At 67.3% G+C, this 111,928-nt stretch carries 102 protein-coding genes and 1 tRNA gene (1 of these 103 cut by a window edge); 42 read left to right on the top strand and 61 right to left on the bottom strand.

Going from position 1 to position 111,928, the window contains the following annotated elements; all coding sequences use genetic code 11:
* The 5 genes in view from ACEYYA_RS00515 to ACEYYA_RS00495 are tightly spaced (at most 4 nt apart) and all read right to left on the bottom strand, a layout consistent with a single transcriptional unit that may run on beyond the window.
* Nucleotides 1-436: the 5' portion of an ABC transporter ATP-binding protein gene (locus tag ACEYYA_RS00515; RefSeq protein WP_374796477.1), read on the bottom strand. The gene continues 473 nt to the left of window position 1, outside the view; the window shows 436 of its 909 coding nt (coding positions 1-436); its start codon is at nucleotides 434-436; its stop codon lies off the left edge, out of view.
* A complete protein-coding gene (locus ACEYYA_RS00510) occupies nucleotides 402-1,733 on the bottom strand; it encodes a nitrous oxide reductase family maturation protein NosD (protein ID WP_374796476.1) in 1,332 nt (443 codons plus the stop codon). Before ACEYYA_RS00510 ends, ACEYYA_RS00515 begins: the two co-directional genes overlap by 35 nt.
* Nucleotides 1,734-1,736: 3 nt before the next feature.
* Entirely contained in the window at nucleotides 1,737-3,704 is a 1,968-nt protein-coding gene (nosZ, locus tag ACEYYA_RS00505; RefSeq protein WP_374796474.1) for a TAT-dependent nitrous-oxide reductase, read from the bottom strand.
* Between the two features lies 1 nt (nucleotide 3,705).
* The gene (locus tag ACEYYA_RS00500) at nucleotides 3,706-5,982 is read right to left on the bottom strand and encodes a 4Fe-4S binding protein (protein ID WP_374796472.1); all 2,277 of its coding nucleotides are present in this window, start codon (nucleotides 5,980-5,982) and stop codon (nucleotides 3,706-3,708) included.
* 4 nt (nucleotides 5,983-5,986) lie between these two features.
* A complete protein-coding gene (locus ACEYYA_RS00495; RefSeq protein ID WP_374796470.1) occupies nucleotides 5,987-6,346 on the bottom strand; it encodes a hypothetical protein in 360 nt (119 codons plus the stop codon).
* A gap of 103 nt (nucleotides 6,347-6,449) precedes the next feature.
* Between ACEYYA_RS00495 and ACEYYA_RS00490 the strand changes: the two genes are divergently transcribed.
* Nucleotides 6,450-6,680, top strand: coding sequence for a sulfurtransferase TusA family protein (locus ACEYYA_RS00490; RefSeq protein WP_374796468.1), 231 nt, complete (start codon nucleotides 6,450-6,452; stop codon nucleotides 6,678-6,680).
* Here ACEYYA_RS00490 and mobA read toward each other — a convergent pair.
* From mobA to dapA, 3 genes are all read right to left on the bottom strand, one after another.
* Nucleotides 6,677-7,279, bottom strand: coding sequence for a molybdenum cofactor guanylyltransferase MobA (mobA, locus tag ACEYYA_RS00485; protein WP_374796466.1), 603 nt, complete (start codon nucleotides 7,277-7,279; stop codon nucleotides 6,677-6,679). The two genes, ACEYYA_RS00490 and mobA, sit on opposite strands and share 4 nt — an antisense overlap.
* Nucleotides 7,280-8,353: an iron-sulfur cluster carrier protein ApbC gene (apbC, locus tag ACEYYA_RS00480; protein WP_374796464.1), complete on the bottom strand. Its 1,074-nt coding sequence runs from the start codon at nucleotides 8,351-8,353 to the stop codon at nucleotides 7,280-7,282.
* Nucleotides 8,354-8,425: 72 nt separating this feature from the next.
* On the bottom strand, nucleotides 8,426-9,304 hold the full coding sequence (gene dapA, locus ACEYYA_RS00475) for a 4-hydroxy-tetrahydrodipicolinate synthase (RefSeq protein WP_374796462.1): 879 nt from the start codon (nucleotides 9,302-9,304) through the stop codon (nucleotides 8,426-8,428).
* Nucleotides 9,305-9,386: 82 nt separating this feature from the next.
* Between dapA and ACEYYA_RS00470 the strand changes: the two genes are divergently transcribed.
* A complete protein-coding gene (locus ACEYYA_RS00470) occupies nucleotides 9,387-11,372 on the top strand; it encodes a lytic transglycosylase domain-containing protein (protein ID WP_374796460.1) in 1,986 nt (661 codons plus the stop codon).
* Here the strand turns inward: ACEYYA_RS00470 and ACEYYA_RS00465 are convergent.
* Together ACEYYA_RS00465 and mnmD are read right to left on the bottom strand one after the other, a co-directional pair.
* Nucleotides 11,369-12,256, bottom strand: a complete 888-nt coding sequence (locus ACEYYA_RS00465) for a DMT family transporter (protein WP_374796458.1) — start codon at nucleotides 12,254-12,256, stop codon at nucleotides 11,369-11,371. The two genes, ACEYYA_RS00470 and ACEYYA_RS00465, sit on opposite strands and share 4 nt — an antisense overlap.
* A complete protein-coding gene (gene mnmD, locus ACEYYA_RS00460; protein WP_374796456.1) occupies nucleotides 12,253-13,032 on the bottom strand; it encodes a tRNA (5-methylaminomethyl-2-thiouridine)(34)-methyltransferase MnmD in 780 nt (259 codons plus the stop codon). The genes ACEYYA_RS00465 and mnmD overlap by 4 nt, the downstream gene beginning before the upstream one ends.
* Between mnmD and ACEYYA_RS00455 the strand changes: the two genes are divergently transcribed.
* Together ACEYYA_RS00455 and ACEYYA_RS00450 are read left to right on the top strand one after the other, a co-directional pair.
* Nucleotides 12,983-14,068, top strand: coding sequence for an NAD(P)/FAD-dependent oxidoreductase (locus tag ACEYYA_RS00455; RefSeq protein WP_374796454.1), 1,086 nt, complete (start codon nucleotides 12,983-12,985; stop codon nucleotides 14,066-14,068). The two genes, mnmD and ACEYYA_RS00455, sit on opposite strands and share 50 nt — an antisense overlap.
* Before the next feature lie 129 nt (nucleotides 14,069-14,197).
* Entirely contained in the window at nucleotides 14,198-15,037 is an 840-nt protein-coding gene (locus ACEYYA_RS00450) for a CPBP family intramembrane glutamic endopeptidase (RefSeq protein WP_374796452.1), read from the top strand.
* Here the strand turns inward: ACEYYA_RS00450 and ACEYYA_RS00445 are convergent.
* From ACEYYA_RS00445 to ACEYYA_RS00430, 4 genes are all read right to left on the bottom strand, one after another.
* Entirely contained in the window at nucleotides 15,028-15,936 is a 909-nt protein-coding gene (locus ACEYYA_RS00445; protein WP_374796450.1) for an esterase-like activity of phytase family protein, read from the bottom strand. The two genes, ACEYYA_RS00450 and ACEYYA_RS00445, sit on opposite strands and share 10 nt — an antisense overlap.
* A gap of 17 nt (nucleotides 15,937-15,953) precedes the next feature.
* Nucleotides 15,954-16,853 (bottom strand): penicillin-insensitive murein endopeptidase, encoded by a 900-nt coding sequence (gene mepA, locus ACEYYA_RS00440; protein ID WP_374796448.1) that lies wholly within the window; start codon nucleotides 16,851-16,853, stop codon nucleotides 15,954-15,956.
* Nucleotides 16,850-18,205, bottom strand: coding sequence for an MFS transporter (locus ACEYYA_RS00435; RefSeq protein WP_374796446.1), 1,356 nt, complete (start codon nucleotides 18,203-18,205; stop codon nucleotides 16,850-16,852). The genes mepA and ACEYYA_RS00435 overlap by 4 nt, the downstream gene beginning before the upstream one ends.
* A gap of 182 nt (nucleotides 18,206-18,387) precedes the next feature.
* Entirely contained in the window at nucleotides 18,388-18,915 is a 528-nt protein-coding gene (locus ACEYYA_RS00430; RefSeq protein ID WP_374796444.1) for a thioesterase family protein, read from the bottom strand.
* A gap of 136 nt (nucleotides 18,916-19,051) precedes the next feature.
* Between ACEYYA_RS00430 and asd the strand changes: the two genes are divergently transcribed.
* From asd to recQ, 3 genes are read left to right on the top strand one after another with little or no spacing between them, the layout of a single operon-like run.
* Complete coding sequence (gene asd, locus ACEYYA_RS00425) at nucleotides 19,052-20,215, top strand: aspartate-semialdehyde dehydrogenase (protein WP_374796442.1); 1,164 nt, start codon at nucleotides 19,052-19,054, stop codon at nucleotides 20,213-20,215.
* Between the two features lie 3 nt (nucleotides 20,216-20,218).
* Nucleotides 20,219-20,512 (top strand): YggT family protein, encoded by a 294-nt coding sequence (locus tag ACEYYA_RS00420; protein WP_374796440.1) that lies wholly within the window; start codon nucleotides 20,219-20,221, stop codon nucleotides 20,510-20,512.
* Between the two features lie 2 nt (nucleotides 20,513-20,514).
* Entirely contained in the window at nucleotides 20,515-22,557 is a 2,043-nt protein-coding gene (gene recQ, locus ACEYYA_RS00415) for a DNA helicase RecQ (RefSeq protein WP_374796438.1), read from the top strand.
* Here the strand turns inward: recQ and ACEYYA_RS00410 are convergent.
* Both ACEYYA_RS00410 and ACEYYA_RS00405 read right to left on the bottom strand, forming a co-directional pair.
* Entirely contained in the window at nucleotides 22,554-23,318 is a 765-nt protein-coding gene (locus tag ACEYYA_RS00410; protein ID WP_374796436.1) for a hypothetical protein, read from the bottom strand. The two genes, recQ and ACEYYA_RS00410, sit on opposite strands and share 4 nt — an antisense overlap.
* Nucleotides 23,318-23,581 (bottom strand): spike base protein, RCAP_Rcc01079 family, encoded by a 264-nt coding sequence (locus ACEYYA_RS00405; protein WP_374796434.1) that lies wholly within the window; start codon nucleotides 23,579-23,581, stop codon nucleotides 23,318-23,320. The genes ACEYYA_RS00410 and ACEYYA_RS00405 overlap by 1 nt, the downstream gene beginning before the upstream one ends.
* Nucleotides 23,582-23,772: 191 nt before the next feature.
* On the opposite strand from ACEYYA_RS00405, the gene ACEYYA_RS00400 reads away from it, so the two are divergent.
* Both ACEYYA_RS00400 and ACEYYA_RS00395 read left to right on the top strand, forming a co-directional pair.
* Entirely contained in the window at nucleotides 23,773-25,164 is a 1,392-nt protein-coding gene (locus tag ACEYYA_RS00400; RefSeq protein WP_374796432.1) for a bifunctional enoyl-CoA hydratase/phosphate acetyltransferase, read from the top strand.
* 2 nt (nucleotides 25,165-25,166) lie between these two features.
* Complete coding sequence (locus ACEYYA_RS00395) at nucleotides 25,167-26,336, top strand: acetate/propionate family kinase (protein ID WP_374796430.1); 1,170 nt, start codon at nucleotides 25,167-25,169, stop codon at nucleotides 26,334-26,336.
* A gap of 652 nt (nucleotides 26,337-26,988) precedes the next feature.
* Here the strand turns inward: ACEYYA_RS00395 and ACEYYA_RS00390 are convergent.
* Entirely contained in the window at nucleotides 26,989-31,206 is a 4,218-nt protein-coding gene (locus tag ACEYYA_RS00390; protein ID WP_374796428.1) for a calcium-binding protein, read from the bottom strand.
* A 569-nt stretch (nucleotides 31,207-31,775) separates the two neighbouring features.
* Here ACEYYA_RS00390 and ACEYYA_RS00385 point away from each other — a divergent pair.
* A tRNA-OTHER gene (locus ACEYYA_RS00385) sits at nucleotides 31,776-31,856 on the top strand.
* Between the two features lie 1,192 nt (nucleotides 31,857-33,048).
* Here the strand turns inward: ACEYYA_RS00385 and ACEYYA_RS00380 are convergent.
* The 7 genes from ACEYYA_RS00380 to ACEYYA_RS00350 form a co-directional block, all read right to left on the bottom strand.
* A complete protein-coding gene (locus tag ACEYYA_RS00380; RefSeq protein WP_374796426.1) occupies nucleotides 33,049-33,519 on the bottom strand; it encodes a hypothetical protein in 471 nt (156 codons plus the stop codon).
* Between the two features lie 136 nt (nucleotides 33,520-33,655).
* Nucleotides 33,656-34,762, bottom strand: a complete 1,107-nt coding sequence (gene flhB, locus ACEYYA_RS00375; RefSeq protein WP_374796424.1) for a flagellar type III secretion system protein FlhB — start codon at nucleotides 34,760-34,762, stop codon at nucleotides 33,656-33,658.
* Complete coding sequence (locus ACEYYA_RS00370; RefSeq protein WP_374796422.1) at nucleotides 34,759-35,523, bottom strand: flagellar biosynthetic protein FliR; 765 nt, start codon at nucleotides 35,521-35,523, stop codon at nucleotides 34,759-34,761. Before ACEYYA_RS00370 ends, flhB begins: the two co-directional genes overlap by 4 nt.
* Nucleotides 35,520-37,592, bottom strand: coding sequence for a flagellar biosynthesis protein FlhA (gene flhA / locus ACEYYA_RS00365; RefSeq protein WP_374796420.1), 2,073 nt, complete (start codon nucleotides 37,590-37,592; stop codon nucleotides 35,520-35,522). The genes ACEYYA_RS00370 and flhA overlap by 4 nt, the downstream gene beginning before the upstream one ends.
* Nucleotides 37,579-38,298: a lysozyme family protein gene (locus tag ACEYYA_RS00360; protein WP_374796418.1), complete on the bottom strand. Its 720-nt coding sequence runs from the start codon at nucleotides 38,296-38,298 to the stop codon at nucleotides 37,579-37,581. Before ACEYYA_RS00360 ends, flhA begins: the two co-directional genes overlap by 14 nt.
* A 104-nt stretch (nucleotides 38,299-38,402) precedes the next feature.
* The gene (locus ACEYYA_RS00355; protein ID WP_374796416.1) at nucleotides 38,403-39,608 is read right to left on the bottom strand and encodes an AGE family epimerase/isomerase; all 1,206 of its coding nucleotides are present in this window, start codon (nucleotides 39,606-39,608) and stop codon (nucleotides 38,403-38,405) included.
* Between the two features lie 12 nt (nucleotides 39,609-39,620).
* Nucleotides 39,621-40,775, bottom strand: a complete 1,155-nt coding sequence (locus tag ACEYYA_RS00350) for an ROK family transcriptional regulator (RefSeq protein WP_374796414.1) — start codon at nucleotides 40,773-40,775, stop codon at nucleotides 39,621-39,623.
* Nucleotides 40,776-40,890: 115 nt separating this feature from the next.
* On the opposite strand from ACEYYA_RS00350, the gene ACEYYA_RS00345 reads away from it, so the two are divergent.
* The 3 genes from ACEYYA_RS00345 to ACEYYA_RS00335 all read left to right on the top strand — a co-directional run bounded on the left by ACEYYA_RS00345 (nucleotide 40,891) and on the right by ACEYYA_RS00335 (nucleotide 43,872).
* Nucleotides 40,891-41,913, top strand: coding sequence for a sugar ABC transporter substrate-binding protein (locus ACEYYA_RS00345; protein WP_374796412.1), 1,023 nt, complete (start codon nucleotides 40,891-40,893; stop codon nucleotides 41,911-41,913).
* A 109-nt stretch (nucleotides 41,914-42,022) separates the two neighbouring features.
* Nucleotides 42,023-43,096 (top strand): ABC transporter permease, encoded by a 1,074-nt coding sequence (locus ACEYYA_RS00340; RefSeq protein ID WP_374796410.1) that lies wholly within the window; start codon nucleotides 42,023-42,025, stop codon nucleotides 43,094-43,096.
* A complete protein-coding gene (locus ACEYYA_RS00335; RefSeq protein WP_374796408.1) occupies nucleotides 43,093-43,872 on the top strand; it encodes an ATP-binding cassette domain-containing protein in 780 nt (259 codons plus the stop codon). The genes ACEYYA_RS00340 and ACEYYA_RS00335 overlap by 4 nt, the downstream gene beginning before the upstream one ends.
* A gap of 31 nt (nucleotides 43,873-43,903) precedes the next feature.
* On the opposite strand, the gene ACEYYA_RS00330 is transcribed toward ACEYYA_RS00335, so the two are convergent.
* From ACEYYA_RS00330 to ACEYYA_RS00300, 7 genes are all read right to left on the bottom strand, one after another.
* Nucleotides 43,904-44,179: a hypothetical protein gene (locus tag ACEYYA_RS00330; protein WP_374796406.1), complete on the bottom strand. Its 276-nt coding sequence runs from the start codon at nucleotides 44,177-44,179 to the stop codon at nucleotides 43,904-43,906.
* Nucleotides 44,176-44,727 (bottom strand): cytochrome c oxidase subunit 3, encoded by a 552-nt coding sequence (locus tag ACEYYA_RS00325; RefSeq protein ID WP_374796404.1) that lies wholly within the window; start codon nucleotides 44,725-44,727, stop codon nucleotides 44,176-44,178. Before ACEYYA_RS00325 ends, ACEYYA_RS00330 begins: the two co-directional genes overlap by 4 nt.
* Entirely contained in the window at nucleotides 44,724-46,649 is a 1,926-nt protein-coding gene (locus ACEYYA_RS00320) for a nitric oxide reductase activation protein NorD (RefSeq protein WP_374796402.1), read from the bottom strand. Before ACEYYA_RS00320 ends, ACEYYA_RS00325 begins: the two co-directional genes overlap by 4 nt.
* Nucleotides 46,650-46,657: 8 nt before the next feature.
* A complete protein-coding gene (locus ACEYYA_RS00315; protein WP_374796400.1) occupies nucleotides 46,658-47,464 on the bottom strand; it encodes a CbbQ/NirQ/NorQ/GpvN family protein in 807 nt (268 codons plus the stop codon).
* 5 nt (nucleotides 47,465-47,469) lie between these two features.
* Complete coding sequence (locus ACEYYA_RS00310) at nucleotides 47,470-48,840, bottom strand: cbb3-type cytochrome c oxidase subunit I (protein WP_374796398.1); 1,371 nt, start codon at nucleotides 48,838-48,840, stop codon at nucleotides 47,470-47,472.
* Nucleotides 48,841-48,853: 13 nt separating this feature from the next.
* Nucleotides 48,854-49,306: a c-type cytochrome gene (locus ACEYYA_RS00305; protein WP_374796396.1), complete on the bottom strand. Its 453-nt coding sequence runs from the start codon at nucleotides 49,304-49,306 to the stop codon at nucleotides 48,854-48,856.
* 238 nt (nucleotides 49,307-49,544) lie between these two features.
* Nucleotides 49,545-50,756 carry an NnrS family protein gene (locus tag ACEYYA_RS00300; RefSeq protein ID WP_374796394.1) on the bottom strand — a complete coding sequence of 404 codons (1,212 nt, stop codon included), beginning with the start codon at nucleotides 50,754-50,756 and terminating at the stop codon, nucleotides 49,545-49,547.
* Between the two features lie 504 nt (nucleotides 50,757-51,260).
* Between ACEYYA_RS00300 and ACEYYA_RS00295 the strand changes: the two genes are divergently transcribed.
* From ACEYYA_RS00295 to ACEYYA_RS00245, 11 genes are all read left to right on the top strand, one after another.
* Nucleotides 51,261-53,075 carry a cytochrome D1 domain-containing protein gene (locus ACEYYA_RS00295; protein ID WP_374796392.1) on the top strand — a complete coding sequence of 605 codons (1,815 nt, stop codon included), beginning with the start codon at nucleotides 51,261-51,263 and terminating at the stop codon, nucleotides 53,073-53,075.
* A 64-nt stretch (nucleotides 53,076-53,139) separates the two neighbouring features.
* Nucleotides 53,140-53,916, top strand: a complete 777-nt coding sequence (cobA, locus tag ACEYYA_RS00290; protein WP_374796390.1) for a uroporphyrinogen-III C-methyltransferase — start codon at nucleotides 53,140-53,142, stop codon at nucleotides 53,914-53,916.
* Nucleotides 53,909-54,319, top strand: a complete 411-nt coding sequence (locus ACEYYA_RS00285; protein WP_374796388.1) for a c-type cytochrome — start codon at nucleotides 53,909-53,911, stop codon at nucleotides 54,317-54,319. The genes cobA and ACEYYA_RS00285 overlap by 8 nt, the downstream gene beginning before the upstream one ends.
* Nucleotides 54,316-55,521, top strand: coding sequence for a cytochrome D1 domain-containing protein (locus ACEYYA_RS00280; protein WP_374796386.1), 1,206 nt, complete (start codon nucleotides 54,316-54,318; stop codon nucleotides 55,519-55,521). Before ACEYYA_RS00285 ends, ACEYYA_RS00280 begins: the two co-directional genes overlap by 4 nt.
* On the top strand, nucleotides 55,518-56,483 hold the full coding sequence (gene ahbB / locus ACEYYA_RS00275) for a siroheme decarboxylase subunit beta (protein ID WP_374796384.1): 966 nt from the start codon (nucleotides 55,518-55,520) through the stop codon (nucleotides 56,481-56,483). Before ACEYYA_RS00280 ends, ahbB (ACEYYA_RS00275) begins: the two co-directional genes overlap by 4 nt.
* Entirely contained in the window at nucleotides 56,480-56,953 is a 474-nt protein-coding gene (locus ACEYYA_RS00270) for an Lrp/AsnC family transcriptional regulator (protein ID WP_374796382.1), read from the top strand. Before ahbB (ACEYYA_RS00275) ends, ACEYYA_RS00270 begins: the two co-directional genes overlap by 4 nt.
* Complete coding sequence (gene ahbB, locus ACEYYA_RS00265; protein WP_374796380.1) at nucleotides 56,950-57,432, top strand: siroheme decarboxylase subunit beta; 483 nt, start codon at nucleotides 56,950-56,952, stop codon at nucleotides 57,430-57,432. Before ACEYYA_RS00270 ends, ahbB (ACEYYA_RS00265) begins: the two co-directional genes overlap by 4 nt.
* A 1-nt stretch (nucleotide 57,433) precedes the next feature.
* Nucleotides 57,434-58,654 carry a heme d1 biosynthesis radical SAM protein NirJ gene (gene nirJ / locus ACEYYA_RS00260; RefSeq protein ID WP_374796378.1) on the top strand — a complete coding sequence of 407 codons (1,221 nt, stop codon included), beginning with the start codon at nucleotides 57,434-57,436 and terminating at the stop codon, nucleotides 58,652-58,654.
* Nucleotides 58,655-58,663: 9 nt separating this feature from the next.
* The gene (locus tag ACEYYA_RS00255; RefSeq protein ID WP_374796376.1) at nucleotides 58,664-60,247 is read left to right on the top strand and encodes a cytochrome D1 domain-containing protein; all 1,584 of its coding nucleotides are present in this window, start codon (nucleotides 58,664-58,666) and stop codon (nucleotides 60,245-60,247) included.
* Nucleotides 60,231-60,965, top strand: coding sequence for a sirohydrochlorin chelatase (locus ACEYYA_RS00250; RefSeq protein WP_374796374.1), 735 nt, complete (start codon nucleotides 60,231-60,233; stop codon nucleotides 60,963-60,965). The genes ACEYYA_RS00255 and ACEYYA_RS00250 overlap by 17 nt, the downstream gene beginning before the upstream one ends.
* The gene (locus ACEYYA_RS00245; RefSeq protein ID WP_374796372.1) at nucleotides 60,962-61,210 is read left to right on the top strand and encodes a hypothetical protein; all 249 of its coding nucleotides are present in this window, start codon (nucleotides 60,962-60,964) and stop codon (nucleotides 61,208-61,210) included. The genes ACEYYA_RS00250 and ACEYYA_RS00245 overlap by 4 nt, the downstream gene beginning before the upstream one ends.
* A gap of 48 nt (nucleotides 61,211-61,258) precedes the next feature.
* On the opposite strand, the gene ACEYYA_RS00240 is transcribed toward ACEYYA_RS00245, so the two are convergent.
* Nucleotides 61,259-62,851 (bottom strand): M10 family metallopeptidase C-terminal domain-containing protein, encoded by a 1,593-nt coding sequence (locus ACEYYA_RS00240; protein WP_374796370.1) that lies wholly within the window; start codon nucleotides 62,849-62,851, stop codon nucleotides 61,259-61,261.
* A gap of 232 nt (nucleotides 62,852-63,083) precedes the next feature.
* On the bottom strand, nucleotides 63,084-63,410 hold the full coding sequence (gene hspQ, locus ACEYYA_RS00235) for a heat shock protein HspQ (RefSeq protein ID WP_374796368.1): 327 nt from the start codon (nucleotides 63,408-63,410) through the stop codon (nucleotides 63,084-63,086).
* Between the two features lie 183 nt (nucleotides 63,411-63,593).
* Here hspQ and ACEYYA_RS00230 point away from each other — a divergent pair, with 183 nt between their 5' ends.
* On the top strand, nucleotides 63,594-64,253 hold the full coding sequence (locus ACEYYA_RS00230; RefSeq protein ID WP_459253764.1) for a transglycosylase SLT domain-containing protein: 660 nt from the start codon (nucleotides 63,594-63,596) through the stop codon (nucleotides 64,251-64,253).
* Between the two features lie 34 nt (nucleotides 64,254-64,287).
* On the opposite strand, the gene ACEYYA_RS00225 is transcribed toward ACEYYA_RS00230, so the two are convergent.
* The gene (locus ACEYYA_RS00225; RefSeq protein ID WP_374796366.1) at nucleotides 64,288-64,887 is read right to left on the bottom strand and encodes a LolA family protein; all 600 of its coding nucleotides are present in this window, start codon (nucleotides 64,885-64,887) and stop codon (nucleotides 64,288-64,290) included.
* 534 nt (nucleotides 64,888-65,421) lie between these two features.
* On the opposite strand from ACEYYA_RS00225, the gene ACEYYA_RS00220 reads away from it, so the two are divergent.
* Both ACEYYA_RS00220 and lpxK read left to right on the top strand, forming a co-directional pair.
* The gene (locus tag ACEYYA_RS00220; protein WP_374796364.1) at nucleotides 65,422-66,669 is read left to right on the top strand and encodes a hypothetical protein; all 1,248 of its coding nucleotides are present in this window, start codon (nucleotides 65,422-65,424) and stop codon (nucleotides 66,667-66,669) included.
* 4 nt (nucleotides 66,670-66,673) lie between these two features.
* Complete coding sequence (lpxK, locus tag ACEYYA_RS00215) at nucleotides 66,674-67,669, top strand: tetraacyldisaccharide 4'-kinase (RefSeq protein ID WP_374796362.1); 996 nt, start codon at nucleotides 66,674-66,676, stop codon at nucleotides 67,667-67,669.
* 86 nt (nucleotides 67,670-67,755) lie between these two features.
* Here the strand turns inward: lpxK and pncB are convergent, their stop codons facing one another.
* Both pncB and pncA read right to left on the bottom strand, forming a co-directional pair.
* Nucleotides 67,756-69,063 carry a nicotinate phosphoribosyltransferase gene (pncB, locus tag ACEYYA_RS00210; protein ID WP_374796360.1) on the bottom strand — a complete coding sequence of 436 codons (1,308 nt, stop codon included), beginning with the start codon at nucleotides 69,061-69,063 and terminating at the stop codon, nucleotides 67,756-67,758.
* Between the two features lie 3 nt (nucleotides 69,064-69,066).
* Nucleotides 69,067-69,675 carry a bifunctional nicotinamidase/pyrazinamidase gene (gene pncA, locus ACEYYA_RS00205; protein ID WP_374796358.1) on the bottom strand — a complete coding sequence of 203 codons (609 nt, stop codon included), beginning with the start codon at nucleotides 69,673-69,675 and terminating at the stop codon, nucleotides 69,067-69,069.
* 313 nt (nucleotides 69,676-69,988) lie between these two features.
* Here pncA and ACEYYA_RS00200 point away from each other — a divergent pair, with 313 nt between their 5' ends.
* Nucleotides 69,989-71,572: an SLC13 family permease gene (locus tag ACEYYA_RS00200; protein WP_374796356.1), complete on the top strand. Its 1,584-nt coding sequence runs from the start codon at nucleotides 69,989-69,991 to the stop codon at nucleotides 71,570-71,572.
* Between the two features lie 50 nt (nucleotides 71,573-71,622).
* Nucleotides 71,623-72,552 carry an oxygen-dependent tRNA uridine(34) hydroxylase TrhO gene (trhO, locus tag ACEYYA_RS00195; RefSeq protein WP_374796354.1) on the top strand — a complete coding sequence of 310 codons (930 nt, stop codon included), beginning with the start codon at nucleotides 71,623-71,625 and terminating at the stop codon, nucleotides 72,550-72,552.
* 60 nt (nucleotides 72,553-72,612) lie between these two features.
* On the opposite strand, the gene uvrC is transcribed toward trhO, so the two are convergent.
* The 9 genes from uvrC to ACEYYA_RS00150 all read right to left on the bottom strand — a co-directional run bounded on the left by uvrC (nucleotide 72,613) and on the right by ACEYYA_RS00150 (nucleotide 80,436).
* A complete protein-coding gene (uvrC, locus tag ACEYYA_RS00190; RefSeq protein WP_374796352.1) occupies nucleotides 72,613-74,508 on the bottom strand; it encodes an excinuclease ABC subunit UvrC in 1,896 nt (631 codons plus the stop codon).
* 57 nt (nucleotides 74,509-74,565) lie between these two features.
* On the bottom strand, nucleotides 74,566-74,820 hold the full coding sequence (locus ACEYYA_RS00185) for a hypothetical protein (protein WP_374796350.1): 255 nt from the start codon (nucleotides 74,818-74,820) through the stop codon (nucleotides 74,566-74,568).
* Nucleotides 74,810-75,580, bottom strand: a complete 771-nt coding sequence (locus ACEYYA_RS00180) for an SDR family oxidoreductase (protein ID WP_374796348.1) — start codon at nucleotides 75,578-75,580, stop codon at nucleotides 74,810-74,812. The genes ACEYYA_RS00185 and ACEYYA_RS00180 overlap by 11 nt, the downstream gene beginning before the upstream one ends.
* Nucleotides 75,580-76,524 carry a calcium/sodium antiporter gene (locus ACEYYA_RS00175; RefSeq protein ID WP_374796346.1) on the bottom strand — a complete coding sequence of 315 codons (945 nt, stop codon included), beginning with the start codon at nucleotides 76,522-76,524 and terminating at the stop codon, nucleotides 75,580-75,582. The genes ACEYYA_RS00180 and ACEYYA_RS00175 overlap by 1 nt, the downstream gene beginning before the upstream one ends.
* 88 nt (nucleotides 76,525-76,612) lie before the next feature.
* Nucleotides 76,613-77,425 (bottom strand): S49 family peptidase, encoded by an 813-nt coding sequence (locus ACEYYA_RS00170; protein WP_374796344.1) that lies wholly within the window; start codon nucleotides 77,423-77,425, stop codon nucleotides 76,613-76,615.
* A 117-nt stretch (nucleotides 77,426-77,542) separates the two neighbouring features.
* A complete protein-coding gene (locus tag ACEYYA_RS00165) occupies nucleotides 77,543-78,457 on the bottom strand; it encodes an ornithine cyclodeaminase family protein (protein ID WP_374796342.1) in 915 nt (304 codons plus the stop codon).
* Nucleotides 78,454-79,074: an HAD family hydrolase gene (locus tag ACEYYA_RS00160; protein ID WP_374796340.1), complete on the bottom strand. Its 621-nt coding sequence runs from the start codon at nucleotides 79,072-79,074 to the stop codon at nucleotides 78,454-78,456. The genes ACEYYA_RS00165 and ACEYYA_RS00160 overlap by 4 nt, the downstream gene beginning before the upstream one ends.
* 1 nt (nucleotide 79,075) lies before the next feature.
* Nucleotides 79,076-79,516 (bottom strand): YaiI/YqxD family protein, encoded by a 441-nt coding sequence (locus ACEYYA_RS00155; RefSeq protein ID WP_374797380.1) that lies wholly within the window; start codon nucleotides 79,514-79,516, stop codon nucleotides 79,076-79,078.
* Entirely contained in the window at nucleotides 79,516-80,436 is a 921-nt protein-coding gene (locus ACEYYA_RS00150; protein WP_374796338.1) for an AEC family transporter, read from the bottom strand. Before ACEYYA_RS00150 ends, ACEYYA_RS00155 begins: the two co-directional genes overlap by 1 nt.
* 93 nt (nucleotides 80,437-80,529) lie before the next feature.
* On the opposite strand from ACEYYA_RS00150, the gene ACEYYA_RS00145 reads away from it, so the two are divergent.
* A complete protein-coding gene (locus tag ACEYYA_RS00145; RefSeq protein ID WP_374796336.1) occupies nucleotides 80,530-81,522 on the top strand; it encodes a P1 family peptidase in 993 nt (330 codons plus the stop codon).
* Between the two features lie 55 nt (nucleotides 81,523-81,577).
* Here the strand turns inward: ACEYYA_RS00145 and ACEYYA_RS00140 are convergent, their stop codons facing one another.
* A complete protein-coding gene (locus ACEYYA_RS00140; protein ID WP_374796334.1) occupies nucleotides 81,578-82,246 on the bottom strand; it encodes a DUF1236 domain-containing protein in 669 nt (222 codons plus the stop codon).
* Nucleotides 82,247-82,426: 180 nt separating this feature from the next.
* On the opposite strand from ACEYYA_RS00140, the gene ACEYYA_RS00135 reads away from it, so the two are divergent.
* Complete coding sequence (locus ACEYYA_RS00135; protein ID WP_374796332.1) at nucleotides 82,427-83,899, top strand: NAD-dependent succinate-semialdehyde dehydrogenase; 1,473 nt, start codon at nucleotides 82,427-82,429, stop codon at nucleotides 83,897-83,899.
* Nucleotides 83,900-83,964: 65 nt separating this feature from the next.
* Nucleotides 83,965-86,037 carry a methyl-accepting chemotaxis protein gene (locus ACEYYA_RS00130; protein ID WP_374796330.1) on the top strand — a complete coding sequence of 691 codons (2,073 nt, stop codon included), beginning with the start codon at nucleotides 83,965-83,967 and terminating at the stop codon, nucleotides 86,035-86,037.
* Nucleotides 86,038-87,364: 1,327 nt separating this feature from the next.
* Here ACEYYA_RS00130 and ACEYYA_RS00125 read toward each other — a convergent pair.
* The gene (locus ACEYYA_RS00125) at nucleotides 87,365-88,150 is read right to left on the bottom strand and encodes a DUF1013 domain-containing protein (RefSeq protein WP_374796328.1); all 786 of its coding nucleotides are present in this window, start codon (nucleotides 88,148-88,150) and stop codon (nucleotides 87,365-87,367) included.
* A 139-nt stretch (nucleotides 88,151-88,289) separates the two neighbouring features.
* On the opposite strand from ACEYYA_RS00125, the gene ACEYYA_RS00120 reads away from it, so the two are divergent.
* Together ACEYYA_RS00120 and ACEYYA_RS00115 are read left to right on the top strand one after the other, a co-directional pair.
* A complete protein-coding gene (locus tag ACEYYA_RS00120) occupies nucleotides 88,290-88,937 on the top strand; it encodes a ribonuclease T2 family protein (RefSeq protein ID WP_374796326.1) in 648 nt (215 codons plus the stop codon).
* Between the two features lie 225 nt (nucleotides 88,938-89,162).
* Nucleotides 89,163-90,788: an ABC-F family ATP-binding cassette domain-containing protein gene (locus ACEYYA_RS00115; RefSeq protein WP_374796324.1), complete on the top strand. Its 1,626-nt coding sequence runs from the start codon at nucleotides 89,163-89,165 to the stop codon at nucleotides 90,786-90,788.
* Here the strand turns inward: ACEYYA_RS00115 and ACEYYA_RS00110 are convergent.
* Nucleotides 90,755-91,741, bottom strand: a complete 987-nt coding sequence (locus tag ACEYYA_RS00110; RefSeq protein ID WP_374796322.1) for an NAD(P)H-quinone oxidoreductase — start codon at nucleotides 91,739-91,741, stop codon at nucleotides 90,755-90,757. The genes ACEYYA_RS00115 and ACEYYA_RS00110 overlap by 34 nt on opposite strands.
* On the bottom strand, nucleotides 91,738-92,421 hold the full coding sequence (locus ACEYYA_RS00105) for a COQ9 family protein (RefSeq protein ID WP_374796320.1): 684 nt from the start codon (nucleotides 92,419-92,421) through the stop codon (nucleotides 91,738-91,740). Before ACEYYA_RS00105 ends, ACEYYA_RS00110 begins: the two co-directional genes overlap by 4 nt.
* A 101-nt stretch (nucleotides 92,422-92,522) precedes the next feature.
* Here ACEYYA_RS00105 and rpsU point away from each other — a divergent pair, with 101 nt between their 5' ends.
* Nucleotides 92,523-92,729, top strand: coding sequence for a 30S ribosomal protein S21 (rpsU, locus tag ACEYYA_RS00100; RefSeq protein WP_011748553.1), 207 nt, complete (start codon nucleotides 92,523-92,525; stop codon nucleotides 92,727-92,729).
* A 73-nt stretch (nucleotides 92,730-92,802) separates the two neighbouring features.
* Here the strand turns inward: rpsU and ACEYYA_RS00095 are convergent, their stop codons facing one another.
* Nucleotides 92,803-93,267: an Lrp/AsnC family transcriptional regulator gene (locus ACEYYA_RS00095; protein WP_374796314.1), complete on the bottom strand. Its 465-nt coding sequence runs from the start codon at nucleotides 93,265-93,267 to the stop codon at nucleotides 92,803-92,805.
* 154 nt (nucleotides 93,268-93,421) lie between these two features.
* On the opposite strand from ACEYYA_RS00095, the gene ald reads away from it, so the two are divergent.
* Complete coding sequence (gene ald / locus ACEYYA_RS00090; RefSeq protein ID WP_374796312.1) at nucleotides 93,422-94,540, top strand: alanine dehydrogenase; 1,119 nt, start codon at nucleotides 93,422-93,424, stop codon at nucleotides 94,538-94,540.
* A gap of 66 nt (nucleotides 94,541-94,606) precedes the next feature.
* Here ald and mscL read toward each other — a convergent pair whose 3' ends face one another.
* On the bottom strand, nucleotides 94,607-95,029 hold the full coding sequence (mscL, locus tag ACEYYA_RS00085) for a large conductance mechanosensitive channel protein MscL (protein ID WP_374796310.1): 423 nt from the start codon (nucleotides 95,027-95,029) through the stop codon (nucleotides 94,607-94,609).
* A gap of 198 nt (nucleotides 95,030-95,227) precedes the next feature.
* On the opposite strand from mscL, the gene ACEYYA_RS00080 reads away from it, so the two are divergent.
* Nucleotides 95,228-95,929 (top strand): glutathione S-transferase C-terminal domain-containing protein, encoded by a 702-nt coding sequence (locus ACEYYA_RS00080; RefSeq protein WP_374796308.1) that lies wholly within the window; start codon nucleotides 95,228-95,230, stop codon nucleotides 95,927-95,929.
* On the opposite strand, the gene ACEYYA_RS00075 is transcribed toward ACEYYA_RS00080, so the two are convergent.
* The 3 genes from ACEYYA_RS00075 to ACEYYA_RS00065 all read right to left on the bottom strand — a co-directional run bounded on the left by ACEYYA_RS00075 (nucleotide 95,926) and on the right by ACEYYA_RS00065 (nucleotide 100,688).
* Entirely contained in the window at nucleotides 95,926-98,973 is a 3,048-nt protein-coding gene (locus ACEYYA_RS00075) for an efflux RND transporter permease subunit (protein WP_374796306.1), read from the bottom strand. The genes ACEYYA_RS00080 and ACEYYA_RS00075 overlap by 4 nt on opposite strands.
* Entirely contained in the window at nucleotides 98,970-100,124 is a 1,155-nt protein-coding gene (locus ACEYYA_RS00070; RefSeq protein WP_374796303.1) for an efflux RND transporter periplasmic adaptor subunit, read from the bottom strand. The genes ACEYYA_RS00075 and ACEYYA_RS00070 overlap by 4 nt, the downstream gene beginning before the upstream one ends.
* 93 nt (nucleotides 100,125-100,217) lie before the next feature.
* Nucleotides 100,218-100,688 (bottom strand): Lrp/AsnC family transcriptional regulator, encoded by a 471-nt coding sequence (locus tag ACEYYA_RS00065; RefSeq protein WP_374796301.1) that lies wholly within the window; start codon nucleotides 100,686-100,688, stop codon nucleotides 100,218-100,220.
* A gap of 144 nt (nucleotides 100,689-100,832) precedes the next feature.
* Between ACEYYA_RS00065 and ACEYYA_RS00060 the strand changes: the two genes are divergently transcribed.
* The 4 genes from ACEYYA_RS00060 to ACEYYA_RS00045 are packed head-to-tail and all read left to right on the top strand — an operon-like array spanning nucleotide 100,833 to nucleotide 105,395.
* Entirely contained in the window at nucleotides 100,833-102,881 is a 2,049-nt protein-coding gene (locus tag ACEYYA_RS00060) for a transketolase C-terminal domain-containing protein (protein WP_374796299.1), read from the top strand.
* 1 nt (nucleotide 102,882) lies between these two features.
* Nucleotides 102,883-104,091, top strand: a complete 1,209-nt coding sequence (locus tag ACEYYA_RS00055) for a dihydrolipoamide acetyltransferase family protein (RefSeq protein ID WP_374796297.1) — start codon at nucleotides 102,883-102,885, stop codon at nucleotides 104,089-104,091.
* 51 nt (nucleotides 104,092-104,142) lie between these two features.
* Nucleotides 104,143-105,069, top strand: coding sequence for a DnaJ C-terminal domain-containing protein (locus ACEYYA_RS00050; protein ID WP_374796295.1), 927 nt, complete (start codon nucleotides 104,143-104,145; stop codon nucleotides 105,067-105,069).
* Complete coding sequence (locus ACEYYA_RS00045) at nucleotides 105,066-105,395, top strand: hypothetical protein (protein WP_374796293.1); 330 nt, start codon at nucleotides 105,066-105,068, stop codon at nucleotides 105,393-105,395. Before ACEYYA_RS00050 ends, ACEYYA_RS00045 begins: the two co-directional genes overlap by 4 nt.
* Here the strand turns inward: ACEYYA_RS00045 and maiA are convergent.
* Genes maiA through fahA form a run of 6 tightly spaced genes read right to left on the bottom strand, consistent with a single transcriptional unit; the run spans nucleotide 105,392 to nucleotide 110,592 of the window.
* Nucleotides 105,392-106,033, bottom strand: a complete 642-nt coding sequence (maiA, locus tag ACEYYA_RS00040) for a maleylacetoacetate isomerase (protein ID WP_374796291.1) — start codon at nucleotides 106,031-106,033, stop codon at nucleotides 105,392-105,394. The genes ACEYYA_RS00045 and maiA overlap by 4 nt on opposite strands.
* Nucleotides 106,033-106,584, bottom strand: a complete 552-nt coding sequence (locus ACEYYA_RS00035) for a VOC family protein (protein ID WP_374796289.1) — start codon at nucleotides 106,582-106,584, stop codon at nucleotides 106,033-106,035. The genes maiA and ACEYYA_RS00035 overlap by 1 nt, the downstream gene beginning before the upstream one ends.
* On the bottom strand, nucleotides 106,581-106,784 hold the full coding sequence (locus ACEYYA_RS00030; protein ID WP_374796288.1) for a DUF2783 domain-containing protein: 204 nt from the start codon (nucleotides 106,782-106,784) through the stop codon (nucleotides 106,581-106,583). The genes ACEYYA_RS00035 and ACEYYA_RS00030 overlap by 4 nt, the downstream gene beginning before the upstream one ends.
* A gap of 1 nt (nucleotide 106,785) precedes the next feature.
* On the bottom strand, nucleotides 106,786-108,396 hold the full coding sequence (locus ACEYYA_RS00025; protein ID WP_374796286.1) for an FAD-dependent oxidoreductase: 1,611 nt from the start codon (nucleotides 108,394-108,396) through the stop codon (nucleotides 106,786-106,788).
* Nucleotides 108,397-108,420: 24 nt separating this feature from the next.
* Nucleotides 108,421-109,371 (bottom strand): MBL fold metallo-hydrolase, encoded by a 951-nt coding sequence (locus ACEYYA_RS00020; RefSeq protein WP_374796284.1) that lies wholly within the window; start codon nucleotides 109,369-109,371, stop codon nucleotides 108,421-108,423.
* Nucleotides 109,372-109,374: 3 nt separating this feature from the next.
* On the bottom strand, nucleotides 109,375-110,592 hold the full coding sequence (gene fahA, locus ACEYYA_RS00015) for a fumarylacetoacetase (RefSeq protein WP_374796282.1): 1,218 nt from the start codon (nucleotides 110,590-110,592) through the stop codon (nucleotides 109,375-109,377).
* Between the two features lie 93 nt (nucleotides 110,593-110,685).
* Between fahA and ACEYYA_RS00010 the strand changes: the two genes are divergently transcribed.
* Nucleotides 110,686-111,144: a MarR family winged helix-turn-helix transcriptional regulator gene (locus ACEYYA_RS00010; RefSeq protein WP_374796280.1), complete on the top strand. Its 459-nt coding sequence runs from the start codon at nucleotides 110,686-110,688 to the stop codon at nucleotides 111,142-111,144.
* On the opposite strand, the gene phoU is transcribed toward ACEYYA_RS00010, so the two are convergent.
* Complete coding sequence (gene phoU / locus ACEYYA_RS00005; protein ID WP_374797378.1) at nucleotides 111,129-111,845, bottom strand: phosphate signaling complex protein PhoU; 717 nt, start codon at nucleotides 111,843-111,845, stop codon at nucleotides 111,129-111,131. The two genes, ACEYYA_RS00010 and phoU, sit on opposite strands and share 16 nt — an antisense overlap.
* Nucleotides 111,846-111,928: the final 83 nt, after the last annotated feature.

Raw genomic sequence — 111,928 nt, 5'->3', positions numbered from 1 at the left:
CGATCAGCGCCTGCGCAAGGCCCACACGCTGCCGCATCCCCTTGGAATAGGTGCCGATCCGGCGGTCGGCGGCATGGGACAGGCCCACCCGATCCAGCAGATCGCCCGCCAGCCGCGCGTGCTGGCCGCGCAACCGCAGATAATGCGCGACCATCTGCCGCCCGGTCAGCGCCGGATGAAAGGCTGCGTTTTCAGGCAGATAGGCGGTAACGCGCCGCGCCGTCGCACTGCCCGGCGCGGCCCCCGCCACCGCGACCTCGCCACCATCGAACGGGATCAGGCCCAGCACGATTTTCATCAGCGTCGATTTGCCCGCGCCGTTGTGGCCCAGCAGCGCGACCCGCTGCCCGGCCCCGACCTGAAAGGAAACCTGATCCAGCGCCGTCATCGCGCCGAACCGCTTAGTGAGCTGACAAAGGGTCAATCGCGGCGTCATCATAATCTTCCGAAAGCCAAGGTGGATTGGCCGCGGCCTCGCGCGCGGCGATGTCGTCTGGCACGGCGATCTGCGGCGCCACGACCAGGGGAAAGCTGTCGACCACGCCGCCCGGCAGGGTGGCGGGAAAGCTGGATTGCGACCAGCGGATCAGTTGCACTGCGGGGCTGCCGGTCAGCAGCGCGGCGGCGGGTTGCGACCACAGGATGTGGTCCATCAGGTCATTGGGGCGGAACGGGCTGTCGGCGATCCCGTCTCCGTTCAGATCAAAGGCGGGATGGTCGGACCAGTAATTGCCGCGCCCTTCAAGGCTCCATTCCAGATCGCGCGAGCCGACATATTTCACCTGCTCGCGGTTGCCGACAAAGGCATTGCCGGTGATCGCATTACGTTCGGACCCGGCGGTGAAATGGATGCCGATGTCGCAGCCCTCGAACCGGTTGCCGGCGATCAGGTTCTTGTGGGCGTTATAGATAAAGGTGCATTTCTCGGCCCCGCCGCGCACCAGATTGCCCATCACATCGCCGCCATTGGCATAGTTCAGCATGACGCCGTGGCTGCGATCCTTCAGCGACAGGTTGTTCAGCACCTTCACCCGGTCGGAATACATGATCGCATAACCCAGGTGGTTGCCGATCGAGATATTGCCGCTGACCTCGCTGTCGTTGGTCGACATGTAATGCACGGCAAAGCGCAGGTCGCGGAACAGGTTGCGCCGGAAAATCCCCTTGCGCGAGATGCTGGTGAAGATCCCGTCGCGGCCCCAGCGGATGTCGTTGTCCTGCACGACCAGGCCGGGCGCGTTCCAGACATAGACACCATTGCCACGGTCGTTCATCCGCGCATCCTGACGGCCCAGGATGGTGTTGCGTTCCACCAGCACATCATGGCCGCCATGCACATCGATGCCGTAAAGGTTGCCCTCCAGCCGGTTGTCGCGGATCACGGCGCGGTCGCCGCCTTTCAGGATGCGCACGCCGCTGTCGATGTCGGAATGGTTGTCGCCCGAACCGATCAGGATCAGGCCCGTCACCTGCGTATCGGCACCGGTGATGGTGATGACGCTGCCCCGCCCCTGCCCGTCGATCCGCGCGCCGGGCTGGCCGGTCAGGGTCAGCGGGCGGTCCAGCGTCACCGGACCTTGGTGATCGCCGGGGGCCAGCACCAGCACATCGCCGGGGGCGGCCCCGGCGATGGCCTTTTGCAAGGCATCGCCACCCGCTGCCACCTCGATGCGGCCGGCCATCGCGGGGATGGTCGTCAGCATCAAAAGGGCAAGGGCGGCGATGCGGATCATGTCTTACGCCTTGGGCCGCACGAACATGCGCCCGCGCATTTCCATGTGCAGCGCGTGGCAGAACCACTGGCAGTAATACCAGTAGACCCCCGGCGTCGCCGCCACGAAGGTGACCGAGGACGTCGCCTGCGGCCCGACCTCCATCGCCACGCCGTGATTGCCCATGGTGAAGCCATGCGTCAGGTCGTCGATGTCATCCAGGTTGGTGACGATCACCGTCACCTCATCGCCCTCGTTCACCTCGAAGCTTTCCAGGGCGAAGTTCGGGGCCTGGCTGGTCATGTAGACGCGCACCTTGGTCGGGTCGTCCTTGTCGCGGATAACGCTGTCCTGCCAGTTGTCCAGATCGATGCCATCGGCCTCGGCCTGGGCGCGGGTCTCGGCCCACATCGGGTCGTGGCGATCCCAGACCGAGCGGATGTTGGTCATCTTCGACCGATGCACGGCGATCGCATCATGGGGTTCGGCAAAGTTCGGGCCGTCATGCACGACCTCCATCTTGCCGTCCTGGATGTTGATCAACTGGTCGTTTTCCGGCTTCAGCGGGCCGACGTTCAGGAACCGGTCCTTGCTGAACTTGGACAGGCAGACCAGCCATTTGCCATCCGCCTCAAGCGTTTCGCCCATCGAGGTCTTCAGGTGGCCGGGCTGATACTGCACGTCGATCTTCTGGATGATCGGGTCGACCTTTTCGCCGTTATGCGCGGCGATGGCCTTTTCGATGTTCCATTTCACCACCTGGCTATCCAGGAACAGCGAGGTGTAGACGTTGCCTTCGCCGTCAAAGGCGTTGTGCAGCGGGCCAAGGCCCAGTTCCGGCTGCGCCACGATCACGCTGGCCGGTTCGGCCTGATCCTGGAACACCGCATCCAGCTTGGTCACGTCGATCACCGAGACCGTGGGCGACAGCTTGCCACCGATGCACAGGTGCTTCTTGTCCGGCGCCATGTTGCAGCCATGCGGGTTGTTCGGGATCGGGATGTAGCGGGTGTAACGCTTGGCGGCGTTTTCCTTGCGCCCGTCCAGCACCTTGCAGCCGTTCAGCTCCTGATAGTCGCCGGCGGCGATGCCGGCCTCGATCGCGGCCAGATCGAAGACCACGACGTGATCCATCTCGGCCTCCATCATCTCGGCCGAGTTCATCCCCATTTCCGAGTTATACGAGGTCGAGAAGGCATATTTGCCCTCATAATCCGCGTCGCAGTTGTCCAGGTTGCCCGACACCATGATCTGCCAGGCGACGGTCATTTCGGCAGTGTCGACAGCGGTGAAGATGTTCACATAGGTCGACACGTCGTCCATCGTGCTGCCGTCATTGACCAGCGGGGCCTCATCCTCGCCGTTGCAGAACAGGTATTTGGACGACGGCACCTTTTGCGGGCGCATCCCGTGGATGCCCTTGGCGTTCGGGATCTCCAGGATGCGGTCGCATTTCATCACGTCGCAGCGCACCCGCGCGACGCGGGTGTTGGCCTTGTCGTTCATGAACACATACTGGCCGTCATATTTGCCGTCGGTATAGGACATGTGGACGTGGTGAAGATCACCATTGTCATGGATCTTCTTGCCATTGGCGGCCAGTTGCTTGCGGGTCTTTTCGGTCATCGTGCGCTGATGCACGCGGATCGATTCATTCGTCTGGCCCCAGCCGGTCGCCGAGCAGCGGTTGAACACCGGCACCCGCATCAATTCGCGCATCGAGGGCACGCCCAGAATCCGCATCTCGCCGGTCTGGCCCGAGGACCAGAAGCCGTAGTATTCGTCCAGTTCGCCCGGCTTCAGATGCCAGGCCGCGCCGGATGCCGCGGTTTCGGCGGCGGCGGGGGTCGCGGTCGCGGTTGCCACGGCAGCGGTGCCACCCGCCAGCATCGCGCCCCGGCCAAGCGCGCCACCGCCCAGCAGGGCCGCGCCACCGGCGGTCGCGCCCAGCAGGCCACGGCGGCTGATGCCGGATTTCGGAAGATCGGTCATGTCAGACTCCTTTCGAGGTCAAATTGGGATGGTTGGCCAGGCCCGGTCGCGGCGCATCGGTCAGGATGGGCACCGATCCCGCCGCAACGGTTTCGCGCCGCTTCATCTTCTTGATGACGACCGGGCATTTGGTTTTCGAGTGATACAGAACCTGGCAATGCAGGCAGTTCAGGCATTCGTTCGGGTTGATCTCACCCGTCGGATGGATCGCCTGCACGAAGCATTCATTGGCGCAGGTCTGGCAGGGGTTGCCGCATTCCTTGTAGCGCTTCAGCCAGTCAAACATCCGCAGCCGCGCCGGGATCGCAAGGCCCGCGCCCAGCGGGCACAGATAGCGGCAGTAGAACCGTTCGACGAACAGCCCCGCCGCCAGCAGCGCCGCGACATAGGCCACAAACGGCCAGGCGCGCGCGAACTTCAGCACGATGGCAGTTTTGAACGGCTCCACCTCGGCCAGATGTTCGGCCTGTTCCAGACTGGCCAGCGATACGCCGAACAGCCCCAGGAAGATCATGTATTTCACCGGCCAAAGCCGTTCATGCAGGCCCCAGGGCAGCGTGACCTGCGGGATGCCAAGGCGGCGGCCGATCTGGTTCAGCAGCTCTTGCAGCGCGCCAAAGGGGCACAGCCAGCCGCAATAGGCCCCCCGCCCCCAGAAGATCAGCGCGGCGGCCACGGCGAACCACAGGATGAAGGTCAGCGGGTCCAGAAGGAACGCCTGCCAGGAAAAGCCGGTGGCCAGCGAATTGGCCAGGGCCATGATGTTGACGACCGAAAGCTGCGCGTTCCACATCCAGCCCAGCACCACCAGGGTCAGGGTCAGAAAGCCCATGCGGAACCAATAGACGGCGCGTTCGGACCGGGTGATGAACTCTTGAAAGAAGAATACCCCGGTCAGCACGGTCAGCATCGCGCCCAAAAAGATCACCTGCGGGGTCTTGGCCTGCCAGATCCGCTGCCACAGCGCGGCCTGGGCCTCGGCCTCGGGCTGGTCGGCGGCGGCGATGGCGGGGCTGACCGGGGCGGCGGCGGGGGTCGCTGCGGCGGGCGCGGCGGCAGGTTCGGGCGCCGGATCGGGCAGCTGCGTCAGAAACGCCTTGGGCAGGTCATAGGCCAGATCGAAGGTGGTAAAGACCTTTTCGATGGCGGCCACGTCGCGATGCGCCAAAAGCTGGATACGAAACGGCTTGGTCGGATCGAAACCGCTGTCGGCCGGGATCTTGAACAGGTCGACTTCGGCAAAGTTGGGCGCGCCGGGCGCGGCGATCGCGGCGCGGCGGTGCTGGCGGTCGCGGAAGCGCACCGACACATCGTCCTGGATCAGCACGATCCGGTCAAAGATGCCGCCGCGCACATAGCCCGAGCCTTTGAAGCTATAAAGCCCCTGCCCGGCGATCAGCACCGCGTGGTCGCCCTCGGCCAGCCAGGATTTCAGGTTCGCCTCCTCGGCCGCGCCCAGCACCGCCCGGCCGATCCCCGGCACGCTGACAAGCGCCGCATTCATGTCGATGAAGGTGGTGTCGGGCGGATCGGTCAGCGCGCGGGCGGTGGCGCGCGGATCGCCCAGGGCGGCGAAGGCTTCATTCACCTGCGCAACGGTCACATCCAGCCGGCGCACCGTGCCGTCGCCGACCATCGTGGACCAATCGGCGGCGGCCTCGGCGCTGTCGTTGATGGTGAACCGCGGGCCGCTGGCGGCGGCGTCAGCGGCCATGCCCCCCAGCCCCAAGGCGCGGGCCACCCGCAGCGAGGACCGGATGATGGAATCGTCGATCACCATCACCGTGACCGTCGCCCCCGAGACGATGTTCAGCTCATGCCCGGTGCCGCCAGAGGCCGCTTCGGCCACCAGATCAAGCCCTTGGTAGCCCTCGGCGACGGCCTTCATCTTGGCATCGGGAATGCCGATCAGCACGATGGGTTCGGAGTGTTTGACCAGCCGCACGCCCAGGATTTTCGCCTCGGGGCTGACGGCGACCATGGTGTGAATGGGCTTGCCGGAATATCCGGTGGTGCCGACAAAATCGCTGGTGATAAAGGCATAGCCCAGCGTCTGATCGCCCTTCAGCACCGGGGCGACGGGCAGATCGCGGCGGACCGGGCCATAGGCATCGGCGCCGGGCACCAGATCGGCGGGGGCGACTTCGGGCAGAAAACGCGCCAGCACCGGCGCGGCGGGGGTTTGCGCCAAGGCACTTGGCGCGGCGCCGATCTGGGCGGCGATCAGCGTCAGGGTCAGGCAAAGCAGGCGGAACAGGGCCGTCAGGGCAGGTCGCATGTCATCAGCACCGAATTGGAGGGCCACGGGCCTCGGGATCGCCCGGAAGGCGCGCGGCCTGGCGGACGGGCAAGGGGGTCAGCGTCGCGGCCAGCCGCGCCCGCGGCGGCTGCGGCAGCGCCGCGGCATCGGGCAGCGCAACGGCGGGGATGGCGGCGCAATCAAGGCAATGCTTGCAATGACAGCCGCCGGGCATCGCCGGAACGGGCTGGCCCTGGGCATCCAGACTGATCTGGCGCGGGCCGCCCTCGGCGCAGATTTCCATTGTCATGACGCCCGCACCGGCGACCGGCAGGCCCGCCTGCGCGACACCCGTCGCGATCAGCGGCAGGATCGTCAGAATCAGCAAAAGGCGGCGCAGCATGGGCATGACCTCCGCGTATCAGCCACATCCAAACCATCCCTTGATAAAAGTCATGCGACACGCGCATCTTTTTCGGCGCGGCCATTTGCGCTAGACAGCCGCCATGACCCAGCCCGATCAGGATATCGACGCCCGCCACCTGCTGTGCCCGCTGCCGGTGCTGCGGGCGCGCAAGGCGCTGAATGCCCTGCCGAAGGGCGCTGTGCTGCGGATGGCGACGACCGATGGCATGGCGCTGATCGACCTGCCGCATTTCTGCGATCAGGCGGGGCATCAGGTGATCGACCAGGCGACCACCGGTGACACGACGGTCTGGCTGATCCGGCGCGGCTAAGGCCCGGCGATCAGCTGCGCGGCGGCCAGATCCTCGGGGGTGTTGACGTTGAAGAACGGGTCATGCCCGCCGGGTCCGGCGTCAAAGGCCACGATCACAGCGCCCTGCGCCGCCGCCCAGTCGCGCACACGTCGCTGACCCGATTCCAGCGCCGCGCGCAGCGGCGCGCGCAGCGCCACCGGCCACAGGCCGAAGGTCGGGTGATCGTGCATCCGGCCATCCGCGCCCACGCTGGCGGCCAGTGCAAAGGGCGCGCCATGGGCCAGACGCGCGACCAGATCGGCGGGGAAGAACGGCGTGTCGGCAGCCACCGTGACCACCGCGCCAGCCCCCTGCGCCGCCGCCCAATCCATCGCCGCAAGCGCCCCGGCCAGCGGGCCGGGATAGCCCGGCACCGGATCGGCCAGCACCGGCAGGCCAAAGCCCGCCCACCGCGCCGGATCGCCATTGGCATTGATCGCCAGCGGCCCCGCCTGCGGGGTCAGCCGGTCGATCACATGCGCGATCATCGCCCGCCCGGCCAGCAGCCGCAGGCCCTTGTCGCCGCCGCCCATCCGGCTGGACCGCCCGCCGGCAAGGATGACGCCGGGCAGCCGCACTCAGACGATCCCGCCGCCGATCAGACGCCGGGCGACCTGATGGAAGGCCTCGGCCTGCGGGCTGCCCGGCGCGGCGACCACCACCGGAACGCCGTCATCGCCGCCGGTGCGGATGGACAGATGCAGGGGGATCTCGGCCAGCAGCGGCACGCCCATCTGTTCCGCCTCGGCGCGCACGCCACCATGGCCGAAGATATGTTCGGCGCTGCCGCAGGTCGAACAGATATGCACCGACATGTTCTCGATCAGGCCCAGGATCGGCACGTTCAGCTTGCGGAACATGTCGATGCCCTTGCGCGCATCCAGCAGCGCGACGTCCTGCGGGGTCGAGACGATCACCGCGCCTGTCACCGGCACCTTCTGCGCCAGCGTCAGTTGCACATCCCCGGTGCCCGGCGGCAGATCGACGATCAGCACGTCCAGATCGGCGCCGCCCTGCGTCCAAGCCACTTGGAACAGCATCTGCTGAAGCGCCCCCATCAGCATCGGGCCGCGCCAGATCAGCGCCTCGTTTTCCTTGGTGAGCAGGCCCAGCGACATCATCGCCACACCATGCGCGACCAGCGGGATGATGGTCTTGCCATCGGGGCTGGCCGGACGCGCGCTGACACCCAGCATCCGCGGCTGGCTGGGGCCATAGACATCGGCATCCAGCAGGCCCACGCGCTTGCCCGCCGCCGCCAGCGCGCAGGCGAGGTTCGCCGCCACGGTCGATTTGCCGACCCCACCCTTGCCCGAGGCGACGGCGATGATCCGCCGCACGCCCGGCACCGGCTGCGGGCCCGTGGCCGAGGGGCGGGGCTTCAGATCCGGCGGCGGTTTCGGCGTGCCATGCGCGGTCATCGCGATCTGCACCTGGGTCACGCCGGTCAGGCCACGCAGCGCGGCCTCGGCCTGGGCGCGCACAGGCGTCATCACCTCGGCCTGATCGGGCCCGATTTCCATGACAAAGCGGATGGTGCCGCCATCGACGGTCAGCGCCCGCACCAGCCCCGAGGCCACAATGTCGCCTCCGGCAACCGGGTCGGCGATGCGCGACAGCGTGGCAAGAACGTCTTCTCGGGTCACGGACATGGCGGCTCCTTTCAGGTTTTCCCTGATCTGGCCGCTTTTGCGGGCGGGTTCAACCCCGCCCGCCGCGGGGCGTCAGTTCAGCAGCCCGGCGTGACGCATGGCCGCGTCCAGTTGATCGGCGGTGGCCTGCGACACCGGTGTCAGCGGCAGGCGCACATGGTTTTCGATCAGGCCCAGACGCGACATGGCATATTTCGCCCCGGCCACGCCGGGTTCGCAGAAAATCGCCACATGCAGCGGCATCAGCCGGTCCTGGATCTCAAGCGCGGCCTTGTAATCGCCGCGCAGGGTCGCCTCCTGGAACTGGGCGCACAGCTTGGGCGCGACATTGGCGGTGACACTGATGCAGCCCACGCCGCCATGGGCGTTGAAGCCAAGCGCCGTCGCATCCTCGCCCGACAGCTGGATGAAATCCGGGCCGCAGGTGATGCGGGTCAGCGGCACCCGTTCCAGCTTGCCGGTCGCGTCCTTGACGCCGACGATACGCGGCAGCCGGGCCAGTTCGCCCATCGTTTCCGGCATCATGTCGACGACCGAGCGGCCGGGGATGTTGTAGATGATGATCGGCAGCGACGAGGCATCATGCATCGCGGTGTAATGCGCGATCAGCCCGCGCTGCGTCGGCTTGTTGTAATAGGGGGTGACGACCAGCGCGGCATCGGCGCCGACCTCTTGTGCGTGGCGGATCAGGCCGATGCCCTCTGCGGTGGCGTTCGACCCGGCACCCGCGATCACCGGGATGCGGCCACGCGCGGCCTTGACCACCTCGGCGATGACCTGGCCGTGTTCGGCATGGGTCAGGGTCGGGCTTTCGCCGGTGGTGCCGACCGGGACAAGCCCGTGGCTGCCCTGGTCGATATGCCATTCGACCAGCTCATGCAGCTTTTTCATGTCCACGGCCCCGTCCTTGGTGAAAGGCGTGACAAGTGCGGGAATGGACCCTTTGAACATGGCTGCTGTCCTTGGTTGGCAGAATTGTGTCTTGCACCGCGATTATCCTGCCGCGACATAACTGGCAACAGATGGAGAGTGCATGAAACGCCTTATGCCCGCCCTTTGGCTGGCTTTTGCCGCCCTGCCCGGCCTTGCCCTGACCACGCGCCCCGCCGGGGCCGAGGATCAAGCGGCCTTTCGCGCCACCGTCGCCGCCGCCTATCAGCGCGACTGGGGGGCGGCGGCGCAGGCTGCCGCGCGGTCCGGCCCGGTGGCGCAGGCGGTGGCTGACTGGATGCGGTTGCGGTCCGGGGGTGCGCCGCTGGCGGATTATCGCGCCTGGCTGGACGCCCATCCCGACTGGCCCGATCAGGATCGCATCCGCGCCCGCGCCGAGGCCGCCGCCATCGCCGCCCCGCCCCCGCAGGCGCTGGGCTGGTTCGCCGAGAACCCGCCCGCCACGGTTGATGGATCGCTGGCCCGGATCGACGCCCTGGCGCTGACCGGACAGGACGCGCGGGCGGCGGTCGCGCTTGGCCAGCTTTGGCGCACCACCAGCCTGACCGCCGAGCAGGAAGCCGCCCTGCGCGCCCGTTTCGGCGCGCACCTGGCCCCGCATCACCGCGCCCGGCTTGAGATCGCGCTGACCGCCGGTCGCTGGGATCAGGCCGAACGGCTGCTGGTGGATGTGAACCCGGTGCAGGCCGATCTGGCCCGCGCCCGGATCGCGCTGCAAGCCCGGCGCGAGGGCGTGGACGGTCTGATCCGCGCCCTGCCCGAGGGGCTGCGCGATCACGCCGGCCTGACCCGCGACCGCTTTCAGTGGCGGCTGCGCACCGGCCAGCTTGACGGCGCGCGCGCGCTGCTGGACACCATCGCCCCCGCCGCGATGGGCGATCCCGGTGATTGGTCGGCAGGCCGCCTGCGCCTTGCGCGTGAGGCTTTGGCGCAAGCCGACTGGGCCGGGCTGCGCCAGCTTGCTGCGGGGCATGGCCTGACCTCGGGCGGGGATTTCGCAGATCTGGAATGGCTGGCGGGTTATGGCGCGCTGAAAGCGGGCGAACCCTATGACGCGATCGACCATTTCGCGGCTTTGCGCACCGGCGTGTCCACCCCGATCAGCCTGTCACGCGCCGCTTATTGGGAGGGGCGGGCCTATGAACAGGCGGGCGATCTGGCGGGGGCGCATCTGGCCTATGCCCATGCCGTCGCCGTGGGGGGCAGCGCCTATTACGGCCAGCTTGCCGCCGAACGTGCGGGCCTGCCGATGCCCGAAGATCTGACCGGCCTTCAGCCCCTGCCCGATTGGCGCGGCGCGCCCGCGCTGCGCGATCAACCGATGTGGCAGGCGGCTGTCTGGCTGTGGACGGTGGGTGAGGCCGATCTGTCGCGCCGTTTCCTTCTGCAACTGGCCCGCACCCTGCCCGAGGCCGAGGTGCCCCGCGTCGCCCGTTTCGCGCTTGAGCTGAACCAGCCGAACCTGGCGCTGATGATCGGCAAGGCGGCGGCGCTACGCGGCATCGTCATTCCCGCGGCGCTTTACCCGACATCCGGGATCGAGGCCGACCCGCTGCCCGTCGCCCCGGACCTGACGCTGGCCATCGCCCGCCGCGAAAGTGAGTTCAACCCGGTCGTGACATCGCAGGCCGGGGCGCTTGGGCTGATGCAGGTGATGCCCGACACAGGCCGTGCCATGGCAACGGAACTGGCGATCCCATTCGATCAGGGCAAGATGACCGATCCCGATTACAACGCCCTGCTGGGCACCGCCTATCTGGCGCATTTGCAGGACCAGTTCGGGGCCTCGGTCGCCATGGTCGCGGCGGGATACAATGCCGGGCCGGGGCGGCCCCGCCGTTGGGCCACGGCCAATGGCGATCCGCGCGATCCGGCGGTCGATGTCGTCGATTGGGTCGAGGCGATCCCTTTTGCCGAGACCCGCAACTATGTCATGCGCGTGGCCGAAGCGATCCCGCTTTATCGCGCGCGGCTGGCCGGTGGCCCGGTGCCCTGGGGGATCGAGGCGGCGCTGCGCGGCAGCGATCCGGCTGTCGTCCCCGAACCGACCGCGCCCGTGCAGCCCTAGCCGGCGCGGCCCCGACGGCGGGCCAGCCTGCGCCCCCGGATCAGGGTGAACAGCCCCGCCGACACGACGATGGCCCCGCCCAACATGACATGCGGCGCCACCTGTTCGCGGAACACGAAAAACCCGATCAGCGCGATGAACACCAGCTGGAAATAGGCAAAGGGTTGCAGCGCGCTTGCCTCGGCCAGTTCATAGGCGCGGATCATCAGCCAATGCGCCAGGGCGGCGATCAGGCACAACAGCCCCATCCACAGCCAGTCGGTGCCGACCATCGGCTGCCAATGCGGGATGCCCAGGACCGTCGCCAGCACCGCCCCGACCGTGCCGGTATAGAAAAAGCTGACCGCCGCGCTGTCGACGCGCGCGACATAGCGGTTCAGCAGGTTGTAAACGGCAAAGATCAGCGCGCCGATCAGGGGATAGATCGCCTCGGGGGCAAAGACGGTGCTGCCGGGGCGCAGGATCACCAGGATGCCGACAAAGCCGATCATGATCGCCAGCCACCGCCGCCAGCCCACGGCCTCGCGCAGGATCGGGCCAGAAAGGGCGGCGACCATCAGCGGATAGACGGCGAACACCGCGTGGGTGGCAACAAGCCCCAGGTGGACAAAGCCCAGCACCGTCGCCACGATCTCGCACACCAGAAGGATGCCGCGCAGCACCTGAAGCCAGGGCGTCCGCGACCGTGCCGCCGCGCGCAGGCCGCCCGCGCCGCGCATGCCCAGCCAGATGACAAAGGCGGCAAAGAACCAATAACGGATCATCACCACCATATAGACATTGGTGCTGCGGCTGAGGTGGCTGGACAGCGCATCCATGCAGGCAAAGAGGAAGGTCACCGCGATCATCAGCCAGATGCCGCGGCGTGTGTTGGGCTGGCTCATGCCAAGACCCCCGCTGACATGTGCCGCTTGGACCCGAAGCCGGGGCGGCGGGTGACGGTGAACCCGGCCTCGGCCAGGGCGCGGCGGACATGGCCTGCGGCGGTATAGGTGGCAAAGCTACCGCCCGGCGCGGTATGGGCGGCAACCTGCCCCATCAGATCGGGCGACCACAATTCGGGGTTCTTGGCGGGGGAAAAGCCGTCCAGATACCAGGCATCGGCGCGGCCAGCCCAGTCGGGCAGGCAGGCGCGTGCGTCACCGATGATGACCTGCACATCCGCCGGGCCAAGCGCGAAATCCCGCGCGCCGCTGGCCCAGGCGGCGACCAGATCACCGGCCAAGGGCGCCAGTTCGGGAAAGGCCGACAAAGCCCGGCCCACATCGGCGGCGGCCATCGGGAAGGCCTCGAAACTGGCAAAGCGGAACCGGCCGGGCGTCGCGGCCTGCATCCAGGCCTGAACGGTGGCCAGCAGGTTCAGCCCGGTGCCAAAGCCCAGTTCGGCGATCTGCATCCCCGCCCGGAACCGCGCCGGCAAGCCGTTGCCCGCCAGAAAGACATGCCGCGTTTCCGCCAGCCCGCCCGACAGGCTGAAATAGGGGTCGTCAAAGACCCGCGCCACGGGGATCGCGCCATCGCGCCAGTCAAGAAGGGGTGCGTCGGTTTGCAACTGGATGCCTGCGCGGGTCTGTGAAATAGCGGGTGCAGACTGACCGGGGATGGCGGCAATGACAAGACACCCAGCGGGCGATCCGATCACCGTGGTCGGCGGCGGCATCTTTGGCCTGGCCTGCGCGGTGACGCTGGCACAGCGCGGCGCGGGCGTGCGGCTGGTCGAAAGGGACCGGATCGGCGCAGGCTCCAGCGGCGGGCATGTGGGGGCGCTTGCGCCGCATGTGCCCGAACAGTGGAACGACAAGAAGCAGGTGCAACTGGACAGCCTGCTGGCGGCAGGCGCCTTCTGGGCCGAGGTTGCGCAGGCGGGCGGTCGTGATCCGGGCTATGCGTGCAGCGGTCGGGTGCAGCCGCTGCCCGACGATCAGGCGGTGGCGCGCGCGCATGACCGCGCGGCGGGCGCGGCCGACCTATGGCAGGGCCGCGCCGAATGGCGGGTGCTGGCGCGCAAGGATCTGGCCCCGCACCTGCCCGAGGGGCTGATCCCGCCCAGCCCCACCGGGCTTTATGTGTTCGACACGCTGAGCGCCCGCATCAGCCCCCGCGCTGCGGGGCAGGCCCTGGCGGCGGCGCTGCGCGCCCTGGGCGGGCGGATCGACATCGACCCGGATTTCCCCGAGGCACCCCGCCCCGGCATGGGCCGCACGCTGTGGGCCACCGGCGCGGCGGGGCTTGACGCGCTGTCGCGCCAGATCGGGCGACCGGTCGGCGCGGGCATCAAGGGGCAGTCGGCCCTGCTGGCCCATACCGCCCCGTCCAGCGCGCAGGTCTTTGTCGATGGCCTGCACATCGTGCCCCATGCCGATGGCACCACTGCCATCGGTTCGACGACCGAGCGCGACTTTGCCGACCTGGCCACCGACGCCCGGCTGGAGGATCTGATCGTGCGCGCCCGCGCCGCCTGCCCCGCTTTGGCCGATGCGCCGGTGATCGACCGCTGGGCCGGTGCCCGCCCGCGCGCCCGGTCGCGCGCGCCGATGCTGGGCGACTGGCCCGGCCATCCCGGCCATGTCATTGCCAATGGCGGCTTCAAGATCGGCGTGGGGATGGCCCCCGGTGTGGCTGCGATGATCGCCGATCTGATGCTGGACGGCCACGACCGGATCCCCGCCGATTTCCGTGTCGCGGCCAGTTTGTAGGCCTTGAAGGCTTGCCAACCGCACCTTGATCAAATCTGGATGATGCCAAGGCAGTCTGGCCGGCGCGGGCCGCAGACCTTGGCACATAATCGACGCGGCCCGCGCCCTTGATCCGCGAAAGGTTGACCGATGTTTTCACCCCAATCCTGGCGCCCCGCGCCGCTGCCCTTTGCCTGGGGGGCCGCGCTTCCCGCCGCGCTGCTGCTGGGGCTGACGGGGATGGTGCCGATCATCCGCTTTGGGGCGCTGCTGCAATTCGGCCTGGCCGGGGTGCTGGCGGTCGGGCTGCTGGCGCTTGGCGCGGGGCGGCTGGATCGCGGCGTTGTGGGACTGGGGCGTGCTCCGGTGATCCGCTGCCTGCTGGTCGGGCTGGCGGGGCTGGCGGTGTTTTATGGCGGCATGTCGCTGATCGGCGCCATCAAGGGCGACGCCGCGGCCGCCGATCAGGCGCAGGCGGTGCAGCGGCTGCTGAACTTCGGCAAGAACCCGCGCGCCGATCTGATGATGATCCTGCTGACCACGCTGATCGCCCCGATCGTCGAGGAGATCATCTTTCGCGGCCTGCTGTTTCGTGGCCTGCGCGACGGGCTGACGCGCGGCGGCTTTGTCCGCCGCCAGCCGGATGCACTGACCCGCCGCCTGCCCGCGCAGGTCGCGCTGCTGATCGCCCTGGCGGTGTCGGCCTGGGCCTTCATCGACATCCACGGCGGCGACGGGCAAGACGGGCTGGTGCTGGAATACGGCCTGTTCGCCACGGTCATGGCGCTTGGCTATCACCTGTCGGGCAGCCTGATCGTGCCGATGGTGCTGCATTCCATCGTCAACACCACCACCCTGTTCGGCGCCGCCACAGCCGAGGGCGCGCCGGACCTGGCCGATGGCCTGATCGGGCTGATCGTCGCGGGACCGGTTCTGGTGATCCTGGTCGCACTACTGATCGGGCGGTTGCTGCCACGCGCTCAGCCCTGATCGGGCAGCCGATATTCGACGATCTCGGTTGACTGGAAGATGACGAAATTGTCGTCCGACACCATGGTCAGCCGGATCGCGCCGCTGCTGTCGCGCCAGACGCTGATCCCCTCAAGGTTGTCATGGGTGCGCGGGGTGGTTTCCAGCACCACCTGGCCGCCGGTCAGGTCGGCCTCGAACCGGCGCACCCGGCTGGCAAAGCCCAGCAGGCCCAGGAAATGCCGCTCAAGCAGGTAGAACCGGCCATCGGGACCAAAGTCGGCCCCGACCGCGCGCCATTCGCCATCACGCGGCAGGCTGGCAATCTGATCCCAGCCCTTGCCATCGTGGCGCCAGACCGGGAAGGGCGTGTCGGGCGTCGCGGTGCTTTCGGGCAAGGTGTGGATGGCGCCTTCGGCATCGATCGCCAAGGCTTCAAGCCCGTCGCGGTCATCCAGCGCCTTGAACGGCGGTGGCCGGGTCAGCGGCTTGGCCGGCGCGTCGATGTGATCGTAAAGCACCACCCGCGCCAGCCCCTCGAATGACACGGCAATGCGGCCATCGGCGGTCATCGCCAGCCCCTCGGCATCGGCCATCCGCCCGATGCGCAGCGCCTCACCCTTGGAATCGGCCAGCTTCGCGCGCGCCAGCACCGAGACGCCGGTGATGCGCCCTGTCATGTCGCGCTCGATCCGGCCTTGCCAGATCTGGCCACGGTCGGTGATCGCCGTCATCGCGGTGCCGGTCGCGTCCAACTCGATCCCCGAAAAGCCGCCGAACGCCGGGTCCGGGTCGCGCCAGGCAAAGACCGAGACCAGCTCGGCCTGCACCGGCGCGCGCGGCGTTTCGGCGATCAGCGGCACGGCGAACAGCGCACCGGCCAAGACCAGCGCCCAGGTCGGGTTCGGGGGCATCCGCATGGCGTCGGGCGCGCGCCCTAGCGCCCGACCAGCGCGCCACATTGGCGCGGCAGATCAGCCAGGGTGAACTGGCGCGGATGCTTGGTCTTGGGTGTCTCGGTGTCATCCTCGGACCCTTTGCGGGGCTTCAGCGCATCCGTTACCCACCAGTTCAGCGTCTCGTCGCAGCCCGACCCGCCCTTGGACAGCTGCGCCACCGTGGGGGTCTGGGTCTGGCAGTTGGGCGACCCGGCCGGGCATTTCAGCCGCACGTGGAAGTGATAGTTGTGCCCCCAGGCCGGACGGATCTTTTGCAGCCAAGCCGCATCACGCGGCCCGGCGGCGTTGCACATGGCGATCTTGACGGCGGCGGCGACAAAGATCCGGTCGACGCGCGGATCGCTGGCGGCGGCGCGCAACAGCGCCTGATGCTGGGGCGTCCAGTTGCCGTTGATCCGGCGCTGATCCTCGGTCCGCACCGAGATCGAGCTGATCGTTTCACGCTGTTGCGGCGACAGCCGCAGGCTTGGCGGTGGCAGCATCCAGATATCGGCATCCAGCCCCATCTGATGACTGGCGTGGCCCGTCAGCATCGGGCCGCCGCGCGGCTGGCTCATGTCGCCGACATACAGCCCCTGCCACCCGATCTGCCGCGCGGCCCGTGACAGGCCGATGACAAAGCCGACCAGTTCGGGATGCCCCCAGTTGCGATTGCGCGACAGCCGCATCGCCTGCCAGGTCGGGCCGGTCTCGGGCAGCTGCACAAGGCCCGCGGCACATCCGCGCGCATAACTGCCGATGGCCTGCGGCGCACCGCCCGACCCCGCGCGCTGCGCGCCGAACAGATCCTTGGCCAAAGGTGCGGCCTGAACCGGGGCGGCCATGGGAACGGCCAGCGAAAGCGCCGTCAGCGCGGGGATGATGAACTTGCGGATCATGCGCGGTCTCCTTGCGGCTTGACCCAGATTAGCAGCACCAGCGACAGGATGAACAGGCCGATCAGCGGCGAGATGCCAAGCCGTTGCGAAGACGTGATCGCAGTGACCCCGGCGATCAGCGCGGGCGCCAGAAACGCGGTCGCCTTGCCCGACAGCGCGTAAAGGCCAAAGGCCTCGGTCGCGCGGTCGGGCGTGGTGTGACGCACCATCATCGTGCGCGAGGCCGATTGCAGCGACCCGCCCGCACCGCCGATCACCACGCCACAGGCGTAAAAGATCGCATTGGCCGTGGCCGGGCTGATCGGCACGCCCCAGACCGACGCGGGCGTCATCCCCACGATCACCGTGCAGACGGCAATCAGCGCCAGCACGGTGGCAATCAGCACCGGCTTCGGGCCATAGCGCCGGTCGGCCCGCCCGCCGATCCAGGACACGATCGCCGCCGCCACCGCCGAAATCACACCGAAGATGCCGATCTGGATCACGCTCCACCCCAGCACGCCCGAGGCATAGACCCCGCCAAAGGCATAAAGCCCGTTCAGCGCATCGCGAAACAGCATCGACGACCCCAGATAGGCCGACAGCGACCGCCGCCCCGGCAAGGATCGCAGCAGCGCCATCAGGTCACGCCAGGCCCGGCCCAGATCGACCGGCGCGCGGGTGCTGCGCGGCTCGCGCACCCACAGAAAGAACGGGATCATGAAGACCACATACCAGATCGCGCTGAACGGCCCGACAAAGCGGGTGCCTTCGCGCGCGGTCGCATCAAGCCCCAGGATCGGGTCCAGCCCGATCAGCGTCTTGCCGGTCACGCCGCTTTCGGCAAACAGCGCCAGCATGATCGCCAGCGACACCACGCCCCCCGCATAGCCAAAGGCAAAGCCCGACCCCGAGATGCCGCCAAGCTGCTCATCCTCGGCCAGGTCGGGCAGCAGGGCATTGGTGAAGATCGTGGTGAACTCCATCCCGATCAGCCCGATGCCGAACAGGATGACGACGCTCATCAGCGGCGGCTGCACCGGCACCAGCCACCACAGGCCCAGACTACCGACCACATAAAAGACCGAGAAGATCCAGATCCAGACCATCCGTCGCCCGCTTTGGTCAGCCACCGCCCCCAACAACGGCGCCAGGATGGCGATGATGATGCCCGATGCCGTCAGCCCCCAGCCCCAGGCGCTTTGCGCGGCGGCACCGGCGGCGGCGGCCTCCATCCCCTGCGCGGCGAAATGCGCGCGGGCGACCTCGGCGAAATAGGGGCCGAAGATGAAGGTCAGGACCAGCGTGTTATAGGGCTGGCTTGCCCAGTCAAAGAAATACCAGCCCCAGATACGTTTCTTTGCGCTGACCATGATGCCCCCCGTTTGCGCGGATCAAGCCCGAAAGCCAGGCCTGCGGCAAGCGAAAGCTGCGCCCCGACGCAGGGTCATCTGCACCCCTGCCCCGGCCCTTGGGGCACGACATGCCCCTTCTTTCTTGCCCAAATACGCACCTTTTTCGGGGGCAGCGCCGCAAGGTGGCGCGCGGGCGCGGCTTACATCTGCGGCGGCCAGGGGCGCTGCGCATCCGCCGCGATCCAGGCCTGCACCCAGTCGGGCAGGGCCGGGCTGTCACCCGCGCCCATGGCGGCGGCGACCTCGGCTGTCGGGACCATGCCGCCCTTGTTGATCGCGGCCGATCGCAGCAGCATGTGGTTCAGGCACTCATCCCCGCGCCACATCGACTGTTCCATATAGAAAAACCGCGCGTCCCAGCCGATGCAGCGCGACCGCATCTGAAACCGCTGGAACATCGTCACGCGGCGGCGATACCGGGTGGTGTTGCCCGCCACGGTGATGCCCCAGCCCTTGTCCTTCAGCACCTTGATGAAGCCGGTGCGCATCACCAGCGGGATCCGGCCCAGATCATACAGGGTCAGGGTGCGACCATTGTTAAGCTCGACCCAGGGGTCCAGATCCCAGGGCCAGCAGATGTGCTGCGACACATGCGTGCCGGTGATCGGCAGTGCGGGCGCATTGCGGAACTTGATCGCCTCTTTCGCCAGACGCAGGAACGGATACATGGCGGGCCTTTCACGGATCGGTGCTTTGCCCCGAAAAACCAGCCCTTGAAGGCCGCGTCAACCGTTCCGCCGGGTCAGCCGCCATTGCACCGCCCGCCCGCCTGCACTAGGTTCGCGCCAATTTCGACGCAGGAACATGGGTGAGATGATGCAAAAGGGTGGCGCGCGCCCGCGTGTGGGGCTGGTTGGCTGGCGGGGCATGGTCGGGTCGGTGCTGATGGACCGCATGACCGCCGAGGGCGACTTTGACCATATCGACCCGGTGTTCTTTTCGACCTCGAACGCCGGCGGCAAGGCCCCGATGGGCGATGCGCCGCTGGGCGATGCGCATGATCTGGCCGCGCTGAAGTCCTGCGATATCATCATCACCTGCCAAGGCGGCGATTACACCACGCAGGTGTTCGGCCCGCTGCGCGCCGAGGGCTGGGACGGTCACTGGATCGACGCGGCCTCGACCCTGCGGATGTCGGATGATGCTGTGATCGTGCTGGACCCGGTGAACATGGGTGTGATCCGCGACGCTATGGCGCGCGGCGGGCGCAACTGGGTCGGCGGCAACTGCACCGTGTCCTGCATGCTGATGGGGGTCGGCGCGCTTTACAAGGCCGGGCTGGTCGACTGGATGTCGACCCAGACCTATCAGGCGGCCTCGGGCGGCGGCGCGCAGCACATGCGCGAGCTGCTGACCCAATACGGCACCCTGAACGCCGAGGTCCACGACCTGCTGGACGATCCGAAATCCGCCATCCTGGACATCGACCGCAAGGTGCTGGCGCGTCAGCAGGCGATGCTGGGCGGGGATGAATCGCAACAGTTCGGCGCGGTTCTGGGCGGCAGCCTGATCCCCTGGATCGACAAGGATCTGGGCAACGGCATGTCGCGCGAGGAATGGAAGGGCATGGCCGAGACCAACAAGATCCTGGGTCGCGGCCCGGATGCGGTCGGCGGCTCGAACGCCCCGGCGATCCCGGTGGATGGCTTCTGCGTGCGCGTCGGCGCGATGCGCTGCCACAGCCAGGCGCTGACCTTCAAGCTGAACCGTGACGTGCCGGTGGATGAGATCGAGGCGATGATCGCCGCCGACAACGACTGGGTGAAGGTCGTCCCGAACACCCGCGAGGACACGATGCGCGACCTGACGCCCGTGGCGGTCACCGGCACCCTGACCATCCCGGTCGGGCGCATCCGCAAGCTGGCGATGGGGCCGGACTATGTCGGCGCCTTCACCATTGGCGACCAGCTTCTGTGGGGCGCGGCCGAGCCGCTACGCCGCATGTTGCGCATCCTGATCGAGGGCTAAGCCATGGTCACCCTTTACCAGGCCCTGACGATGATCCTGAATGTCATCTGGTTCGTGATGATCGCCCATATCATCATGTCCTGGCTGATCTCCTTTCAGGTGCTGAACCTGCGTCAGCCGCTGGTCGCGCAGATCTGGTATGGCCTGTCCAACCTGCTGGAACCGATCTACACGCCGATCCGCCGCATCCTGCCCAACACGCCGGGCTTTGACCTGGCGCCGCTGGTGGCCTTCATCATCCTGCTGATCGCCCAGCGGGCACTGGCCAACAACGCGGGCTTTTTTTACGGCGGCTGACCTTGGCCGAAGCCCATCGCCTGCTGGCCGAGGTTTTCGGCTTTGACGCCTTTCGCCCCGGGCAAGAGGAGATCGTGCGCGCGGTTGCGGCGGGGCGCGATGTGCTGGCGATCATGCCGACCGGCGGCGGCAAGTCGCTGTGCTTTCAGCTTCCGGCGCTGATGGGCGATGGGGTGACGCTGGTCGTCTCGCCCTTGATCGCGCTGATGCGCGACCAGGTGCGGGCGCTGGAGCAGGCGGGGGTGGCGGCGGGGGCGCTGACCTCGGCCAATACGCCTGACGAAAACGACGCGGTGTTTGCGGCGCTGCAAGATGGCCGGTTGCGGCTTTTGTATATGGCGCCCGAGCGGCTGGCGATGGGCGGCACCGCCGCGCTGCTGCGCCGCGCCGGGATCCGCCGCATCGCGGTGGATGAGGCGCATTGCGTCAGCCAATGGGGTCATGACTTCCGCCCCGATTACCTGCGCATCGGCGAATTGCGCCGCGCGCTGAACGTGCCGCTGGCCGCCTTCACCGCCACCGCCGATGCCGAGACCCAGGCCGAGATCGTCACCCGTCTGTTCGATGGACGCACGCCCGACACCTTTCTGCGCGGCTTCGACCGGCCCAATATCCATATCGCGTTTCAGCCCAAGGACCGCCCGCGCGAACAGATGCTGGCTATCGCCGCCGCCCGGCGCGGCCTGTCGGGCATCGTCTATTGCGCCGCCCGCGCACGCACCGAAACCCTGGCCGCCGCGCTGTCCGAAGCCGGCCACACCGCCATCGCCTATCACGCCGGGATGGAACCGGACGCCCGCCGCGCCGCCGAGGCACGTTTCCAGCGCGAGGACGGGCTGATCGTCGTCGCCACCGTCGCCTTCGGCATGGGCATCGACAAGCCCGACATTCGCTGGGTCGCCCATGCCGATCTGCCCAAGTCGATCGAGGCCTATTACCAGGAGATCGGCCGCGCCGGCCGCGACGGCGCCCCGGCCGAGGCGATCGCGCTTTATGGCGCCGACGACATCCGCCTGCGCCGCACCCAAATCGACGAAGGCCTTGCCCCGCCCGACCGCAAATCCGCCGATCACGCCCGGCTGAACGCGCTGCTGGGGCTGGCGGAATCCACCGGCTGCCGCCGCGTCCGCCTGTTGGCCTATTTCGGGGAGGACGCCACCCCCTGCGGCAATTGCGATCTGTGCGACAGCCCGCCCGATCTGTTCGACGCGACCGAGGCGGTGCAAAAGGCCCTGTCCGCTGCGCTGCGGTCGGATGAACGCTTTGGCGCGGGCCATGTCATCGACATCCTGATCGGCAATGCCACTGACAAGGTGCGCCAGAACGGCCATGACCGCCTGCCGACCTTCGGCGTGGGCCGCGATCTGCCGCGCCTGCACTGGCAGGCGATCCTGCGGCAGATGATGGGCCTCGATCTGGTGCGCCCCGACCCTGCGCGCCACGGCGCCCTGGTGCTGACCGAGGCCGCCCCGCCCGTGCTGCGCGGCGAGGTCCGCATCACCCTGCGCCGCGACAGCCTGCGGCGCGCCCCGGAACGCGCCCCCGCCCAGGCGCTTGTCGCCGATGAGGACGCGGGCCTGCTGGCTGCGCTGAAGGCCAAGCGCCGCGAACTGGCCGAGGCCGCGCGCGTGCCCGCCTATGTCATCTTCCCAGATCGCACGCTGATCGAAATGGCCACCCGCCGCCCGCAGACGCTGGATCAGATGGCCCATGTGAACGGCGTCGGCGCGAAAAAGCTGGACAGCTACGGCCAGGATTTCCTGCGGGTCATCAACGACGACGCGCCCGATCTGCACCCGGCGCGCCGGGCCTTGGCCGGACGCAGCGCGGGCGACGCCTATGACCGGCTGGAGAGTGCCGCCCGCGATCTGGCGCGTGGCAGCGACGGCACCGAAAAGCCGCTGAGCCTGTCGCACAGCAGCCTCCGCGCCATTGCCGAACGCCGCCCGCGCACCCTGTCGCAACTGGCCGCCATCAGCGGCGTCGGCACGCAAAAGGCCGGGCGTTTCGGCCCGGCCTTCCTGAAGATCCTGTCCGAGGCCTAAGCCGCCAGCCGTGCCAGGCGATAGCTTTCCAGCGCCGCGCGCTGTGCAGGCCCCAGTGTCCAGCCGACCGTCATCACCACGTCGCGGATGCGCAGGCCGCCCGGCACCGACACGCCGCTGGCATTGCGCGCGCCGCCCAGAACCAGCACAGGCCCGGCCTCGGACAGACCGCGGTTGTTCAGATAGGACCGCGCCATCGCCACGCCGTTGCGCCAGGCCGTGATCCCCGCAAGCGCCGCGCCGGTGCCACCCGGCAGATCCCACTCCAGACTTTCGGCCCCGCCGGCGGTGGGCAACGCCCATTGCGCGTTATAGCCCGGATTGCCCAGAAACAGCCGCGCCTGCGTTGCCGCATAGACCGTCGCGGTGGATGAGGTGTTGGCGCCGCCGACCATCGGTCCATGATACAGATTGACCGCCGCGCTGCGCTGCCCATCCGTCAGCAGCCAGATCGACCAGGCCACCGGCGGCGCCCAGGCGATCGGCGGCGTAGCGGCCACATGGTCATAGCAGCCCGCCGCGCAATCGACAAAGCTGACCCCGCCCCGGGTGATGCGCCCCGGCTGACCAACCGCCGACAAGGCCCGCGCCGCGCCATGGCGGGTGGCCCAGGTCGCGCCTGCTTCCTCGACCGCCCAGTGGTGGAATGTCCCGCCCTGCGCCATCAGATCGGCGGGAAACGGGTCGTCGGGGACGGGCTGCGGCACCGGCTGCGGCGCGCCCCGCCCGCGCCGCGTCAGATCGACCTGAACCCCGATCATCACACCATCCCGACCAGCGCGGTGGCGGTTGTGCCCGTCGCCTGCACCGACTGCACGCGCATCGGCAGCAGCGTTCCCGCCGCGACCGATTTCAGCACCACCGCCTGCCCCGAGGCCAGCCGCAGCGCCACATCCCCCGCCCCGCCCACATACAGCGCGCGCGTCAGCTCGGGCAGGGCGGCGCTGTCGCTGGGGGTGATGGCAAAGCCGCCCATCACGGGGCTGGTCAGCGACGGCGCAAAGCCTGCGAAACGATCCTTCATGGCGATCCTCCGGTGGTGGTCAAAGCGCCGTTATCGACGAGCTTTGCCAACGACCTGTTAACCCGGCGCGCGTATGTTGCGCCAAAACCGCAACGACGGCGATTCGGGTCGTGCTGACGTGACGTCAGGCTGCTACCCGACGCGCCAACGGCCGATAGCCGGGACCACAGAAGGTGGAAAGGAGACGCGACATGGTTGAAAACCAGACGTTCGAGGAACTGACCCTGGGGGCCGCGGCCGAACACACCCACCTGTGCACCGTCGATGACCTGCTGATCTTCGCAAATGCCTCGGGCAACCATAACCCGATGCACATTCCCGATGCCGATGGCGATGGCGACGGCACGCCCGAGGCTGTGGCGCCGGGCATGTTCCTGGCGGCGCTGATCTCGGCGGTGCTGGGCAACCAGTTGCCGGGGCCAGGCACGCTCTATCGCGCGCAGACGCTGACCTTTCATGACCGCGCCCATGCCGGGGATGAGTTGCGCACCCGCGTGACGGTGGCCGCCAAGAACCCCGATGGCACCGTCGATCTGGATACCACCGTGCATCGCACCGCCGATGGCGCGCTGATCCTGTCGGGCCGTGCCAGCGTGGTCGCGCCGCGCCGCAAGGTGATCTATGACGACCGCGACATTCCCGGCCTTGTCGTCCGCTCGCACCGGCATTTCGATGCGCTGCTGCATCAGGCCGAGCCGCTGCCCGCGCTGCGCACCGCCGTCGTCTGCCCCGAGGAGGCAAGCGCCCTGGGTGGCGCCCTGCTGGCGGCGCGTCACACCATCATCACGCCCGTCCTGGTCGGCAACCGCGACCGCATCCTGGCCGCGGCGCAAGCGATTGGCGAAGACATTTCGGGCTTTGAAATCGTTCACGAACCGCGCCCGCGACTGGCCGCCGAAGCCGCCGTCCGGCTGGTCAACGAAGGCCGGGCTGAGGCGGTGATGAAGGGGCATCTGCATACCGATGACCTGCTACGCCCGATGCTGGATCGCCAGACCGGGCTGCGCACAGGCCGCCGCTTCACCCATATCTTCGTGATGGATGTGCCGGGCCTGCCGCATCCGCTGCTGGTCAGCGACGCGGCGATCAACATCGCGCCCGACCTGCCGACCAAGGTCGACATCTGCCAGAATGCCATCGACCTGGCGATCTCGATCGGGATTGCCGAACCCAAGGTCGGCGTGCTGTCGGCGGTCGAGACCGTGAACCCCGACATCCCGTCCTCGATGGATGCGGCGCTGCTGTCGAAAATGGCCGAGCGCGGGCAGATCACCGGCGGCATGGTCGATGGTCCGCTGGCGATGGACAACGCGGTCGATCTGGCCGCCGCGCGTGCCAAGGGCATCCGCTCTGCCGTTGCGGGCCGGGCCGAGGTGCTGGTGGTGCCGGGCATCGACGCGGGCAACATGCTGGCCAAGCAACTGGCCTATATCAGCCATGCCGAGGCCGCGGGCCTGGTGATGGGCGCGCGGGTGCCGATCATCCTGAACTCTCGCTCCGACAGCGAGATGTCGCGGCTGGCCTCATGCGCGGTGGCAGCGATCCATCACGCGCGCATCAACGGCATCGCGGCGCAGGCGTGACCATGGCCGACAAGACCGTGCTGACCCTGAATGCGGGGTCGTCGTCGCTGAAGTTCGCGCTGTTTCGGGGGGCATCGGATCAGCCTGATCTGGTCGGCATCGTCGATCGGATCGGTGGCCCGACGGCGGTGATCCGGGCCAAGGCGGCGGATGGCCGCCGTATCGAACACGGCTTGCAGGGCGATCAGGCCGATGGTCACCCAGGGGCCGCGCGCGCGGTTCTGGCGATGCTGGACCGGCAGGCCGGTGGCGCGATCCCGGTCGCAGTCGGCCACCGCATCGTGCATGGCGGCCCCGATCTGGTCGCGCCTGCCGTGCTGACCCCGGGTCTGGTCGGCCGGCTGTCGCGCTATGAGGCCCTGGCCCCGCTGCATCAGCCGCACAATCTGGCGGCGGTGCGGGCCGCCCAGGCGGCTTTCCCCGACGCGGTGCAGGTCGGCTGCTTTGACACCGCCTTTCACCGCAGCCACCCTTGGGTCGAAGATGTCTATGCCTTGCCGCGCGAACTGGCCGATCAGGGTATTCGCCGCTATGGCTTTCACGGCCTGTCCTATGACTACATCGCAGGCTGGCTGGCCCGGCACGAACCTGCGCTTCATGCCGGTCGGGTGATCGTCGCGCATCTGGGCAATGGCGCTTCGGCCTGCGCGCTGCGGGGTGGGGTCTCGGTCGCCTCGACCATGGGGTTCTCGCCGCTGGACGGGCTGGTGATGGGCACGCGCCCCGGCCAGATCGACCCGGGCGTCTTGCTGTATCTGATGCAGCAGGGCATGGACGCTGCGGAACTGGGCGATCTGCTGTATAAACGCTCGGGCCTGCTGGGGCTGTCCGGCATCTCGAACGACATGCGCGTGCTTGAGGGGTCGGATCGCCCCGAGGCGGAGCAGGCTATCGGCTATTTCATCCACCGCCTGCGGCGTGAAATCGCCAGTCTGGCCGCCGTTCTGGGCGGGGTGGACGCGCTGATCTTCACCGCCGGGATCGGTGAAAACGCCCCCGCCATCCGCGCCGCCACATGTGAGGGGATGGGCTGGATGGGCCTTGCCATCGACCCCGCCCGCAACGCCGCCGGTGACACCGACATCACCGCCCCATGCGCCACCGCCCGCGTACTGGTCGTGCCCACCAATGAGGAGTTGGTGATCGCGCGGGCGGCCCGCGCGGCGATCTAGCAAAAGGGCGCGCCTGGTGGACGGCCACCAGAAGCGCCCAGTGCGCCCCCCGTCAAGTGCCCTTGCCGATGGCCAGCGCGGCGCGACCAGCCCGCGCCCGACCCGCGCGCCTGGGTGCCCGCACAGCGAACACATGCCGCGCCCCTGCTGCGGCGGCCGGTGACGACGCGCAGCAATGGCGCCGGCAGCGAGGTCAGGGCGACCGCGCTTTATCACCGCCTCCCCAGCCAACATCCTCGGCCGTCGATGCGGCCCCTGTCGAAGCTCGGGGCGAAGGTTACGGCGCTGCCGCGCGCGGTTGTGTCCACAATCCCTACCCGCGCCCTTTCCTTGGTTCCGCTGCCGGTAACAACACGCGGGGCTTGGCGGCGCCACCGGCACCGGGGGATGGCCCATTCCCTCCGCCCCCCGCCCTTGCCAGCCGTTGGATCGCGGCCAAACCTCCGGGCCAAGGCTCCACCCATGCCCCGCGCGCCCATGGCTGCACAGCCACCCTCTGTGTGCCTGCGGTGCGCACATCCAAGGGTTGCCGCCGCACGTTGCCGCATCGCTTCGCCCTGGCCCAAGTTCAGTGCCGGCGTCCCTCCGCTCAGCCAGCCGCCGAAAGATCAGCGCGCCCGATCTCACATCGTTCTTGCGCGACAAGGCGCGATCAATACAGCAGGAAATCCGCAGCCGTCAGCTTCAGCCCGGTCGGCAGATAGGCAATCAGCGACGCCGCACCCGCCCCTGCGCCGTCGGCGTCATACGACAGATGACCGTCGCCGGGGTTATAGACAAACCGATGGTCCGCCGTGGTCGCCGCGCGCCCGATCGCCAGCTGGCGCGCGGCCAGATGGCCCTTGGCCAGCCCGAAGCTCGCCGTTGCCAGCCACAGAGAGTCGTCGGCGACAGAATAGTCGATGATGCGGTCAGCATTGGCCAGGCCGGCGGGCATGTTGAAGACGAAGGCATCGGCCCCGGCCTCACCGCGCAGGGTGTCGACGCCCGCGCCGCCGTTCAGGATGTCATTGCCGGTGCCACCCAGCAGGATGTCATTGCCGGCCTCACCTATAAGGTGGTCATTCTCGGTATTGCCGAACAGCAGGTCATTGCCCGCCCCGCCCAGCAGCATGTCGTTGCCCTGCATCCCCCAAAGGCTGTCCGCACCATTGCCGCCCGACAGCACGTCATTGCCGAACCCGTCCAGCAGCACGTCATTGCCATCCTGGCCCGACAGCGTGTCATTGCCGGACATGCCCATCAGATAGTCATTCCCGGCGCCGCCCGACAATACGTTGGCCCCGGCATTCCCGGTCATCCGGTTGCCAAGGGTGTTGCCGACCGCCGAGATGCCGCCGCTGCCCAGCAGCACCACGTTTTCGACGTTGGCGGCCAGAGTGCGCAGGCTGACCGATGAGAACACCACATCCAGCCCCTGCCCCCCGAACTCGATGATGGTTTCGTTCCCGGAGGTGACAGCATAGGTGTCATTGCCAAGGCTGCCATAAAGCGTGTCATTCGCGCCGTTGCCCCACAGATAGTCGTTGCCCGCCCCCGCATAGGCGAAATTGGCCCCGTCGCGCACGTCCAGATAATCATCGCCATCACCCGCGCTGATCGTATCGTTGCCACCACCGGCGATGATCGTATCGCGGCCTGCCCCGCCGACCAGGCGGTCACCCATCCCGCCGCTGACAAGGATGTCGTTCCCCGCACCGCCCGTGGCAGTCAGGCTGACCGTCCCGGCCAGAGTCAGCTTTTCGACATTCACCGGGATCGTCAGCGACACCGATGTGACCACGACATCCGTCCCCGCCCCGGCATCCTCGACGACCTGGTCGTAAACGCTGTCGACGTAATAGGTGTCGTTGCCCGTGCCGCCGATCATCACGTCGCTGCCGGTTTGCCCCACCAGAATGTCGTTGCCCTCATCCCCGCTCAGCGTGTCATCACCGGCACCGCTTTGCAGATAGTCACTCCCACCCAGCCCGATCAGCACGTTGTTGCGGGCATTGCCGAAGATGGTGTTGTTCAGATTGTTGCCGATGCCAAAGGTGCCGCTGCCATAGCCCAAGCTTAGCACCTCGACGTGCTGGGGCAGAATGTAATCCGTCCAGGCGTAAACGATGTCGCTGCCCTGCCCGGCCAGTTCGGTCACCCTGTCGGCCGCATCATGCACGTGATAAATATCGTTGCCGGCCCCGCCGCGCATGTCATCAAGCCCCGCGCCGCCATCCAGCGTGTCATTGCCCAGTCCGCCGATCAGCGTGTCATTGCCGCCCAGACCGCGCAGCAGGTTGGCGCCCGTGTTGCCCTCCAGCACGTTGCCGCGCCCGTCACCGGTGGCGCTCAGCGCCGCGGCACCGATCAGGCGCAGCCATTCGATCTGCTCGGGTATCACCAATGCGATGCTGCTGGCCACCGTATCCTGGCCGCCCGCCGCCGTCTCGACGATCACATCGCCCAGATTGTCCACCGAAAACAGATCGTTACCCAGACCGCCGATCAGCGTATCCATACCCATGCCACCCTCCAGCACATCGTTTCCATCACCACCGTCCAGCAGGTCATTTCCGGCCCCGCCACCCAGCACGTCACGGCCGTCGAGGCCCATCAGTTGATTGTCGCCCGCCGTCCCCGTCAGCCGGTTGTCGGCCGCATTGCCTGTCGCGGCGACGGCGCTGCCTTGCAGCTCGACCGCCTCGATCGCGTCGGGCAGCACGACCGACATCCATGCGCGGATCGTATCGCTGCCCTCGCCCGCCCGTTCGACGGCAAGATCGCGGTCGGAGCGCAGGTCATAAATGTCGTCGCCCGCGCCACCGCGCGCTTCGGCCCGCTGACCCGGACCAGCGGCCAGGCTCAGCAGATCGTTGCCCGCGCCGCCCAGGATCGTGTCGGCGCCGCCACGGCCACTGATGGTGTCGTTGCCCGCACCGCCGTCGATCCAGTTCGCGCCGACATTGCCGTTCAGCACCTCGGACGCCGCGCGCCCCCATAGGTTCAGGTTGGCGCTGCCGACCAGCGTGGTCGATTCAATCCCGACCGGGGCCGTCAGGCTGACGGTGCTATAGAGATGCTCGTAGCCGCTGCGGTCGATCACCACATCGCCGGCATGATCGACGCGATAGGCATCATTGCCGTCCCCGCCCTCCAGCGTATCCGCCCCGCCGCCGCCATCCAGCGTGTCGCTCCCCTCATACCCATACAGGTGATTGGCATGGCTGTTGCCGGTCAGGCTGTCGCGCCCCACGGTGCCAGAGAGTTTGGCATCGCCGTGATCCTCGGTCAGGGTGGCGCGGGCGATGCCGTCGGCGCCGGGGCGGGCCTGCACCCACAGCCTGTCATAGATGTCGGCGGTCGGCGCCGTCGGCAGATGAAAGAGGGTGGTCACCAAGGCCGCGCGCATCTGCGCCTCGGTCAGCCAGAGGCCGTCGCGGCCCCAGATCATCAGCCGCTCTGTGCCGTATTGCAGCACCAGCCCGCCATCGGCCTGACGGCTGATCGCCACCGCCGACAGGTCGTAAAGCCGCCCCCAGGCGCTTAGATCCAGCCGGTCGCGGCCGGCGTCGAAATCGGTGATCCGATCCATGTCGCCGTCATTGGCCAGAACAAACGTGTCGGCCCCCAGACCGCCCGCCATCGTATCGGACCCGATCCCATCCTGGATCACGTCGTCGCCACCCGCCCCCGCCAGCAGATCGTCACCCACCCCGCCCGCGATCAGGTCATCGGCCGCACCGCCCGTCAGGCTGTCGGCCATGTCGCCCCCCAGCCACGTCTGCCCCCATGCACGCAGATCCAGCGTCAGGTGCGTGATGCCTGTTTCGGCTGAACCGGCGGCGTAAAGGTGCACGATCCCGCCCTGCTGAAAGGCGGCGATGGTGGCGACCTTGGCCAGCGACAGCCCGGCGTGATCGGCCTGGGTCGCGACCTCGACCAGGCGGCCGTCGGGCAACAGCATCAGCGCGCTCACCCCGCCGTCGCCGCCGCCGACCAGCACCACGGGCCGCCCCGCCACCGTCACCACCTGCATCGCGGCAATCTGGCCAAAGCGGCTGGCCAGCGAATCCATCAGGTGATCGGTCGCCCGCAGGCTGCCGTCCGCCTTCAGTTCAGCGACGGTGACGCTGGAGGATTGCCCCGCCGCCGCCAGCACGAAATCGCGCCCATAGGCCGACACGACCTGCATCGGACCCGGCTGGCTGATGCCCACGCCATCGCTTGCCGCCAGCCGCCCGGTCTCGACCATGCGGTGATCCTCGGACACCCGATAGGCGACCACCGCCTGACCCGAGGCCGTTGCCGCCAGCACATAGCTGCCATGGCTCAGCGCGGCGGTGGTCAGCGTCACATCGTCGGTAAAGACGGTCTTGCCCACCGGCGCGGTCACGCTGGACAGCGCCGACAGCGCGCGGGTCGCGGTATCAAAGCTGTGCAGCGTGATCCGCCCCGAGGCGCGTTCTGCCGTCACCGTCAGCAGCGCATCGCCACAGCGAAGTTGTTCGACCTGCGTAATCCCCAGCGGGGCGCCCGACAGCGACATGCTGTTGCCAAGTGTGCCGGTGCCGCCCACCCACCGGCCGCCGGTGCTGGTCGTGCTGATCCCGGTTTGCACCAGCATCGGTCCCAGCGGGTGCTGGATGACCGACACATCCGCCGAGCTTCCCGCGACCCGCAGCAGATAGCTGGCCTCTTCAGCCAACAGCGCCAGCCCCGGGCCGGTCAGGCTGGGCGTCAGCGACAGTGCCATCATGCCGCCGCCGTTGCCGCTGGTCGTATAGATCCAGCTTTGCCCGTCGCGCTGCACCAGCACCATGTCGTCGATGCCGCTGATCATCTTCGGCGACCCGCCCGAAAAGACGCCGCCATTACGAAAGCTTGCCACTTTCGCCCCCAATTTTCACCCCGCGCCCCCCGGCGCTATCCGAAGAATGCGGCGCAGAGCTTAACAGCCGGTAAAGATTGCTCTGCGATCAGGGCGCCCGCAGCCGCAGACTGTCTTGCATTTGTATCAATTGCAGATACTGGGCGGTTTTACCGATGGCGCCGTCCCCGCCGAGGCGCGGCCGGCGGCCTTCGCTGCGGTTTGCGCCAGGGCGCAACTTAGGGCGCAGGCGGCGGGTCATGCGCGCGGGGATCGGGAAGCGCCGTTGCAACCCCGTCCGCCGCCGTATTCCCTGGATCGACGCGAACCGCGCGGTGCGGCCGTGGCAGTCAGCTTCTAAGGTTCGCCGCCCTGAAAAGGCGGGTGCGGATGCCGGAAACTTCGCCAGCGGGGGCGCCACTTTTGCACACCGCTGCACAGCCAACGCGCGCTGCCCGCCGCGGCGAGACCGGCGCGCCCGACCAGCCAGGATCCTCTAACGTCTGTGCCTGCCGCCTGCCCGTGGCTGGTGGCGGCCGTGCAACGTCGATGGGTTGAAAAGCCGTTGAAACAGCCGCATCTTGCCGAAGACAGCCAGTGGCCGACGCTTGGAAAGGTAGCTTGCCGCTTTTGCAGCAATCGGATGTTGGTTCGACTCCAGCCCGGCTGTCATCAAAGTCTTGCATGGACCGGCACCGCCTTTGGCAGGATGACGGGCCGGTTCGACCAATCCGCCGCACGGCGACACCCCCACACCGCAACCAAGACGCGCCCGTCGGCGCCAACGCGCCACGCATGTCTTCGACCAACCGCCCCGACGCGAACCGCCCTTGGTGGGGGATGCCGACCGAAAGACCCCTGCCGCCGCCATGTCAAAGCTGCGTTCGCGCACCCCACATTCTCCACGCGCCGAGCACCGGTGCGCATGACCCTGGACCGCACCTTCCCGACTGCGCCATCACGCCCATCCCAAGCGAGCAACGTTGGCGATCCCCCAGGGTCAACGCGCGTGTCGGCCACGCGCCTGCTCTCGACCGTTCAAACCGACGGGCCCTTCGCTGGGTCGCCGCAGCGTGCTGCGCCCCGAGTCGGCGGCTGAATGCCAAGCAGCGCGCGCCTGACCGGCAACATTGTGTGCGCCCCGCGCGATCTGGACGCCCGCCATGCCGGGCCTATCACGTGCGCAGGCTGCAGCCGGTCCGCGCAAACGAGACCTGCCGAACGACAACATTCGGCTTTTTGGGCGATGACAGGAGGCATCGCATCGCCTCCTCGGTCACCTATGCCGCCGACCCGTCGTCTGCTTCGCCTCAGCATGCCACGCCCAGCCCCGGGCCGATGAATGCCAAACAGCCCGAGCCTGACCCCCAACTTTGCGTTCGCCCCGCGCGATCCGCAGGCCCGCCATGCCGGGCCTATCGCGTGCGCAGGCTGCGGCCTGTCCGCGCAAACGAGGCCTGACAAACGACAGCATTCGGCTGTTCGGGCGATGACAGGCGGCATTGCATCCCCTCCTCGGTCACTCATACCTCTGGCGATCGCCTCAGCATGCTGCCATCCTCCCGCGTGGTCATGGCGCTCTGACCAACAAAGGCGCTCACACTGCGGCCAGCCAAGACCGCGCGACCGGGCGCAAGGCTGAGGTGGGGCGCATCGGCACGCCCGTCCACCTTGGGCGGCACATCGACGATTTCAGTGCTGCCGCGCTGCTTCACTAACCCAAGTCGCACCGCCAGCAGATGTATCCCGTCTGACGAGGTTCTGGATGACTGTCTCGCCGCCCAGAACGTCCTCCGCTGCGCGGTTGGACACGTGGCTTCCACGTGGCCCTGCGTTTGCCGCACGAGGCGGCCCTCGGACAGATCACAGCCTTGGCTTATCGCCCACCATCAGCGGTTCATGCCGCGACGTCCCAAGGCAGGTCTGCTCCAGAATGGCGTCGCACATCGCTTCTTGCGCTGCGCGGCGGGTGGCGCGGCTCTGCCGGTCATCGAGGCGAGCCAAGACATCCGATCGGCCGACCTCGGCGACAGCCTGCGACACGGCTTTGGCGCGCAACACCTCGACCTTGGCCAAAGCCTCGTTGATCCGGGTCTGCGCGGCATCCGCCCAGCCGTGATGCCGCGCGGCCAGCAGGCCAAGGGTCGGATCGCCCTGAACACAGGCATTGACCGCGCAGCGTTCGGCTTCGATCTGTTGGTGACGATCGCGAAAGTCGCGGGCCTGCGCCGACAGCGCCGCAACCTCGGCAAGGGCTTGCGCCTCGCGCAGTGATGCCAGCCGACGAAGCATCGCCAGATCACGGGCGGCGGCGGTCACCATGGGCTTGGTCATCGTTGTTCCCCTTCGCTTCCCGCATCGCGCAGCGTTACGCGCAAGTGCCCGCTAGCCCCAAACTTGGATCGAGACCCAGAGCCACAACCCGACAGCCAGGATGTCGCCCCCCGGTCCGTGAGGTTTGCGCGCAGCGTCACAGCCGCACCTGCGGGGCAATCTTCTCGCCCCGTGCGCGGGCGCGGCGGCGGATCATTTCCGCATAGCGGATCGCGGCGGCAACGGCGCGGTAATGATCGCGGCGGATCTCGGCGCCGATCTCGACACTGGCGTAGATGGCCCGGGCGGTGGGCGGATCGGACCGGATCGGCACGCCGTTTTCGGCGGCGATCGCGCGAATGCGGGCCGCCATCGCATCGACCCCCTTGGCCACGCAGACCGGCGCCTGCCCGCCGCCCCGCTGCCATCGCAGCGCGACGGCGTAGTGGGTGGGGTTGACGATCACCACATCGGCGCGCGGCACGTCGGCCAGCATCCGGTTGGAGGCGATTTCGCGCGCGCGCTGTTGCCGTTGCCCCTTCATATGCGGGTCACCTTCCGAGTCCTTGAACTCGTCGATCATCTCTTGTCGGCTCATCCGGTTGCGGCGGATATGTTCGAAATACTGCCACAGATAGTCGATGGCGGCGAAGGTGATCGCGGCGATCAGCACGATCATCAGAAAGTCATGCAGGATTGCGGTCATCGCAACCATTCCGGCGGGCACTTCGGCCTGCTGGGCGGTCATGATCTGACCCAGACGCCCGCGCAGAATCTGAAACAGGACAATCGACACAACGGTCATCTTGACCGTGCTTTTGCCGAACTCGAACAGGCCGGTTCGGCCGAACTTCTGCCCCGCTGCGGCGATCGGGTTGATGCGGTTCAGCTTGGGGGTCAGCTTGTCGGGGACAAAGATGAACGCGCGCTGCGCGAAAAGCACGGCCAGAACCGCCAGCATCGGGCCCAGAACCCAAGGCGCCGCCGCACCGGCCACGCGCGCCAGCAGCCCGCCCGTCAATGCGTTGCCGCCCCCCAGCATCAGCGTGCCCAGCCGGTCGGGATCGGCCAGCATCTGCCGCAGCGCGCCGCCCATAGCCATCAACGTCAGCCCGCCAAAGCCGCTGAACACCACCATCAGCCCGCCATAAGAGGCCGCGACGGACAGGTCCGCGGATTTGACGATCTGCCCCTGCTTGCGCGCCTTTTCCAGCTTTTGCGGGGTTGGCTCATGTTCCTTTTCGGTATCGTTGTCCTCGCTCATCGCGCGCCCGCGAAGGGGTCAGCCAGAAGCGCGACCAGTCCCTGATGCCAAAGCGACAACCCGGCAGGCACCGCCAGCACCAACATTGCCAGCCCGCCCAGCGTCAAGGCCGGCGCGCCGATCATCGACACCATCAGCTGCGGCATGGCGCGGTTGATCGCGCCCAAAGCGACGTTATAGATCAACGCCGCGATGACAAAGGGCATCGACAGTGACAGCGCCATGGCAAAGGCGCGCGCTACCTCGGCCACGCCCCACCCCCGGATGTCGCCCGCGGCCGGCAGCGCTCCCTGCGGGATCGCGGCGTATGAGGCGATCAGCGCCTCGGCCAGCGACAGGTGCAGGCCCATGGCAAAGGCCAGGGCGATGCCGCCCATGGTCAGCAGATGGCCAGCGGCGGGCTGCGGCTCGCCCGCCGCGCCGCCGAACATCTGCGCAAGCGATGTCGACTGCGCGATGATGGCGCCCGCGATATTCAGCACCAGAACGAACAGCCGCAGCACCAGGCCAAAGGCCAGCCCGGTGACCGGCTCGGCAGCCAGGCGCCAGACCGAGACATCCTGCGGCATCGGATCGACCGCTGGCGCGATGGCGGCCGAAAAGGCAAGCGACGCCGCCAGACGCACGCGCACCGGGATCGCCGCCTCGCCAAAGCCGGGCAGCACCAGCATGGCGGTGCCGACGCGCAGGAAGACCGCGCCGTAAAGCATCCACAGGCCGATCACCTGATCCATCATGGTGCGGGCCAGATCGGGGGTCATGCCGCCACCGTCCCGACCAGTGCCGGGCGCGCCTCGAAGCCGATCTCCTCATAGCTGAGGACCGGCATGGCGATACCCTTGGCCGCCAGCATGGTGCGCAGGCATCGCCGTCGCCGGGCCGAGGTGATCAGCGCGGGCTGCGTGTCATTGGCCATGGCCTGCGCCAGACGCTCGGACACCGACTGCGACAGCCGGTTGAACCGCTCGGGCGGCAGCGCGACATCGGTCTGCCCGCGGTCACCGTCGATCTGATAGGTTGTAAAGATCTCCTCCCATTCGGGGGCAAGCTGGATCAGCGGCAGGCTGCCATCTGCGCGCTTGAGGCCCGCGACGATCTGAAAGCCCATGCGCTGACGCACATGTTCGGCGGTCGCCTCGGGGCCGCCGATGCCGCGCGCCTCGGCCATCGCCTCAAGGATCAGCGGCAGGTTGCGGATCGACACGCGCTCCTCCAGCAGCAGCTTCAGCACGGCGTGCAGCGCATCCATCGGCACCTTGTCGGGGATCATCTCGTCCAGCATCCGGCGGTTGGCCTCGGTGCGGGCGGGGTCAGACATGTTGATCTGCTCATCCAGAAGGCGCCGCAGGCCGCGCAGGCTGAACAGACGGCCCAGGTTGGTCTTGACGACCTCAAGCAGATGCGTGGCCAGCACCTCGGCCGGGCCGACGACGGTCGCGCCCAGCATCGCTGCCTCCTCGGTCGCGTCGGGCGCGATCCAGCGGGCTGGGGCGCGATAGACGGGTTCATCCACGTCCTCACCCGGCGGCAGTTGCGCCCGCGTCTCGCCACACAGCGCCAGAACGCGGTCGGCCTGAACGCGGTCCTGCGCGACCTCGACCCCCTGGATGCGGATGCGATACCCACCCGAGGGCAGCGCGGGATCGTCGGTCAGGCGGATCTCGGGCAGGATCAGGCCGAACTGCACCGCGACATGGTTGCGCATGTTGCCGATCCGCGCGTCAAGGCCGGTCGCGGGGTCCAGCACCATGCTGACCAGATCTGGGGCGAACTCGACATGCAGTTCATCCAGATCCAGCGTGTCGCCCATCGACCGAGGCTTCGGCGGAGGCGCATCGCTGGCAGGCGTGTCCGTATCAGGCGCACCAGGTTTCTGCCGCATCCGCCAGGCCGCCAGCCCAAGCGCCACGGCCCCCAGCATGAACGGCGTGAACGGCAGGCCGGGAACCAGAGCAAAAAGCGCCATCAGCACGGCAACCGTCGCCAGCGCCGCCGGGTGCTTGCCAAGTTGCGCGAACAGATCCTTGTCGGTCGACCCCTTGGCCCCGCCCCGCGCCAAAAGCAACGCCGCCGCGACCGAGATGATGACGGCGGGAATCTGGCTGACCAGACCGTCGCCCACGGTCAGGATCGCATAGGTCTCCAGTGCCTGACCGATGGGCATCCCGTGCATCACTGTGCCGACGATCAGGCCCATGACAAAGTTCAGCCCAGTGATCATCAGCCCGGCCACGGCGTCGCCCTTGACGAATTTCGACACACCGTCGAGCGAGCCGAAGAACGTCGTCTCGGCCTGTTCGCGTTCGCGCCGGGTGCGGGCCTCGGCGTGGTCGATGGCACCGGCATTCATGTCGCTGTCGATCGCCAGTTGCTTGCCGGGCATTGCATCCAGGGCAAAGCGGGCGCTGACCTCGGCCATGCGACCGGCGCCCTTGGTGATGACGATGAAGTTCACGATCATGATGACGCAGAACACGACCAGCCCGATCAGCAGGTTGCCGCCCATGACGAAGGCGGCGAAGCCCTCGATCACCTCGCCCGCGGCATGGGTGCCGGTGTGGCCATTGCCGATGATCAACTTGGTCGAGGACACGTTCAGCGCCAGCCGCAGCATCAGCGAGGCCAGGAGCAGCGTCGGGAAGGCCGAGAAATCCAGCGGCCGTTCGATGAACAGCGTCACCGTGAAGATCAGGATCGCACTGGCGAATGAGGCCGACAGGCCGACATCCAGCACCCAGGCGGGCATCGGCAGCACCATCATCACGATGATCGCCATCAGCCCGACCGCCAGCATGATCGTGGCGCGGGGCAGGCTGTCAAAGGCTGGCATCGGCGCCCCCTTGGGCCAGCGGCGTGCCGCGCCGACCGATCAGCGCCATCGGCACCAGCGACCCCATCTGCCCAACATGGCCGCGTTGCAGCAGCGGATAGTCATTGACGCGTGGCGACACCGCCATGTCGGCAGGGCTGACCGAGGCCAGCCGCACCGGGCCGCCCATCGGCAGGTCAAGCCCCGGCCCATCAGCCACCCTGCCCTGCGCCGTGGCGCGATGTTTGGTAAAAAGCCCCGCATATTTTTCGGCCAAGGCGGGGGTGCGGGAATGGTAAAGCCCGGCCGCCCCCTCCCACGAGCCGGCCTCGGCGTAAAGCTGCGACAGGAATTGCGCGGCATAAAGCGCACCGGCCAGCGGGTCGAACATCGCGTCCGGGCTGGCGAAATGCTGGCCGTGCCAGCGGTGGTTCAACTGGAAACAGCCGATATCAAAGCTGCGCGCGCCGCGGGCCTGCGCCTGCTGCACGAAATCAAGCGCCGCCTGACGGCTGTCGAACCAGGCGCCCTTGCCCTCCATGTTGACGGTCCAGGGCCAGGCGTCAAAGCGGCCCTCGCGTTTGGTGCCGGTTTCGGTCAGCGCGATGCCCAGCAAGACATCCTCGGGCACGCCGGTTTGCGCGGCGGCTTGGCGCGCCGCCATGAGGCACAGCGCGGCATCGCCCGCCTGCACGGCCCCCGCCAGGGCCAGCCAGAGGCCCAGCATCACGCGCCAAAATCCCAACCATCTCTTCATTCTGAAGCCCGGACAGCGAATCCCTGCTTCCGGTGCTAACAGTCAGAGGTTGAGGCAAGGTTAACCCGCGCCGGTCAGCCCGACAAAGCCGCGCGAAGGCCATCGAAAAGATGCGCGGGGCCGGGCGCCAGCGGGATCAGATCGGCTTGCAGCGCGTGATAGATGTCGGGCTTGCCGATGAACTGGTGCGCAGCGGGGCGGCCCGCCTCATCCAGTTCGGGGAACCAGCCGCCGCGTTCGGCATCGATCAGATGCGCCTGCGCGAAATCCCACAGCCGCGCATACCAATCCGCATCGCCGGGGCGCGGGTCGAGGCGCAAGAGGCTGGCCACCGCCCCGATCGCCTCGGTCACCGGCCACCAATAGCGGTCGCGCACCGCAGGCGCGCCGCCACGGCCCAGCGTGTAGACCAGCCCGCCATCGGCCCGCCAGGCGTCCCTCAGCGCGGTCTGGATCAGCGCGCGGGCGCGGTCGGGCGTGCCGTCATCGGGGCGGCCCGACAGCACCCAATGCTGCAAGGCCAGCCGCGCGATTTCCAGCGAATGTCCGGGCGTGGTTCCGGCCGGGCGAAACATCGGGTCGCCGCGATAATCGGGATCGATCTGCCAGTCGGCGGTGTAATGTTCCGGCAGCCGCCAGCCCTGCGCAGGGGCCATGCGGGTCACGAAAAAATCCAGGATGCGCCCCGCCTTGTGCAGGAAATCCGCGCGGCCCGTGGCCTCATGCGCGGCCAGCAGGGCCTCGGCGCCGTGCATGTTGGCATTCATGCCGCGATAGCTTGAAAACGGCTGCCAGTCGCGGCGGAACTCATCCGCGAAAAGGCCCCGCTCCTGATCCCAGAAGCGATCGGTCAGCACGCGGTCGGCAGCGTCGATAAGCCGCGCGGCATCGGGATGGCCCACCTGCGCAGCCGAGGCCCCGGCCAGCAACACGAAGACATGGCCGTAAGCCAGCTTGTCATCGCGCGCCGGGCCCTGCGCGTCGAAGGACCAGTAAAATCCGCCGTGATCGGCGTCGCGGTGGCGGGTCCACAGCGCGGCCATACCGGCGTCGATGATCGCATCCGCGCGCGGCGCGTCCAGAAGGCGGCCCAAGGCATAGGCATGGATCAGCCGGGTGGTGGTGTGCAGCTCTTGCCCGGTGTCAGGCAGCGGCGCGCCGTCGTGATCCAGCACCGCAAAGCGGCCGTCAGGGGTCAGGCTGGCGGCAAAGAATCCCAACTGCCGCCGGGCATCGGCGATCAGGAAGGCGCGGTGGTCGGGGCTGTCGATCATCTGCATCGGCGGACCCTATCAGCCGCGATCCGACCGGGCCAGAGGCAAGGCGAAACCGCCGCCAAGCGGGCCGAAGCCCTCGGCCAGCGGCAGCGCAGCGGCCCCCAGACTGCGCGCCGCGCGGCCAAGGGTACCCTCGCGCAGGACCGGCGGGTGCAGACCGGCCATCGGCAGCGCGGCCATCGCCGCGCCGGTCGCGGCAACCAGATCGCGGCGCAATGCGGCGGGCATCGCACCGTCGATCACCACCGCCCCCAGATCGACCACCGCGGCAGCGGTCACGGCGGCAAAGGCGATCGCCCGCCCCGCCTCTGCCGCCCAGGCGGCGGCCAGTTCGGGGGGCACGTCCCAGGCGGCATCGTCGCGCGGCAGCACCCGGCCCAAGCGTGCCTCAAGAGTGGAAATGGACGCAAGATCAAGCAGTTGCCTGATGCGCCCGCCCGCATCCGGCACCGGCATCGACCCCAATGCACCGGCGTTACGATGCGGACCCATCCGCAGGCGGCCATCCAGCACCAGCCCGCCACCGCCGAAATGGCCGACATAGACATGCAGGAAATCGGCGGGCAGATCCGCGGCACCGAACATCAGTTCCGCCCCGCAGGCACAACTGGCATCGTTTTCGACCAGCACCGGCAGGCCGGTCGCGGCGGACAGCGCGGGGGCGGGGTCGATGTCGCGCCAACCCTCCATCCCCGCGCCCCAATCCCACAGAAAGAACGGCATCGCCACGCCCAGACCCATCAGCCGGTCGCGCCGATCTGGGGGGATCAGTTGCGCGAGATCGGGCAGCGCGCGCTGCAGAAAAGCCAGCACCAGATCGGGCGTCGGCATGTCATAGATCTGGCTGCGCTCGCCCACCAACTGCCCGGCAAAATCCAGCAGCGCCAGTTCGGTGCTGCGCCGCCCGATCTTCAGCCCGGCGAACCACGCGCCATCCGGCCGCAGCGCCAAGGGCCGCGACGGCTGGCCCACCTTGCCGCGCACCGGGTCGCCGTCGTCCAGATACCCCCCCGCGATCAACCCGCGCGAGATATTGGTGACCGCCTGCGCCGACAGCCCCGTCAGCCGCGCCAGATCGCTGCGCGGCAGCGGACCAAAGGCGCGGATCAGCGACAGGATCAGCCGTTCGTTATGCCCCCGGATGCCCGCGGGCGAGGTTCCAAGCTGCATGACGATCCTCCCCTCCGGCATTAATCAACAGAATTGATTTATTGACAAGCGGCGATTCGACATGTTTCCTGCCTGTCAACCGGCGGGTGGGACCGCCGTGATGAGGAGGACCATCATGACCACGAAACACCTGCTGCGCGGGCTTTTGACCGGTGCCGCGCTGATGGCGACGGCTGCCGCTGCCCAAGCCGCCGACAGCGCCTGTCTGATCACCAAGACCGACACCAACCCGTTCTTCGTCAAGATGAAGGAAGGCGCGACCGCCAAGGCGGCCGAGCTGGGGATCGAGCTTAAATCCTATGCCGGCAAGGTCGATGGCGATCACGAAAGCCAGGTTGCGGCGATCGAGGCCTGCATCGCCGATGGCGCCAAGGGCATCCTGATCACCGCGTCCGACACCAAGGCGATCGTCGATCCGCTGAAAGCCGCGCGCGATGCTGGCCTGCTGGTGATCGCGCTGGACACGCCGCTGGACCCGATCGACGCCGCCGATGCGACCTTTGCCACCGACAACTTCCTGGCGGGCGAGATGATCGGCAAATGGGCCGCCGCGACCATGGGCGATGCCGCCAAGGACGCCAAGATCGCCATGCTGGACCTTGGCATCTCGCAGCCCTCGGTTGACGTTTTGCGCGACCAGGGCTTCCTGACCGGCTTCGGCATCGACGTGAAAGACCCCGCGAAATGGGGTGACGAGGAAGACCCGCGCATCGTCGGCAACGAAGTCACCGCCGGCAATGAGGAAGGCGGCCTGAAGGCTATGGAGGCCCTGCTGGCCAAAGACCCGGCGATCAACCTGGTCTATACGATCAACGAACCCGCCGCCGCCGGTGCCTATGAGGCGCTGAAGGCCGTGGGCCGTGAAAAGGACGTGCTGATCGTGTCGGTCGATGGCGGTTGCCCCGGCGTGCAGAACGTCAAGGACGGCGTGATCGGCGCGACCTCGCAGCAATATCCGCTGGATATGGCCGCCAAGGGCGTCGAAGCGATTGCCGCCTTTGCCAAGGACGGCACCAAGCCCGCCCCGACCGAGGGCAAGGACTTCACCGATACCGGCGTCCAGCTGATCACCGACAAGCCCGCCGCCGGTGTCGACTCCATCGACAGCGCCAAGGGTGCGGAACTGTGCTGGGGCTAAGCCCCCGGCCATGGGCTTGACCTGACCCAGCGTCAGGCATGACCATCAAGGGGGGCGGCCGCGCGCCGCCCCCTTCTTGCAACCCGCCGGTATGGAGAGGACACCGCCCATGGCAAGCGAGCCGCAAAAGGCCACCAGTTACGAGGACGGGCTGAAGGGCGCCACCGAGACCGTCGCCCAGTTCCACGAGCCCAGATCCGCTGTCAGGCGGATACAGCACTGGCTGCACCAGACGCCATCGGCGGTGCCGATGATCGTGCTGGTCGCCTCGGTCATCGTGTTCGCGCTGCTCTCGCCTAACTTCTTCAAGGCGACCACGATGTCGACGATCCTGCAACAGATCGCCATCGTCGGCATCCTGGGCATCGCGCAATCGCTGGTGATCCTGACCGCCGGGATCGACCTGTCGGTGGGGGCGATCGCGGTGTTTTCATCGGTGCTGATGGGGCAGATGACCTTTCGCTATGGCATCCCGGCCCCGGCGGCGATTGCCATCGGCATGGCGCTTGGCGCGGCCATGGGGGCGCTGAACGGGCTGCTGATCTCGCGCCTGAAACTGCCGCCCTTCATCGTGACGCTGGGCACCTGGCAGATCCTGCTGTCGGCCAATTTCATCTTTTCGCGCAACGAAACCATCCGCAGCCAGGAGATCGCCGCCAACGCGCCCTCGCTGCAATTCTGGGGCAACGCGATCCAGCCGGGCGGCGTGAAGATCCTGTATGCGGTGTTCCTGATGGTCGCCCTGGTGGCGCTGATGGCCTATGTGCTGCGCCACACCGCCTGGGGCCGCCATGTCTACGCCGTCGGCGACGATGCCGAGGCCGCCAAGCTGGCGGGCGTGCAGACGGACCGCGTGATCCTTCAGGTCTATACGCTGGCGGGGCTGTTCTGCGCCATCGCGGGCTGGGTGATGATCGGCCGCTTCGGCTCGGTGTCGCCCACCGCATCGACGGGGCAGTTGGGCAATATCCAGTCGATCACCGCCGTGGTGATCGGCGGCATCAGCCTGTTCGGCGGGCGCGGCTCGATCCTGGGCATGTTCTTCGGGGCGCTGATCGTGGGCGTCTTTGAAATGGGCCTGCGGCTGGTCGGCACCGACCCGCAATGGACCTTCTTCCTGATCGGCGCGCTGATCATCTTTGCCGTCGCCGTGGACCAGTGGATCAGAAAGGTGTCGTCATGACCGCACAGCAACCCATTCTTGCGGCCCGCAACCTTGTCAAACGCTATGGCAAGGTGACCGCGCTGGATCACTGCGATTTCGACCTGTATCCGGGCGAGATCCTGGCGGTGATCGGTGACAACGGCGCGGGCAAGTCGTCGCTGATCAAGGCCCTGTCGGGCGCCATCCGCCCGGACGAAGGCGAGATCACGCTGGAGGGCCGCCCGGTCAGCTTTGCGAGCCCGCTGGACGCCCGCGCCGCCGGCATCGAATGCGTCTATCAGACGCTGGCCATGTCGCCCGCGCTGTCGATCGCCGACAACATGTTCATGGGCCGCGAGTTGCGCAAACCGGGGTTGATGGGCCAGCTTTTCCGCATGCTCGACCGCCCGGCGATGGAGGCCTTCGCCCGCGCCAAGCTGAACGAGCTTGGGCTGATGACCATCCAGAACATCAACCAGCCGGTCGAAACCCTGTCGGGCGGCCAGCGGCAGGGGGTTGCCGTCGCCCGCGCCGCCGCCTTTGGGTCCAAGGTGGTGATCCTTGATGAGCCGACCGCCGCGCTTGGCGTCAAGGAAAGCCGCCGTGTGCTTGACCTGATCCGCGATGTGCGCGCGCGCGGTATCCCGATCATCCTGATCAGCCACAACATGCCGCATGTGTTCGAGGTGGCCGACCGCATCCACATCCACCGCCTTGGCAAGCGGCTATGCGTGATCCGCCCGCAGGATCATTCGATGTCGGATGCCGTGGCCTTCATGACCGGCGCGAAACTGCCCGAAGGGCTGGCGGCCTGAAGCCCCTGCCCCGGCGTTCCGGCGCCGGGGCTTATCTGGCGCCCGCTGCCAGATACAGCGCGGCCAGCACCAGCATGAAGATCGCCATCACCCATGCAAAGCCGCGCCGCCAGAACGGGGCCGCGCGCAGGCCCAGATAGTCGGCCAGGATCACCCCCGCCTTGGCCCAGGACAAGGCCAGGATCGCCAGCCCGGCCAGCCGCACCGACCAGCCGGAAAGATATGGCACCGCCAGTGCCACAATCGTCGCAAGGCCGGACAAGGCCACCAGCACACCCCAGGCGCGGATCAGGCCCCGCTCGGTCATGGCAGCAGGTAGATGACGGGGAACAGGATCACCCAGACCAGATCGACCATGTGCCAAAAGGCGGCGGCGACCTCGACCGGGGCGGGGGCGGCGCGGATCGCGACCAGGGCCAGCAGCAGGACACCGGCCAGAACATGCGCGGCGTGAAAGCCGGTCAGCAGGTAATAGAAGGTGAAGAACGGGTGGGTCTCGGTGCTGATGCCATGGGCGGCGTGGTCAAGGAACTCGACGGTTTTCAGGCCCAGAAAGACCAGGCCCAAAACCGCCGCCAGCCCCAGCCACAGCCGCGCCCGCCCGCGCGCCATGGCCTGCGCGGCGCGCACCGCCAGGGCCGCGAACAGGCCCGAGGTGACCAGCACCACCGTATTCACCCCGGCCCCCGCGCGGTGCAGCGTGTCCTGTGCGGCAGCAAAGCCCGCCGGATCGGTCAGCCGCACGCCCAGAAAGGCGGCAAGACCCGCGCCGAAAACCAGCAATTCGCTGACGATCAGCACCCAGATCATCACCTCGCCGGGCAGATCGTCCAAGGGGGATCGCGCCTCGGTCATGCGCCGACCAACTGGCGGTAGATCTGCGGCAGCGCGGCGGTCAGGTGATCGGGATGCGACACCAAGGCCGAGCCGCCCTGTCCGAAGATGCGCGGGAACCAGGATTTCGCTTGCCGGTCCACGGTGATGCCGAACACGCGATGCCCGGCGCGGCGGGCCTCGCGCACGGCCATGCGGCTGTCCTCGATGCCGTGGCGGCCCTCGTAATGGTCCAGATCGTTGGGCTTGCCGTCGGTGATGACCAGCAAAAGCCGCCGCTGTCCGGCCTGCCGCGCCAGCCGCGCACTGACATGCCGGATCGCCGCGCCAAGGCGGGTGTAGAAGCCGGGGCGCAGGCTGGCGATGCGGGCGCCGACATCCGGCCCCATCGGCTGATCGAAATCCTTGCAGGTCTGCACATAGACCCGATCGCGCCGCAGGGATGAAAAGGCGTGGATCGCAAAGGCATCACCGCAGGCCTCAAGCCCCATCGCAAGGGCCGTCAGCGCCTCGCGTTCGATGTCGATGACGCTGCGCCCGCCGCTGACCTGGCTTTCGGTCGACCGCGACACATCCAGCAGGATCGACACCGCCAGATCGCGCGCGACGGGCCGCGATTGCCGCCAGATACGGTCGTTGCCCTGACCTCGCACCCGCAGATCGGCGGCGGATCGGATGGCGGCGTCGATATCCAGATCATCCCCCTCGGGGTGGCCGCTGGTCATCATCCGGCCCGGCCGCAGCGCCTCGAACTGGCGGCGCACAGCGCGGATGCGGCGGGCACTGGCGGGATCGTCGGTCAGCGGCTGGTCGGCGGCCTCGGCATCCGAGGCCAGCACGACACAATGATCGGGCAGCCAGACGCCGGTGCGGCAATCCCATTCGGGATAGGTGAAACGGCCAGACAAAGCCTCGCGGTTCACATCCTCGGGGGCCAGATCCAGATGCAGCTTCAGCCGCGTCGCCGGGGCCTTGCTGACCTGCGCCAAGCCGATCTCGTCCTGGTCGTCGGCGGCCTTGCGGGCGCTGTCGTCGTCGTCATCCTCGACCCGGCGGTTCAGGTTCAGATATTCGGCCCAGGACAGGATCGCCTCGAACTTGAACAGGATCAGGCTGTCCTTGCGGTCGGCCTGATCGGCGGCACGGCGACGGGCGCGGCGGGATCGGGCATCGGTGGCGGGGTCGGTCGAGCCGTCGCTGTCGGCGGCCTCGGCCTCGGTGGTGGCACTGGCCAGCAGCGGGCGCAGGTCGGGCCAGACCGGCACCGGACGGAAGGGGCGATAGTCGCGCGGCGCGGATGGGACATGACCCGCCATCATATCCGCCGCCAGCCCGGTCAGGGCCGCAGGGTCGCCCAGATCATGCCGGATCAGCGCCTCGATCGCGGCCTCTGCCGGGGGAAGGTGCGTGACCGGTCGCAGCGCCAGGGCCATCGCCGCCAGTTCGCGGCCCAAAGGCGCAAGGCCCGGCGCCTGATCGCGGGTGTCCGCGATCATCGCGCGGGCGCAGGCGATGGCGGCCAGATCGGCGGCCAGCGGATCGCGCGGCAGGCGGGGCGGGGTGGCCGGCGCATGGGCGGCAAGCGCCGTCAGCCAGACATACAGCGCGCCATTCGCCGCCCGGTCGGGAAAGATCGCCAGACTGTCGGGCAGACGCAGGTTCGCGCCGTCGAAACTGGCGCGGGGAAACCGCTCGGCCTCATGCCCCAGACGGCGCAGGAAGGACAGCCGATGGTGCGCGACCTCATCGGCGACGGGTTTGATCTGGACGGCGGCATCGCCGCCCAGACCCCGGAACAGGACGGCCAGCCGCCCGTCGACCTCGGAAAGGCCGACACGGGCTGAATCATGCACCTGGGGTGCATCAAGGCGACTGGCCAAAGCGTGCCACAGTTTCCCGACACTTTCTTCGGGTTCCCATGGCTCGAAGTCGATCCGTGACATGGCCGGCCTCACCCGAAAACAGCCGTCACAAGATCGTTCAGCCCGCGTTTCACATCGGCATCGTCGGTCAGCGGCTCGATCATCGCGGCATGAACCGCACGGTCGATCGACATGCCGCCAGCGATCAGCGTGGCCGCATACACCACCAGCCGGGTCGAGACTCCCTCCTCCAGATCCTGACCCTTCAGGCCGCGCAGCTTGCCCGCAAGGCGAACCAGTTGCTTGGCGCGCGCCTCATCCAGGCCGCTTTCGCGGGTGACGACCGGGATTTCGCGATCCGGCGTCGGAAAGTCGAAATCCAGCGCCAGAAACCGCTGCCGGGTCGAAGGTTTCAGCGTTTTCAGGATGTTCTGGTAACCGGGGTTATAGGATGCCACCAGCATGAAGCCGGGGGCAGCGTGCAATTCCTCGCCCGTGCGGTCGATGGGCAGGATGCGGCGGTCGTCGGTCAGCGGGTGCAGCACGACGGTCACATCCTTGCGCGCCTCGACCACCTCATCCAGGTAGCAGATGGCGCCTTCGCGCACAGCGCGGGTCAGCGGACCATCGACCCAGACGGTTTCGCCGCCCTTCAGCAGATAGCGCCCGATCAGGTCAGCCGCCGACAGGTCGTCATGGCAGGCGACGGTATACAGCGGGCGGCCCAGCCGCGCCGCCATATGGGCGACAAAGCGGGTCTTGCCGCAGCCGGTCGGGCCTTTCAGCAGCACCGGCAGATCATGGGCGGCGGCAGCGGTGAACAGCGCGACCTCATCGCCCTGGGGCAGGTAGAAGGGGGCGTCAGCCGCCCCCTTCAGGTTGGGGTGTCCGTCCATGGCCGTCATTCCGCGGCCTGCTGGATGACGGGGCCGGGGGTGATCACCTCGCGCCGCGGAAACAGGACGGCGTAGATGAACAACAGCGCGCCCAGAACCACGGCCACGCCCGAACCAAAGCGCATGGCGTAGAAGATCCACAGTTGATCCTGCACATCCATGAAGCCCTGGCCGTTCACCCGTTGCAGGTGGGTCTGCACCGTGCCCGCAAAGGTCAGGGTGAAGGTCATGAACAGCATCCCGCCCGACATCAGCCAGAAGGATGCCATGTTCAGCACCTGGTTATAGGGGTCACGCCCGCGCAGCGCCGGCATCGCATAGCTGATGATCGCCAGGTTCAGACAGACATAGGCGCCGTAGAAGGCCAGGTGCCCATGCGCGGCGGTGATCTGCGTGCCGTGGGTGTAATAGTTCACCCCGTGCAGCGTGTGCAGGAAGCCCCAGACACCCGCACCGAAGAAGGCCAGAACCGCGCAGCCCAAGGCCCACAGCAGCGCCGCCTTGTTCGGGTGATCGCGCCGCCCCTTCCACACCATGACGAAGGCAAAGGCCATCATGGCGAAGAACGGGATCACCTCGAGCGAGCTGAAGACCGAGCCGATCCACTGCCAATAGCCCGGCAGGCCGATCCAGTAATAGTGGTGCCCGGTGCCCAAGATGCCCGAGAACAGCGCCGCCGCGACGATGACATACAGCCACTTTTCAACGACTTCGCGGTCAACGCCGGTCAGTTTCAGCATCAGATAGCCCAGGATCGAGGCCATGATCAGCTCCCACACGCCTTCGACCCACAGGTGGATCACATACCACCAGTATTGCTTGTCCAGCGCCAGGTTCGACGGGTTGTAGAAGGCGAACAGGAACAGCAGGGCCAGCCCCCACAGGCCGATCAGCAGGATGTTGGTGATCGCGGTCTTGCGGCCCTTCAGCACCGTCAGCGTGACGTTGTAAAGAAAGATCAGCGCGGCGACGACGATGCCCGCCTTGACCCATTTCGGCTGTTCCAGAAACTCGCGCCCTTCCTTGCCCAGCAGCCAGTTGCCGTGGAACAGGTCGAACATATAGGTCACGACCACGCCCGCCGTGCCCAGCACGAAGATGCCAAGCTGGATCCAGGCCAAGGTGGGCGAGTGGATCTCGCGTTCGGATTCCTCGGGGATCAGCCAATAGGCGGCCCCGAAAAAGCCCAGCAGCAGCCAGACGACCAGGCTGTTGGAATGCAGCATCCGCACGATGTTGAAGGGCAGAAGCTCGGACAGGAAGTTCGGCTGGACATAGATCCAGCCCATGACCAGGCCCATCGTGACCTGCACCGCGAACAGGATCATGGCGGTGACGAAATAGGCCAGGGCGATCTTTTGTGTGTGATATTTCATGATGATATCCCCCTTAGCCCGCGTCGTTCGGCGGCCAGTTCTGGGTGTTGATGCGGCCCGTCCACAACAGGAAGTCGGCCAGTTGGCGGTATTCCTCATCGGTCAGGTTGAACTGCGGCATCTGGCGGCGGCCCTCGATGCCGGTGGGCATCGCGTCCATCCAGCCCTTCAGCGTGATCATCGCCGCCTCGGGGTCGTCCTGAACCCCCCAGCGTTTCATCACATTGCCCAGTTCGGGCGCGTAATAGGCGCCTTCGCCCAGGATGGTGTGGCAGTTGATGCAGGCATTCTTTTCCCAGATATGCTTGCCCGCCGCGACGCTGTCGGTCAGTCCGGCCACATCCGTCGATTGGGTCACGACATAGCGGTGGGAATGGATCGACAGGGCCACGAAGATCAGGATGAAGAACAATGATCCGCCATAGAAGATATTGCGGGCCATGCTCTTGGTCATGACATCGCGCATGGCGCAGTCCTTTTCAGAGCAGTTTCAGATGGTCCCTGATCGCGCGCCCGTGATGAGTCGGCCTTAACAAAAGTCAACGAGGCATCTTTTATTGCGGGGGCCGGGGGCGTCGGGGCCAAGTGTCCGAAAGGCTTGGGAAACCGGCTGTGCAGGCCGTGCACCGGGGCGGCACAACCTGTGCACAGAATGTACACAGGCGGCGCGCGCAGGGAATGGGCGGCGCGCAACGCGCAGGCGATCAGCCCTGACGCGGCAGCCGGGGCGCGGTCAGGATCGGCGCGTAGATCACCACGAACAGCGCAAAGCCCAGGATCCAGGCCAGACCCGCGCCGATGACCGCCGGGTAATAAAGGCCAGGCGCGGCCGAGCCGATCCAGCGCAGCAGCGCCGCGGCGATGACCAGCCCATAGGCGAGCGGCATCAGCGCCGGTGCCCGCAGGCCGCGCCCGGTATGGCCAAGCGCCGCGCGGCTCATCACGGCAAGGGTCATGGTGCCGATCGCGCCGACGCCCAGCAGATGCAGCGCCGCGACCTCGGATCCCAGGCCCAGGCCTGCCAGACCCCAGGCGATCAGCCCGACGGCCAGCAGCCCATAGCCCAGATGCAGCACCACAACCAACGCATCACGGCGCAGCGCCCAGCCGCGCCAGCCCACCAGCCGCAGCAGGGCCAGCCCACCGGCCAGCAGCGCCAACCCGCCTGTCGCCGCCTCGGGCAGGCCAGCCAGCACCGCCAGTGGCAGCGCCAGCGCGGTCAGGTTTCCGGCGCGGTCCAGCGCGGCGCGGTTGATCGGCAGATGCGCCGGCGACTCGATCCCCGCGCGCAGCAGGGCGTTGCGGGTGAACGCCGGGGTGATGCGCCCGCCCAGCACCGCAATCATCGCGCACAGCCCGATCAGCCCGGCGCGCAACCCCGCCCCGGCATCACCCCAGGGCAGGCCCAGCCAATCCAAGTGCACGCGCAGATCGGCCAGCCAGATCGCAGCGATGACGCCCAGAAACAGCAGGTTCTGCGGCTTGGGCCTGCGCAACAGTAGGCTGGCTACCTTGGCCGCCAGAAACGGCAGAAAGGCCAGATTCAGCACCGCCACCCAGACCGGCGACACGGTGCCCGAAAGGGTCATCGCCGCGCGCCCCGCCAGCCAGACCAGCCCCGCAGCAATCAGAAAGCCGCGCTGCGCGCCGGGCAGCCCGGTCCAGTTCGGCACGGCGGTCAGAAAGAACCCGGCCATGGCGGCGGCGCCATAGCCGAAGATCATCTCATGCCCATGCCAGTGATGCGGCGCCATCGAAAAGGGCAGATCGATCATCACCCCGCCCCAGGCATGGGCCGCCAGCCAGATCACCCAGACCAGCATCGCCAGGACCGCCATCACACCGGCGGCCAGAAAGAACAGCCGAAAGCCCTCGGTGGTCAGCAAATTAAGGGGGTGGACGCGGGGCGGGGTCATGGCGGGCCTCGATCTGGGGTGGAAGATGCGGCGCAGGCGGGCGCAGATTGCGTTGGCGGCCGTGACCCAAGCTGTTGCCGGAACCGGCCGCGCGCACCTTAACAAAAGTCAAAGCCGCCCGGGGTCGCCCTTCACATGCAAACCACCGCTGCTTCCTCTTTGACCAAATACTCATCCTTCCCTGACCCCACGCGCAGGCCCCCGGACCATCGCGCGCCCTGCGCCTCACGCACGAACCACCGCTGCTTCCGCCTGGTCCTAATACTCACCTTGTCGCTGACGCCGACACGCCGCTGGACCATCGCGCCCCCTGCACCTCATGCACAAACCACCGCTACATCCTCTTTGCCCAAATACTCACCCTTCCCGGACCCCACACAGACCACGCCCCCTTTCCCCAAATCCACCCTGCCGCCCACCTGACTTTGACCTGACCAAAGTCAAGGTCACGCATCGGTGAACGCGCCTAGATCAACATGCCTCACCAGCAAACGGAGAATCGCGATGACAACCCCAGCTTTCCCTGCCCGGCGCGCGCTTGCCGCCTCGGCGGCGCTGGCCCTGATTCTGGGCGTCTCGGGCGCCTGGGCACAGGATGCAGCCAAGCCCGCCGACGCCCCGGCCGACGCCGCAGCAACGGCGCATCCCCAGGCCGGTGGGCCAGAAGGCACCTACAATTCCTCGGGCGACAGCATCGAGCAGATGGGGCATGAGGTCGGCGAGACCCCGGCCGCCGCGCCCACAGGCGAGCATCCGCCGCTGACCGATGAGGAGTTCGCCGAAGCCTCGGAAATCTATTTCCAGCGCTGCGCGGGCTGCCATGGCGTGCTGCGCAAGGGCGCGACCGGCAAGCCGCTGACCCCCGACATCACCCGCGAACTGGGCTATGACTATCTGCAATCCTTCATCACCTATGGCTCGCCCGCCGGGATGCCGAACTGGGGCACCTCGGGTGAACTGACGGACCAGCAGATCGACCTGATGGCGCGGTACGTCATGATGGATCCGCCCGCGCCGCCCGAATTCGGCATGCCCGAGATGAAGGCGACCTGGAAGGTTGTCGTGAAGCCCGAGGATCGCCCGACCCAGCAGGAAAACGACTGGGATCTGGACAATATCTTCAGCGTCACCCTGCGCGACGCGGGCCAGATCGCGCTGATCGACGGCAATGATTACAGCATCAAGGCGGTGATCGACACCGGCTATGCAGTTCACATCAGCCGGATGTCGGCCTCGGGTCGCTATCTGTTCGTGATCGGCCGCGATGCCAAGATCAACATGATCGACCTGTGGATGAAGGAACCCAACACGGTTGCCGAAATCAAGGTCGGGGCCGAGGCGCGGTCGATCGAGACCTCGAAGATGGAGGGCTGGGAGGACAAATACGCGATCGCCGGTTCCTACTGGCCGCCGCAATACGTGATCATGGACGGCGCCACGCTGGAGCCGCTGAAGATCGTGTCGACCCGCGGCATGACCTATGACGAGCAGATCTATCACCCCGAACCGCGCGTCGCCGCGATCCTGGCGTCGCACTATCGGCCTGAGTTCATCGTCAACATCAAGGAAACCGGCAAGATCCAGCTGGTCGACTATACCGACATCAAGAACCTGAAGATCACCGAGATCGAGGCCGAACGGTTCCTGCATGACGGCGGGCTGGACAGCACCCATCGCTATTTCATCACCGCAGCTAACGCGGCGCACAAGCTGGTCGTCATCGACACCAAGGAAGGCGCGCTGGAAACCGTGGTGGAAACCGGCGGCCAGACCCCTCACCCGGGCCGTGGCGCGAACTTCACCCACCCGACCTTCGGGCCGGTCTGGGCGACCTCGCACCTGGGCGACGATAGCGTGGCGCTGATCGGCACCGATCCCGAAGGGCACAAGGACAACGCCTGGAAGATCGTCGACAGCTTCCCGGCGCTTGGCGGCGGTTCGCTGTTCATCAAGACGCATCCGAAGTCGAACCATGTCTATGTCGATGCGCCGCTGAACCCCGAGGCGGAAATCTCGGGCCAGGTGGCGGTGTTCGAGGTCGACAAGATGAAGGGCGACGGCACCGACCCCGAGTTCAAGGTGCTGGATCTGGCCAAGCTGGCCGAGATCACCGACGGCCAGCCCCGCGCCGTGCAGGGCGAGTTCAACAAAGAGGGCACCGAAGTCTGGTTCTCGCTGTGGAACAGCGCGGACAAGGAATCGGCGATCGTCGTGCTGGATGACAAGACGCTGGAGGTGAAGAAGGTCATCAAGGATCCGCGCCTGGTGACGCCGACCGGCAAGTTCAACGTCCACAACACCATGGGCGACATCTACTGATCGCCTGCAAGCCAAAGGGGGGCGGGTCCGCCCGCCCCCTTCGTGCCAGCCAGAAAGCCAAGTCATGACCGGAAAAGTTGTTCTGATCGGTGCGGGGCCGGGTGATCCCGACCTGCTGACGCTGAAGGCGCTGAAGGCGCTGCAAACCGCCGATGTCGTGGTCTTCGACCGCCTGGTCAGCCCCGAGATCATGGCCCTGATCCCGCCCCGCACCCGCCGCATCAGCGTGGGCAAGGCCGCGGGCTTCCATTCCGTGCCGCAAGACCAGATCAATGCGCTGCTGCTGAGCCTGGCCCGTCAGGGGCTGGTCGTGGCGCGTCTGAAAGGCGGCGATCCGTTCATCTTCGGGCGCGGCAGCGAGGAGGCCGAAGGGCTTTACGACGCCGCCATCCCGGTTCAGGTGATCCCGGGCATCACCGCAGCCCAGGGGGCCGCCGCCGCGACCGGCGTGCCGCTGACCCATCGCGGGCTGGCCACCGGGGTGCGCTATGTCACCGGCCACCGCGCCGCCGATGGCGCGCTGGACCTGCCCTGGGACAGCCTTGCCGATCCCGATACCACGCTGGTCGTCTATATGGGCGCGGCGAACATGGCCCAGATCGCCGCCGAGCTGATGGCGCGCGGCCTGGCCGCCGACCTGCCGGTGCTGGCCATCGCCAGCGCCACCACGCCGCGCGAGGAGCGCCTGACCTCGACCCTGGGTCGGATCAGCGACGACAGCCGCGCCGCCGACTTTCCCGCGCCGGTGCTGTTCATCATCGGCCGGGTCGTCAGCCTGTATCGCGCCGAGACCCTGGCCGCCGAAGTCACCGAGCCGCTGCGGATGGCCGCCCATGGCTGATCTTGCCTTTCTTTCTTGTCTCAATACGCATCCGACATCGCCCGGTGGTGGCGTCGCTGCGTATCTGGGCAAGAAAGAAGGCAGCATCGGGCGCGCCCTGATGATCGGGGCGCTGCTGGCGCTGCCGCAGATGGCGGGGGCGCAGCCGATTGCGCCGGCGCGTCAGGCCGAATTGGAACATATCGTCACCCAGGATTGCGGGTCGTGCCACGGCCTGCGGCTGACCGGCGGGCTGGGGCGGGCCATCACGCCTGACGATCTGGAGGGCCGCGACCCCGAGGTGCTGGCGCTGCTGATCCTCGATGGCGTGCCCGGCACCGCGATGCCACCCTGGCGCCCGCTCTTGACCGAGGCCGAGGCGCGCTGGATTGCCGACTATCTGCTGAAGGACAAGACCCCATGACCCGCCTTTGCGCCCTGATCGCCGCCCTGTTGCCGCTGGCCGCCACCGCGCAAGAGGCGCCGCCGCCGCTGACCCCCGCCCCCGTCCCCGCGCCTGTCGATCCGGCGCTGCTGCGCGGCACCGGCGATCTGGGCGTCGTCATCGAACGCGCCACCGGGTCGGTTCTGGTCGTCGATCAATCCGCCCGCGCCGTGCTGTGCCGGGTTGAGGGCCTGGGCGATCTGTCCCATGCCAGCCTGACCTTTTCGCCCGACGAACGCTTTGCCTATGTCTTTGGTCGCGACGGCGGGCTGAGCAAAGTCGACATCCTGGCCTGCGACCTGAGCGCCCGCATCGTGCAGGGCGGCAATGCCATCGGCGGCGCGATCAGCGATGACGGCAGACTGGTGGCGGTGTCGAATTACGAACCCGGCGGCGTCAAGGTGTTTGACGCAGGCAGCCTGGCGCAGGTCGCCGACATTTCGATGGGGTCCAAGACCGTGGGCCTGGCCGATGTGCCCGGCGACCGCTTCATCGTCTCGACCTGGGACGGGGGTGAGGCCTGGCTTCTGGATCACAGCGCCAACCCCGCCGATCCGCAGATCACCCGCATTCCGGGCGTCGGCGCCAATCCCTATGACGGGCTGCTGACCGGCGACGGGCGGCATTACATCATCGGTCTGTTCGGCGAAAAGGGCCTCAGCGCCATCGACCTGTGGGCCGATCCGCCCAAGGCCGAACGGTTCCTGCCCGATTATGGCAAGACCGAACCCGATCTGCCGGTCTACAAGATGCCGCATCTTCAGGGCTGGACGATGGCCGGATCGACCTGGGCCTTGCCCGCCGTCGGCCATCACGCCGTGCTGTTCGTCGACCCCGCGACGCGGCAGGAAATCGCCCGCACCCCGGTTCTGGGCCAGCCGGTCTTTGTCACCGCCCGCCCCGACCAGCGCGAATTGTGGGTCAATTTCGCGCCCCCCGACAATGGCAAGGTGCAGATCATCGACACCGCCACCCATCAGGTGATCGACACGCTGGAACCCGGCCGCGCCATCCTGCACATGGAGTTCACCCCGCGCGGGCATGAGGTCTGGCTGTCGGCGCGCGACGACAACAAGGTGGTGATCTATGACGCCCGAAGCCATGAGAAGCTGGGCGAGATCGCGGCCACCGCGCCCTCGGGCATCTTCTTCACGGCGCGCGCGCATCGCACGGGGCTATGACCATGGATGCGCTGGATCACCGCCTGCTGGATGACTATCAGCGTGATTTTCCGCTGCTGCCGCGCCCCTTTGCGGCGATTGGCAGCCAGCTTGGCCTGACCGAACAGGCGGTGATCGACCGCCTGCATCAGCACCGCGACGCCGGGCGCATCTCGCGTCTGGGGGCGACGGTGCGCCCCAACACCGCCGCGGCCTCGACCCTGGCCGCGCTGGCTGTCCCTCTGGCGCGGCTGGAGGCCGTGGCCGCGGCGGTCGGGGCTGAACCGGGCGTGAACCACGCCTATCTGCGCGAGGGCTGCGACTGGAACCTGTGGTTCGTCGCCACCGCACCCGATGCCGCCGCACTTGCCGAAAGTCTGTCGCGGATCGAGGCCGCAACCGGCCTGAAGGTGCTTGATCTGCGGCTGAAGCGGGCCTTCAACATCGACCTCGGCTTTGCCCTGTCCGGCCCGCGCCGGTCTTTGGGGGAGCGCCCGCCCGCCGATCTGTCTGCGCTGCAACTGGGCGACCGGCCGATCCTGCACGCACTCAGCCAGGGGCTTGGGCTGACGGCACGCCCCTATGCCCTGCCCGGTCTGGTCGAGGCCCATGTGATCGCCCGTATCAAGACCTTGCTGGGCGCGCAGATCATCACCCGGCTGGGCCTGATCCTGCGCCACCGCGCGCTTGGCTGGGCGGCCAATGCGATGGTGGTCTGGGATGTCCCCGAGGCGCAGATCAATCGCGCCGGTCCGGCGCTTGCCGCCGTGCCGGGGGTGACCCTGTGCTATCAGCGTCAGGTGGTGCCGGGCTGGCGCCATGGGCTGTTCTGCATGATCCACGCCCAAAGCCGCGATCAGGCGATGGCGGTGCTGGATGCCGCCCGCGCCCTGCCCGATCTGGCGGGCGTCGATCACAAGGTGCTGTTCTCGACCCGCTGCTTTGTGCAGCGCGGTGCCATCATCCAAGGGAAAGCCGCATGACCCGCACGATCCTGCCCCCCGACATGCTGGACGCGACCGATCGCGCGGTGCTGATGGCGCTGCAAGACGGCTTTCCGCTGACCCCGCGTCCGTTTGCCGATGCGGGCGCGGCGCTTGGCCTGGACGAACAGGCGCTGATCGACCGGCTGAAACGCCTGCGCGAGATCGGCGCGATCACCCGCTTTGGCCCGTTCTTTGACGCCGCCGCCATGGGCGGGGCCTTCTGCCTGTGCGCCATGGCCGTGCCCGATGACCGGTTCGAGGCGGTCATGACCAAAGTCAATGCCTTCCCCGAGGTCGCGCATAATTATCAGCGCAGTCACCGGCTGAACATGTGGTTCGTGCTGGCCACCGAAACCATGGGGGAAATCGCCTTGACCGCCGACCGTATCGAAGACGCCACCGGCCTGCCCGTCCTGCGCTTTCCCAAGCAGCATGAGTTCTTCATCGGCTTCAAGGTGCCGCTGTGAGCGCGCTGGACGCCATCGACCGGCGGCTGATGAAGGCCACCCAGGCGGGCCTGCCGATGACCGCCGCCCCCTATGCCGAGGTGGCGGGCTGGCTGGGCCTGAGTGAGGCCGAGGTGATCGACCGGCTGGCCGCCATGCAGGCGCGCGGCGTGATCCGCCGCGTTGCCGTGGCCGCCAACCATTACGCCCTGGGCCTGACCGCCAACGGCATGAGCGTCTGGGACGTGGCCGACGATCAGGCCGTGGCGCTTGGCCAGCAGGTCGGCGCGCTGGATTTCGTCAGCCATGCCTATCTGCGCCCGCGGGCCGAGGGCTGGCCGTATAACCTGTTCGCCATGCTGCACGGCGCCACCCGCCCCGAGGTCGAGGCCAAGCGCGCCCAGGTCGCCGAGATCCTGGGCGATGCCTGCCGCAGCCATGACATCCTGTATTCGACCCGCATCCTGAAAAAGACCGGGATGCGCCTGAAGGAGGCGTAAGATGTTTCGCCTGACCCAATACATGCGCGAATTGATCGCCCCCACCCCGGTGCGCCGCCGTGGCACGGGTGGCCCGGTCAAACCGGTGGTGATCTGGAACCTGACAAGGTCGTGCAATCTGAAATGCCGGCACTGCTATACCACCTCGGCCGACCGCCCGTTTCCGGGCGAGCTGACCCACGAACAGGCGATGGCCGTGCTGGAGGATCTGCACGGCTTCGGCATCCCCGCACTGATTTTGTCGGGGGGCGAACCGCTGTCGCGCTTTGACTTCTGGGAACTGGCCGAACGCGCGCGCGATCTGAACTTTCGCCATCTGTCGCTGTCGACCAACGGCACCAAACTGGGCGGCGACACTGCGGCGCGCGTGGCCGATCTGGGCTTTGATTACGTCGGCATCTCGCTGGACGGGATCGGCGCGGTGAACGACTGGTTCCGTGGCGTTGACGGCGCCTATGCCGAGGCATTGGCGGGGCTGCGCGCCTGCAAGGCCCGCGGCGTCAAGGTCGGCCTGCGCTTTACCATCACCGAGGGCAATGCCCACCACCTGCCCGCCATGCTGGACCTGTGCGAGGGCGAGGGCGTGGACAAGTTCTATCTGTCCCACCTTGTCTATGCCGGGCGCGGCGACAAGCATCGCGGCGAGGATACCGAACACGACCGCACCCGCCGAGCCATGGACCTGCTGATCGACCGCGCCTGGGCAGCGGTGGCGGCGGGCGGCCCGCTTGAGGTCGTGACCGGCAACAATGATGCCGATGCGGTCTGGTTCCTGAACTGGGCGAGCGACAGGTTCGACCCGCAGGCCGTCGCCCATATGCGCGATCACCTGACGGCATGGGGCGGCAATTCCTCGGGTCTGGGGGTCGCCAATATCGACCCGCAAGGCAAGGTCCATCCCGATACCTATTGGTCGGACTACACCGTCGGATCGGTCAAGGACAAACCCTTCAGCGCCTGGTGGACCGGCGATGACCCGATGCTGGCCACGTTGCGCACCCGCCCGCGCCCGCTGAAGGGCCGCTGCGGGGCCTGCGCGCACAAGGATGTTTGCGGCGGCAACACCCGCATCCGCGCCCTGCAACTGACGGGCGACCCCTGGGCGGAAGATCCCGCCTGCTATCTGACCAATGCCGAGATCGGGGTCGAGGATGACCTCGACCGGCTGACCAATGCGCCCTTCCGTGGCAAGAGCCACGACCCTGCCCACCAGTTCTTCTGAAGGCCCGTCATGCCCTTTCTTCTTGGCAAAAGTATCCCCGCCGGAGGCATCCGCCGTGTCGCCCTGGCAACCGGCCTGGCCCTTGCAGCCACGTCCGCCCTGGCCGATCCGGCGGCGCTTTACGTCGAACATTGCGCGACCTGTCACGCCGAAACCCGGCTGGGCGGCACCGGCCCCGCCCTGATCCCAGAGGCCTTGGGCCGCCAAAAGCCCGAGGCGTTGATCCACACCATCACCGAAGGCCGCCCCTCGACCCAGATGCCCGCCTTTGGCGACCAGCTTTCGCCCGACCAGATCGCTGAGCTGGCCGCCTATATCGCCACGCCTCTGGATCAGCCGCCGGTCTGGGGCGAGGGCGAAATCACCGCCAGCCGGGTGATGAACCCCGATTATCAACCCGCCCAGAAGCCGGTCTTTGACGCCGATCCGATGAACATCACGCTGGTCGTGGAAACCGGCGACAGCCATATCAGCGTGCTGGATGGCGACACGCTGACGGTCATCGACCGCTTTGAAACGCCCTATGCCGTCCACGGCGGGCCGAAGTTCAGCCCCGATGGCCGCTTTGTCTTTGTCATGTCGCGCGATGGCTGGGTGCAGAAATATGACATCTGGTCCCTGCATGAGGTCGGCCGCATCCGCGCCGGGCTGAACGCGCGCAACATCGCCATGTCGGCGGATGGCAAATGGCTGGCGGTCGCCAATTACCTGCCGCGCACGCTGACCATCCTGTCGACCGATGATCTGTCGGTGGCCAATGTCGTGCCCGTCACCGCCCGCGACGGCAGCGAATCCCGCGTCAGCGCCGTCTATCAGGCGCCGCAGCGCAAATCCTTTATCCTTGCCCTGAAAGACGCCCCAGAGATCTGGGAAATCGGCACGACCGAGGACGCAGGCCCCTTTTACGACGGCTTCGTGCATAGCCACGAAAAATCGATGGAGGAAAGCCTGGGCGCCCAACAGGGCCTGTTCGCCCGCCGCCGCATCCTGGTGGATGAGCCGCTGGACGATTTCTTCTTTTCGCCCGATTACCGCAATCTGATCGGCACCAACCGCGAAGGCACCAAGGGCGTGGTCGTCAACCTTGACGTGGGCCGGGCCATTGCCGAACTGCCGCTGCCGGGTATGCCGCATCTGGGGTCGGGCATTACCTGGATGCGCGACGGCCGCCGGGTCATGGCAACGCCGCATCTGAATGATGGCGTGCTGTCGGTGATCGACATGCAGGACTGGACGCTGGTCAAGCAGATCGAGACGCTTGGCCCCGGCTTCTTCCTGCGCAGCCATGAAACCAGCCCCTATGTCTGGGCCGATGTGTTCTTCGGCCCGAACAAGGACAAGATGCACATCATCGACAAAGAGACGCTTGAGATCGTCAAGACGCTGGACCCCGCCCCCGGCAAGACCGTCGCCCATACCGAGTTCACCCGCGACGGCCGCTATGCCCTCGTCTCGATCTGGGAGGACGACGGCGCGGTGATCGTCTATGATGCCAGGACGCTGGAGGAGGTGAAACGCCTGCCGATGCGCAAGCCCTCGGGCAAGTACAACGTCTGGAACAAGATCACCTTCAGCGATGGCACAAGTCACTGACGCAATCATTCTGGCGCATGGCCAGCCATCCGACCCCGCCCCGCAACAGGCGGTGATCGAGGCCCTGGCGGCGGCGGTCGGCGCGCTTGCGCCGGGGCTGCGGCTGCGCGGCGCGACGCTGGCCGCGCGGGGCGCGATCGAGGCGGCAGCGGCGGGCATGGTCGCGCCGCTGATCTATCCGTTCTTCATGGCCGAGGGGTTTTTCACCCGCCGCGAAGTGCCGCGCCGTCTGGACCGGGCCGGGGTCAAGCACGCGCGGCAACTGCCGCCCTTTGGCACCGAACGCGATCTGGCGGGGCTGATCGAACAGGCGCTGAGCGGTGCCGATGACGTGCTGCTGGCAGGCCACGGATCGCAGGTCTCCAAGACCTCGACCGACACGCTGGAGGGGGTGGCGGCCTGCCTGCGCGCATCTGGCCGCTACCGGCGGGTGGTGACGGGCTATGTCGAACAAGCCCCCCGGCTGGAGGATGCGGCGCGGGATCTGGGATCGGGTGTCTGCCTGCCGTTCTTCGCGCTTAGCGCGGGCCATGTGACCGACGACCTGCCCGAAGCCCTGACGCTGGCCGGTTTTCGCGGCCCGCTGTTGCCCCCCATCGGCGAACATCCGGGCGTTCCCGCGCTGATTGCCGCCAGCCTGACGGCGGCGGCGGAGGCCAGGCGCACGGTCGTCGGGGGCGCCACCGATCAACCAACCGCGAAGGGGCCACGCCCATGACCACCGCCCCGAAGGATGAGACCATGGCCCGTTGGCCGGTGTGGAAACTGGCGCTGTTGCTGTATCCCTTTGTCGCGGCGGCGGTGGCGATCAACCTGTTCCTGCTGGGGCTGATCGGGCTGGCCCTGGACCTGCCCGCGATCCCGCCGATGCAGGCGATGATCTGGGCGATCCCGCTGGGCATCCCGGCGACATGGGCCGCCGGTCGCTGGCTGCGCGGGTTGATGGATCAGGCCGAGGGATAGCGGAAAGGCCCGGCAATGCCGGGCCTTCCAGACTGTGTTGCCCTGTGATTACAGGATGATGTCGGTCGGGCGCAGGCAGGGGTTACCCTCAAGCACCAGTTGGAAGTCGGCGCAGCCATCGCCGTTCAGATCGCCCGACAGCACGCCGCAGGAATAGCGCAGTTCGCCCGCCGACCAGGACGAGGACCAACCCCAGCCCGAGAAGCACCAGCCGCCGATATAGTTGAAGGACTGGTTGCCACCGCACAGGCTGTTGGCGTCGATGGCCGACAGGTCGATCTTGTCCTGACCCGAAACGAAATCGGTGATCCGGTCGCGGTTGTCGTTACACCAGTTGGCATTGCCGATCTCGGCCGCCGATTTGAACACGAACGTGTCGCAGCCCGAACCACCCGACATGACGTCGCGGCCCATGCCGCCGGTCAGCACGTCGTTGCCGGCCTCGCCCATCAGGTAATCGCAGCCGTCGCCGCCCAGAACGATGTCGTTGCCATCGCCACCCCACAGGCGGTCGCTGTCGGCCCCGCCGTCAAGCACATCGGCCCCGGCATCGCCCGTCAGCGAATCGCTGCCCGAACCCCCGTTCAGGATGTCATTGCCATCCATGCCCGACAGAAAGTCATGGCCGTTCTGGCCGTTCAGGAGGTCATTTCCGGCGCCACCGTAAACCGTGTCCTGGCCATTGCCGGCATCCACCGTGTCATTGCCGGTGCCGCCGTCCACCCAGTCATTGCCGCCCTTGGACAGGACGTAATCATCACCACCCATGCCATAGATTGTGTCCTGACCGCCAACCTCGGTATAGGTTGTGCGATAGTGGCAGCCATCCCAGGTGGTCGTGGTGGTCACGGTGCTGTCGGTGCCCAGGATGTCTTCGTGGAAGAACGTCCCGGTTTGCAGGCGCTGCGTTTCGCTGCCGACCAGCAGGTTGCGGGCAAAGGCGTCGGCGGACAGGCCGTCGGCCTCAAGCTTGGCGGCCAGCGACTGATAGGTGCTGGACAGCGGGTCGACCAGATTATAGCCGACATAAACCCCGGCCACATAGGTCCGGCCCTGGCCATCGCCGAACGGGTCAAGCTGCTGATAGGCGCCGCCGCCCTCCCACCCGGGCATGGCCCCTTCGGGCCAGTTATCCAGCGACCACAGGGTGCTGGTGGTCGTGCGGTTGGGCAGCGTGGTGGTGATCAGATTGCCTTCGGTCAGGTTGACGGCGGCAAAGCCCGGCACGGCGGCATCGGTGGCGCGGTCGTAGGCGGCGACAACCATGGTGCCCGCGACCTTGGCGGGATCGGAATAGATGACCATGCCGATCTTGGCGGTGCCCGGATCCTGAATGCGGATGGCGGCGGTTTCGGCGACCGCATCCTTGCTGGAGGTCAGATCATAAACGCCGGTCGCATTGACCATCGGCTGCTCCAGCCCGTCGATGCCGCGGCTGATCTGCACCTTGATCTGGGTGATTTCGCCATCGGTCGGGTTCGAGGCGGTGAAGAACCGCGACCCGGTCAGCACGATGCCGCCGCCGATATAGACACCCGAGTTTTCCTTGAGCCCGTTCTGGTTGGTCACGGGGCGCAGGCGCCCGACCATGGCAACGGCCTGCTGTTCGGCGGTCAGATTGGAAAGAAGATCAAGGCTCATGGGTTCACATCCCGACAAAATACTGATGGCCCCACATCGGCGGCGCCTGCGCCTGATCTATCACATGCAGAAAAAACTGCGCGTCTTATTAATGACCTACACCGTTCAGTAATAATACCGCCGGTTGTCGGAACGGGCTTGTTCTGCGCCGCCGCTCAACCATTGGATGAGGAGGCGCCAAACTGGACGCCGCGTCACGCGAGGCGGATTCGAGGCGGAAACTGGGGCGGCGTCAGTTCAGCGGGCGCTGCGGCGCATAGCGATCGCCGTCGAAATCGCCGAACATGTCGCCCAGATCGGGATGCTCCACCGGCTCACCCGAGGCGTCGGGCATCAGGTTCTGTTCCGACACATAGGCCACGTAATAGGTCGCCTCGGTTTCGGCCAGCAGATGATAAAAGGGCTGGTTGCGGTCGGGTCGCACGTCCTCGGGGATCGACTCGTACCATTCCTCGGTATTGGAAAACACCGCGTCGACATCGAAGATCACCCCGCGAAACGGATGCTTGCGATGGCGGACGACCTGCCCGATCTGGAACTTGGCACTGGTGGGTTGCATCGGCGACTCCTTGCCGGCTGTTTACTCTTTTGTGACTGCTGCTGTCCACCATGCGCCCCAGGGCGCTGCGAAGCCGCTTTCCAGATCGGTGAAACTGCCCTATTTTCGCCGTCAAGAACCCGCAACAGGGTCACATCGGCAGAGCAGTGGCCGGCGCAAGGGCGCGGCCCGAAAGGACAGGCAATGACGCAGGCAGCCCGCACCCGCCGCGACACGCGCAACCGCACGGCCCCCGAAACCGACAGTCCGCGCCCATTGCGCGGTCGCCGCCTGCTGCATCTGGCGGTGCTGCTGTTCGCGGCCTCGTGCGGCGGCGGACGGTTCGAGGCCCCGAGGAACCTTGAGGACGCCTGCGCCATCGTCAGTGAGCGCCCCCGCTATCTCACCGCGATGCGCCAGGCCGAACGCAAATGGGGCGTGCCGATCCATGTGCAGATGGCGACGATCCATCAGGAATCAAAGTTCATCGGCGACGCCCGGACGCCGCACCAATATGTGCTGGGGGTGATCCCGGTGGGGCGGCAAAGCTCGGCCTTTGGCTATAGTCAGGCGCTGGACAACACCTGGGAGGAATACCAGAAGGAAACCGGCAACCGTCGCGCCCGGCGTGACGACATCCGCGACGCCACCGATTTCATGGGATGGTACATGGATGGCAGCGCGCGCCGCCTGGGCCTGTCGAAATGGGACGCACGCGCGCAATATCTGGCCTATCACGAAGGTCGCGGCGGCTATTCGCGCGGCAGCCATTTCGGCAAGCCCTGGCTTTTGAACGTCGCCACCCGCGTCGGCACCCGTGCCGACCGCTATCGCGCGCAACTTGCGGCCTGCGGCAGGATCTGAGCGAAACGGGGCGCCACGCGGCGCCCCGTCTGCCTTAGCGGCGCTTGTTGACCTCGGTCGGGATCGAAAAGCGCGAGGGGCCGATCTCGACACCCTTTTTCAGATCGCCCAGAATCACCGTGGTTTTTTGGCCGGTGTTGTCGGTCACGACCCACTGCCGCAGCTCGGTCGGCTTGGCCGTGAACACCATCTTGATGTTGCCATACTCGGGATGCGCCGGATCCTGGGCGGTCACGGTGGTGGTATTCTTTTCCTCGCGGTGCTGGGTGACCATGCGCGCCTGGCCCAGGTTCACATTGTCGGCCAGGATGATCGACAGCGGGGTGCGCGACAGCGGGTATTGCTCGGGCGCCTGGTTCGATTTGCCGTCAAACACCGCGACCTGCCCGCCGCCCGCCATCACCAGCGTCTTGTCCGGCGGCGCATATTCGAACCGCACCCGACCGGGGCGCGAGATATAGACCGTGCCGGTCGAGATCGTGCCATCGGCGTTGATCTGGGTGAAGTCCGACACCACCGTTTTCAATCCGTTCAGATAGCGCGACAGTTCGTTCAACGAGATTCTCTCGGCCGCCGCGGGGGTGGCAAGCACGAGGGCGAAGAGCGGGGCCAACAGGGCGGTGCGACGTTTCATGCAGGCAATATAGGGCGGCCACGCAGCGCCTGCACCGGGGAAAATCGGCGCTGACATGGATGTGCAGGCGCTGTGACGGCGCGTGAGAGGACGGGCGCGGGCGGGGTTGCAGGCCGGGCTTGGACGCGCGGCCGCATGCGGCTCGGGTTGATGGCGGTGGGTTAGGCCGTTGGCCAGCGCAGCATCGGCGGGCGCACGGCTTGGAACCGTAGCACGGCGCACAGGCGGGTTATTGCACGATGGGGCGACCGGCCCAGCAACCCCGCCAACCAAAAACCAACAGCCCCCAGAAAAACCCGGAGGGTTCCGGCCCCCGCCAGAACCCTCCGTCCCCATGCGCCCCACACTCCGCGCTTGAAACTGGTTCTGGCCGTCCTGGCCGATGCCTGATTACTAGCCCGGCAGACGATTCACTTCAACTTCAACATGCTGAAAATGCGTTGTTTTCTGTCAACCGTCCGTTAACCCTCGCGCCACCGCTTGAGGGCCGGGCCGACTGGGCCTAGGGTGGCGCGGGCCTTGAAAGGAACGGGCATGGCGGCACCGCGCGTGCATTGGCTGACACGATTGCTGGGCAATGGCACGCCACCCTCGCGGGTGGCGCGGTCGCAGGATGCGCCGTCGCGCCTTTGGCTGCACATCGGTGATGACGCCGCCGTGTCGCCTGCCCGGCGGATCGCGCGCCGGTTGCTGGCGCCCGCAACCGCGCCGCAGGTGATCCTGTCCGTGGCGGCGGGGGTCGATCCGGCGCTCTTGCCCGAAGCGGGCGCCGATGACCCTCTGGCGCAGGCGCTGCCGCTGGTCGATCCGGCGGCGATGCGCCAACCCGGCTGGGCCGAGGACGCGCTGAACCGCGACCCGCCCGATCTGGGGGTGCTGATCGGCGCGCATCCCGATCTGGCGTTGGCCGCGGCCGCGCGCGCCGCCGGTGTCGCGGTGATGGCGGTCGAGGCGCGCTTCGATCCGCCGCAGGGCTTGGCCTGGCCCTGGCAGCGCGCGGCGCGGCGCGACCAGATCCGGTCGTTCTGCCGGATCCTGCTGGCCGATCGACTGTCGGCGCGGGTGCTGCGGCGGCTGGACGTGCCTGGCGCACTGTTCGACGTCACCGGCCCGATTGCCGATGTCACCGACCCCCTGCCCTGTGCCGAGACCGAACGCGCGGCGATGGCCCAAATCCTGTCGGGCCGCCCGATGTGGGCCGCCATCGACCTGCCCGACAGCGAGATCGAGCCGGTGATCGTCGCCCAGAACGCCGCGCTGCGGCTGGCGCATCGTCTGCTGCTGATCCTGATTCCCGCCGAGGGCAGCGATATCGACGCCCTGGCCGACCGACTGGCGGCGGCGGGCCTGTCGGTGGCGCGGCGCGACCTTGATGAGGATCCACAGGACGACGATCAGGTGCTGCTGGCCACCGACCGCAGCGAATTGGGGCTTTGGTATCGGCTGGCCCCGGTCACTCTGATGGGTGGCACGCTGACCCCTGATGCCGTCGGCCGCTCACCGATGGAGCCAGCCGCCCTGGGATCGGCCATCATCCACGGTCCCGCCACCGACCGCGCGCCCGATGATTACCGGCGTCTGGACACTGGCCGCGCGACGCGCGCGATTGCAGGCCCCGCCGATCTGCCCGACGCCCTGGCCGAGCTGATCGCGCCCGACCGGGCCGCCGAACTGGCCCATGCCGCCTGGGCGGTGACCTCGGGTGGGGCGGCGGTGGCGGATGTCGTGGCGCAGGACATCCTGACCGAGCTGGCGACCGCCCGGCAGGCCCGAGGGGGATGATCTGATGCGCACGCCCGGTTTCTGGTTCACCCCGCCGCACGCGCCCGGCCTGCGCGCCCGGCTGTTGCAGCCGCTGGGCGCGATCTATGCGCAGGCGACGGCGCGGCGGCTGGCGCGCGGGGCCGGTTTGCGGCTGCCGGTGCCGGTGATCTGCGTCGGCAATCTGAATGCCGGCGGCACCGGCAAGACGCCCACGGTGATCGCGCTGATGCAGATGCTGGCCGCGCGCGGGATCGCGGCGTATGTCGTCAGCCGGGGCCACGGCGGGCGGCTGAGTGGCCCGGTGCAGGTCGACCCCACGCGCCACGGCGCCGATGACGTGGGCGATGAGCCGCTGTTGATGGCCGCGTTCGGGCCGGTCTGGATCGGCCGCGACCGGGCAGCGGCGGCACAGGCGGCGGTGGCGGCCGGCGCGCAGGCCATCGTCATGGATGACGGCTTTCAGAATCCCGATCTTGCCAAGGATCTGTCGCTGATCGTCGTCGATGCGATCCGCGGCTTTGGCAACGGCCTGTGCCTGCCCGCCGGGCCGCTGCGCGAGCCGGTGGCCGTCGGGCTGGCCCGCGCCGATCTGGTGCTGTCGATCGGCCCCGCGGCGGCGCAGGCGACCTTTGCCGCCCGGTGGGGCCAGTCCATCGCGCCGCGCCCGCATCTGACCGGGCGCTTGGCGCCGCTGCAAACCGGCATGGATTGGGCGGGCCAGCGGCTTTTAGCCTTTGCCGGGATCGGCCACCCGGAAAAGTTCTTTGCCACCTTGCGCGCGCTGAATGCCGATCTGGTGCGGTCCGAGGCGCTGAGCGATCACCAGCCGCTGACCCGCGCGCTGATGGCCCGGATCGAGGCCGAGGCAACTGCGCTGAACGCGCAGATGGTCACCACCGAAAAGGACGCCGTGCGCCTGCCCGCCGCGTTCCGTATGAAGGTGCTGACCCTGCCCGTGCGGCTGGAAATCGACGATCCCGGCGCCCTTGACGCCGCGCTTGATCGGCTTGGGCTTTGACCCCGCGCGGGGCGCCGTGAGTATTTATAAACAGAAGTAAGCAGCTTCTTCTGTTCACAAATGCTCAAGAGCGGCGCTGCAAAACGCTAGACGACAACCTTGAAGCGCGCCTGATCGCCGACACCGAACACCCGCTTGTATCGGGCGATCTCATCCTTTGGGCCCGTCGCCTTTTCGGGGTTGTCCGACAGCTTGACGGTCGGGCGGCCATTGGCGGCGACCGCCTTGCAGACCAGGCTGATCGGGGCCAGGGCGTCGCCCGGCACCAGTTCGCGGAAGTCATTGGTCAAGAGCGTGCCCCAGCCAAAGCTGACCCGCACCCGTCCCGCGAACTGGTTATGCAATTCGGTGATCCGCGCGACATCCAGCCCGTCGGAAAAGATCACCAGCTTTTTCGTCGGATCCTCGCCGCGCTCGGTCCACCAGCGGATCGCGGTCTCCGCGCCGGTCGCCGGATCGCCGCTGTCGATGCGGATACCGGTCCAGCCTGCCAGCCAGTCGGGGGCGTTCTTCAGGAATCCCTCGGTGCCATAGGTATCGGGAAGGATGACGCGCAGATTGCCGTCATGTTCCTCATGCCAGTCGGCCAGCACGCGATAGGGGGCCTGGCGCAGTTCATCCTCGCTGTCGGCCAAGGCGGCATAGACCATCGGCAATTCGTGGGCATTGGTGCCGATCGCCTCGATATCGCGGCGCATGGCGATCAGGCAGTTCGAGGTGCCGGTGAAGGCGCCGCCGCGATCGGCCGGGCCAAGCCCCTCGATCATCGCCTGCACACACCAGTCCTGCCACAGGAAGGAGTGCCGTCTGCGCGTCCCGAAATCCGCGATCTTCAGCCCGGCAACGCCTTTCAGCGCCTCGATCTTTTCCCAGACGCGGGTCATGGCGCGGGCATACAGCACTTGCAATTCAAACTTGCCCATGTCCTTCAGCACCGCGCGCGACCGCAACTCCATGATGATCGCCAGGGCGGGGATTTCCCACATCATCACCTCGGGCCACTTGCCGGCAAAGGTCAGCTCGAACTGGCCGTCCTTCTTTTCAAGGTGATAGGGGGGGAGCTGGAAACCCTCGAACCACTCCATGAAGTCGGGGCGGAACATCTGCCGCTTGCCATAAAAGGTGTTGCCGCGCAGCCAGGTGCTTTCGCCGCGCGACAGCCGCAGGCCGCGCGCGTAATCCAGTTGTTCGCGCAGTTCGGCCTCGTCGATGATCTCGGCCAGGCGGATGGATTTGGTACGGTTGATCAGGCTGAAGGTGACATCGGTGTTGGGACGGTTGCGAAACACTGACTGGCACATCAACAGCTTGTAGAAATCGGTGTCGATCAGCGACCGCACGATCGGGTCGATCTGCCATTTGTGGTTATAGACGCGGGTGGCGATATCAACCATCGGTCAACCTTTCATCTGCACGCCGACCTGGCGCATGTCGTCCTGCGCCCGCGCAAGCGAGCCTTCAAGGTCGATGGCGCGGCACAGATCCATGCGCACGCTGACCGAAAAACCCAGACGCGCGGCATCGACCGCCGACCAGGCGACGCAGAAATCGGTGGCCAGCCCGACAAAGGTCAGATCGGTCAGGCCACGGGCGTGCAGGTAACCCTCAAGCCCGGTGGGCGTCACACGGTCGTTTTCAAAGAAGGTCGAATAGCTGTCGATCTGGCGCCGAAAGCCCTTGCGCAGCACCATGTCGGCGCACGCGACATTCAGCGCGCGGTGAAAGGCCGCGCCCGGCGTGTTCTGCACGCAATGCGCGGGCCACAGCACCTGCGGGCCGTAATCCATCTGCACCACCTGAAACAGATTGCCGCCCGGATGGTTGTCGGCAAAGGACAGGTGGTCGGCGGGATGCCAATCCTGGGTCAGCACGACGGCTTCGTAATCACCCATCAGCGCATTGATGCCGGGGACGATCTCGTTGCCGCGCTCGACCTCCAGCGCGCCACCGGGGCAGAAGTCGTTCTGAACATCGACCACGATCAAGGCGTGATGGCGTTTCGTCATGGCGGTCCCCCTTTGCGAAAGTCGTAGGGGGGGGCGGAAGGGGCGTCAATGGCGCGCGACCCTGCCGCAGGGGCAAGAGAGGGCGAAAATCGGGCAAAAAGCGACATGGCAGGTCGAAAACAAGCCAGTTTGATCTTGGCAAGGCGGGGATGCGCCGATTAGGAACCCGATGTTACGCGGCGGCGCTTCACGGGGTCGCTATCCGCCCGTGATCGGTCGCGTCGCTTTCGCGGGCCATCGGCCCTGACCGGCCCGGCCCCTGCCCATGGTCAGCCGCCGCCCGCACCCGCGCCACTAAGAGGAGGAGTTGCGCATGTCCCTACCTGCCGAAGCCCACCATCAGGGCGAATACGAACGCCCCGATGGTCGTTCCCCGGCCCGCCTGTGGGCGCTGCGCCTGCTGGGTCTGGCCGTCGCCGGTCTGGTCTGGCTGCTGCTGGGCCAATCCGCCGAAATGTCGCAGGATGCGCGCACCGTCGCCGCCATCGGCACGCTGATGGCCGTCTGGTGGATGACCGAGGCGATCCCGCTGTCGGCCACCGCGCTGCTGCCGATCTTCGTGATCCCGGCGCTGACCGACCGCACCGTGGGCCAGGCGACCGCGCCTTACGCCAGCCCCATCGTGTTCCTGTTCCTGGGCGGCTTTCTGATCGCCATCGCGATGGAGAAATGGAACCTGCACCGCCGCATCGCGCTGCTGACCCTTCGCGCCGTGGGTGTGCAGCCGCGCCGCATCGTGCTGGGCATGATGCTGGCGACCGGCTTTTTGTCGATGTGGGTATCGAACACCGCCACCACGCTGATGATGCTGCCGATCGGCCTGTCGGTGCTGACGCTGGTGGTGGAACGCAGCTCGCGCCGGCAAGGGGCCGAGGTGGGCGACCAACTGGCCGATGGCGGCAAGATCACCGAGGTCATCAAGAATCCCGACATCCAGGCCTTCGGCGTCTGTCTGGTGCTTGCAATCGCCTGGGCGGCCAGCATGGGCGGCCTTGGCACCCTGCTGGGCAGCCCGCCGAACGCCATCGTGGCGGGCTATGCGCGTGACGAACTGGGGCGCGAGATCGGCTTTCTGGACTGGATGATCATCGGTGTGCCGCTGGCGCTGACCTTCATCCTGATCGGCTGGGTGCTGATGACGCGCGTGCTGTATCCGTTCAAGCTGGACGAGATCCCCGGCGGGCAGCAGATGATCCAGGACCAGATCGGCGCGCTTGGCCCGGTCAGCCAGGGCGAACGCATGGTGATGGCGGTCTTCGGTGGCGCGGCCTTCCTGTGGGTCGTGCCGGGGCTGATCAAAAGCCTGACTGGCGCCGATCTGGGCTGGTTCGGGATGCTGAACGACACCGCCGTGGCGATTGCCGCGGGCGTCGCGCTGTTCATTCTACCCGGTCGCGGCCGGGGTGAGATGGTGCTGGAATGGAAAGACGCCGAGGACGGCCTGCCCTGGGGCGTGCTCCTGCTGTTCGGTGGCGGCCTCAGCCTCGCCAATGCCATCGGTGCCACGGGTCTGGACCAATGGTTCGGCGCCCAGGTCTCGGGTCTGGGGACGCTGCCAGTGATCGCCCTTGTCGCGGCCATCACCCTGCTGATCATGTTCCTGACCGAGGTGACCTCGAACACCGCCACCGCCGCGACCTTCATCCCGGTGCTGGGAGGGGTGGCCCTGGGGATCGGCACCGACGCGATGACGCTGATCATTCCGGCGGCCTTCGCCGCGACCTGCGCCTTCATGCTGCCGGTCGGCACGCCGCCGAATGCCATCGTCTTTGGCTCGGGCGTGGTCACCATCGGCCAGATGGCGCGCGGCGGCTTTGTGCTGAACCTGCTGGGCGTCGCGCTGATCACCGGCTTCATCTACCTGCTGGGCGGGCTGGCCTTCGGCATCAGCTTCTAAGCCCGGCAGACAGGCTTGAACGGAATGGGCGCGGCGGCTATGCCGCGCCCATGTCTTATGTCGTCGCCGCCCTTTACCATTTCGCCCGCCTTCCCAATGCCGCCGACCGGCGCGCGCCGCTGCTGGCCTTGTGCAAAGCGCAGGGCATCTGCGGCAGCCTGCTGCTGGCCCCGGAGGGGGTGAACGGCACCATCGCAGGTCCGCGGGCCGGTATCGACGCGGTGCTGGCGCATCTGCGGGGCTGGCCGGGTTTCGCCGGGCTGATCCACAAGGAAAGCACCGCCGCCACCGCCCCCTTTGGCCGCATGAAGGTGCGGCTGAAGCGCGAGATCGTCACCATGGGCCAGCCGGACGTGGACCCCACAGCGGCGGTCGGTCATTACGTCGCGCCCGAGGACTGGAACGCGCTGATCACCGCCCCTGATGTGGCCGTGATCGACACCCGCAACGACTATGAGGTGGCGATCGGCACCTTTGCCGGTGCCATCGACCCCGGCACCGCCAGCTTCCGCGACTTTCCCGCCTGGTGGCAGGCCAACGCGCACCGCTTTCACAACAAGCGCATCGCCATGTTCTGCACCGGCGGGATCCGCTGCGAGAAGTCGACCAACTATCTGATCGCGCAAGGCGTCGAACAGGTGTTCCACCTGCAAGGCGGGATCCTGAAATACCTCGAGGAGGTGCCGCAGGACGACAGCCTGTGGCAGGGCGCCTGCTTCGTCTTTGACGAACGGGTCAGCCTGATCCACGGCCTGCGCACCGGCGATCACAGCCTGTGCCGCGCCTGCCGGCGCCCGCTTGACGCCGCCGACCGTGCCGATCCCCGCTATGAGGAAGGCGTGACCTGCCCGCATTGCGCCGCCACCCAGACCGAAGCCGACCGCACCCGTTTCCGCGAACGTCAGCGCCAAGTCGCCCTGGCCGCCGCGCGGGGCCAGCGACATATTGGCACTGCGGTGCCAATTCCTGCGGAGGAGTGAGTATTTTTGCAAAGAGGAAGCCCCTTCCGCTTTGCCCAAATACTCATCCGCCCCCCGCCCCTAGCCCCGGTCGTTGAAATAGTTCCAGACCGTTTCGGCCATCGCATTCGAGATGCCGGGAACCTCTTGCAGATCGCTCAGGCCCGCGCGGCTGACCGCCTTGGCCGATCCGAAATGCGCCAGCAGTGCGCGCTTGCGGGTCGCGCCGATGCCGGGGATGTCGTCCAGCGGGCTGGCGGTCACGGTCTTGGCGCGGCGCGCGCGATGTGCGCCGATAGCCCAGCGGTGCGCCTCATCGCGCAGGCGCTGGATGAAGTACAGCACCGGATCATTGCGTTGCAGCGCAAAGGCGGGGCGACCGGGGCGGTGGAACTCCTCCTTGCCGTGGTCACGGTCGACGCCTTTGGCGACCCCGATCAGCGGGATGTCGGCCACGCCCAGATCGGCCAGCACGGCAGCGACCGCACTGATCTGGCCTGCGCCGCCGTCGATCAGCAGAAGGTCGGGCCAGGCATCGCTGCTGCGGCCGGGGTCTTCCTCGATAAGGCGGGTGAAGCGGCGGGTCAGCACCTCGCGCATCATGCCGAAATCGTCGCCAGGGGTGATCTCGGTGCCCTTGATGTTGAACTTGCGATACTGGCTTTTGACAAAGCCCTCTGGCCCCGCCACGACCATGCCGCCCACCGGCTGGGCGCCCTGATTGTGGCTGTTGTCGTAAATCTCGATCCGGCTGGGCGGGCCATCCAGATCGAAGGCCTGCGCCAGCCCCGCCAGCAGCCGCGCTTGGGCCGCACTTTCCGACATCCGCCGCCCCAAGGATTCCCGCGCGTTGCGACGCGCGTTTTCCACCAGCTCGGCCTTTTCCCCGCGCCGTGGCACCGCGACCTCGACCTTGCGGCCCGCGCGTTCGGCCAGCATTGCGGCGGTCAGGTCGGCATCCTCGGGATCATGCGACAAAAGCACCAGACGCGGCGGCACCTTGCCGTCATAGAACTGCGCAAGGAAGGCCTGCATCACCTCGGCTTCATCCGCGCCGGCACCGGTGCGCGGGTAAAAATCGTGATTGCCCCAACTTTGGTTGGCGCGGATGAAGAACACCTGCACGCAGGCCTGCCCGTTTTCCAGATGCAGCGCGATCACATCCGCCTCGGCCACGCCCTGCGGGTTGATGGTCTGGCTTTGCTGCACGGCGGTCAGCGCCTTGATCCGGTCGCGCAAAGCGGCGGCGCGTTCGTATTCCATCGCCTCGGCGGCATCGCCCATCTGCCGGGCCAGATCGGCCTGGATGCGGGTGGATTTGCCCTGCAGGAAATCTTCGGCATCCGTGACCAGATCGCGGTAATCGGCCAGGCTGATCTTGCCCACGCAAGGCCCCGCACAGCGCTTGATCTGATACAGAAGGCAGGGTCGGGTCCGGCTTTCCAGCACCGCATCGGTGCAGGACCGCAGCCCGAACACCCGCTGCAACTGGTTCAGCGTCCGATTGACCGCGCCCGCACTGGCGAAGGGGCCGTAATAGTCGCCGGTCTCGGTCTTGGCACCGCGATGCTTCTTGATCTGGGCAAAGTCATGGCCCTTGGCGACAAGGATATTCGGGAAGGATTTGTCGTCGCGCAGCAGCACGTTATAGCGCGGCTTCAACTGCTTGATCAGGTTCTGCTCCAGCAGCAGGGCCTCAAGCTCGGTCCGGGTGGTCAGGAACATCATGCTGACGGTTTCAGCGATCATCCGGCTGATGCGTCCGGAATGGCCGGTGGCCCGCGCGTAATTCGACACCCGCGCCTTGAGGTTGCGGGCCTTGCCGACATACAGAACCTCGCCCTTGGCATTCAGCATCCGGTAGACCCCGGGCGAGCTGTCGAGCAGCCGCAGGTAATCAGCGATCACAACGGCACCGGCACGACGCGGCGCTGCGGCGTCGGGATCAGGGCTGGCAGGCGGGTCAAGATCGGTCATCGTCGGGCCATCGTGATTCTACCCAGGGCTGCAATGGCAGCCCGGCGGATGCAAGGGTCAAGCTGTCCACGGAATCTGTGGATAAGTCTGTTGGAAATCTTGGGGCAGCCGGAAAAAATCCTGTGTTTCAGCACCTTCAGATGCTTTGCCTAAAAAATAGGCAGATTTGCAGCCCATTGAAAACACAGCGTTTTTTATTGCGCGACGAGCAAGCACCTGATTTCCTTCACGGATTCTTAACGGCTTTGTCAGCTTTCCGTTACAAGTGGACAAGTTGCCGCGGCGTCCCTCTTGGCCGGGGTCAATGATCAAGAATGTCCGGGGTCTGCCAGGCCAGATGCTGCCCGCCATCGGTGCAGATCAACTGGCCGGTGACCGAGGGCGCATCGAGGAAATAGTTCAGCGCCGCGCAGACATCATCGGGGTTTGCGCCGCGTTGCAGAAGCGTCGCCGCCCGCTGCCGGGTAAAGTGGTCCAGCGACTGCCGCGCGCCTTGCAGGGTCGGGCCGGGGCCGATGGCATTCACCCGCACATGCGGCGCCAGCCCCTGCGCCGCCGTCCGCGTCAGGGCCCACAGCGCCATCTTGGCCAGAGTATAGGTCGAAAAGGCCGGGGTCAGTTTCAGCACCCGCTGATCCAGCATGTTGACGATCAGCGCGCGGGCGCGCGGCTCATCCCCGGAAAGATCGGCGCGGGGGGCTTGGGCCGCGAAATCCTGGGTCAGGATATAGGGGGCGCGCAGGTTCGACTGGAAATGCCGGTCCCAGCTGTCGCGGGTGGCCGTCTCGATCGTGTCATATTCAAAGATCGAGGCATTGTTGACCAGCACGCTGAGCGGCCCAAGCGCCTGGGCGGCCTTAGCCACCACGCGCCCGGTCTGGGCATCATCCAGCAGGTCGGCCTGCACAACGACGGCGCGCACGCCAAGGGCGCGAGCCTCGGCTGCGACCTGCTCGGCGGCGTCGGTGGATTGGTGGCAATGGATCGCCACGTCCAGCCCGCGCCCGGCCAGCGACAGCGCCATGGCGCGGCCCAGCCGATGCGCGGCCCCGGTGATCAGCGCGGCGCCCATCAGATCAGCACCCAGACATAGGCGGCATAAAGCGCCACCAGCCCCGCGCCAAGCGCCCGCCCTATCGGCCAGCCGCGCCACAGGAACGGCCCGATCAGCAGCGCGGTGCCCAGCATCACCCACAAGTCCAGCCGCAGCAACTCGGGCGGCACCGGCAGGTTGCCGACCAGGCCGGCCACGCCGATGATGCCCAGCAGGTTGAAGATGTTCGAGCCGACGACATTGCCAAGCGCCACATCCGCCCGCCCCCGCAGCGCCGCCATGACCGAGGTCATCAGCTCGGGCAGCGAGGTGCCGACCGCGACCAGCGTCAGCCCGATCACCGTTTCACTGATCCCCAAGGCGCGGGCGATGTCGGTGGCGCCGTTGACCAGCAGTTGCGCTCCGACGGGCAGGCCGATCAGCCCGCCGATCAGCAGCGCGGCAATCATCATGGGCGACATGTGGCCATCGGCGCCCTCGACCGCCGCCTCGGCCTCACGCGCGGCGCTGCGGTGGGCAAGGGCGTCGCGGATCTGATCCCAGACCATCAGCCCCAGCCCGCCCAGCAGGATCAGCGCGTGCCACCAGGTGAACGGCCCGGCAAATGCCAGGGCGATGAACAGGACCGAGGCCGCCACCATGATCGCCCAGCTTTTGCGCAGGTCATGTTCATCGGTGCGGATGGCCGAGATCAGCGCCGGGATCCCCAGCACCAGCAGGATATTGGCGATGTTCGAGCCGACGACATTGCCCAAAGCCAGCCCCGGCGCGTCGCCCAGAACAGCGGCGACCGAGACGATCATCTCGGGTGCGGAGGTGCCAAAGGCCACGACCGTCAGCCCGACGATCAGCGCCGGGATCCCCAACCGCAGCGACAGGTTGACCGCGCCGCGCACCAGGAGCTCACCCGCCACGACCAGCAGGATCAGGCCCGCCACCACCAATGCCACGCTGACCAGCATGATCGCCCCCTATTTCCGCAACCGCCAGCCACCGATCCAGGCGATCAGCGCCATCACCACCAGAAAGACCAGAACCGCCTTGACCATATCAGCGCCACCCCGAAAACGTGCCGGGATCGCGCAGCGCGGTCTCGGCCCGGTCCAGCACGCCATCGGCCAGATCAACGCCCAGCCGCCGGAACCACGGACGCCGCGCGGCATGGGTGACAAAGCGGATGTCATCGCCAAACAGCTCGCGCATCTTAGGTTCCAGATGGGCAATGCCGTCGATCAGGCCCAGTTCGGCGGCCTGCGTGCCGACCCAGACATCGCCGGTGAAAAGATCGCGCGCGGCGTCCAGCCGGTCGCCACGCCGCGACCGCACCCAATCCTTGAAGGCTGCGTGCATCGGCTCCAGCAGCGCCTTCAGCCGGGCCACATCCTCGGGCTTTTCGGGGCGGAACGGGTCCAGGAAACTTTTCGATCCGCCCGCGGTATGCACGCGCCGCTCGATCCCGTGCCGGGCGATCAGATCGGACAAGCCGAAGCCCGCCGAGATCACCCCGATCGAGCCGATGACCGAGGTCGCATCCGCCCAGATCCGATCCCCCGCGCAAGCCAGCCAATACCCGCCCGAGGCCGCCATATCCTCGACGAACACATGCACAGGCACGTCATGCTTGTCGGCCAATCGCCGGATGCGCGCCGCGATCAGCGACGACTGCACCGGCGATCCGCCGGGCGAATTGATGACGATGGCCACCGCTACCGGCTTGCGCGCGAATGCCGCCGCCAGCAGGGGCGCCACGCCCGCATCGGTCAGCCCGGCACCCGACAGCCGCCCGGTCGCGCCAATCGGCCCGGACAGTCGCACGACACTGACCCGCGCGCGGCGGCCGAGAAAGGGAATACGCCATTTCATCCGCCCGATGTAGGCCGCCCCGCCCCCGATCACAAGGCGCGCGCCCTGCTGCTTTCTTCTTGGCAGAAATATCCCGGGGGAAGGCCGCGGCGCGACCGGGGGCAAAGCCCCCCTGCCCTAGCGGGCCTGCCAGGCCGCCAGGATATAGCGCGCAGTCATCAGATCCAGATGCGCGCCGCCGCCATTCTTGCAGATGGTGATCGCCTGATCGTCGGGCCGCCGAAAGCCGCCACTGGCCAGATCATAGTAATCCGCGCGCACATCGCCCGGCCCGATCACGCCGCGCGCAATCGGGTCTTTCAGCTCACCGATATGGGCGATGGTGGTGGCGCGGCTGTCGACAAAGATCGCGGCGCGGCGCAGGGCGGTGTCGTCGACCTCGCGCATGTCGGGGCGAAAGGCGCCGATCAGGTCCAGATGGGTGCCCGGCGAAAGCCACTCGCCCCGGATCACCGGCTGGGTCGCCATGGTGCAACTGGCGATCAGATCGGCCCCGGCGACGGCCTCGGCCAGATCGGGCGCGACCTGGGCATCCATGTCGCGCGCCAGGCGTTCGGCGCCATCCGCGCTGCGGTTCCAGATGCTGACGGCAATGCCCGGAAAGGCCGCGCGATAGGCCGCGATCATGCTGGCTGCCACCGCCCCCGCGCCGACGATCAGCGCCCGCCCGGCATCGGGCCGCGCCAGATGCCGCGCCGCCAGCAGGCTGTCGCCCGCCGTCTTCCAGCGGGTGACCAGGTGAAAGTCGATCAGCGCCTCGGGTCGGCCATCGCGGTCATCATAGAGGGTGACCGAGCCGTTGACGGCGGGCAGCGCGCGGGTGCGGTTGCCCGGCATCACCGTCGCCGCCTTGACCGCCAGCCCCAACCCGTCGATCCAGGCCGATCGGGTCAGCAGCGTGTCGGCGCCGCGATACAGGAACGTGTCCGCCACTTCGGCGCGCGGCAGCGCATGGGCGGCCTCGATCGCCTCGGTCAGGGCGACCCAATCCAGCAGCTCTTCGGCCTCGGGTCCGACGATCTCGATGCTCATGCGGCCTCCGCTTCGCTCAACAGCCCCGCCGCGACCAGCCGGTCTGCCCAACCCTGTGGCCCGTCGAACAGATGCGTCTGCCAGCCCCGCGCTGCCGCCTGGGCAATATTGTCGGCGCGGTCATCGGTGAACAGCAGGTCACCGGGGCGGATGCCGCAATCTTCCTCGACCGCCTGATAGATCGCGGGGTCCGGCTTGATCACCCCCAGATGACCCGAGACATAGGCGCGGTCGAACTCGGTCAGGAAGGGATAGTGGCGGCAGGCCAGATCAAAGGTCTGGATGCCGAAATTGGTCAGCGCGAACACCGGCACACCCTTGGCGCGAAGGGCGCGCAGCAGCCGCACGGAATGGTCGATCGCCGGGCTGGCCATCTGCAACCAGTCGTCGTGCCAGCGCAGGATCTCGACCCGCCATTCGGGATGGGCATCGGCCATCGCCTGCACGGTGGCATGGAAATCCTGCCCCCGGTCGATGCCGTCATTCATGCCGTGCAGATCCAGCGCTGCGAACATGGCGCTGCGGCGATCGGGACCGATAATCCGGTCATAATGGCGTTCGGGGTTCCATTCGATCAGCACATTGCCGATGTCGAACACGACGGCGTTGACGGCCATGTTACCTCCGCAGAAGGTGGTCGAGGGCTTGCAGGAAACGCGCCCGATCGGCCTTTGTAAACCCCCGGCCACCGCCCTTGGGGCCGCCGGTCGGGTCGGCTGCGCGCAGATCGGCCATCAGATCGCGGGTAGCCAACGCGGGGCCGATATTGGCGGGCGTCAGGGTGCTGCCATCGGGGCGCAGCACGCGCGCGCCCGCCTCGATCGCGCGGGCGGCCAGCGGCAAGTCGGTCGTCACCACCACGTCGCCCGCCCCCGCATGGGACGCGATATGGATATCGGCGGCATCGGGGTCGGCCGGCACATAGACCATCTGCACCAGCGGATGCTGCGACGGTCGGATGCCCCCGTTCGACACCATGCGAACCGCGACACCGTGGCGGATCGCCACCGCCTCGGCCTCGGCCCGCACCGGGCAGGCATCGGCATCGACCCACAGCATCATGACGTCACCCAGGCGATCACCAGCGGCACGGTCAGGATGCTGACCGCGGTCGAGATCAGGATCGCCGCCGACACCCGATGCAGCGCCACCTGATAATGCGCGGCCAGCATATAGACATTGCCCGCCACCGGCAGCGCGGCGGCAGCGATCATCACCCCGGCGGCAAAGGGGTCGACGCCGAACAGCATGAGCGCGGCAATGCCGACGGCCAGCGGGTGCAGCACCAGCTTGGCCAGCGACAGCCAGGCGGCGGGGCCGATGCGTTCGGATGCCTCACGCACGGCCAGCGAGGCACCGATGGCAAACAGCGCGCCGGGCGTGGCGGCAGCGCCCAGCAGGGTGACGAACTCGGCCAGCGGCGCGGGCATCGGCGCGCCGGTCGCGCCCCAGGCCAGCCCCGCCGCCATCGACACGATCATCGGATTGCGCAGCACTCCCAGCCCCAGCCGGGCCAGGTTCACCCGGCCCTCACGCGTCGCGGTGATCAGCGCGGTGATCAGCACCGAGAACACGATCATGTCGATGGTAAGCACCATCAGCACCGGCGCCGCCGCCGCAGGCCCCAGCAGCACCACCAGCATCGGCACGCCCAGAAAGCCGGTGTTGCCGGTCATCGCGGTATGGGCCTCCATCGCGGCATCGGCAAAGGGCTGGCGGCGGGCGCGGGCCACGGCGAAGCCCAGCAGCCAGACCACGCCCGACCCCAGCAGATAGGCCGCCACAAAGCGCGCATCGAACAGGCTGGCCAGATCCAGCCCGGCGGCAAAGCGGAACAGCATCGCCGACAGCGCGAAATAGAACACGAACTTCGTCAGCCAGCCGGTCGCCTCGGCCGGGAAAAACCGGCTGCGCCCGGCCAGCCAGCCAAGGCCGATCAGCGCGAAAAACGGCAGGGTCTTCAGAAAGATCGGCAGCATGGCGGTTCCGTGACTTGCCGCCACGGTTTCACGCGCCGGGCGGGATTGCAAGCCGCCCCGCCCCGCGTCAGGATTGCCGAAACGGAGGTGCGCATGAAACCCGGTCCGCTGAATCTGATCACCGATGTCGCGGGCCTGCGGGTCGGGCAGGCATCGGATGCGCGGCTGAAATCCGGGGTCACGGTGCTGGTGGGCGAGGCGCCGCTGACCGCTGCCGTGGCGGTGATGGGCGGGGCGCCCGGCACGCGTGAGACCGACCTTCTGGCGCCCGACAAGCTGGTTCAGGGGGTTGATGCACTGGTGCTGGCGGGCGGGTCGGCGTTCGGGCTGGCCGCCTGCGACGGCGTGGCGGCCGGGCTGCGCGCACAGGGGCGCGGCTTTGCGGTCGGCGATCAGCTTGTGCCGATCGTGCCGGGCGCGATCCTGTTTGACCTGCTGAACGGCGGCGACAAGGGCTGGGACGACAACCCCTATCCCGCGCTTGGTCGCGCGGCCCTGAACGCCGCCGCGCGCGACTTTGATCTGGGGACTGCGGGCGCAGGGCATGGCGCGACGACCCATGGTCTGAAGGGCGGGATCGGATCGGCGTCGATCGTACTGGATCGCGGCTTCACAGTGGGCGCCCTGGTCGCGGTCAACAGCCTGGGATCGGTGATCCGCGGCAACGGGCCGGGCTTCTGGGCCAGCGACTGGGAAATGGGGGCCGAGTTCGGCGGGTTGGGCACGCAGGGCCGCCCCGATCCGGGTGCCGAGCCGGTGATGGGCAAGGGGCCGGGCCAGGCCACCACGATCGCCACCATCGCAACGGACGCGGCGCTGACCAAGGCCGGTGCCCAGCGGCTTGCGGTGGCCGCCCACGACGGGATGGCGCGGGCCATCGTGCCGTCGCACACGGTGCTGGATGGCGATCTGGTCTTTGCCGCGGCGACCGGCGCGCGCCCCCTGGCCGATCCGGTGGCCGATGCCTTTGCCCTGGGCCATGCGGCGGCGGCCTGTCTGGCCCGTGCCATTGCCCGCGCCGTCTATCACGCCCGCCCCGAACCCGGCGACCCCCTTCCGACCTGGCGGCAGCGGTTCGGCAGATGAACAAGGGCGGCACCCGAAGGTGCCGCCCTGTTCCGCGTTTGCCGGAGGGATCGGCTTAGCGGTAGATGTAGACGATCTTGCGCTCGCCCGGCTCGACCAGAACGGTCTGGCCGTTGATGACCAGATAGCGATATTCGCTGTCCGGGATTTCATGCAGCGTCACGCTGTCGGGAATGCCCGCACCGACGACGACTTCGCCATCCAGATAGACCGGGTCAACCTTGTGCTCGGTCACATAGGTGGTCACGGTCTGGGTCGGCTCGGCCACGTCACCGGCGACGGCACCGGCCATCGCACCGACGGCAGCCCCGATCGGCCCGGCGATCAGCGCACCGGCAATGGCACCGGTCACGCCGCCGGCGGTCGCACCCTCGCCGGTTTTCGGCGCGGTGTATTCAATCACCTGCACGCCGGCTTCCTGGCGATGCGGATAGATCGATTCCACCGTGTCGCCCTTCGGCACGGTCAGGTAGTCGGCATAGGCCCAGCCTTCCAGCTTTTTACCGTCCTCGGCGGTATAGGCCACCTGACACCAGTTGGCGGTGTCGATGCAGCCGACGATCACCGCGTCCTTGCCGCCCGGAATGGCACCGATCACGTTGTGCTGGACACCGGGGCCAGAGCGGACGTTCAGGTCCATCGCAGCGGTGGCGGTGGTTTCAGCCATCGCCGCACCGGCAAACATCAGGGTGGCAATTGCACTGGTCATAAGCGTCTTGCGCATGGCAGTTCCTTTCTGGATTGGCGGGCTGGCAGGCCCGGCCGTTTTACTGCCACTCAACTTCGGCGGTGCGAAAGCGTTCCCGCCGCTCACCGATCCGTGACCGGTGCGGCGCGGCCCGCCCGCCACTGGACAAGCCCGCGCGCGCCGTGTTTGCTGACCCCGTCGCAGAGGAGCGTTGCCATGGCCGAGACCAACCTGAAGTCGCTGTTGAAAGACCCCACCCTGCTGCCGGACCGCGCCTTTGTCGCCGGTGAATGGGTTCAGGCCGACAGCGGCGCGCGCTTTGATGTGGTGAACCCGGCGCGCGGCGACGTGATCGCCAGCGTCCCCGATCTGGGCCGCGCCGAGACCGCCCGCGCCATTGCCTCCGCCGCCGAGGCGATGAAGGACTGGGCCGCACGCACCGGCAAGGAACGCGCCGCGATCATGCGCCGCTGGTTCGACCTGATGATGGCCAATCAGGATGACCTGGGCACGATCCTGACCGCCGAGATGGGCAAACCCCTGGCCGAGGCCAAGGGTGAGATCGCCTATGGCGCCGCCTTCATCGAGTTCTTCGGCGAAGAGGCCAAGCGCGTCTATGGCGAAACCATTCCCGGCCATCAGCGTGACAAGCGCATCACCGTGTTGAAACAGCCGATCGGGGTGGTCGGCTCGATCACGCCCTGGAACTTTCCCAATGCGATGATCACCCGCAAATGCGGCCCCGCACTGGCCGTGGGCTGCGGCTTTGTCGCCCGCCCCGCTGCCGAAACGCCGCTGTCGGCGCTTGCGCTTGCGGTGCTGGGCGAACGCGCGGGCCTGCCCAAGGGCATCTTCAGCGTCATCACCTCGACCCAGTCCAGCGCCATCGGCAAAGAGTTCTGCGAAAACCCGCTGGTGCGCAAGCTGACCTTCACCGGCTCGACCGAGGTGGGCCGCATCCTGCTGCGTCAGGCCGCCGATCAGGTGATGAAGTGCAGCATGGAACTGGGCGGCAACGCGCCCTTCATCGTCTTTGACGACGCCGATCTGGATGCGGCGGTTGATGGCGCGATGATGTCGAAGTTCCGCAACAACGGCCAGACCTGCGTCTGCGCCAACCGCATCTATGTGCAGGCCGGGGTCTATGACGCTTTTGCCGAAAAGCTGACGGCTGCGGTGCGCAAGCTGAAGGTCGGCGACGGGCTGACCGAAGGGGTGACAACCGGGCCGCTGATTTCGGCCGATGCCGTTGAAAAGGTTGAAGAGCATATCGCGGACGTGATCGCGGGCGGCGGCAAGGTCGTCACCGGCGGTGCGCGTCATGATCTGGGCGGCACCTTCTTTCAGCCGACCGTGGTGACCGGCGTCACCCAGGACATGAAGGTCGCGGTCGAGGAAACCTTCGGCCCCGTCGCCCCGCTGTTCCGCTTTGAGACCGAGGCCGAGGTGATCGAAATGGCCAATGCCACGATCTTCGGTCTGGCCAGCTATTTCTATGCCCGCGACATCGGCCGCATCACCCGCGTGCAAGAGGCGCTGGAATACGGCATCGTCGGGGTGAACACCGGCATCATCTCGACCGAGTTGGGGCCGTTCGGCGGCGTCAAGCAATCGGGCCTCGGGCGCGAGGGCAGCCACCACGGCATCGATGACTTCCTTGAGATGAAATATATCTGCCTGTCGATCTAGCGAATTAACGCGTCCTTAGGGCGAATCACCTAACCCTTGCCGTAACCGTAGCAAGGGAGATGGTAATGTTTGGCAAACGACGCGTCGGCGCAGATCTGGAGACAGCCGGGCTGCTGCAAGCCCTGGATCGTGCGCAGGCAATGATCTGGTTCAGCCCCGATGGCACCGTGCTGGAGGCGAACCAGAACTTTCTGGACGCCATCGGCTATCGGCGCGACGAGATCGTGGGGCGCCATCATTCGATATTCGTCGAACCTGCCTATGCGGCCTCGGCCGAATATCGACACTTCTGGGAACGGCTGCGCGCCGGCGATCTGCACCGCGACACCTTTCCGCGCATCCGCAAGTCGGGCGATGTGCTGTGGATTGAGGCCAGTTACAACCCGGTGATCGGCCCGGATGGCCGCGTGGTCAAGGTGGTGAAGTTTGCCACCGACGTCACCGCATCCAAGCTTGCCGCCGCCGATGCCCAGGGCAAGATCGCGGTTCTCAACCAGGCTCAGGCGATGATCGAGTTCACGCTGGACGGCATCATCCTAACCGCCAACGACCTGTTCCTGAAATCGACCGGCTATCGCCTGGATGAGATCGTAGGCCAGCACCACCGCATCTTCATGCGTCCGGCCGAGGCCAAAGGCGCGGCCTATGTGACCTTCTGGAAGGCCCTGGTCCAGGGCGAGGCGCAGGACGGCGACTTCGTGCGCCTGACCCGCGACGGGCATGAAATCACCTTGCGCGCCACCTATTCACCGGTGCGCGGACCGATGGGCGATCTGGTGAAGGTCGTCAAGATCGCCCGCGACGTGACCGCGCTGCGCAACCAGATGGCCGATGCCGCCGGTCAGCTTGCCGCGATTTCGCGCGCCCAGGCCGTGATCGAGTTCGACATGACCGGCAATATCCTGCGGGCGAATGACAATTTCTGCACCGCCCTTGGCTATCGCGCGGATGAGATCGTCGGGCGTCACCATTCGATCTTCGTGCGCCCCGATGAGGTGACAAGCAGCAGCTATCATGAGTTCTGGGCAGCGCTTGGCCGCGGCGACTTTCAGGCTGCGGAATATCTGCGGATCGGCAAGGGCGGGAAAGAGGTCTGGATCCAGGCCAGCTACAACCCGATCTTCGACCCCGAGGGCCGCGCCTTCAAGGTCGTCAAATATGCGACCGACATCACCGCGCAAAAGCGTGCGATCCAGACGATCCGCACCTGCATCAGCCAACTGGCCGAAGGCGATCTGACCGGTCGCATCGACCAGTCCTTCCCCGCGGAATACGAACAGGTCCGTCACGACCTGAACGGCATGACCGCCCATCTGGGCGATGTGATGATGGCCGTCACCGACCGCGCCCACCAGATTCAGGGCCAGGCCGAGGACATCAAGTCCGCCGCCGCCGATCTGTCGCGCCGCACCGAACAGCAGGCCGCCACGCTGGAAGAAACCGCAGCCGCCATTGATGAGATGACCTCATCCATCAAATCCGCCTCGGATGGCGCGGCCCAGGCCAGCCGGGTCGTGGAAACCGCGCGCCAAAACGCCGACAGCAGCGGCGCCGTGGTGCGCCAGGCGGTCGAGGCGATGGGCGAAATCGCCGAGGGGTCCAAGCGCATTTCGTCGATCACCTCGGTCATCGAGGAAATCGCCTTCCAGACCAACCTGCTGGCCCTGAACGCGGGTGTCGAGGCCGCCCGCGCGGGCGAAGCCGGGCGCGGCTTCGCCGTCGTCGCCTCCGAGGTGCGCGCACTGGCGCTGCGGTCATCGGATGCCGCGCGTGAAATCGCCGGGCTAATCTCGGAATCCGGCGATCAGGTGCGGCGCGGAGTCGATCTGGTCAACCAGGCGGGGGCGGCGCTGGACAGCATCCAGACCTCGGTGCGCGAAATCCATCTGCGCGTGACTGACATTGCCACCTCGTCCCAGGAACAGGCCGCCGGTCTGGCCGAGATCAACATCGCCGTGAACCATCTGGACCAAGTGACCCAGCAGAACGCCGCGATGACCGCCCAGACGAATGACGCGACGGCCGGCCTGTCCGAGGTTGCGGATCGCCTGGCCCAGGATATGAGCCAGTTCCAGCTTCCCGCCATGTCGCCAGGCGCACGCAATAGTAACGGCGACAACACCCATTGGGCGGCTTAGACCATCGGCCTGTGCGACCTCGGCTGGCGCGCGCATCAAGCGCGTGCCACGCCGAACCCAAGGACGTCGCGTGACTGATGAAGTGGCGTCGTGGCAAGGCGAAGCTGGATTGCGTTCACGCGGCGATCTGGCGCGTAGCCGCCCCGGACGGAGCGCGCGAAACACGCCAGCCCTAGGCGTCCCGCCTCGGCGAGGGCGCCTTGGTGCGGCCTCGCCCCGGGTCAACGTGTAGCGCAACCCGGCTACCGGCCCTTGGCACGTTCCACATCGCCAGGCCGCAAGGTTGCGGGCGAAAGGCAGCGGATAAAACAAAGCCGGTTCGCGACCACGCAAGGCGCATGGCCAACCAGCAACAGCGGCGGGCCGCGCTACGGAAAAACCGGCGCGCTGTTTCGGAAAGGAAAGGGCGCACAGGTTGCAGCAGCTCGCCCCGTATCGGGCGCTGTATCGCCACTTTACCCCGGAGCAGTGTAACTTCGCCCTAGAGTAGAGCAACTTCGCCCCGGAAGAACCTCCAACCCGGCGCGCGCGACCGCCCCTTCCCACGCCCGACACCGCGATGTCGCAAGGTTTCACGCGAACGCAGGGGGGTGAACGAAAGCCGAGCGACGGTCACGCCAACCGGCGCGCCAGCTGGAAACACATGCCGGGCGCGCCACGAAATGATCGACACTCTGATTCCGACCGGAACAGGCCCAAGCGTTACAGCAGCCCGCCCCGTATCGGGCGCTGTATTGTCACTTTACCCCGAAGCAGTGCAACTTCGCCCCGGAAGAACCTCCAGTCCGGCGCGCGCGACCGCCCCTTGGCATGTCCGACGCCGCGATGTCGGAAGGCTGCACGCGAACGGTGACGGGCGATCGAAAACGACGGCAGCCGGTGAACGCAAACCGGGTCAAGGTCACGCCAGGCGCCCCCGACGGAACCTGGCAAGGTTGTTGACGAACAGGCGCGGCGACGCGGAACATGGTGCCATCGCACTCATCCTGCCGGACGATGCAGTCAGACAGGCAAGGCCAAGCAAGAAAGGGCCATCCATTCAGTGCGAAACGCTGGCTATCGGGCGACGCAGCGATGGCTGGAAACGGTGCGGATCGGCAGCCTGTCTCGCCCTCGCGATGCCGCAACGCACAAGGTTGGCCACCAGCCCAAGATAGCGGTGCCACGTGGCTTCCGCCCGCATAGCCAGCCAAGCCGACCAATTCGATCGGCCAGGCGCGCCGTGAAAAGGCCGCCCGGTCTGGGCGGCCTGTCATGGATCAGCCGTTCACGCATCCGCCCGTCACCGATCAAACCTTGCGGCGCCCCATCAGCGGGCGCGCGTCGATCAGCGGCGACGGCGGTCGGTGTCGTCCTCGTCCTCATCCTCGGCGTCGCCGGGCAGGTTGAAGAAGCTGTCGGCGTCAGAGTAATCGCGCTTTTCGTCGACTTCCTCGGCCTCATCGGCCTGATCCTTGGCGCCTGAAAGGGTAAAGTTCTCAAGCCCGGCGATAGCGGTCGGCAGGCGGGGTTCCTGGCTCATGCCCAGGCTCGATTCGGTCGAGACCAGCTTGCGACGTTCATCATCGCTCATCACGACGCCCTCGGCGGCCTTCTTCTTGGCCGCCTTCTGCACTTCGGCATCCAGCTCGGTCTGTTTGCACAGGCCCAGGGCGACCGGATCGATCGGCGTAATGTTCTGGATGTTCCAGTGGCTGCGGTCACGGATCGAGGCGATGGTCGGCTTGGTGGTGCCGACCAGCCGCGCGATCTGGGCGTCGGCCAGTTCCGGGTGGAACTTGACCAGCCACAGGATCGAGGCCGGGCGGTCCTGACGCTTGGACAGCGGCGTATAGCGCGGGCCGCGGCGCTTTTCCTCGCCCACGGCGGCGGGGTTGCTTTTGATCCGCAGCTTTTGCAGCGGGTTCGCCTCGGCCGCCTTGATTTCCTCGGCGTCAAGCTGGTTCGAGGCGATGGGGTCGAAGCCCTTGACGCCGGTCGCGACGTCGCCATCGGCGATGCCCTGCACCTCAAGCTCGTGCAGGCCGCAGAAATCGGCGATCTGCTTGAAGCTGAGCGTCGTGTTGTCGACCAGCCAGACGGCGGTAGCCTTGGCCATCAGCGGTTTTGCCATCGGATCACTCCTTTACAAATCTTTCCCGCGCCGGGAAAACGGCTGCGGTCCGGGGTCGTCCCTGGGCCCGCGTGGTCCTCGTTTTCGGGGGATTGTCGGCTATATAGGCGCGAAACGTCCGCAGGAAAAGGAAAAAGCGATGCGTTTGACCCATCTTTGCCTGGGCCTGGCGATGTGCGTGTGGGCGGGCGCGGCAGCGGCGCAGGACCGCGGGCGGGCGGGCGATTTCCATTACTACGTCTTGTCGCTGAGCTGGTCGCCGAACTGGTGCGCGACCACCGGCGATGCGCGCAATGCCGAACAATGCCGCCGCGGCACCGGCCATGCCTTTGTTCTGCATGGACTTTGGCCGCAATACGAACAGGGCTGGCCGCAGGATTGCGCAACCGCGGAACGCGATCCGTCGCGGCGCGAAAGTCAGGCGATGGCCGACATCATGGGGTCGGGCGGGCTGGCCTGGTATCAGTGGCAAAAGCATGGCCGCTGCACCGGGCTGTCGGCCAGGGGCTATTACGACACCGCGCGCGAGGCCGTGGGCCGCATTGCAATTCCCAAGGTTTTCAAGGGCCTGGACCGGGACGTGCGGCTGCCCGCCTCGGTCGTCGAGGAGGCGTTCCTACAGGCCAACCCCGATCTGAGCGCGGACATGATCACCATCACCTGCAGCGACGGCTACATCCAGGAGGCGCGGATCTGCCTGACCAAGGATCTGACGCCGCGGCGTTGCGGATCGGACGCGTTGCGCGATTGCCGCATGACCAATGCCCGCATGGATGCAGTTCGCTGAAATCGCAGGGAAATCGCGTATTTTTCCCGTATCGCGCGCGTCATGTTCGCGTATCTTTTGCGTATCACGTTTGCATCACGCCCGCCGCTTGCGGGACGCTGGAACTTGCATAACCGCAACGCGGCCCTATCTTGCCGCCAATCCATCCTGACAGGAGCATCGCCGACATGGACCTGACCCACCGCGCCAACCCCCACCCGGTTTCGCTGCGAAAGGTCATGTCTGATGCCTGCCACCCCCTCACCCGTTGTCACCCTGTCGGGCCTGTGCTGGTCCACCCCTGACACCACCCCCCTGTTCACCGATCTGAACCTGACCCTGGGCGCCGAACGCATCGGGCTGGTCGGGCGCAATGGCGTGGGCAAGACCACGCTGTTGCGGCTGATCGCGGGCGATCTGGTGCCGCTGGCCGGGTCGGTCCAGACCGCCGGGCGTATCGGCTGGCTGCGCCAAGACGCGGCGCCCGCCCCCGCACAGACGCTGACCGATCTGTTCGGCGCCCGCGCGGCCCTGGCGCTGCTTGACCGGGCCGAGGCTGGCCTGGCCTCTGCCGAGGATCTGGCGCGCACCGACTGGACCCTGCCCGCGCGCATCGAGGCGGCCTTGCTGCGTTGCGGTCTGGCAGTTGAACCCGATACGCCGCTGGCGGCGCTGTCGGGCGGACAACAGACGCGTGCGCGGCTGGCGGCGCTGATCCTTGACGCGCCTGACATGCTGTTGCTGGATGAGCCGACGAACAATCTGGACGCCGAGGGGAGGCAGGCGGTGGCCGATCTGCTGGCGGGCTGGCGCGGCGGGGCGGTGGTGGTCAGCCATGACCGCGCGCTGCTGGACCAGATGGATGCGATCGTCGAGTTGTCGCCGCTGGGTGCGGCGCGGTTTGGCGGCAATTACACCGCCTGGCGCCAGCAGAAGGACATCGAACTGGCCGCCGCCGCGCATCATCTGGACAGCGCGCAGCGGCAGCGCGATCAGGCGGCACGCCGCGCGCAAAAGGCCGCCGAGCGCAAGGCCCGCCGCGACGGGCGCGGCCAGCGCCAACGGGCCACGGGCAGCCAGCCCAAGATCCTGCTGGATGCGGCCAAGGGCCGGGCCGAGGCCAGCCACGGCGCCAATGCCCGCCTGCGCGAAGCCCGGCAGGCCGAGGCGGACGCTGCCCTGACCGAGGCCCGCGCCCGGATCGAGGTGCTGACCCCGCTGCGCATGGATCTGCCCCCGACCGGGCTGCCGACGGGGCGGGTGGTGCTGCGGCTGGCGGGGGTTACGGGCGGCCCCGATCCCGCCGCACCGATCATCCGTGATCTGTCACTGACCCTGACCGGGCCGGAACGGGTGGCGATCACCGGGCCGAATGGTTGTGGCAAGACCACGCTTTTGCGGCTGATCACCGGCGATCTGGCGCCACTGGCAGGCCGGATCGACCGGGGGGGGCCGGTGGCGCTGCTGGATCAGCATGTCAGCCTGCTGGACGCGGAACAGACGCTGCGCGACAACTTCACCCGGCTGAACCCAGGCAAGAACGACCATCAGGCCCGCGCGGCGCTGGCGCGGTTCGGCTTTCGCGCCGAGGACGCGCTGCAAACGGCGGGTGAGCTGAGCGGCGGGCAGCGGCTGCGCGCCGGGCTGGCTTGCACGCTGGGCACCCGCCACCCGCCGCCGCTGCTGATGCTGGACGAGCCGACCAACCATCTGGATCTGGACGCTATCGCCGCGCTGGAATCGGCATTGGCCGGATATGACGGCGCGCTGATCATGGTCAGCCACGACCCGGTGTTTCTGGCCAGGCTGGGGCTGGATCGGGTGATCGACCTGAGCGGTCAGGCCACCCGCAGCACGATCTTGCCGATGTGATCGCCCGCCTCCATCCGGGCGTGGGCGGCGGCGGCATCGGCCAGATCGAAGCTGTGATCCATCACCGGCGCCAACCGCCCCGCCGCGATCATCGGCCAGACGCGGGCGCGCAGCTCGGCGGCGATGGCGGCCTTGGCCAGGTCGGACTGCGGGCGCAGCGTCGATCCGGTCAGCGTCAGGCGGCGGGTCATGATCGGGGCAAAGTTGATCGCGGCCTTCGGGCCTTGCAGGAAGGCGATGTTCACCAGCCGTCCGTCATCGGCCAGGGCCTTGATATTGCGTTCGATATAGCTGCCCCCCACCATATCGAGGATGAGGTTCGCCCCGCCCGCATCGCGCATCACCTGCACGAAATCAGCCTCGCGGTAGTTGATCGGGGTTGCGCCCAGATCGGCGCAGGCGGCGCATTTCGCATCCGACCCGGCGGTCGCCCAGACCCGCGCGCCAAGGGCGCGGGCGATCTGGATGGCGGTCGTGCCGATGCCCGATGACCCGCCATGCACCAGGAACCGTTCGCCCGCCGCCAGCCCGCCGCGCGTCACCACATTCGACCAGACGGTGAAGGTGGTCTCGGGCAGGCAGGCGGCCTGGCGCAGGTCCATCCCCTCGGGGATCGGCAGGCAGTGGCTGGCGGGGGTGACGGCGTAATCGGCATAGCCGCCGCCGGGCAGCAGCGCGCAAACCCGGTCACCGACCGCCCAGCCCTGTGCACCCGCGCCAAGGGCCACGATCTCGCCCGCGCATTCCAGGCCGGGCAGATCGCTGGCACCGGGCGGCGGCGCATAGGCCCCGGCGCGTTGCAGCGCATCGGGGCGGTTGACGCCGGCCCAATGGATGCGGATCAGCACCTGGCCCTGGGCGGGCACCGGCACCGGACGCTGGGTCAGCGACAGCACGTCGGGGCCGCCCGGCGCGGTGATTTCAACGGCGCGCATCATCGTCGGCAGGCTCATCGGGCCACCTTGCCCGGCGCGCGCCGCGGCTCGGGGGCGCGGATCTGCCCGGCCAGCCAGATCGGCCCGGCAAAGATGGTCGAGAGGACCGCGCTGTCGCGAATCTGCTTCTTGGTTTTCTCGAACCGCATCACGCCGTCGATCCGGCGATCCAGAAAATCCCAACTGTCGCGTTTGCCGGGGCTGTCATCGCCCATCCAGAACACCGAGGTCGCGGTATAGACCGTGCCCAGGATCGCCCGCTTGGAATACCAGTTCGCATCGCGCGAGGTATCGCCTAGCCCCGTCCAGATCGTGTCGGCCGTGTCCCAGACCAGTTGCAGGCCCAGCGGCGCCAGATGCGGCAGCGACAGCAGCGCCGCGCCGCGCCGGACGATTTCGGGATCGACGATCTCAAGCCGGTGGCGGACGGCGGCGGCCACGCGGTCGCGGAAGCGCAGATGGGACAGGTCGGTCGTGGCCAGCCAGTCGGCCAAGGCCCGGTCGCCCCGGCGGTGGTATTCGGCGGCCAGATCGGCCGCCCCGCGCGGACAGGCGATTCGCGCCTGCGTCACGTCGATCCCGGCATCGCGGCAGGCGGCCTGAAAGGTATCCTCACCCCAGCCATCAAAGGTGACATGGGGCAGCGCGGCCCCCAGCAGGGCGGCACGGGTGGTGTCGGGCGTCGGATGGGCGGTCACGGCAACCTCCTGAGTTTCTTTTGACAGGCGCGGGCGTCCCTGCTATGGGGGCGCTTCCTGCGATCTATGCAACTTTAACCTAGGAAGGTGGTGACAACCACATGCAGGTCAGCGTTCGCGACAACAATGTCGAACAGGCGCTTCGCGCACTGAAGAAGAAACTTCAGCGCGAGGGGGTTTTCCGTGAAATGAAGCTTAAGCAGCATTTTGAAAAGCCCTCGGTCAAGAAAGCCCGTGAAAAGGCTGAGGCCGTCCGCCGCGCCCGCAAACTGGCGCGCAAGAAGGCCCAGCGGGAAGGCGCGCTTTAAGCGGTTCCTGACGCTGGCGGGTTCGCCCGCAACGATCAAACCACAGAAAAACCCCTGCGTTGCGGGGGTTTTTTCACACAGGCAGGGCGGTTGTCTTGAACACTGTGCGCAGCGCGAAGGATGATTGCATCTGCGCCACGCCGGGCAGCCGGGCAAGGTGCTGGCGGTGGATGCGGGCGAAATCGTCGGTATCCTCGGCCACGACTTTCAGCAGGTAATCGGCGCTGCCCGCCATCAGGTGACATTCCAGCACATCGGGGATCTTGCGCACCTCGCGCTCAAAGGCGTCCAGCAGTTCGTCGGCCTGGCCCGACAGGGTGATTTCGACAAAGACCGTGGTGGGCCGACCGATTCGGCGCGGGTCCAGCAGGGCGACGGTGGCGATCAGATAGCCCTCGGCTTCCAGTCGCTGCACGCGGCGGTGACAGGCCGAGGGCGACAGATGCACGGCCTCGGCCAGATCGGCGCCGGTCAGGCGGGCGTTCTTTTGCAGCAGCGCCAGAATGCGCCGGTCGGTGGCATCCAGTTGGTCGGGCACGCGCGGATTTCCTGCATCAGGGCATTTGGCGCGATGATGCTGCAAGTTTGCCCCGCTTTGCCAGCAAAACTTGCGCCGACAACGCGCCCGGCCTGCGGCAGGATGGGCGCAGGACGGCCCGGCAAGCGGCCGCCAGCACAACAGGGGTGGAAACATGAAGATCGGTTGCCCGAAAGAGATCAAGCCGCAAGAGTTCCGCGTCGGCCTGACCCCCGATGCCGCGCGTGAGGCGGTGGCCCATGGTCACGCCGTTCTGGTCGAGACCGGCGCAGGCGCGGGGTCGGGGTTTGACGACAGCGATTACATCGCCGCCGGGGCCACGATTGCGCCGGATGCGGGCGCAGTCTTTGCGGCGGCGGATCTGATCGTCAAGGTCAAGGAGCCGCAGCCCGCCGAACGCCGGATGCTGCGGCGCGGGCAGGTGCTGTTCACCTATCTGCACCTGGCCCCCGACCCCGACCAGACCCGCGACCTGCTGGCCAGCGGCGTCACCGCCATCGCCTATGAAACGGTCAGCGATGCGCGCGGCGGCCTGCCGCTGCTGGCGCCGATGTCCGAGGTGGCGGGACGGCTGGCCCCGCAGGTCGGGTCATGGGCGCTGCAAAAAGCCAATGGCGGGCGCGGCGTGCTGATGGGCGGGGTGCCGGGCGTGCGGCCTGCCAATGTCGTCATCATCGGCGGCGGCGTGGTCGGCACGGCGGCGGCGCGGGTGGCCGTCGGCATGGGCGCGAATGTCACCGTGCTGGACCGGTCGGTGGCGCGGCTGTCATGGCTGGACGACATCTTCATGGGCAAGCTGACCACGCAATATTCCAGCGCGCAGGCCGTGGCCGATCTGATCCAGCGCGCTGATATGGTGATCGGCGCGGTGCTGATCCCCGGTGCCGCCGCCCCGCGTCTGGTCAGCCGCGCGCAGCTTTCGACGATGCAGCCGGGCGCGGTGCTGGTCGATGTGGCGATCGATCAGGGTGGCTGCTTCGAGACCAGCCGCCCCACGACCCACCACGACCCCATCTATACGGTCGACGGCGTTGTGCATTACTGCGTGGCGAACATGCCGGGCGCGGTGGCGCGCACCTCGACCCAGGCGCTTGGCAATGCGACGCTGCCCTTTGTGCTGGCGCTTGCCGACAAAGGCTGGCGGCGCGCCCTGGGTGATGACGCGCATCTGCGCGCCGGGCTGAACATCCATGACGGGCGGCTGACCTATGCCGCCGTGGGCGCGGCCCTGGGGATCGAGGCGATCACGCCGGACGCGGCGCTGGATCTGTAACTCTGCCCCCCCGCGCAACGAAAAAGGCCCGCCGGGTGGCGGGCCTTTGCGGTCTGTCGGCGGCGCTTAGCGGCGGGCCAGCAGGTCGCGGATTTCGGCCAGCAGCGCCTCGGTCGAGGGGCCGGCTTCCGAGGCGGCTGCCTCTTCCTTCTTGACGGCGGCTTCCTTGATGCGGTTGACCATCTTCACCAGCAGGAAGACGACAAAGGCGATGATCAGGAAGTTGATGACGGCGGTCAGGAACGAGCCATAGGCAAAGACCGGGGCGCCGGCCTCTTTCGCGGCGGCCAGCGTGGCATATTCGCCCGCGCCCAGATTCACGAACAGGTTCGAAAAGTCGATGCCGCCGGTGATCAGGCCGATGATCGGGTTGATCAGGTCGCCCACCAGCGAGGTGACGATGGCGGTAAAGGCGGCACCGATGATGATACCAACGGCCATGTCCATGACATTACCCTTGGCGATGAAATCCTTGAACTCTTTCAGCATGTCTGTCCCTTTCTGGTCGCAACCGTGGGTTGCGTATGTTCAATCAATCGCGGCTATACACCCTTTGGTGTGGCTGGAAACATGATACCTGTAGCCGGGCCAGACGGTCACGGGGAAAAACGCGCCCCCTGGCACCAAAGCGCAACATCGGCACCGCCGACTGTTGCAATCCGATCACCATCTGTCTGAAGGCACGCCATGAATCTGTCAGATTTTCCGATCACACACCGCTGGCCGCCGCGCCGGTCCGATGTCATCCAGCTTTATTCGCTGCCCACGCCGAACGGCATCAAGGTCGGCGTCATGCTTGAGGAATGCGGGCTGGAATATGACGCCCATCGCATCGCCTTTGACCGCAAGGATCAGTTGACGCCCGAGTTCCTCAGCCTGAACCCGAACAACAAGATCCCGGCGATCATCGACCCGAACGGGCCGGACGGGCAGCCGATGGGACTGTGGGAATCCGGCGCGATCCTGATCTATCTGGCCGACAAGACCGGGCGCTTCCTGCCCGCCCAGGGGGCTGCGCGCTACCGCGTTCTGCAATGGCTGATGTTCCAGATGGGCGGCGTGGGTCCGATGTTCGGCCAGTTGGGCTATTTCCACGCCTATGCCGGGCGCGAGATCGAAGACCCCCGCCCGCGCCAACGTTACATCGACGAGGCCCGCCGCCTGCTGTCGGTTCTGGAGGGGCAATTGCAGGGCCGCGATTGGCTGTGCGATGACTACTCGATCGCCGACATCGCGGTTGCGCCCTGGCTGGCGGCGCTGCGTGACGGCTATGACGCTGCCGATCTGGTCGGCTGGGACACGCTGCCGCGCGTGCGCGACTATCTGGACCGGTTCATGGATCGCCCGGCGGTCGCGCGCGGGCGGCTGGCGGCATCCGAGGACGCCTAAGCCCGGCGGCGGCCCGTACCGAGCACGCGCCCGAACAGCCGCCGCAGCCGCTGTTCGGCGCCGTCGATCACGCTGAACAGCGACGGCACAAAGACCAGCGACAGCAGCGTGGACAGCACCAGCCCGCCGATCACCGCGATCGCCATCGGCGCGCGGAAATTGCCGCCCTCGCCGGTGCCAAGCGCACTGGGGATCATCCCGGCGGTCATCGCGATGGTGGTCATCACGATGGGCCGCGCGCGCTTGTGGACGGCATCCAGGATGGCGGCGGTCTTGGGCGTGCCGCGATCCATCGCGGATTTGGCGAACTCGACCAGCATGATGGCGTTCTTGGTGACGATCCCCATCAGCATCAGAAAGCCGATCACCACGGCAAGCGAGATCGAATGCCCGGTCACGAACAGCCCAAGGATCGCGCCGCCGATGGCCAGAGGCAGCGACAGCAGGATGGTGATCGGGGTGACGAAGCTGGCAAACAGCAGCACCAGCACGACATAGACCAGCAGGATGCCCGCGCCCATGGCGGTGCCGAAGGCGCCGAACACCTCGGCCATCACCTCGGCATCGCCGGCGGACTGGATCTGGGTGCCGGGCGGCATGGCGGGGCCTGCCTCGGGCAGCGCCATGATCGCCGTCATCGCCGGACCAAGCAGCGCGCCGGGGGCCAGGTTCGCGGTCACCTCGGTCTTGAAGCGGCGGTCATAGCGGCTGATCTGGGCCGGGCCGACGGCAAAGCCGATGTCGGCCACCGCCGCCAGCGGCACCGGCCCGGCGGTCGAGGGCAGGCGCAGGTTCTGGACCTGTCGCAGGTCGGCCCGCGCCTCGTCCGACAGGCGCACCATGATCGGGATCTGCTGGTCGCCCGAACTGAACTTGGCCAGGTTCGCCTCGCTGTCGCCCAGGGTGGCCACGCGCAGGGTCTGCGCAAGGGTCGAGGCGCTGATGCCCAGTTGTGCGGCGATTTCCGGCTTGGGGGTGATGCGGATCTCGGGTCGGCGCAGGGCGGCGGCACTGGTCACGCCTTCAAGCTGGGGCAGGCCCGACATGGCGCGCACCAGGCCTTCGGCGGCGGCGGTGGCGGCGGCCTCGGTATCGCCCAGCACGCTGATCGTCACGTCGCTTTGGCCGTCTTCGCGCCGGAACGTCACCCGCAGGTCGGGCACGTCGGCAAGCTGATCCTGAAGCCTGCGTTGCAGTTCAAAGCTGGTGTCGTCACGGTCATGGGCGGGGCCGTAATCGACGATCAGCCGGCTTTTGGTGACGTCGCCGCTGCCGCCTTCGACAAACACCTGTTTGACAAAGGGCAGCGCCTGGATCCGCGCCGACAACTGCCGCGACATGGCGGCGTTTTCGGCCAGCGTCGCGCCCGGCGGCAGTTCGATTTCCAGCACCGATTTGCCCATGTCGGCGGGGGGCGCGAATTCGGTCGGCAGCAGCGTGGCCGAATAGATCGAGCCGGCAAAGATCGCCAGCCCCGCCAGCAGCGTCAGCAGCCGGTGTCGCAGGGTCCAGCCCAGAAGGCGCATCAGCCGCGTCAGCAGCCAGCCGTCCTCGGGTTCGTGCAGCGTGTCGGCATTGCGCAGCAGATAGGCCGCCATCATCGGCGTGACGATGCGCGCCACCAGCAGCGAAAACAGCACCGAGATGGCCACCGTCAGGCCGAATTGCTTGAAATACTGCCCGGCGATGCCGCCCATGAAGCTGACCGGCGCGAACACCGCGACGATCGAAAAGCTGATGGCGATCACCGTCAGGCCGATTTCCGTCGCCGCATGTTCGGATGCGTCATAGGCGGATTTACCCATCTGGATATGGCGGACGATGTTCTCGATCTCGACGATGGCATCATCGACAAGGATGCCGGTCACCAGTGTGATGCCCAGCAGGCTGATCATGTTCAGCGTGAAGCCAAGCTGATGGATCACGAAGAAGGTCGGGATGATCGACAGCGGCAGCGCGACGGCGGCGATCAGCGTGGCGCGCCAGTTGCGCAGGAACAGAAAGACGACGATCACCGCAAGCGCCGCGCCTTCGTAAAGCGTCTCCATCGCCTTGTCGAAATTGGCGCGGGTGAACACCGTCATGTCGTCGATCAGGCTGATCTCCAGCCCGGGATAGCGTTCGGACAGTTGCGCCAGCCGTTCGCGCGCGCCGGTCGCAGCCGACAGGTCCGACGCGCCGGATGCGCGCTGCACCGAAAAGGCCACCACGGGCGTGCCGTCCAGCAGCGCAAAGCTGCGCGCCTCGGCCCCGCCATCGCGGACGCTGCCCAGGCTGTCCAGCGGGATGGTGCGGCCCCCGGCGATGGCGATCGGCGTGGCGGCCAGGGCGGCGACGCTGGGTGCCGCGCCAAGCGCGCGGATCGAATATTCGCTGCCCGCCAGGTCGCCGCGACCGCCGCCCAGGTCGATATTGCGCCCCCGCAACTGCTGCGAGACCTCGGCCGCCGTCAGCCCGTGCGCCAGCAGGCGGTCGGGGTCCAGTTCCACCTTGATCTCGCGCGCGGCGCCGCCGATGCGGCTGACCTTGCCGACCTGCGCGATGGTCTGCAATTCGCGCGCGATGACGTCATCGACCAGCCGCGACAGCTCCTCGATGCTGCGGCTGGGGTCGCGCACCGCATAGTTCAGGATCGGCATCCCGGTGACATCCAGCCGTTTGATGACTGGTTCGCTGATGCTTTCGGGCAGGTCCGACCGGACGCTGGCCACCGCGTCCTTGACGTCGTTCAGCGCGCGGTCGCTGTCGGTGGCCAGTTCGAACTCGACGGTGATGGCGGCCAGGCTGTCGCTGGTCGTGGTATGCACATGCCGCACCCCGGCCACGCCATAGATCGCATCCTCGACCGGCTGGGCCACCTGGCCGACCAGTTCGCTGGGCGCGGCGCCCGGCTGGGCGATGGTGACGCTGACGATGGGCAGGTCGATGTTGGGGAAATGCGTGACCGGCAGCGACCTGAAGCTGACCAGGCCGACGATCAGCAGCACCAGAAACAGCGCGATCGGCGGGACCGGGTTGCGGATCGACCAGGTGGCGAAGTTCATGGCGCGGTTCCGCTGGCGGCGTCGACCGGCTGCACCGCATCGCCATCGTTGAAAAACGCCCCGGCGCGGGCCAGCACGGTTTCGCCCTCGGCCAGCCCCTCGCGGATTTCGCGGCGGTCCTGCCACAACAGGCCGGGGGTCACGGGGCGCGTGTGAACAACGCCGTCCTGCACCACCTGCACGACCGCGCCATCGGCCCGTTCCAGCACCGCAGCGGCGGGCACGGTCAGCGCCGGGCGCTTGTCGATCACCACCACGCCGCTGGCAAACAGGCCCGGCCGCAGCCCCTGAACCGGGTCAAGCGCCACGCGCATGTCGCCCAGCCGCGTCACCGGATCGACCGAGGCCGGAACCAGCCGCACCCGGCCCGCCACCGCGCCAACCCCGGCAACCCGCAATTCGGCCGGATCGCCCGCGGCAAGCCCCTGCAAGGCGGTCTCGATCACCTCGGCGCGCAGTTCAAGCTCACCGCCGCCGATCAGCCGGAACAGCGGCTGCCCCGCCGCCGCAGCGACCGCCCCGATCTGCGCATCACGCGCGGTGATGATCCCGGCAACGGGGGCCGTGATCTCGGTCCGGGTCAGGTTCAGGGCGGCGATCTGGCGGGCCGCGTCGGCCTGGGCAAGGGCGGCACGCGCCACCGCCAGCCCGTCGCCCGCCGATGCGGCATTGGCGCGGGCGTTCGCCTCGGCGGCCTCGGCCTGATCCAGCACCGCACGGCTGGCGGTGCCCGAGCGCGACAATTGCCGCGCCCGATCCAGGGCCGCGACCGCCTGTTTCAGCGACGCATCCGCCGCCGCGATCTGGTTGCTGGCCTGCGCCACGCCGGCCTCGGCGCGCTGATATTCGGCTTCGGCCTGGGCCTGCTGGACGCGCAGCGTATCCGCCGACAGCCGCGCCAGAACCTGCCCCGCATCCACCCGGTCGCCCGGCTGGGCCAGCAGTTCGGTCACCTCGAACCCCTGCACCTGCGGATAGATCAGCACCTCGTTCAGGGCGACCAGGGTGCCCGAGACCGGCACCTGATCCTGCACCTCGGCCAAGGCCACCCGCGCCACGGTCGCCGCCGGTGCGGGCGCATCCTGCGCCTGCGCCTGGGCCAGCCCAAGTGCCAGCAGCAGCAGCCACCCGCCAATCATCTTGCCCGTCATGCGTCCCCCACTGCGGTGACGCCCGGTCCGGGCGCAGGCGAAACATAGGCACGCCATCGCGCCACAGCAATGCGCAGCCGCGTGATCGTGGCGTCAGACCGGCAGGGCTGTCGTGGATTTGATCCGCTTCATCGCAAAGGTCGTCGATGACTGCGCCACGCAATCCTGCGCCAGCACCCGGTGCATCAGCAGGCTTTCATATTCGGCCATGTCGGTGACGACGAAATGGATCAGGTAATCCCATTCGCCCGAGGTGGAATAGATCGAGACGATTTCCGGCAGCGTCGTCAGAAACCCCTCGAACGCGCGGCGGGTGGCGGTGTCATGCGCCTTCATCCGCAACTGGCAGAACACATCCAGCCCGCGCCCCACCGCGCGCGGGCTGACGATGCGCACCGCCCGGCCCAGCACGCCCGCCTGTTCCAGCGCCCGCACCCGCCGCCAGCAGGATGCGGGCGAGGATGCGACCCGCGCCGCCAGCTCTGCCTGCGACAGACTGGCATCCTGTTGCAGCGCGGCAAGGATGCGCCGATCCAGATCAGTCAGTTGAACTGATTTCATCATGATCTGTCACCTTGCGAACTGTCCATATCATATCCTGCCGGTTTCTGCGCTGCTTTGAAAGCCCCCGCGCAGGCGGCCGCCCTATCCTGACCCAAGGGAAGAACAGGGGGGATCATCATGGGATTGGCGCGCAAGGATGCGGCGATGCGACAGGGGCGCAGCCCGGCGGATGGTCCCGACTGGGCACGCGCGGCGGGGCTGGTGCTGCTGTCACGCGCGCTGGACACGCTTGAGGAAGGCGAACTGATCCCCGCCGGCAAGATGCGCTATCAGTTCAGCGCGCGCGGGCATGACCTGGCGCAGGTCCTGCTGGGGCAGCATCTGACCGGGCGGCATGATGCGGTCGGCGTCTATTACCGGTCGCGCCCCATGCTTCTGTCGATTGGCGTGACCGCCGAGGAGGCCCTGGCTTCGGCCATGGGCCGCATGGACAGCTATTCCGAGGGGCGCGACATCGGCGTGACCTCGAACTTTCCGAATCTCACCGGATGCAGTGCGCTGCCGATGTCGGGCGGCGTTGGCACGCAATACACGCCGGCCGTCGGCTGGGCGCAGGCGCTGGAATATCATGCCAGCGAACTGGGTTCCGCCGATCATGGCACGTCGATTGCCGTGGCGCTTGGCGGGGATGGGTCGGTCGCGTCGAACGGGTTCTGGTCGGCGCTGACCATCGCCACCACGCAGAAGCTGCCGATGCTGTTCTATGTCGAGGACAACGGCTATGGCATTTCCGTGCCGTCGCGGTTCCAGACGCCGGGGGGCGACATTGCCGCGAACCTGGCCAGTTTCGGCGGGCTGCACATCCTGTCCGGCGACGGCACCGACCCGGCCGAGGCCGCGCGGCTGATCGGTCAGGCGGTCGGCCATGTGCGGTCGCGCAAGGGGCCGTGCCTGTTGCGCCTGCGGGTGCCCCGGCTGATGGGGCACAGCTTTCAGGACACCCAGACCTATAAGCCCGCCGATTTCGTGGCCGATGAGCAATCCCGCGACCCGTTGCCACGCCTGCGCGCGCATCTGGTGCCCGCGATCCTGTCGGAAGCCGATTGGGCACGGCTGGAAGCCGAGGCCGAAGCGACCGCCCGCGCCGCCGCCGAGGCCGCCGAGGCCCGCCCCCTGCCCGACCCGTCGCAAGTCGCCAGCCACCGGTTCTTTGAAGGCACCCCCGCCCGCATGGGTGGTCTGCCGCCCGGCAACCGCAAGGGCTGCGAGACGGCCCAGCCCGAGGGCCAGCGGCTGAACATGGGATCGACCATCCGCCGCGTGCTGGAACAGGAACTGTCGGAAAACCCAAGGATGCTGGTCTTTGGCGAGGATATCGGGCCGAAGGGCGGCGTCCACGGCGTGACCCTGGGCCTGCAAGACAAGTTCGGCGATGCGCGGGTGTTCGACACATCCCTGTCCGAGGAGGGGATCATCGGCCGCGCCATGGGCATGGCCTGCGCCGGGCTGATGCCGGTGCCGGAAATCCAGTTCCGCAAATATGCCGACCCGGCGACCGAGCAGTTGAACGACACCGGCACGATCCGCTGGCGCACCGCAAACCGCTGGGCCGCGCCCATGGTGGTGCGGCTGGCGGGGGGCTTTCTGCGCGCCGGCGACCCCTGGCACAGCCAGTGCAACGAAGTCGCCTTTGTGCATTCGCCGGGCTGGATGGTCGCCGTACCGTCAAATGCCGAGGATGCGGCGGGCCTGCTGCGCAGCGCGTTGCGCGGGCAGGATCCGGTGATCTTCTTTGAACACCGCGCCATGCTGGACGCTGCAAGCGCGCGCCGCCCCTGGCCGGGCGATGACTTCGTGATCCCGTTTGGCCGCGCGCGCATCACCCAGCCGGGCGAGGATATGACCATCGTCACCTGGGGCGGTATGGTCGCCCGGTGTGAGGAAGCGGCCCAGGGTCGCAGCGTCGAGGTGATCGACCTGCGCACGCTGATGCCCTGGGATCAGGGCGCGGTGCTGGAATCTGTCCGGCGCACGCATCGCTGCCTGATCGTGCATGAGGATAACCTGAGCGCCGGGTTCGGCGCGGAAATTGCCGCCGTCGTGGCCAATGACGCCTTCATGGATCTGGATGCGCCGGTCGCGCGGCTGGCGATGCCCGACATCCCCAGCCCGCACCAGCCCGCGCTGCTGAATGCCGCCGTGCCGGGCGTCGATGCGATCCGCGCCAAGATCGACGAACTGATCGGATTCTGACATGACCACCGACATCTGTGTCCCGCTGGAACAGGAAGGCACGCTGGCCCGCGTCACCCGCTGGCTGAAGGCCGTGGGCGAACCCGTCGCCGCCGACGAACCCATCGTCGAACTGGAAACCGACAAGGTGGCGGTCGAGGTGCCAGCCCCCTGCGCGGGCATCCTGGCCGAGATCGTGATGAAGCCCGGAACCGAGGCCGACCCCGGCGCCGTGCTGGGCCGGATGCGCGCGGGCGATGCGGGCGATGCGGGCGCACCCGCAGCCGTGGGCACCCCCACCCCCGCCCCCGCGCCGCGCGTTGCGGCACCGGTCGAAACGCGCCATTCCCCCGCTGTGCGCAAGGCGCTGTCGGAAACCGGGGTGGATGCCACTGGCCTGTCCGGTTCGGGCCGCGACGGGCGGCTGACGCGCGCCGATGTGATGGCGGCGGCCGAGGCCGCCAAAGCCGTGGCCCGCAGCGCGCCGCAGCCCATGGCCGCTGCCCCCGGCCATCGCCCCGCCCCCGCGACCCAGGGCCGCGACGTGCCGCATGACGCCATGCGCCTGGCCATTGCCCGCAACATGGTGAAATCGCTGACCGATGCCCCGCAGGTCACAGCCGTCTTCGAGGCCGATTTCACCGCCATCACCGCCCACCGCGCCCGCCACAAGGCCGCCTTCGCCGCCGACGGCATCAACCTGTCCTTCATGCCCTATATCCTGACCGCCTGCGCCGCCGCGATGCGCGCCGTGCCGCAGGTGAACAGCCGCTGGCATGACGACCGGTTGGAGGTGTTCTCCGACGTCAACATCGGCATCGGCACGGCGCTTGGCGACAATGGCCTTGTCGTGCCGGTGCTGCGGCGGGTGCAGGATCTGTCGCTGCGCGGCATCGCGGCCGGGCTGCACCACCTGACCAGCCGCGCGCGTGAGGGCCGCCTGACCCCGGCGGATATGCAGGGCGGCACCTTTACCATCTCGAACCATGGGGTTTCGGGATCGCTGCTGGCCGCGCCGATCGTCATCAACGCGGGCCAGGCGGCGATCCTGGGCGTCGGCAAGCTGGAAAAGCGCGTCGTGGTGCGCACCATCGACGGGTCGGACGCCATCGTCATCCGCCCGATGGCCTATGTCACGCTGACCATCGACCATCGGGTGCTGGACGGCTTCACCTCGAATGCGTGGCTGACGGCCTTTGTCGCGGCGCTGGAAAGCTGGCCCGACAGTTGAAATCGGCGCGGGCCGTGCCAATCTTGATCCCTGACCAAGGGCATGAGGAAGATGGACAAAAGCCCCTATGACATTCTGGGCGTGAGCCAATCCGCCAGCGAGGCCGAGATCAAGAAAGCCTATCGCAAGCTGGCCAAGGACAATCACCCCGACCTGAACCCCGGCGACGCCGGGGCGGCCGAGCGGTTCAAGGCCGCGTCGGCCGCCTATGACTTGCTGAAAGACCCCGAGATGCGGGCGCGCTTTGACCGGGGTGAGGTTGACGCCAGCGGTCAGGAACGCCCGCAGCGCCAGTATTACCGCGATCATGCGGGGGCAGGCGCGGGCGCGAACCCCTATGGCGAGGCGCGCCATTTTCAGGATTTCGGCGACATGTCGGATGTGTTCGCCGATCTGTTCGGCGCCCGCGCGCAGGCCCGGCAAGGCCGCAGTCAGTCGCGCGGCAGCTTCGACATGCCCGGCCCCGACCACCGCTATGGGGTCGAGATCGACTTTCTGACCGCCGTTCAGGGCGGCGCGGTCGAGGTGATCCTGCAAGGCGGCCAGCCGCTGAAGGTGACGATCCCCGCCGGTGCCACCGATGGCCAGACCATCCGGCTGCGCGGCAAGGGCGGCGCGGGGATGGGCGCGGGGCCTGCGGGCGACGCCTATCTGACGCTGAGCGTCCGCGACCACCCGACCTTTTCGCGCGACGGCGACGACATTCTGACCACCCTGCCGATCAGCCTGGACGAGGCGATCCTGGGGGCCAAGGTCGAGGTCGCCACCATCGCCGGGCCGGTCGCGGTGAACATCCCGAAAGGCGCCAGTTCCGGCCAGACCCTGCGCCTGCGCGGGCGCGGTGTCGCTGGGCGCGGCGATCAGCGGATCGAGCTGAAGATCGTCATGCCCAAGACCATTGACGACGATCTGGCCCGTTTCATCGAAAGCTGGCGCAAGAACCACGGCTATGACCCGCGCAAAGGGGGGCGCGCATGACCCGGCATTTCACCGAGGACGAGGCCATCGCCGCCGTCGCCCGCCTGACCCGCCCGCGGCTGACCGCCTTTGTCAGCCAGCAGGTGATCCGCCCGATCCAGACGCCGCAAGGCCCGGCTTTCGCGCAGATCGACCTGACCCGGATGGAGCTGGCCTGCGACCTGTGCGACGATTTCGGCCTGGATGAAGATGCGTTGTCGCTGGTGCTGTCGCTGGTCGACCAGTTGCACGGAATGCGCGCCGATCTGCACCGGATGCTGGACGCCGTGCGCCGCGAACCTGATGAGGTGCGCGCCCGCATCCGGTCGCGGATCAGCGGCGCCTAACCCCTTGCCGGGTCGAAATTGTCGGGATGGGCACTGGCGATCACGCCCAAGGTTGCGCAGGCGCGCGACACAGCGGCGATGCGCGGCAGATGGTCGAAGCTGACGCCCCAGCGGCGGGCGTTGTAAAGCTGCGGGATCAGGCAGCATTCGGCCAGCCCTGGCGCATCGCCATGGCAGAACCGCCCGGTCGCGGGATGATCCAGCAGGCGCTCCACCGCCGTAAGCCCCTGGTGCAGGTTATCCCGGTTCCACGCGCTGCGAGCCTCGGGTCCGGCCAGGGCCTCGATCCGGTTCAGCACCGACAGGTTTGACAGCGGGTGAACCTCGCAGGCGATGGCCAGGGCGATGGCGCGCACCCGCGCGCGGCTTGCCGGATCGTCGGGCAACAGCGGCAGCGCCGGGCGGGTCTCGTCCAGATAGTCGATGATCGCCAGCGATTGCGTCAGCAGCAGCCCGTCGATGGCAAGCGCCGGGACCAGCCCCTGCGGGTTCACCGCCAGATGCGCGGGGGCGCGATGATCCCCCGCGACCAGATCGACCGGCACCCGGTCATAGGCCATGTCCTTCAACGCAAGCGCGATCCGCACCCGATAGGATGCGGAACTGCGCCAGTAATCGTAAAGGACGGGCCGGGCCATCATGCCTTCGACATTTCCTTGGCGTGCAGCCAGTCGGCATGTTTGGGGGCGCGCTTGGTCTGCGACCATTCCTCCAGCATCTGCCATTTCACCGTGTCCAGCCGGGCCAGCATGGCCTGCTCCTGCGGGTCGGGACAGGCCAGTTCGACCCGGTGGCCGTTCGGATCGAAGAAATAGATCGAATGGAACAGCGAATGGTCGGTGATGCCCAGAACCTCGACCCCATTCGCCTCAAGATGGTCCTTGAAGCCGACCAGCGTCTCGCGGTCCTTGACCTTGAAGGCGATGTGCTGAACCCATTTCGGGGTGTTCGGATCGCGGCCCATCTCGGGCTTGGTGGGCAGTTCAAAGAACGCCAGCACATTGCCCTGCCCCGCATCCAGGAACAGGTGCATGTAAGGATCGGGTTCCTTGGTCGAGGGGACGCGATCCTCGGCAATGGACAGGATGAAGTCCATGTTCAGCATCTTGGTGTAGAACTCGACCGTCTCTTTCGCGTCCTTGCAGCGATAGGCGACATGGTGGATGTGGTCGATCTTGAGGTTGGTCATGGTGTTCCCCCTTGGTTCAGGCGCGCGGCCTGGATGGCGGCGCGCAGCACAGCCGCGTCACCGATGTGGTTCATCAAAATCAGGATCAGCCGCGCGTTCAGCGCGTCGGACTGGGCCTTGCTCAGCCCGTCATGGGCGGCCAGCAGATCGGCATAAAGATCATCGGGGCCGGTCAGGTTCGGGGTCAGGATCAGGGTCATGTCAGTTCCCCGTTGCGGTGCGGATGGCGGCAGCGACGGCACCCGCGTCATAGGCCGGCCAGCGGGCGGCGACGTGCTGATCGGGCCGGATCAGATAGACGGCGGCCGGGGCATCGCCCAGATAGCGTGCGGCCAGATCGGCATCGGCGCGCAGGCGCAGGGTGCGCGCGGGGATACCGACAGCGCCAATCCCGTCCGGCGCATCGGTGTTCAGCGCCAGCACCACGAAATCGCCGCCCTTCAGGTGATCCAGCAGGAAGCCATCGCCCACCGGCGCATCGGCGCAGGGGCTGCCGGGGCGCGTCCGGGCGGGGCCGCCGGGCAGCGCATCGGGCGTGTTCAGCGCAGATCCGTCATATGTGCAGGGCACCGACAGCCGCCCAGAGTTCACGAAGGGCCGAGCAAAGGCGTGGCGTTCCGACAGATCCAGCGCGGCATCGCGGAAGATGCGGCTGATCTCGGATTTCGGTGTGATGAAATCGGTGGACCGGGATGAGTTGAGGATGTTCTCATCCGCGCCGTGGATGCGTTCGGCGTCATAGCTGTCCAGCAGGCTGTCGGGGGCGCGACCCTCGATCACCAGTTTCAGCTTCCAGATCAGGTTGTCGGTATCCTGCAAGCCGCTGTTGGCCCCGCGCGCGCCGAAGGGGCTGACCTGATGGGCGGCGTCACCGGCGAACAGCACCCGGCCATGGCGGAAGGCCTCCATCCGGCGGCACTGAAAGGTGTAGACGCTGACCCATTCCAGCGTGAACGGCACGTTCGGCCCCAGCATCGCTTGCAGCCGGGGGATCACACGGTCAGGGTGCTTTTCCGCCTCTTTGTCGACGTTCCAGCCCAGTTGCAGGTCGATGCGCCAGACGCCATCGGGCTGCTTGTGCAGCAGTGCCGACTGGCCGCGATTGAAGGGCGGGTCGAACCAGAACCAGCGTTCGGTGGGGAAATCCGCCTGCATGATGACATCGGCGATCAGGAAATTGTCCTCGAACACCCGGCCCACGAAATCCAGACCCAGCATCCCCCGCACCGGGCTGGAGGCGCCGTCGCAGGCGATCACCCAATCGGCGTCGATTGCATAGGGGCCGTCGGGCGTGTCGATGGCGATCCGCACCCCGTCCGCCTGCGGCGTCACCCCCGTCACCCGGTTGCCGCCGCGCAGGTCAACGCTGGAGCCGGCCGCCTGCAAGGCGCGCAGGCGGTTCAGCAGTTCGGCCTCGAACGTGTATTGCTGAAGGTTGATGAAGGCCGGAAAGCGGTGGCCGGTTTCGGGCAACAGGTTGAAATCATAGACCTGCCGGTCGTCGAAGAACACGCGCCCGGTGTTCCAGATCACACCGCGATCAACCATCGGCTGACCGCAGCCAAGTCTGTCAAGGATTTCCAGCGGCCGTTTGGCAAAGCAGATCGCACGGCTGCCCCAGGACACCTTGTCATTGTCATCGACGATGACACATTCGATCCCGGCCTGCGCCAGTTCGATCCCGGCGGCCAGCCCCACGGGACCGGCACCGATCACCACCACCTTGTGCCGCGCCGGGCTTGCCGCAGCCTGATCGGCGTGACGGGCATAGGGATACAGCGGCGTTTCAAAGATCTTCGTCTGTGCGGTCATGGGCCTCCCCTCCCCTTGTTCCGCTTAGCCTTGCAGCGCCTCCCACATCTGGCGGTCGCGTTCGGCGGTCCAGATGCGGGGGGTATCGATGCCGCGCGCCTCGTCATAGGCGCGGGCGACGTTGAAGGGCAGGCAATGTTCGTAGATGGCAAAGTCAGCGAACTTGGGGTCGCATTCGGCGCGCACGGCGTCCCACGCCTCTTTCAGCGACCCGCCCCGTGCGGCGACGCGGGCCGCCGGGCGATAGGTGCTGTCGACGAAATCGCGGGTCGACTCGATGGCGGCGTGAACCGCATCCCGCCCGATCAGCGCATCGCCCCGGCCCGGCGCGATGGCGCGCGGATCGAAACTGGCGATGGTGTCCAGCGTGTCGCCCCAATCGGCGAAATGGCCATCGCCGCAGTAACAGGCGCTGTGATATTCGACGATATCGCCGGTGAACATCACCTCTTCGTCCGGCACCCAGACCACGATGTCGCCCGCCGTATGCGCGCGGCCCAGGTGCATCAGTTCAACCCGGCGATTGCCCAGATCGACCGACAGGCGGCCGTCGAATGTCAGGCTGGGCCAGGTCAGGCCGGGGATTTCCTCATGCCCCTGAAACAGGCGGGGGAAGCGGCCGAACTCGCTGGCCCAATCCTCGGCGCCGCGTTCCACGACCATGGCGCGGGCGGCGTCGGACATGATGATGTTTTCCGCCCCATAGGCACTGGCGCCCAGCACCCGCACGGCATGGTAATGGGTCAGCGCCAGGAACTTGATCGGCTTGTCGGTGACGCTGCGGACGTTTTCGATGACCTTTCGCGCCAGCCGTGGGGTCGCCTGCGCCTCGACGATCATCACCGCGTCATCGCCGATGATGACGCCGCTGTTCGGGTCGCCCTCGGCGGTAAAGGCGTAAAGGCCGCGGCCGATTTCGGTAAAGCTGATGGTCTTTTCGGTCAGATCGCCAGCCGAGGCGAATTGTTTGGACATTGTTTACTCCTTGGCGGGCAGGATGGTGCCGATGCAGGGGCCAAAGCCGATTCGATAGCCATCGCCCTGGGCGTGGCCATGCAGGGCGATGGTGTCGCCGTCCTGAATGAAGGTGCGGGGGCCGGACGCGGTCTGCACCGGGGTCTTGCCGCCCTGCGTCATCTCCAACAGCGCGCCGGTCGAATCCGGCGTGGGGCCGGAAATCGTGCCAGAACCCAGCAGATCGCCCACCCGCATCGGGCAGCCCGACCCGCTGTGATGGGCCAGTTGCTGCGCGGACGAATAATACATCACCTTGTAATTCGTGCGGGCCATGACCTGATCGTTCAGCGACCAGGCAAGGTTGAGGTCGTAAAGGCCGGGACGGCTGCCATGTAGATAGGGCAGCAGGTCGTTCACATGCTCGGCGCCCGTGCAGCGGAACGGCGCCAGTGCGGCAGTGGTGACGATCCAGGGGCTGATCGTGGTGGCAAAAGCCTTGGCCTGAAACGGCCCCAGCGGCTGATATTCCCAGGCCTGAATGTCGCGGGCCGACCAGTCGTTCAGCAGCACATAGCCAAAGATCATCGCCTCGGCCTGATCGACGCTGACCCGATCGCCCAGGGCCGAGGGCTGGCCGACGATCGCGCCCAGCTCCAGCTCAAGATCCAGCCGCTTGCAGGCGGCCCAGATCGGCCCGGTCTCGGTTTTCAACTGCCCCATCGGGCGGCGGATGTCGGTGCCCGACACGACGACCGACGAGGCGCGGCCGTTATAGCCGATGGGCATATGCGTCCATTGCGGCGGCAGCGCGTTTTCGGGGCCGCGAAACAGCACGCCCACATTGAAGGCGTGGTTCTTGCTGGCGTAGAAATCGGTGTATTCCGCGACCTCGATGGGCAGGTGCAGCGTGGCATCGGCCATCGCCACGGTCGGCGTATCCAGCTTGCCGCCCTGGGCCAGCAGGTCCGTCAGCGCGGCGCGCACATCGGCCCAGACCTGCGGACCAAGCGCCATGAAAGCGTTCAGCGAGGGATCGGAAAACGTGCCGCCCGCAGCGATGAGGCCCGCATCCTCGCACGCGGCCAGATCGACGATCCGGTCGCCGATCGCCACCCCGCAGCGCGGCGCCTGGCCGGGCAGCGAAAACACCCCATAGGGCAGGTTTTGCAGCGGGAAATCGCAATCGGGCGCATTGGCCGTCGCGATCCAGCTTGTCGCCCGTGGCGTTGCGTCTGACATGGCCCCTCCCTTCCCTGCCCGTAATCCGGTATAGGAAGAATTAGTTTCATATGCAACTATTTTGCAGTAGGCAGCGACGGGGTAAAAGGCGGCATGGACAATTTCGATCTGGGGCGATTCCTGCCCTTTCGCCTGAACCGTCTGGCCGAACGGCTAAGCCGCGCGATGATCCCGATCTATCGCGACGGCTTTGGCATGACGCGCGCGGAATGGCGGGTGCTGGCGCATCTTCGGACCGAAGGCGCGGCAACGGCCAGCGCGCTGGTGGTGCTGACGGCGATGGACAAGGTGAAGATCAGCCGCGCCATTGCCGCGCTTGAGGGGCGCGGCTGGATCGCGCGCGCCGCCGACCCCACCGACCGGCGCGTGAACCATCTGCATCTGACGACGGCGGGCCGGGCCGTGCTGGATGCGCTGACCCCGCAGATGGTCGCGGGCGAGCAGGCCGCGCTGTCGCGGCTGTCGGATGACCAACGCCGCCGGATCGCGGCGGCGCTGGACGATCTTGAGGCGGCCTTTGCCGTGGTTGGCGCCGATCAGTCGCCAGACTGAACGATCACGCCCGCCGTGGTGTCGCTTTTCATCCGTTCATCATCGGGGCGTTCGCCGCGCACCAGATAGATCGCCTCCTCGGCGATGGCGGTGACGTGATCGCCCATGCGTTCGATGTTCTTGGCGATGAAATGCAGGTGCATCGCCGCCGAGATGCAGCGCGGGTCTTCCATCATATGCGTCAGCAGGGTGCGGAACAGGCTGGAATAGATCTGGTCGACCTCGGCATCGGCGGCGCGCACCTGATCGGCCAGATCGGCGTCGCGATCCAGATAGGCGGTCAGTGCGTCGGCGAGCATCTTTTCCACCACCGCCGACATCCGCCGCAGCGTGCCAGCCGTGCTGCCGACCGGATCGACCTGTACCAAGGCCTCGGTCCGCTTGGCCATGTTCTTGGCGTAATCACCGATCCGTTCCAGGCTGGCGGCCGCCTTGACCACCGACAGCACCAAGCGCATGTCGCTGGCCGCCGGCTGGCGCAGGGCGATGATACGGGCGGTTTCGGTGTTGATCCGATCCTCAAGCGCGTCGATGGCGCGGTCGCCGGTCCGCACCTGACGGGCAAGCGCGACGTCGCGCGTCTCAAGCCCGTGGGCGGCGTCGTGCATGGCAGTGCCGACCAGCGCCCCCATCTGGCGCAATTCGCCGCGCAGTTCGGACAGATCGCGGTCAAAGGCGTTCTGAATATGTCCCGGCATGATGCCCCTGTCCCCCTACCCGATACGTCCGGTAATATAGCTTTCGGTGCGCGGATCGCGCGGATTGGTGAAGATCTGCTCGGTGT

Source organism: Paracoccus zhouxuedongae, assembly GCF_041927815.1.
GTDB lineage: Bacteria > Pseudomonadota > Alphaproteobacteria > Rhodobacterales > Rhodobacteraceae > Paracoccus.
This window is presented reverse-complemented; position numbering and strand designations above follow the sequence as displayed.

Excerpts from the sequence above, each read along its gene's own strand:
- ACEYYA_RS00510 (WP_374796476.1), bottom strand. The coding sequence starts at position 1,733 with ATGATCCGCATCGCCGCCCTTGCCCTTTTGATGCTGACGACCATCCCC.
- nosZ (WP_374796474.1), bottom strand. The coding sequence starts at position 3,704 with ATGACCGATCTTCCGAAATCCGGCATCAGCCGCCGTGGCCTGCTGGGC.
- ACEYYA_RS00500 (WP_374796472.1), bottom strand. The coding sequence starts at position 5,982 with ATGCGACCTGCCCTGACGGCCCTGTTCCGCCTGCTTTGCCTGACCCTG.
- ACEYYA_RS00495 (WP_374796470.1), bottom strand. The coding sequence starts at position 6,346 with ATGCTGCGCCGCCTTTTGCTGATTCTGACGATCCTGCCGCTGATCGCG.
- ACEYYA_RS00490 (WP_374796468.1), top strand. The coding sequence starts at position 6,450 with ATGACCCAGCCCGATCAGGATATCGACGCCCGCCACCTGCTGTGCCCG.
- apbC (WP_374796464.1), bottom strand. The coding sequence starts at position 8,353 with ATGTCCGTGACCCGAGAAGACGTTCTTGCCACGCTGTCGCGCATCGCC.
- dapA (WP_374796462.1), bottom strand. The coding sequence starts at position 9,304 with ATGTTCAAAGGGTCCATTCCCGCACTTGTCACGCCTTTCACCAAGGAC.
- ACEYYA_RS00470 (WP_374796460.1), top strand. The coding sequence starts at position 9,387 with ATGAAACGCCTTATGCCCGCCCTTTGGCTGGCTTTTGCCGCCCTGCCC.
- ACEYYA_RS00465 (WP_374796458.1), bottom strand. The coding sequence starts at position 12,256 with ATGAGCCAGCCCAACACACGCCGCGGCATCTGGCTGATGATCGCGGTG.
- ACEYYA_RS00455 (WP_374796454.1), top strand. The coding sequence starts at position 12,983 with ATGACAAGACACCCAGCGGGCGATCCGATCACCGTGGTCGGCGGCGGC.
- mnmD (WP_374796456.1), bottom strand. The coding sequence starts at position 13,032 with ATGCCGCCGCCGACCACGGTGATCGGATCGCCCGCTGGGTGTCTTGTC.
- ACEYYA_RS00450 (WP_374796452.1), top strand. The coding sequence starts at position 14,198 with ATGTTTTCACCCCAATCCTGGCGCCCCGCGCCGCTGCCCTTTGCCTGG.
- ACEYYA_RS00445 (WP_374796450.1), bottom strand. The coding sequence starts at position 15,936 with ATGCGGATGCCCCCGAACCCGACCTGGGCGCTGGTCTTGGCCGGTGCG.
- mepA (WP_374796448.1), bottom strand. The coding sequence starts at position 16,853 with ATGATCCGCAAGTTCATCATCCCCGCGCTGACGGCGCTTTCGCTGGCC.
- ACEYYA_RS00435 (WP_374796446.1), bottom strand. The coding sequence starts at position 18,205 with ATGGTCAGCGCAAAGAAACGTATCTGGGGCTGGTATTTCTTTGACTGG.
- ACEYYA_RS00430 (WP_374796444.1), bottom strand. The coding sequence starts at position 18,915 with ATGTATCCGTTCCTGCGTCTGGCGAAAGAGGCGATCAAGTTCCGCAAT.
- asd (WP_374796442.1), top strand. The coding sequence starts at position 19,052 with ATGGGTGAGATGATGCAAAAGGGTGGCGCGCGCCCGCGTGTGGGGCTG.
- ACEYYA_RS00420 (WP_374796440.1), top strand. The coding sequence starts at position 20,219 with ATGGTCACCCTTTACCAGGCCCTGACGATGATCCTGAATGTCATCTGG.
- ACEYYA_RS00410 (WP_374796436.1), bottom strand. The coding sequence starts at position 23,318 with ATGATCGGGGTTCAGGTCGATCTGACGCGGCGCGGGCGGGGCGCGCCG.
- ACEYYA_RS00405 (WP_374796434.1), bottom strand. The coding sequence starts at position 23,581 with ATGAAGGATCGTTTCGCAGGCTTTGCGCCGTCGCTGACCAGCCCCGTG.
- ACEYYA_RS00400 (WP_374796432.1), top strand. The coding sequence starts at position 23,773 with ATGGTTGAAAACCAGACGTTCGAGGAACTGACCCTGGGGGCCGCGGCC.
- ACEYYA_RS00395 (WP_374796430.1), top strand. The coding sequence starts at position 25,167 with ATGGCCGACAAGACCGTGCTGACCCTGAATGCGGGGTCGTCGTCGCTG.
- ACEYYA_RS00380 (WP_374796426.1), bottom strand. The coding sequence starts at position 33,519 with ATGACCAAGCCCATGGTGACCGCCGCCGCCCGTGATCTGGCGATGCTT.
- flhB (WP_374796424.1), bottom strand. The coding sequence starts at position 34,762 with ATGAGCGAGGACAACGATACCGAAAAGGAACATGAGCCAACCCCGCAA.
- ACEYYA_RS00370 (WP_374796422.1), bottom strand. The coding sequence starts at position 35,523 with ATGACCCCCGATCTGGCCCGCACCATGATGGATCAGGTGATCGGCCTG.
- flhA (WP_374796420.1), bottom strand. The coding sequence starts at position 37,592 with ATGCCAGCCTTTGACAGCCTGCCCCGCGCCACGATCATGCTGGCGGTC.
- ACEYYA_RS00360 (WP_374796418.1), bottom strand. The coding sequence starts at position 38,298 with ATGCTGGGCCTCTGGCTGGCCCTGGCGGGGGCCGTGCAGGCGGGCGAT.
- ACEYYA_RS00355 (WP_374796416.1), bottom strand. The coding sequence starts at position 39,608 with ATGCAGATGATCGACAGCCCCGACCACCGCGCCTTCCTGATCGCCGAT.
- ACEYYA_RS00350 (WP_374796414.1), bottom strand. The coding sequence starts at position 40,775 with ATGCAGCTTGGAACCTCGCCCGCGGGCATCCGGGGGCATAACGAACGG.
- ACEYYA_RS00345 (WP_374796412.1), top strand. The coding sequence starts at position 40,891 with ATGACCACGAAACACCTGCTGCGCGGGCTTTTGACCGGTGCCGCGCTG.
- ACEYYA_RS00340 (WP_374796410.1), top strand. The coding sequence starts at position 42,023 with ATGGCAAGCGAGCCGCAAAAGGCCACCAGTTACGAGGACGGGCTGAAG.
- ACEYYA_RS00335 (WP_374796408.1), top strand. The coding sequence starts at position 43,093 with ATGACCGCACAGCAACCCATTCTTGCGGCCCGCAACCTTGTCAAACGC.
- ACEYYA_RS00330 (WP_374796406.1), bottom strand. The coding sequence starts at position 44,179 with ATGACCGAGCGGGGCCTGATCCGCGCCTGGGGTGTGCTGGTGGCCTTG.
- ACEYYA_RS00325 (WP_374796404.1), bottom strand. The coding sequence starts at position 44,727 with ATGACCGAGGCGCGATCCCCCTTGGACGATCTGCCCGGCGAGGTGATG.
- ACEYYA_RS00320 (WP_374796402.1), bottom strand. The coding sequence starts at position 46,649 with ATGTCACGGATCGACTTCGAGCCATGGGAACCCGAAGAAAGTGTCGGG.
- ACEYYA_RS00315 (WP_374796400.1), bottom strand. The coding sequence starts at position 47,464 with ATGGACGGACACCCCAACCTGAAGGGGGCGGCTGACGCCCCCTTCTAC.
- ACEYYA_RS00310 (WP_374796398.1), bottom strand. The coding sequence starts at position 48,840 with ATGAAATATCACACACAAAAGATCGCCCTGGCCTATTTCGTCACCGCC.
- ACEYYA_RS00305 (WP_374796396.1), bottom strand. The coding sequence starts at position 49,306 with ATGCGCGATGTCATGACCAAGAGCATGGCCCGCAATATCTTCTATGGC.
- ACEYYA_RS00300 (WP_374796394.1), bottom strand. The coding sequence starts at position 50,756 with ATGACCCCGCCCCGCGTCCACCCCCTTAATTTGCTGACCACCGAGGGC.
- ACEYYA_RS00295 (WP_374796392.1), top strand. The coding sequence starts at position 51,261 with ATGACAACCCCAGCTTTCCCTGCCCGGCGCGCGCTTGCCGCCTCGGCG.
- cobA (WP_374796390.1), top strand. The coding sequence starts at position 53,140 with ATGACCGGAAAAGTTGTTCTGATCGGTGCGGGGCCGGGTGATCCCGAC.
- ACEYYA_RS00285 (WP_374796388.1), top strand. The coding sequence starts at position 53,909 with ATGGCTGATCTTGCCTTTCTTTCTTGTCTCAATACGCATCCGACATCG.
- ACEYYA_RS00280 (WP_374796386.1), top strand. The coding sequence starts at position 54,316 with ATGACCCGCCTTTGCGCCCTGATCGCCGCCCTGTTGCCGCTGGCCGCC.
- ahbB (WP_374796384.1), top strand. The coding sequence starts at position 55,518 with ATGACCATGGATGCGCTGGATCACCGCCTGCTGGATGACTATCAGCGT.
- ACEYYA_RS00270 (WP_374796382.1), top strand. The coding sequence starts at position 56,480 with ATGACCCGCACGATCCTGCCCCCCGACATGCTGGACGCGACCGATCGC.
- nirJ (WP_374796378.1), top strand. The coding sequence starts at position 57,434 with ATGTTTCGCCTGACCCAATACATGCGCGAATTGATCGCCCCCACCCCG.
- ACEYYA_RS00255 (WP_374796376.1), top strand. The coding sequence starts at position 58,664 with ATGCCCTTTCTTCTTGGCAAAAGTATCCCCGCCGGAGGCATCCGCCGT.
- ACEYYA_RS00250 (WP_374796374.1), top strand. The coding sequence starts at position 60,231 with ATGGCACAAGTCACTGACGCAATCATTCTGGCGCATGGCCAGCCATCC.
- ACEYYA_RS00245 (WP_374796372.1), top strand. The coding sequence starts at position 60,962 with ATGACCACCGCCCCGAAGGATGAGACCATGGCCCGTTGGCCGGTGTGG.
- ACEYYA_RS00240 (WP_374796370.1), bottom strand. The coding sequence starts at position 62,851 with ATGAGCCTTGATCTTCTTTCCAATCTGACCGCCGAACAGCAGGCCGTT.
- hspQ (WP_374796368.1), bottom strand. The coding sequence starts at position 63,410 with ATGCAACCCACCAGTGCCAAGTTCCAGATCGGGCAGGTCGTCCGCCAT.
- ACEYYA_RS00230 (WP_459253764.1), top strand. The coding sequence starts at position 63,594 with ATGACGCAGGCAGCCCGCACCCGCCGCGACACGCGCAACCGCACGGCC.
- ACEYYA_RS00225 (WP_374796366.1), bottom strand. The coding sequence starts at position 64,887 with ATGAAACGTCGCACCGCCCTGTTGGCCCCGCTCTTCGCCCTCGTGCTT.
- ACEYYA_RS00220 (WP_374796364.1), top strand. The coding sequence starts at position 65,422 with ATGGCGGCACCGCGCGTGCATTGGCTGACACGATTGCTGGGCAATGGC.
- lpxK (WP_374796362.1), top strand. The coding sequence starts at position 66,674 with ATGCGCACGCCCGGTTTCTGGTTCACCCCGCCGCACGCGCCCGGCCTG.
- pncB (WP_374796360.1), bottom strand. The coding sequence starts at position 69,063 with ATGGTTGATATCGCCACCCGCGTCTATAACCACAAATGGCAGATCGAC.
- pncA (WP_374796358.1), bottom strand. The coding sequence starts at position 69,675 with ATGACGAAACGCCATCACGCCTTGATCGTGGTCGATGTTCAGAACGAC.
- ACEYYA_RS00200 (WP_374796356.1), top strand. The coding sequence starts at position 69,989 with ATGTCCCTACCTGCCGAAGCCCACCATCAGGGCGAATACGAACGCCCC.
- trhO (WP_374796354.1), top strand. The coding sequence starts at position 71,623 with ATGTCTTATGTCGTCGCCGCCCTTTACCATTTCGCCCGCCTTCCCAAT.
- uvrC (WP_374796352.1), bottom strand. The coding sequence starts at position 74,508 with ATGACCGATCTTGACCCGCCTGCCAGCCCTGATCCCGACGCCGCAGCG.
- ACEYYA_RS00180 (WP_374796348.1), bottom strand. The coding sequence starts at position 75,580 with ATGGGCGCCGCGCTGATCACCGGGGCCGCGCATCGGCTGGGCCGCGCC.
- ACEYYA_RS00175 (WP_374796346.1), bottom strand. The coding sequence starts at position 76,524 with ATGCTGGTCAGCGTGGCATTGGTGGTGGCGGGCCTGATCCTGCTGGTC.
- ACEYYA_RS00170 (WP_374796344.1), bottom strand. The coding sequence starts at position 77,425 with ATGAAATGGCGTATTCCCTTTCTCGGCCGCCGCGCGCGGGTCAGTGTC.
- ACEYYA_RS00165 (WP_374796342.1), bottom strand. The coding sequence starts at position 78,457 with ATGAGCATCGAGATCGTCGGACCCGAGGCCGAAGAGCTGCTGGATTGG.
- ACEYYA_RS00160 (WP_374796340.1), bottom strand. The coding sequence starts at position 79,074 with ATGGCCGTCAACGCCGTCGTGTTCGACATCGGCAATGTGCTGATCGAA.
- ACEYYA_RS00155 (WP_374797380.1), bottom strand. The coding sequence starts at position 79,516 with ATGCTGTGGGTCGATGCCGATGCCTGCCCGGTGCGGGCCGAGGCCGAG.
- ACEYYA_RS00150 (WP_374796338.1), bottom strand. The coding sequence starts at position 80,436 with ATGCTGCCGATCTTTCTGAAGACCCTGCCGTTTTTCGCGCTGATCGGC.
- ACEYYA_RS00145 (WP_374796336.1), top strand. The coding sequence starts at position 80,530 with ATGAAACCCGGTCCGCTGAATCTGATCACCGATGTCGCGGGCCTGCGG.
- ACEYYA_RS00140 (WP_374796334.1), bottom strand. The coding sequence starts at position 82,246 with ATGCGCAAGACGCTTATGACCAGTGCAATTGCCACCCTGATGTTTGCC.
- ACEYYA_RS00135 (WP_374796332.1), top strand. The coding sequence starts at position 82,427 with ATGGCCGAGACCAACCTGAAGTCGCTGTTGAAAGACCCCACCCTGCTG.
- ACEYYA_RS00130 (WP_374796330.1), top strand. The coding sequence starts at position 83,965 with ATGTTTGGCAAACGACGCGTCGGCGCAGATCTGGAGACAGCCGGGCTG.
- ACEYYA_RS00125 (WP_374796328.1), bottom strand. The coding sequence starts at position 88,150 with ATGGCAAAACCGCTGATGGCCAAGGCTACCGCCGTCTGGCTGGTCGAC.
- ACEYYA_RS00120 (WP_374796326.1), top strand. The coding sequence starts at position 88,290 with ATGCGTTTGACCCATCTTTGCCTGGGCCTGGCGATGTGCGTGTGGGCG.
- ACEYYA_RS00115 (WP_374796324.1), top strand. The coding sequence starts at position 89,163 with ATGCCTGCCACCCCCTCACCCGTTGTCACCCTGTCGGGCCTGTGCTGG.
- ACEYYA_RS00110 (WP_374796322.1), bottom strand. The coding sequence starts at position 91,741 with ATGAGCCTGCCGACGATGATGCGCGCCGTTGAAATCACCGCGCCGGGC.
- rpsU (WP_011748553.1), top strand. The coding sequence starts at position 92,523 with ATGCAGGTCAGCGTTCGCGACAACAATGTCGAACAGGCGCTTCGCGCA.
- ald (WP_374796312.1), top strand. The coding sequence starts at position 93,422 with ATGAAGATCGGTTGCCCGAAAGAGATCAAGCCGCAAGAGTTCCGCGTC.
- mscL (WP_374796310.1), bottom strand. The coding sequence starts at position 95,029 with ATGCTGAAAGAGTTCAAGGATTTCATCGCCAAGGGTAATGTCATGGAC.
- ACEYYA_RS00080 (WP_374796308.1), top strand. The coding sequence starts at position 95,228 with ATGAATCTGTCAGATTTTCCGATCACACACCGCTGGCCGCCGCGCCGG.
- ACEYYA_RS00075 (WP_374796306.1), bottom strand. The coding sequence starts at position 98,973 with ATGAACTTCGCCACCTGGTCGATCCGCAACCCGGTCCCGCCGATCGCG.
- ACEYYA_RS00070 (WP_374796303.1), bottom strand. The coding sequence starts at position 100,124 with ATGACGGGCAAGATGATTGGCGGGTGGCTGCTGCTGCTGGCACTTGGG.
- ACEYYA_RS00065 (WP_374796301.1), bottom strand. The coding sequence starts at position 100,688 with ATGATGAAATCAGTTCAACTGACTGATCTGGATCGGCGCATCCTTGCC.
- ACEYYA_RS00060 (WP_374796299.1), top strand. The coding sequence starts at position 100,833 with ATGCGACAGGGGCGCAGCCCGGCGGATGGTCCCGACTGGGCACGCGCG.
- ACEYYA_RS00055 (WP_374796297.1), top strand. The coding sequence starts at position 102,883 with ATGACCACCGACATCTGTGTCCCGCTGGAACAGGAAGGCACGCTGGCC.
- ACEYYA_RS00050 (WP_374796295.1), top strand. The coding sequence starts at position 104,143 with ATGGACAAAAGCCCCTATGACATTCTGGGCGTGAGCCAATCCGCCAGC.
- ACEYYA_RS00045 (WP_374796293.1), top strand. The coding sequence starts at position 105,066 with ATGACCCGGCATTTCACCGAGGACGAGGCCATCGCCGCCGTCGCCCGC.
- maiA (WP_374796291.1), bottom strand. The coding sequence starts at position 106,033 with ATGGCCCGGCCCGTCCTTTACGATTACTGGCGCAGTTCCGCATCCTAT.
- ACEYYA_RS00035 (WP_374796289.1), bottom strand. The coding sequence starts at position 106,584 with ATGACCAACCTCAAGATCGACCACATCCACCATGTCGCCTATCGCTGC.
- ACEYYA_RS00030 (WP_374796288.1), bottom strand. The coding sequence starts at position 106,784 with ATGACCCTGATCCTGACCCCGAACCTGACCGGCCCCGATGATCTTTAT.
- ACEYYA_RS00025 (WP_374796286.1), bottom strand. The coding sequence starts at position 108,396 with ATGACCGCACAGACGAAGATCTTTGAAACGCCGCTGTATCCCTATGCC.
- ACEYYA_RS00020 (WP_374796284.1), bottom strand. The coding sequence starts at position 109,371 with ATGTCCAAACAATTCGCCTCGGCTGGCGATCTGACCGAAAAGACCATC.
- fahA (WP_374796282.1), bottom strand. The coding sequence starts at position 110,592 with ATGTCAGACGCAACGCCACGGGCGACAAGCTGGATCGCGACGGCCAAT.
- ACEYYA_RS00010 (WP_374796280.1), top strand. The coding sequence starts at position 110,686 with ATGGACAATTTCGATCTGGGGCGATTCCTGCCCTTTCGCCTGAACCGT.